The sequence below is a fragment of the Streptomyces sp. NPDC050997 genome (assembly GCF_040660135.1).
Lineage (GTDB): Bacteria > Actinomycetota > Actinomycetes > Streptomycetales > Streptomycetaceae > Streptomyces.
In genome coordinates this window covers 87,781-201,904 of record NZ_JBFAGK010000014.1, presented here as the reverse complement: position 1 = coordinate 201,904, position 114,124 = coordinate 87,781, and the positions used below count along the sequence as shown (strand labels likewise).

The 114,124-nt window shown below is 69.3% G+C and carries 107 protein-coding genes, 2 tRNA genes and 1 pseudogene (1 of these 110 cut by a window edge); 46 read left to right on the top strand and 64 right to left on the bottom strand.

From position 1 onward, the window contains the following. Both AB0H86_RS29025 and AB0H86_RS29020 read left to right on the top strand, forming a co-directional pair. On the top strand, positions 1-1,606 hold the 3' portion of the coding sequence (locus tag AB0H86_RS29025) for a glycosyltransferase family 2 protein (protein ID WP_362444953.1). The gene continues 419 nt to the left of window position 1, outside the view; only the last 1,606 of its 2,025 coding nucleotides appear in the window; the start codon falls outside the window, past its left edge; the stop codon is at positions 1,604-1,606. Continuing rightward, positions 1,603-3,540: a kelch motif-containing protein gene (locus tag AB0H86_RS29020; protein WP_362444950.1), complete on the top strand. Its 1,938-nt coding sequence runs from the start codon at positions 1,603-1,605 to the stop codon at positions 3,538-3,540. The genes AB0H86_RS29025 and AB0H86_RS29020 overlap by 4 nt, the downstream gene beginning before the upstream one ends. Positions 3,541-3,583: 43 nt before the next feature. On the opposite strand, the gene AB0H86_RS29015 is transcribed toward AB0H86_RS29020, so the two are convergent. Continuing rightward, complete coding sequence (locus AB0H86_RS29015) at positions 3,584-4,609, bottom strand: glycoside hydrolase family 6 protein (RefSeq protein WP_362444947.1); 1,026 nt, start codon at positions 4,607-4,609, stop codon at positions 3,584-3,586. A 79-nt stretch (positions 4,610-4,688) separates the two neighbouring features. On the opposite strand from AB0H86_RS29015, the gene AB0H86_RS29010 reads away from it, so the two are divergent. Next, positions 4,689-4,907 (top strand): hypothetical protein, encoded by a 219-nt coding sequence (locus AB0H86_RS29010; RefSeq protein ID WP_362444944.1) that lies wholly within the window; start codon positions 4,689-4,691, stop codon positions 4,905-4,907. A gap of 264 nt (positions 4,908-5,171) precedes the next feature. On the opposite strand, the gene AB0H86_RS29005 is transcribed toward AB0H86_RS29010, so the two are convergent. From AB0H86_RS29005 to AB0H86_RS28985, 5 genes are all read right to left on the bottom strand, one after another. Further along, on the bottom strand, positions 5,172-5,837 hold the full coding sequence (locus AB0H86_RS29005; RefSeq protein ID WP_362444941.1) for a class F sortase: 666 nt from the start codon (positions 5,835-5,837) through the stop codon (positions 5,172-5,174). 6 nt (positions 5,838-5,843) lie between these two features. Continuing rightward, positions 5,844-6,401: a hypothetical protein gene (locus AB0H86_RS29000; RefSeq protein WP_362444938.1), complete on the bottom strand. Its 558-nt coding sequence runs from the start codon at positions 6,399-6,401 to the stop codon at positions 5,844-5,846. A 104-nt stretch (positions 6,402-6,505) separates the two neighbouring features. Beyond that, the gene (locus AB0H86_RS28995; protein WP_362444936.1) at positions 6,506-7,285 is read right to left on the bottom strand and encodes an HAD-IIA family hydrolase; all 780 of its coding nucleotides are present in this window, start codon (positions 7,283-7,285) and stop codon (positions 6,506-6,508) included. Positions 7,286-7,396: 111 nt separating this feature from the next. Next, a complete protein-coding gene (locus AB0H86_RS28990) occupies positions 7,397-8,176 on the bottom strand; it encodes a hypothetical protein (protein ID WP_362444933.1) in 780 nt (259 codons plus the stop codon). A 174-nt stretch (positions 8,177-8,350) separates the two neighbouring features. Continuing rightward, the gene (locus AB0H86_RS28985; RefSeq protein ID WP_362445088.1) at positions 8,351-9,526 is read right to left on the bottom strand and encodes an ROK family transcriptional regulator; all 1,176 of its coding nucleotides are present in this window, start codon (positions 9,524-9,526) and stop codon (positions 8,351-8,353) included. 92 nt (positions 9,527-9,618) lie between these two features. Between AB0H86_RS28985 and AB0H86_RS28980 the strand changes: the two genes are divergently transcribed. The 3 genes from AB0H86_RS28980 (at position 9,619) to AB0H86_RS28970 (ending at position 12,210) form a co-directional block, all read left to right on the top strand. Then, positions 9,619-10,737 carry a Gfo/Idh/MocA family oxidoreductase gene (locus tag AB0H86_RS28980; protein WP_362444930.1) on the top strand — a complete coding sequence of 373 codons (1,119 nt, stop codon included), beginning with the start codon at positions 9,619-9,621 and terminating at the stop codon, positions 10,735-10,737. Beyond that, the gene (locus AB0H86_RS28975; protein WP_362444928.1) at positions 10,734-11,240 is read left to right on the top strand and encodes a heme-degrading domain-containing protein; all 507 of its coding nucleotides are present in this window, start codon (positions 10,734-10,736) and stop codon (positions 11,238-11,240) included. The genes AB0H86_RS28980 and AB0H86_RS28975 overlap by 4 nt, the downstream gene beginning before the upstream one ends. Positions 11,241-11,343: 103 nt before the next feature. Beyond that, positions 11,344-12,210 carry an LLM class F420-dependent oxidoreductase gene (locus AB0H86_RS28970; RefSeq protein ID WP_362444925.1) on the top strand — a complete coding sequence of 289 codons (867 nt, stop codon included), beginning with the start codon at positions 11,344-11,346 and terminating at the stop codon, positions 12,208-12,210. 118 nt (positions 12,211-12,328) lie between these two features. Here the strand turns inward: AB0H86_RS28970 and AB0H86_RS28965 are convergent, their stop codons facing one another. The 4 genes from AB0H86_RS28965 to AB0H86_RS28950 form a co-directional block, all read right to left on the bottom strand. After that, entirely contained in the window at positions 12,329-13,186 is an 858-nt protein-coding gene (locus AB0H86_RS28965; RefSeq protein WP_362444922.1) for a fumarylacetoacetate hydrolase family protein, read from the bottom strand. 231 nt (positions 13,187-13,417) lie between these two features. Beyond that, positions 13,418-14,140 carry a YidC/Oxa1 family membrane protein insertase gene (locus tag AB0H86_RS28960; RefSeq protein ID WP_362444919.1) on the bottom strand — a complete coding sequence of 241 codons (723 nt, stop codon included), beginning with the start codon at positions 14,138-14,140 and terminating at the stop codon, positions 13,418-13,420. Positions 14,141-14,244: 104 nt separating this feature from the next. Beyond that, positions 14,245-14,559: a DUF6412 domain-containing protein gene (locus AB0H86_RS28955; RefSeq protein ID WP_362444916.1), complete on the bottom strand. Its 315-nt coding sequence runs from the start codon at positions 14,557-14,559 to the stop codon at positions 14,245-14,247. A 128-nt stretch (positions 14,560-14,687) separates the two neighbouring features. Beyond that, on the bottom strand, positions 14,688-15,515 hold the full coding sequence (locus tag AB0H86_RS28950) for a class E sortase (protein WP_362444913.1): 828 nt from the start codon (positions 15,513-15,515) through the stop codon (positions 14,688-14,690). 256 nt (positions 15,516-15,771) lie between these two features. Here AB0H86_RS28950 and AB0H86_RS28945 point away from each other — a divergent pair, with 256 nt between their 5' ends. From AB0H86_RS28945 to AB0H86_RS28920, 6 genes are all read left to right on the top strand, one after another. Beyond that, complete coding sequence (locus AB0H86_RS28945; protein WP_362444910.1) at positions 15,772-17,244, top strand: glycoside hydrolase; 1,473 nt, start codon at positions 15,772-15,774, stop codon at positions 17,242-17,244. 44 nt (positions 17,245-17,288) lie between these two features. Next, positions 17,289-17,672, top strand: coding sequence for a hypothetical protein (locus AB0H86_RS28940; RefSeq protein WP_362444907.1), 384 nt, complete (start codon positions 17,289-17,291; stop codon positions 17,670-17,672). A 141-nt stretch (positions 17,673-17,813) separates the two neighbouring features. After that, a complete protein-coding gene (locus tag AB0H86_RS28935; RefSeq protein WP_362444904.1) occupies positions 17,814-18,827 on the top strand; it encodes an SEC-C domain-containing protein in 1,014 nt (337 codons plus the stop codon). Between the two features lie 494 nt (positions 18,828-19,321). Beyond that, on the top strand, positions 19,322-22,468 hold the full coding sequence (locus AB0H86_RS28930; protein WP_362445086.1) for a DUF3427 domain-containing protein: 3,147 nt from the start codon (positions 19,322-19,324) through the stop codon (positions 22,466-22,468). A gap of 42 nt (positions 22,469-22,510) precedes the next feature. Then, the gene (locus AB0H86_RS28925) at positions 22,511-23,509 is read left to right on the top strand and encodes a hypothetical protein (protein WP_362444901.1); all 999 of its coding nucleotides are present in this window, start codon (positions 22,511-22,513) and stop codon (positions 23,507-23,509) included. 24 nt (positions 23,510-23,533) lie between these two features. Next, positions 23,534-24,508, top strand: a complete 975-nt coding sequence (locus tag AB0H86_RS28920; protein ID WP_362444898.1) for a hypothetical protein — start codon at positions 23,534-23,536, stop codon at positions 24,506-24,508. A 5-nt stretch (positions 24,509-24,513) separates the two neighbouring features. Here the strand turns inward: AB0H86_RS28920 and tgmC are convergent, their stop codons facing one another. The 4 genes from tgmC to AB0H86_RS28900 form a co-directional block, all read right to left on the bottom strand. After that, positions 24,514-25,728 carry an ATP-grasp peptide maturase system methyltransferase gene (gene tgmC / locus AB0H86_RS28915; RefSeq protein ID WP_362444895.1) on the bottom strand — a complete coding sequence of 405 codons (1,215 nt, stop codon included), beginning with the start codon at positions 25,726-25,728 and terminating at the stop codon, positions 24,514-24,516. Continuing rightward, the gene (gene tgmB / locus AB0H86_RS28910) at positions 25,715-26,698 is read right to left on the bottom strand and encodes an ATP-grasp ribosomal peptide maturase (protein WP_362444892.1); all 984 of its coding nucleotides are present in this window, start codon (positions 26,696-26,698) and stop codon (positions 25,715-25,717) included. Before tgmB ends, tgmC begins: the two co-directional genes overlap by 14 nt. A gap of 5 nt (positions 26,699-26,703) precedes the next feature. Beyond that, entirely contained in the window at positions 26,704-26,970 is a 267-nt protein-coding gene (gene tgmA / locus AB0H86_RS28905) for a putative ATP-grasp-modified RiPP (RefSeq protein ID WP_362444889.1), read from the bottom strand. Positions 26,971-27,149: 179 nt separating this feature from the next. Further along, positions 27,150-27,473 carry a hypothetical protein gene (locus AB0H86_RS28900; RefSeq protein ID WP_362444886.1) on the bottom strand — a complete coding sequence of 108 codons (324 nt, stop codon included), beginning with the start codon at positions 27,471-27,473 and terminating at the stop codon, positions 27,150-27,152. A gap of 199 nt (positions 27,474-27,672) precedes the next feature. Here AB0H86_RS28900 and AB0H86_RS28895 point away from each other — a divergent pair, with 199 nt between their 5' ends. The 5 genes from AB0H86_RS28895 (at position 27,673) to AB0H86_RS28875 (ending at position 31,753) form a co-directional block, all read left to right on the top strand. Further along, complete coding sequence (locus tag AB0H86_RS28895; protein ID WP_362444883.1) at positions 27,673-28,947, top strand: helix-turn-helix transcriptional regulator; 1,275 nt, start codon at positions 27,673-27,675, stop codon at positions 28,945-28,947. Beyond that, a complete protein-coding gene (locus tag AB0H86_RS28890; RefSeq protein WP_362444880.1) occupies positions 28,944-29,456 on the top strand; it encodes an NUDIX hydrolase in 513 nt (170 codons plus the stop codon). The genes AB0H86_RS28895 and AB0H86_RS28890 overlap by 4 nt, the downstream gene beginning before the upstream one ends. A 360-nt stretch (positions 29,457-29,816) precedes the next feature. Next, positions 29,817-30,212 carry a hypothetical protein gene (locus AB0H86_RS28885; protein WP_362444878.1) on the top strand — a complete coding sequence of 132 codons (396 nt, stop codon included), beginning with the start codon at positions 29,817-29,819 and terminating at the stop codon, positions 30,210-30,212. A gap of 31 nt (positions 30,213-30,243) precedes the next feature. Continuing rightward, positions 30,244-30,789, top strand: a complete 546-nt coding sequence (locus AB0H86_RS28880; protein WP_362444875.1) for a CYTH domain-containing protein — start codon at positions 30,244-30,246, stop codon at positions 30,787-30,789. Positions 30,790-31,204: 415 nt separating this feature from the next. Next, positions 31,205-31,753, top strand: coding sequence for a GNAT family N-acetyltransferase (locus AB0H86_RS28875; protein ID WP_362444872.1), 549 nt, complete (start codon positions 31,205-31,207; stop codon positions 31,751-31,753). 485 nt (positions 31,754-32,238) lie between these two features. Here the strand turns inward: AB0H86_RS28875 and AB0H86_RS28870 are convergent, their stop codons facing one another. Together AB0H86_RS28870 and AB0H86_RS28865 are read right to left on the bottom strand one after the other, a co-directional pair. Then, on the bottom strand, positions 32,239-33,051 hold the full coding sequence (locus AB0H86_RS28870) for a C1 family peptidase (RefSeq protein ID WP_362444869.1): 813 nt from the start codon (positions 33,049-33,051) through the stop codon (positions 32,239-32,241). A 601-nt stretch (positions 33,052-33,652) separates the two neighbouring features. Continuing rightward, the gene (locus tag AB0H86_RS28865) at positions 33,653-35,161 is read right to left on the bottom strand and encodes a SulP family inorganic anion transporter (RefSeq protein WP_362444866.1); all 1,509 of its coding nucleotides are present in this window, start codon (positions 35,159-35,161) and stop codon (positions 33,653-33,655) included. Positions 35,162-35,577: 416 nt separating this feature from the next. Between AB0H86_RS28865 and AB0H86_RS28860 the strand changes: the two genes are divergently transcribed. Then, on the top strand, positions 35,578-35,976 hold the full coding sequence (locus tag AB0H86_RS28860; protein WP_362445083.1) for a MerR family transcriptional regulator: 399 nt from the start codon (positions 35,578-35,580) through the stop codon (positions 35,974-35,976). A 247-nt stretch (positions 35,977-36,223) separates the two neighbouring features. Here AB0H86_RS28860 and helR read toward each other — a convergent pair whose 3' ends face one another. From helR to AB0H86_RS28845, 3 genes are all read right to left on the bottom strand, one after another. Further along, positions 36,224-38,440 (bottom strand): RNA polymerase recycling motor ATPase HelR, encoded by a 2,217-nt coding sequence (helR, locus tag AB0H86_RS28855; RefSeq protein ID WP_362444862.1) that lies wholly within the window; start codon positions 38,438-38,440, stop codon positions 36,224-36,226. Positions 38,441-38,581: 141 nt separating this feature from the next. Further along, positions 38,582-39,820, bottom strand: a complete 1,239-nt coding sequence (locus AB0H86_RS28850; RefSeq protein WP_362444859.1) for a glycosyltransferase — start codon at positions 39,818-39,820, stop codon at positions 38,582-38,584. A gap of 198 nt (positions 39,821-40,018) precedes the next feature. Continuing rightward, positions 40,019-41,698: a glycosyltransferase family A protein gene (locus AB0H86_RS28845; RefSeq protein WP_362444856.1), complete on the bottom strand. Its 1,680-nt coding sequence runs from the start codon at positions 41,696-41,698 to the stop codon at positions 40,019-40,021. Between the two features lie 370 nt (positions 41,699-42,068). On the opposite strand from AB0H86_RS28845, the gene AB0H86_RS28840 reads away from it, so the two are divergent. The 6 genes from AB0H86_RS28840 (at position 42,069) to AB0H86_RS28815 (ending at position 49,429) form a co-directional block, all read left to right on the top strand. After that, positions 42,069-44,291, top strand: a complete 2,223-nt coding sequence (locus AB0H86_RS28840; protein WP_362444853.1) for an MMPL family transporter — start codon at positions 42,069-42,071, stop codon at positions 44,289-44,291. Between the two features lie 103 nt (positions 44,292-44,394). Beyond that, complete coding sequence (locus AB0H86_RS28835; protein WP_362444850.1) at positions 44,395-45,120, top strand: response regulator transcription factor; 726 nt, start codon at positions 44,395-44,397, stop codon at positions 45,118-45,120. Further along, positions 45,117-46,547 carry a HAMP domain-containing sensor histidine kinase gene (locus AB0H86_RS28830; RefSeq protein ID WP_362444848.1) on the top strand — a complete coding sequence of 477 codons (1,431 nt, stop codon included), beginning with the start codon at positions 45,117-45,119 and terminating at the stop codon, positions 46,545-46,547. Before AB0H86_RS28835 ends, AB0H86_RS28830 begins: the two co-directional genes overlap by 4 nt. A gap of 64 nt (positions 46,548-46,611) precedes the next feature. After that, positions 46,612-47,295 (top strand): response regulator transcription factor, encoded by a 684-nt coding sequence (locus AB0H86_RS28825; protein ID WP_362444845.1) that lies wholly within the window; start codon positions 46,612-46,614, stop codon positions 47,293-47,295. Between the two features lie 90 nt (positions 47,296-47,385). Then, complete coding sequence (locus tag AB0H86_RS28820; protein WP_362444842.1) at positions 47,386-47,688, top strand: hypothetical protein; 303 nt, start codon at positions 47,386-47,388, stop codon at positions 47,686-47,688. Between the two features lie 277 nt (positions 47,689-47,965). Further along, a complete protein-coding gene (locus AB0H86_RS28815; RefSeq protein ID WP_362445080.1) occupies positions 47,966-49,429 on the top strand; it encodes an alginate lyase family protein in 1,464 nt (487 codons plus the stop codon). Between the two features lie 160 nt (positions 49,430-49,589). On the opposite strand, the gene AB0H86_RS28810 is transcribed toward AB0H86_RS28815, so the two are convergent. Then, positions 49,590-51,014 (bottom strand): DUF445 domain-containing protein, encoded by a 1,425-nt coding sequence (locus AB0H86_RS28810; RefSeq protein WP_362444839.1) that lies wholly within the window; start codon positions 51,012-51,014, stop codon positions 49,590-49,592. Between the two features lie 183 nt (positions 51,015-51,197). On the opposite strand from AB0H86_RS28810, the gene AB0H86_RS28805 reads away from it, so the two are divergent. Further along, positions 51,198-52,538: an SGNH/GDSL hydrolase family protein gene (locus AB0H86_RS28805; RefSeq protein ID WP_362444836.1), complete on the top strand. Its 1,341-nt coding sequence runs from the start codon at positions 51,198-51,200 to the stop codon at positions 52,536-52,538. 111 nt (positions 52,539-52,649) lie between these two features. Here the strand turns inward: AB0H86_RS28805 and AB0H86_RS28800 are convergent, their stop codons facing one another. The 4 genes from AB0H86_RS28800 to AB0H86_RS28785 form a co-directional block, all read right to left on the bottom strand. Beyond that, positions 52,650-53,486 (bottom strand): DUF1707 domain-containing protein, encoded by an 837-nt coding sequence (locus AB0H86_RS28800; protein ID WP_362444832.1) that lies wholly within the window; start codon positions 53,484-53,486, stop codon positions 52,650-52,652. A 72-nt stretch (positions 53,487-53,558) separates the two neighbouring features. Further along, complete coding sequence (locus tag AB0H86_RS28795) at positions 53,559-54,557, bottom strand: ABC transporter ATP-binding protein (RefSeq protein WP_362445077.1); 999 nt, start codon at positions 54,555-54,557, stop codon at positions 53,559-53,561. A gap of 45 nt (positions 54,558-54,602) precedes the next feature. Next, positions 54,603-55,424 (bottom strand): ABC transporter permease, encoded by an 822-nt coding sequence (locus tag AB0H86_RS28790; RefSeq protein ID WP_362444829.1) that lies wholly within the window; start codon positions 55,422-55,424, stop codon positions 54,603-54,605. Further along, positions 55,417-56,217, bottom strand: coding sequence for an ABC-2 family transporter protein (locus AB0H86_RS28785; protein WP_362445074.1), 801 nt, complete (start codon positions 56,215-56,217; stop codon positions 55,417-55,419). The genes AB0H86_RS28790 and AB0H86_RS28785 overlap by 8 nt, the downstream gene beginning before the upstream one ends. A gap of 347 nt (positions 56,218-56,564) precedes the next feature. On the opposite strand from AB0H86_RS28785, the gene AB0H86_RS28780 reads away from it, so the two are divergent. Further along, positions 56,565-59,012 carry a transglycosylase domain-containing protein gene (locus AB0H86_RS28780; protein ID WP_362444826.1) on the top strand — a complete coding sequence of 816 codons (2,448 nt, stop codon included), beginning with the start codon at positions 56,565-56,567 and terminating at the stop codon, positions 59,010-59,012. A gap of 117 nt (positions 59,013-59,129) precedes the next feature. Here the strand turns inward: AB0H86_RS28780 and AB0H86_RS28775 are convergent, their stop codons facing one another. Together AB0H86_RS28775 and AB0H86_RS28770 are read right to left on the bottom strand one after the other, a co-directional pair. Further along, positions 59,130-59,486: a co-chaperone GroES gene (locus tag AB0H86_RS28775; protein WP_362444823.1), complete on the bottom strand. Its 357-nt coding sequence runs from the start codon at positions 59,484-59,486 to the stop codon at positions 59,130-59,132. 55 nt (positions 59,487-59,541) lie between these two features. Next, complete coding sequence (locus AB0H86_RS28770) at positions 59,542-59,871, bottom strand: DUF3618 domain-containing protein (protein WP_362444820.1); 330 nt, start codon at positions 59,869-59,871, stop codon at positions 59,542-59,544. A 132-nt stretch (positions 59,872-60,003) separates the two neighbouring features. On the opposite strand from AB0H86_RS28770, the gene bcp reads away from it, so the two are divergent. Further along, the gene (gene bcp / locus AB0H86_RS28765) at positions 60,004-60,471 is read left to right on the top strand and encodes a thioredoxin-dependent thiol peroxidase (protein ID WP_362444817.1); all 468 of its coding nucleotides are present in this window, start codon (positions 60,004-60,006) and stop codon (positions 60,469-60,471) included. Here the strand turns inward: bcp and AB0H86_RS28760 are convergent. Then, positions 60,452-60,970, bottom strand: coding sequence for a GNAT family N-acetyltransferase (locus AB0H86_RS28760; protein ID WP_362444814.1), 519 nt, complete (start codon positions 60,968-60,970; stop codon positions 60,452-60,454). The genes bcp and AB0H86_RS28760 overlap by 20 nt on opposite strands. A gap of 152 nt (positions 60,971-61,122) precedes the next feature. Here AB0H86_RS28760 and AB0H86_RS28755 point away from each other — a divergent pair, with 152 nt between their 5' ends. The 3 genes from AB0H86_RS28755 (at position 61,123) to AB0H86_RS28745 (ending at position 62,519) form a co-directional block, all read left to right on the top strand. Then, positions 61,123-61,764: an HNH endonuclease signature motif containing protein gene (locus AB0H86_RS28755; RefSeq protein WP_362444811.1), complete on the top strand. Its 642-nt coding sequence runs from the start codon at positions 61,123-61,125 to the stop codon at positions 61,762-61,764. Next, positions 61,761-62,423: an HNH endonuclease signature motif containing protein gene (locus AB0H86_RS28750; protein WP_362444808.1), complete on the top strand. Its 663-nt coding sequence runs from the start codon at positions 61,761-61,763 to the stop codon at positions 62,421-62,423. The genes AB0H86_RS28755 and AB0H86_RS28750 overlap by 4 nt, the downstream gene beginning before the upstream one ends. Before the next feature lie 13 nt (positions 62,424-62,436). Next, a tRNA-Leu gene (locus AB0H86_RS28745) sits at positions 62,437-62,519 on the top strand. A gap of 41 nt (positions 62,520-62,560) precedes the next feature. Here the strand turns inward: AB0H86_RS28745 and rdgB are convergent. The 4 genes from rdgB to AB0H86_RS28725 all read right to left on the bottom strand — a co-directional run bounded on the left by rdgB (position 62,561) and on the right by AB0H86_RS28725 (position 64,808). After that, positions 62,561-63,163, bottom strand: a complete 603-nt coding sequence (gene rdgB / locus AB0H86_RS28740) for an RdgB/HAM1 family non-canonical purine NTP pyrophosphatase (protein WP_362444805.1) — start codon at positions 63,161-63,163, stop codon at positions 62,561-62,563. A 31-nt stretch (positions 63,164-63,194) separates the two neighbouring features. After that, positions 63,195-63,599, bottom strand: coding sequence for a hypothetical protein (locus AB0H86_RS28735; RefSeq protein WP_362444802.1), 405 nt, complete (start codon positions 63,597-63,599; stop codon positions 63,195-63,197). A gap of 146 nt (positions 63,600-63,745) precedes the next feature. Next, positions 63,746-64,483, bottom strand: a complete 738-nt coding sequence (gene rph / locus AB0H86_RS28730) for a ribonuclease PH (RefSeq protein ID WP_362444799.1) — start codon at positions 64,481-64,483, stop codon at positions 63,746-63,748. A 91-nt stretch (positions 64,484-64,574) separates the two neighbouring features. Then, entirely contained in the window at positions 64,575-64,808 is a 234-nt protein-coding gene (locus AB0H86_RS28725) for a PTS glucose/sucrose transporter subunit IIB (RefSeq protein ID WP_362444796.1), read from the bottom strand. Positions 64,809-64,988: 180 nt separating this feature from the next. Between AB0H86_RS28725 and AB0H86_RS28720 the strand changes: the two genes are divergently transcribed. Next, positions 64,989-66,239, top strand: a complete 1,251-nt coding sequence (locus tag AB0H86_RS28720) for a PTS transporter subunit EIIC (RefSeq protein ID WP_362444793.1) — start codon at positions 64,989-64,991, stop codon at positions 66,237-66,239. Positions 66,240-66,341: 102 nt separating this feature from the next. Here AB0H86_RS28720 and AB0H86_RS28715 read toward each other — a convergent pair whose 3' ends face one another. After that, the gene (locus tag AB0H86_RS28715) at positions 66,342-67,094 is read right to left on the bottom strand and encodes an MBL fold metallo-hydrolase (protein WP_362444790.1); all 753 of its coding nucleotides are present in this window, start codon (positions 67,092-67,094) and stop codon (positions 66,342-66,344) included. A gap of 220 nt (positions 67,095-67,314) precedes the next feature. Between AB0H86_RS28715 and AB0H86_RS28710 the strand changes: the two genes are divergently transcribed. After that, positions 67,315-67,818 (top strand): type II toxin-antitoxin system PemK/MazF family toxin, encoded by a 504-nt coding sequence (locus AB0H86_RS28710; protein WP_362444787.1) that lies wholly within the window; start codon positions 67,315-67,317, stop codon positions 67,816-67,818. A gap of 49 nt (positions 67,819-67,867) precedes the next feature. Here AB0H86_RS28710 and AB0H86_RS28705 read toward each other — a convergent pair whose 3' ends face one another. The 8 genes from AB0H86_RS28705 to clpS form a co-directional block, all read right to left on the bottom strand. Beyond that, positions 67,868-68,818, bottom strand: a complete 951-nt coding sequence (locus AB0H86_RS28705) for a cysteine synthase (protein WP_362444784.1) — start codon at positions 68,816-68,818, stop codon at positions 67,868-67,870. 16 nt (positions 68,819-68,834) lie between these two features. After that, a complete protein-coding gene (locus AB0H86_RS28700) occupies positions 68,835-69,113 on the bottom strand; it encodes a MoaD/ThiS family protein (protein ID WP_362444781.1) in 279 nt (92 codons plus the stop codon). Between the two features lie 153 nt (positions 69,114-69,266). Continuing rightward, positions 69,267-69,362, bottom strand: a complete 96-nt coding sequence (locus tag AB0H86_RS28695) for a putative leader peptide (RefSeq protein WP_362444778.1) — start codon at positions 69,360-69,362, stop codon at positions 69,267-69,269. A gap of 88 nt (positions 69,363-69,450) precedes the next feature. Beyond that, positions 69,451-70,497, bottom strand: coding sequence for a LacI family DNA-binding transcriptional regulator (locus AB0H86_RS28690; protein WP_362444775.1), 1,047 nt, complete (start codon positions 70,495-70,497; stop codon positions 69,451-69,453). A 34-nt stretch (positions 70,498-70,531) separates the two neighbouring features. Then, a complete protein-coding gene (locus AB0H86_RS28685; RefSeq protein ID WP_362444773.1) occupies positions 70,532-70,954 on the bottom strand; it encodes a M67 family metallopeptidase in 423 nt (140 codons plus the stop codon). 143 nt (positions 70,955-71,097) lie between these two features. Continuing rightward, positions 71,098-72,537, bottom strand: a complete 1,440-nt coding sequence (locus AB0H86_RS28680) for an amino acid permease (RefSeq protein ID WP_362444770.1) — start codon at positions 72,535-72,537, stop codon at positions 71,098-71,100. A gap of 433 nt (positions 72,538-72,970) precedes the next feature. Next, positions 72,971-73,573, bottom strand: coding sequence for a DUF2017 domain-containing protein (locus AB0H86_RS28675; RefSeq protein ID WP_362444767.1), 603 nt, complete (start codon positions 73,571-73,573; stop codon positions 72,971-72,973). A 123-nt stretch (positions 73,574-73,696) separates the two neighbouring features. Next, positions 73,697-74,014 (bottom strand): ATP-dependent Clp protease adapter ClpS, encoded by a 318-nt coding sequence (gene clpS / locus AB0H86_RS28670; RefSeq protein ID WP_362444765.1) that lies wholly within the window; start codon positions 74,012-74,014, stop codon positions 73,697-73,699. Between the two features lie 138 nt (positions 74,015-74,152). On the opposite strand from clpS, the gene AB0H86_RS28665 reads away from it, so the two are divergent. Both AB0H86_RS28665 and AB0H86_RS28660 read left to right on the top strand, forming a co-directional pair. After that, the gene (locus AB0H86_RS28665) at positions 74,153-75,499 is read left to right on the top strand and encodes a nicotinate phosphoribosyltransferase (RefSeq protein WP_362444762.1); all 1,347 of its coding nucleotides are present in this window, start codon (positions 74,153-74,155) and stop codon (positions 75,497-75,499) included. A gap of 138 nt (positions 75,500-75,637) precedes the next feature. Next, positions 75,638-76,228: an isochorismatase family protein gene (locus AB0H86_RS28660; protein WP_362444759.1), complete on the top strand. Its 591-nt coding sequence runs from the start codon at positions 75,638-75,640 to the stop codon at positions 76,226-76,228. A 111-nt stretch (positions 76,229-76,339) separates the two neighbouring features. Here the strand turns inward: AB0H86_RS28660 and AB0H86_RS28655 are convergent, their stop codons facing one another. Together AB0H86_RS28655 and AB0H86_RS28650 are read right to left on the bottom strand one after the other, a co-directional pair. Then, positions 76,340-76,681 (bottom strand): hypothetical protein, encoded by a 342-nt coding sequence (locus AB0H86_RS28655; RefSeq protein WP_362444756.1) that lies wholly within the window; start codon positions 76,679-76,681, stop codon positions 76,340-76,342. A 133-nt stretch (positions 76,682-76,814) separates the two neighbouring features. Beyond that, the gene (locus tag AB0H86_RS28650; protein WP_362444753.1) at positions 76,815-79,157 is read right to left on the bottom strand and encodes an immune inhibitor A domain-containing protein; all 2,343 of its coding nucleotides are present in this window, start codon (positions 79,155-79,157) and stop codon (positions 76,815-76,817) included. 449 nt (positions 79,158-79,606) lie between these two features. On the opposite strand from AB0H86_RS28650, the gene AB0H86_RS28645 reads away from it, so the two are divergent. Next, positions 79,607-79,921 carry a hypothetical protein gene (locus AB0H86_RS28645; protein ID WP_362444750.1) on the top strand — a complete coding sequence of 105 codons (315 nt, stop codon included), beginning with the start codon at positions 79,607-79,609 and terminating at the stop codon, positions 79,919-79,921. Between the two features lie 16 nt (positions 79,922-79,937). Here the strand turns inward: AB0H86_RS28645 and AB0H86_RS28640 are convergent, their stop codons facing one another. Together AB0H86_RS28640 and AB0H86_RS28635 are read right to left on the bottom strand one after the other, a co-directional pair. Further along, positions 79,938-80,621 carry an RDD family protein gene (locus tag AB0H86_RS28640; protein ID WP_362444747.1) on the bottom strand — a complete coding sequence of 228 codons (684 nt, stop codon included), beginning with the start codon at positions 80,619-80,621 and terminating at the stop codon, positions 79,938-79,940. A gap of 88 nt (positions 80,622-80,709) precedes the next feature. Then, positions 80,710-82,461, bottom strand: a complete 1,752-nt coding sequence (locus AB0H86_RS28635) for an RDD family protein (protein WP_362444744.1) — start codon at positions 82,459-82,461, stop codon at positions 80,710-80,712. A gap of 473 nt (positions 82,462-82,934) precedes the next feature. On the opposite strand from AB0H86_RS28635, the pseudogene AB0H86_RS28630 reads away from it, so the two are divergent. After that, positions 82,935-83,078: pseudogene (locus AB0H86_RS28630) on the top strand (SsgA family sporulation/cell division regulator); the annotation flags it as partial. Positions 83,079-83,095: 17 nt separating this feature from the next. On the opposite strand, the gene AB0H86_RS28625 reads toward AB0H86_RS28630, so the two are convergent. After that, a complete protein-coding gene (locus tag AB0H86_RS28625) occupies positions 83,096-84,511 on the bottom strand; it encodes an FAD-linked oxidase C-terminal domain-containing protein (RefSeq protein ID WP_362444741.1) in 1,416 nt (471 codons plus the stop codon). Between the two features lie 92 nt (positions 84,512-84,603). Between AB0H86_RS28625 and AB0H86_RS28620 the strand changes: the two genes are divergently transcribed. Then, a complete protein-coding gene (locus AB0H86_RS28620; RefSeq protein ID WP_362444738.1) occupies positions 84,604-86,097 on the top strand; it encodes a tetratricopeptide repeat protein in 1,494 nt (497 codons plus the stop codon). Here AB0H86_RS28620 and hppD read toward each other — a convergent pair whose 3' ends face one another. After that, a complete protein-coding gene (gene hppD, locus AB0H86_RS28615; RefSeq protein WP_362444735.1) occupies positions 86,098-87,243 on the bottom strand; it encodes a 4-hydroxyphenylpyruvate dioxygenase in 1,146 nt (381 codons plus the stop codon). A 125-nt stretch (positions 87,244-87,368) separates the two neighbouring features. Here hppD and AB0H86_RS28610 point away from each other — a divergent pair, with 125 nt between their 5' ends. The 7 genes from AB0H86_RS28610 to AB0H86_RS28580 all read left to right on the top strand — a co-directional run bounded on the left by AB0H86_RS28610 (position 87,369) and on the right by AB0H86_RS28580 (position 92,429). After that, on the top strand, positions 87,369-87,848 hold the full coding sequence (locus tag AB0H86_RS28610) for an Lrp/AsnC family transcriptional regulator (RefSeq protein ID WP_362444732.1): 480 nt from the start codon (positions 87,369-87,371) through the stop codon (positions 87,846-87,848). A 21-nt stretch (positions 87,849-87,869) separates the two neighbouring features. Beyond that, the gene (locus tag AB0H86_RS28605; RefSeq protein ID WP_362444730.1) at positions 87,870-88,517 is read left to right on the top strand and encodes an ABC transporter permease; all 648 of its coding nucleotides are present in this window, start codon (positions 87,870-87,872) and stop codon (positions 88,515-88,517) included. Further along, positions 88,510-89,748, top strand: coding sequence for an ABC transporter ATP-binding protein (locus tag AB0H86_RS28600; RefSeq protein ID WP_362444727.1), 1,239 nt, complete (start codon positions 88,510-88,512; stop codon positions 89,746-89,748). The genes AB0H86_RS28605 and AB0H86_RS28600 overlap by 8 nt, the downstream gene beginning before the upstream one ends. 68 nt (positions 89,749-89,816) lie before the next feature. Further along, complete coding sequence (locus AB0H86_RS28595; protein ID WP_362445071.1) at positions 89,817-90,599, top strand: ABC transporter permease; 783 nt, start codon at positions 89,817-89,819, stop codon at positions 90,597-90,599. A 95-nt stretch (positions 90,600-90,694) separates the two neighbouring features. After that, positions 90,695-91,582, top strand: coding sequence for a glycine betaine ABC transporter substrate-binding protein (locus AB0H86_RS28590; protein WP_362445068.1), 888 nt, complete (start codon positions 90,695-90,697; stop codon positions 91,580-91,582). A gap of 54 nt (positions 91,583-91,636) precedes the next feature. Continuing rightward, positions 91,637-92,221: a helix-turn-helix domain-containing protein gene (locus AB0H86_RS28585; RefSeq protein ID WP_362444724.1), complete on the top strand. Its 585-nt coding sequence runs from the start codon at positions 91,637-91,639 to the stop codon at positions 92,219-92,221. A gap of 13 nt (positions 92,222-92,234) precedes the next feature. Beyond that, positions 92,235-92,429: a hypothetical protein gene (locus tag AB0H86_RS28580; protein ID WP_362444721.1), complete on the top strand. Its 195-nt coding sequence runs from the start codon at positions 92,235-92,237 to the stop codon at positions 92,427-92,429. Here the strand turns inward: AB0H86_RS28580 and AB0H86_RS28575 are convergent. The 6 genes from AB0H86_RS28575 to AB0H86_RS28550 form a co-directional block, all read right to left on the bottom strand. Beyond that, entirely contained in the window at positions 92,419-93,210 is a 792-nt protein-coding gene (locus AB0H86_RS28575) for a S16 family serine protease (protein WP_362444717.1), read from the bottom strand. The genes AB0H86_RS28580 and AB0H86_RS28575 overlap by 11 nt on opposite strands. A 199-nt stretch (positions 93,211-93,409) precedes the next feature. Beyond that, entirely contained in the window at positions 93,410-94,051 is a 642-nt protein-coding gene (locus AB0H86_RS28570) for a helix-turn-helix domain-containing protein (RefSeq protein WP_362444714.1), read from the bottom strand. Positions 94,052-94,435: 384 nt separating this feature from the next. Then, the gene (locus AB0H86_RS28565; RefSeq protein ID WP_362444711.1) at positions 94,436-96,226 is read right to left on the bottom strand and encodes a DEAD/DEAH box helicase; all 1,791 of its coding nucleotides are present in this window, start codon (positions 96,224-96,226) and stop codon (positions 94,436-94,438) included. Positions 96,227-96,418: 192 nt separating this feature from the next. Continuing rightward, on the bottom strand, positions 96,419-96,793 hold the full coding sequence (locus tag AB0H86_RS28560) for a type II toxin-antitoxin system death-on-curing family toxin (protein ID WP_362444708.1): 375 nt from the start codon (positions 96,791-96,793) through the stop codon (positions 96,419-96,421). Continuing rightward, positions 96,790-96,990 (bottom strand): hypothetical protein, encoded by a 201-nt coding sequence (locus AB0H86_RS28555; protein WP_362444705.1) that lies wholly within the window; start codon positions 96,988-96,990, stop codon positions 96,790-96,792. The genes AB0H86_RS28560 and AB0H86_RS28555 overlap by 4 nt, the downstream gene beginning before the upstream one ends. A gap of 54 nt (positions 96,991-97,044) precedes the next feature. Beyond that, positions 97,045-98,592 (bottom strand): MFS transporter, encoded by a 1,548-nt coding sequence (locus tag AB0H86_RS28550; RefSeq protein WP_362444702.1) that lies wholly within the window; start codon positions 98,590-98,592, stop codon positions 97,045-97,047. Between the two features lie 214 nt (positions 98,593-98,806). Between AB0H86_RS28550 and AB0H86_RS28545 the strand changes: the two genes are divergently transcribed. Then, positions 98,807-98,881, top strand: a tRNA-Cys gene (locus AB0H86_RS28545). 56 nt (positions 98,882-98,937) lie between these two features. On the opposite strand, the gene AB0H86_RS28540 is transcribed toward AB0H86_RS28545, so the two are convergent. From AB0H86_RS28540 to AB0H86_RS28485, 12 genes are all read right to left on the bottom strand, one after another. Next, the gene (locus tag AB0H86_RS28540) at positions 98,938-99,420 is read right to left on the bottom strand and encodes a GNAT family N-acetyltransferase (protein ID WP_362444699.1); all 483 of its coding nucleotides are present in this window, start codon (positions 99,418-99,420) and stop codon (positions 98,938-98,940) included. Between the two features lie 73 nt (positions 99,421-99,493). Beyond that, complete coding sequence (locus tag AB0H86_RS28535) at positions 99,494-100,654, bottom strand: SUKH-4 family immunity protein (protein WP_362444696.1); 1,161 nt, start codon at positions 100,652-100,654, stop codon at positions 99,494-99,496. Between the two features lie 195 nt (positions 100,655-100,849). Continuing rightward, positions 100,850-100,987, bottom strand: coding sequence for a hypothetical protein (locus AB0H86_RS28530; protein WP_362444693.1), 138 nt, complete (start codon positions 100,985-100,987; stop codon positions 100,850-100,852). Further along, a complete protein-coding gene (locus tag AB0H86_RS28525) occupies positions 100,984-103,293 on the bottom strand; it encodes a molybdopterin cofactor-binding domain-containing protein (protein ID WP_362444690.1) in 2,310 nt (769 codons plus the stop codon). Before AB0H86_RS28525 ends, AB0H86_RS28530 begins: the two co-directional genes overlap by 4 nt. Continuing rightward, positions 103,290-105,389, bottom strand: coding sequence for a 2Fe-2S iron-sulfur cluster-binding protein (locus AB0H86_RS28520; RefSeq protein WP_362444687.1), 2,100 nt, complete (start codon positions 105,387-105,389; stop codon positions 103,290-103,292). The genes AB0H86_RS28525 and AB0H86_RS28520 overlap by 4 nt, the downstream gene beginning before the upstream one ends. After that, entirely contained in the window at positions 105,386-106,279 is an 894-nt protein-coding gene (locus AB0H86_RS28515) for an FAD binding domain-containing protein (RefSeq protein WP_362444684.1), read from the bottom strand. Before AB0H86_RS28515 ends, AB0H86_RS28520 begins: the two co-directional genes overlap by 4 nt. Positions 106,280-106,504: 225 nt before the next feature. Further along, positions 106,505-108,145 carry a beta-N-acetylhexosaminidase gene (locus AB0H86_RS28510; RefSeq protein ID WP_362445066.1) on the bottom strand — a complete coding sequence of 547 codons (1,641 nt, stop codon included), beginning with the start codon at positions 108,143-108,145 and terminating at the stop codon, positions 106,505-106,507. A gap of 58 nt (positions 108,146-108,203) precedes the next feature. Further along, positions 108,204-109,049, bottom strand: a complete 846-nt coding sequence (locus AB0H86_RS28505) for a carbohydrate ABC transporter permease (protein WP_362444681.1) — start codon at positions 109,047-109,049, stop codon at positions 108,204-108,206. Further along, positions 109,046-109,936, bottom strand: coding sequence for a sugar ABC transporter permease (locus tag AB0H86_RS28500; protein ID WP_362444678.1), 891 nt, complete (start codon positions 109,934-109,936; stop codon positions 109,046-109,048). Before AB0H86_RS28500 ends, AB0H86_RS28505 begins: the two co-directional genes overlap by 4 nt. 110 nt (positions 109,937-110,046) lie before the next feature. Further along, entirely contained in the window at positions 110,047-111,342 is a 1,296-nt protein-coding gene (locus tag AB0H86_RS28495; protein ID WP_362444675.1) for an extracellular solute-binding protein, read from the bottom strand. A 267-nt stretch (positions 111,343-111,609) separates the two neighbouring features. Next, complete coding sequence (locus AB0H86_RS28490) at positions 111,610-111,906, bottom strand: DUF3039 domain-containing protein (protein ID WP_030666896.1); 297 nt, start codon at positions 111,904-111,906, stop codon at positions 111,610-111,612. Between the two features lie 30 nt (positions 111,907-111,936). Further along, positions 111,937-112,509, bottom strand: a complete 573-nt coding sequence (locus AB0H86_RS28485; protein WP_362444672.1) for a YqgE/AlgH family protein — start codon at positions 112,507-112,509, stop codon at positions 111,937-111,939. A gap of 309 nt (positions 112,510-112,818) precedes the next feature. Between AB0H86_RS28485 and murA the strand changes: the two genes are divergently transcribed. Further along, on the top strand, positions 112,819-114,124 hold a 1,306-nt coding region (murA, locus tag AB0H86_RS28480), incomplete at its 3' end, for a UDP-N-acetylglucosamine 1-carboxyvinyltransferase (protein ID WP_362444669.1).

The following is a 114,124-nucleotide window of genomic DNA, read 5'->3' as shown; positions in this document are numbered from 1 at the left end:
CGCCACCCTGGTCGCCCGCGACCCGGTCCCGGTGGTGCCCGAGACCGGCACCAGAGTCGCCTTCCTCACCTCCTTCGTGCCCGGCAAGGAGCCGCTGGACATGGTGACGAAGACCCTGGAAGCCGCGGTGCGGATCCGGCACCGCGGCCTCATGCATGTCTGGCTCCTGGACGAGGGCGACGATCCCGCGGTCAAGGCGGTGTGCGAGCGCCTGGGCGTGCACCACTTCTCCCGCAAGGGCGTCGCCAGGTGGAACCAGGCCAGCGGCCCGCACCGCGCCAAGACCAAGCACGGCAACTACAACGCCTGGCTGGACGCGCACGGCGACGAGTACGACTTCTTCGCCTCGGTCGACACCGACCATGTGCCGCTGCCCAACTACCTGGAGCGGATGCTCGGCTTCTTCCGCGACCCGAACATCGGCTTCGTCATCGGCCCGCAGGTCTACGGCAACTACGACAACTTCATCACCAAGGCCGCCGAGTCGCAGCAGTTCCTCTTCCACGCGCTGATCCAGCGCGCCGGGAACCGCTACGGCTCGCCGATGTTCGTGGGCACCTCCAACGCCGTACGCATCAAGGCGCTGAAGCAGATCGGCGGTCTGTACGACTCGATCACCGAGGACATGGCCACCGGCTTCGAGATCCACCGGCACAAGAACCCCGCGACGGGCAAGAAGTGGCGCTCGGTCTACACCCCGGACGTGCTCGCGGTCGGTGAGGGCCCCAGCGCCTGGACGGACTTCTTCACCCAGCAGATGCGCTGGTCCCGCGGCACGTACGAGACGATCCTCAAGCAGTACTGGAAGGGCTGGTACTCGCTGCCGCCGAGCAAGCTCTTCAACTACACGATGATGATCATCTTCTACCCGATGTCGGCCCTCAACTGGATCCTCGCGGCGATGAGTTGCGCGCTGTTCCTGGGCCTGGGCGCCTCGGGTGTGAACATCGACCCGACCGTGTGGCTGATGCTCTACGGCAACGCCTCTGCGCTGCAGATCGGCCTGTACATCTGGAACCGCCGGCACAACGTCTCCCCGCACGAGCCGGAGGGATCCGGCGGTGTGGCCGGCATGGTCATGTCCGCGCTGTCCGCGCCGCTCTACGCGAAGGCGCTGGTCGACACCGTCCTGCGCCGCAAGAGCAAGTTCGTGGTCACGCCCAAGGGCGATTCGGCGAGCCCCGACAGGTGGTTCGCGACCTTCCGGTACCACTGGTACTTCATCCTGATCTTCGGCGGGTCGATCACCGCCGGTTTCGTCTTCGGGCACTCGCACCCCGCGATGATCATCTGGGCGACCTTCGCCACGCTGATCACCGCGACGCCGATCTTCGCCTGGCGCCACCAGTTGCGGCAGGCCAAGAAGAAGCCCGCCGTGCCCGAGCAGGAGCCGCAGGACGCGGTTCCCGTCGCCCAGCCCGCGGCTCCCGCGGGCGCCTACGAGTCACAGCCGCTGCCCGTGCAGCGGACTGGGGCCCAGCACGCACCGCACGCACCGCATGTCCCGCATGCCCCGCAGCAGAAGCCGAGTTGGGCCGCCTCGAACGGCACGGGCGACCAGACCATGCAGATCGCCCTTGGTGGACTTGGGGGACGTAAGGAATGAACGACCGTGCAGGCCGCCGCCGGGCCCGTCGACTCGCGATCGGCACGGCGGTGGTGCTCGCGCTGGCCGGGATGAACGGGCCGTGGCTCTACCGCTTCAGCACCGAGAAATACCACCAGTACCAAATCAACAGACCGGAGTACAAAGCCGAGAACGGCAAGTGGGACATCATCGAGTTCCCCGAGAAGTACCGGCTGAACACCATCCACGCGGCGCTGCTGCGCACCGGAAAGGTGCTCCTCGTCGCGGGGTCGGGCAACAACCAGGACAACTTCGACGCCAAGAAGTTCGACACCCGGATCTGGGACCCCGTCAAGGGCACCATCAAGAACGTGCCGACGCCCAAGGACCTGTTCTGCACGGGCCACACCCAGCTCGCCAACGGCAATCTGCTGATCGCGGGCGGCACCAAGCGGTACGAGAAGCTGAAGGGTGACGTCACCAAGGCCGGCGGCTTGATGATCGTCCACAACGAGAACCCGGACAAGCCGATCACGCTGCCCGCGGGCACGAAGTTCGTGGGCAAGGAGAACGGCAGGACCTTCGTGTCGAAGGACCCGGTCGTGGTCGAGCGGGCGACGAAGAACTTCGACAAGCAGACCGGCGAGTTCCTCGGCAACACCCCGGGGCTCGGGCGCATCTACGTCGAGGCGCAGAAGAGCGGCGCCAAGTACGAGACGGGCACCCAGGACAACTACCGGATCCAGGGCCTGTCCGGCGCCGACGCCAAGAACACGTACGGCATCGCACAGAAGCTCGCCCTCGACAAGAAGGACTTCCAGGGCATCCGTGACGCCTTCGAGTTCGACCCGATAGCCGAGAAGTACATCAAGGTCGATCCGATGAAGGAGGCCCGCTGGTACCCGACGCTCACCACCCTGAGCGACGGGAAGATCCTCAGCGTCTCCGGCCTCGACGACATCGGCCAGCTGGTCCCGGGCAAGAACGAGGTCTTCGACCCGAAGACCAAGAAGTGGACGTACCTGCCGAAGACCAAGCAGTTCCCGACGTACCCGGCGCTGTTCCTGTTGCAGAACGGCAAGGTCCTGTACTCGGGCTCGAACGCGGGCTACGGGCCGGACAACGTGGGCCGCGACCCCGGTGTGTGGGACGTGGACACCAACAAGTTCACGAAGATCCCCGGGCTGAGCGACCCGAACATGATGGAGACGTCCGGGACCGTGCTGCTGCCGCCGGCGCAGGACGAGAAGTACATGGTGATCGGCGGCGGCGGGGTCGGCGAGTCCAAGCTGTCCAGCAACCGGACCCGGATCGTCGACATGTTGGCGGACAGCCCGAAGTTCGTGGACGGGCCCACGATGGAGAAGGGCACCCGCTATCCGCAGGCCTCGGTGCTGCCTGACGACTCCGTGCTGGTGTCCGGCGGTTCGGAGGACTACCGGGGTCGCAGCGACTCCAACATCCTCCAGGCTCGGCTGTACCACCCGGCCAGCAACACGTTCGACAAGGTCGCCGATCCGCTGGTGGGGCGCAACTACCACTCCGGGTCGATCTTGTTGCCGGACGGGCGGGTGATGTTCTTCGGGTCGGACTCGTTGTACGGCGACGAGGCGAACACGAAGCCGGCGACGTTCGAGCAGCGGATCGAGATCTACACGCCGCCGTATCTGTACCGGGACGCACGGCCGTCGCTGTCGGGTGGCCCGCAGACGATCGAGCGGGGGGAGTCGGGGACGTTCACGTCCCAGCACGCCTCGTCGATCAAGAACGTGCGGTTGATCCGGCCCAGTGCGGCGACACATGTGACCGATGTCGATCAGCGGTCCATCGCGTTGGACTTCAAGGCGTCCGGGGACAAGATCACGGTGACCGTGCCGAAGAACAAGAACCTCGTTCAGTCGGGGTGGTACATGGTGTTCGTGAACGACGACCAGGGGACGCCGTCGAAGGCTCAGTGGGTGAAGGTGCCGTAGGTGAGGTGCCGGCGGGGCCGCGTGTCGACGCGGCCCCGCGCCTCTACGTATCTGAGGCCTGGGCCAGTTTCAGGGCGTAGGTGGACCACCATTGGCCCGCCTTCGGGCCGCCCTTGCACTCGCCGTCCGACTCCCCCGGGCGCTTGACCCAGACGTACGCGTCGACCAGCGGGTCGGCCGTCTTGGTGGTCGGGTTCTCTCCCAGGGCCCGGCCGGGCGGGTTGCACCAGCGCTGGTCGGGGTCGCCGCCGTCGTAGGGGCCGTTGCCGTTGCGGCTGGTGTCGATGACGAAGGGCTTGCCGCCCACCTTCGAGGAGAGGTCCTTGCCGTAGGCGATGGACTTCTCGGTGGCGTAGAAGTTGGAGACGTTGACCGCGAAGCCGTCGGCCTGGTCGATGCCGGCGCGCTGGAGGGGTTGGAAGATCTCGTCGGGCCTGCCCCAGCCGGCGTTGCCAGCGTCCAGGTAGACCTTCGTGTTCTCCAGCGAGGTGAGCTTCTCGACGGCGCCCTTGAGAAGGTCGTAGCGCTCCTCGTGGAACTCCCCGGGCGTGCAGTTGTCGACCATGTGCAGTACCGCGTCCGGCTCCAGGATCACCGTGGCGGCGCGGTCGCCGATGCCCTCGGCCACGCTGTCGACGAACGACCGGTACGCGTCGCCGTCGGCGGCACCGCCCTGCGAGAACTGGCCGCAGTCCCGGTGCGGGATGTTGTAGACGACCAGCAGCGCGTCCCGGTCCGCCTTCGCGGCGGCCTCCGTGTAGCCCCGGGCCTGTTCCTCGGGGTTCTCCGGGTTGATCCACTCGGCGCTCGGCTGCTCGGCGATCTTGCGGATCTGCTCGGCCTCGTCCTTCTTGCCCGCCTTCTCGTAGGCCTCCATCTGTTGCGCGGCGTTGCCGTCCGGGTTGACCCAGAACGGGTCCGTTCCCTTGGGCTGTTGGGCGATGCCGGTGTCGTCGCCCTGCTGCTCACCGCCGTCGCCCCCGTCGCCCGAGGAACAGCCTGCGAGCAGCAGTGCCGCCCCCAGCACCGCCACGGCAGCCCGCGTTCCGGCCCCCCTGCTGACGTACATCCAACTCCCCCTTGGGTGCACCGTTCCAAGTCCCCAATCGTGACACATCAGTCGCGTCACCCACGAACACGCCCGAGTCATGTCCAAGAGCTGTTACAGCCCGACGGCCGGGGTACGCGCCCGCCGGTACGTGGCGCGCTGGGCGCCCGTTCACCGCGTCGAACATCTGCCCGACCGGGCGGCGGGGGTCATGCTCGGCGACGGCGACGGTGACGATGACGGCGACGGTGACGGTGACGGTGACGGTGACGGTGAACGCGTCGGCGGCGACGGCCGGGCCGGGTCGCGGGACCCGTAGCGGCGCGGACCACCTGCGCGGATCACGGAGCGCCACCACTCGGGGACTTGGCGTGCGACACCCTCTAGGCCCCGACGCTCATCCACTCTAAAGTCGTCTCATACGACCCCAGCCCCCGGCCGGGTCACGCACCACCATGGACCTCAAACCTCCCGCGCAGTCGCCGGGTTACTCCCGCAGCCCGTGCGCGCGGTCGAGGACCAGCCCGGTCGACGGCTTTGGGGGGGAGCGGGCCGTCGACCGGGCCAGGTGCCCGGGCCTTCCTCACACTCCCGTGCCCGTGAGGTACGCCGAGACGATCACGTTCGCCGTGTAGCTGCGGCTGACCCGGTCGAAGGTGCCGCCGCAGGTGATCAGCCGCAGTTCGGAACGCCCGGTCTGCCGGGGGCCGTAGGCCTGCTGGGCGTCGAAGCGGTCGCGGGTGACGACCTGGACGTCGTCGACCGTGAACTCGGCGACCTTGCCGTCGTCGCGGATCACCCGGACCGTCTCGCCGGGCTTCAGCACGCTGATCTTGTAGAAGACGGCCGGCCGGGTCTCGGTGTCGACGTGCCCGACCAGCAGGGCGGTCCCGGCCGCCCCGGGCTTCGCCCCGGCCGCGTACCAGCCGACCACGCCCGCCTGGTCGAAGGGCGGCGGATCGATCGCCCCCTGCCCGTCCAGGCCGCGGGCCACGACCGGTGCCTGGATGCCGAGGTTCGGGATGTCGACGCGCTGCGGGAGCGCGTCCCCGAGCGGCCGGTGCGCGGGCGGCAGCCGCACGTCCGGGGGCCGTCCGACCGCCGCCATGTCGCCGGTGGCCGGCGCTGATATGCCATTCCGTACGTCGGTCACCTCGCGCCCCCACAGCCACAGCCCGAGCAGCAGGAGCGCCCAGGCCACGCCGGTGAGCAGACGGCCGGTGCCGGTGGTGCGTTCTCGGTCGGACATCGTCGGTCAACCCGTCCTGCGGCTCCGGCGGCTGCCGCGCAGCACGACGGCCACCGCGGCGACCCCGGCGAGGATCAGTCCGGTCACCGCCTGCGCCGTACCGGGACCGGCCGCGCGGGCGTCCTCCCCGGCGGAGAGGTGGGCGGTGCCTCCGCCGCCCGCGGGTACCGGGGCGACCGGGGACGAGTGGCCGGACGGGGACGCGGGGGCGGACTCGGACGGCTGCGCCGCGCCGTTACCGACGATGATCCTGCCCGTCACCCGGAAGTCGGCGCAGGTGATCCGCACGACGTACGAGCCGGCCTTGATCGAGGTACGGACGCGGGTCTCCCCGGCGAGCGTGCCGTCGGAACCGGTGAGCCGGGCGTCCGTGACGAACGCCGCCGAGACGGCGGTTGCCGTCTCCTCCCCGACGCAGCCCCTCACCCGCAGCGCCACGTCGGCGCCGGGGGCGGGGGAGGACGGGGTCACCGTGACGCTGCCGCCGTCGGCCGCGTGCGCGGCCGGGGTGAGTGCGGTGACAGCCAGCACGGTGGAACAGAGAGTGAGGCGTAGTGAACCCATCGTGAACCTCCAGACATCTGGAGCCTCCCCCCAGGTCACCCACCACGCATCCTCAGTGGGTGCCTCGTTACTCCGTACGGGTCGCGTTCTTGGTCCGTCGGGTTTCAGATCCGGTCGACGAGGTCCGCGATCGAGTCCACGACCGTGGACGGCCGGTACGGGAAGTTGTCGACCTGCTCGGGCCGGGTCAGGCCCGTGAGCACCAGGAACGTCTGCATCCCGGCCTCCATGCCGGCCAGCACGTCGGTGTCCATCCGGTCGCCGATCATGGCGCTGGTCTCGGAGTGGGCGCCGATGGCGTTGAGGCCGGTCCGCATCATCAGCGGGTTCGGCTTGCCCGCGAAGTACGGGCTTCTGCCGGTCGCCTTGGTGATCAGCGCGGCGACGGCGCCGGTCGCGGGCAGCGGGCCCTCGGTCGAGGGGCCCGTCTCGTCGGGGTTGGTGGCGATGAACCGGGCGCCGGCCTCGATGAGCCGTACGGCCTTGGTCATGGCCTCGAACGAATAGGTCCGCGTCTCCCCGAGGACGACGTAGTCCGGCTCATGGTCGGTGAGGATGTACCCGATGTCATGCAGCGCGGTGGTCAGTCCCGCCTCGCCGATCACGTACGCCGAGCCGCCGGGCCGCTGGTCGTCCAGGAACTGGGCGGTGGCCAGCGCCGAGGTCCAGATGGACTCGACCGGCACGTCCAGGCCCATGCGCCGCAGGCGGGCGTGCAGGTCACGCGGCGTGTAGATCGAGTTGTTGGTGAGGACCAGGAAGGGCCTGCCGGACTCGCGGAGCTTCTTGAGGAAGGCGTCGGCACCGGGGATCGGTACGCCCTCGTGGATGAGCACACCGTCCATGTCGGTGAGCCACGACTCGATGGGCCTGCGGTCTGCCATGTGCGGGATCTCCTGCCGTACGCATGTACGCGGTGCTGCGTGCGCACAGCCTAGACAGAGGCCGGATCTTGAGGGAATGGCCAGGTCTCGCAGGGTGTGACGGGAGACGGCTCAGCGGCGCTTGCGGGCGACCAGCAGGGCGCCTACGACGATCAACAGCAGGGCCGTGGCCGCGAGGGCGGTGGTCCGGCCGAATCCACTGCGGGCGAGTTCGTCGGCGAAGGGGAGGCGGCCGGTGGCCGGTGTGGTGGCCTCGGCGCCCGGGCTCGGCGACGGCCGCGCGGCGGTGGCCTCGGTGCCGATGCCGAACCGGTAGTCGTTCGACTGCCCGACCCAGTCGCCGTCGTCCTCGTGCCGTTGTACGACGGTCGCGCCGGCGGTGACCTCGTTCGGCCCGGCATCCGAGGTGACCGCGAGCCGCACCTTCACGGTGACGGTCTCGCCGGCGGCGACGGTGAACCCGGGGAAGCGGTCCCTTTCCTCCTGCTTCCCTCCCTTCTCCACCCCCTTCTCCTCTCCGGCGAAGACTCCGATCAGTTCGTCGGAGTCGGTCCGCTCGAACCGGACGGAGTGCGGACGCGCGCGGTCCCCCGCGTAGAACTCCAGGCGGGCCTGGCGGGGTTGAAGAACACGGCGCTGGTCGACGAGGACGACGATCGGGTAGATGTTCCCGCAGGTCAGACGGGTGGTGTTGGTGAGGTCGAGATACCAGACGCCGTATCCCCCACCGGCTTCGTAGGAGTCGGGCCCGCCGTGGATCCGGGTCCTGACCGGGAAATCCCTCCCGTCGGACCCGGCCTCACAGGAATCGGCGTACGCCGGTGCCGCGAGCGGGAGATGAACGGCGGCGGCCGTCGCGAGGCAGAGCAGAGCGGACGTAGACAGTCGCATGAACACATGACCATGCCGGATGACCGCGGCCGGCGGGCGACGCCATTCCGCCAGGGGCACCGAATGGACGCGCGACGCCGCCCGATTGGCGCCACCGCGGGCCCTACGCCCGCGCCTGACGGGGCGGCATCAGGAAAGCGCCGGGCCGCGCGGCCCACCCAGCGCCCCGCCCGCCTACCCGTCCCCCCGCCCGAACAGCGGCGCCAGCAACAACTGTGCCGCCCCCTCCGCGACCCCGCGCACCCCGCCGGAGGCGACCCGCACGGGCACCACCCCCTCCCGTCCCCCCTCACGCCGGGCACGCGCGTCCAGAACGGCCGCGACTCCCCGTACGAAGGGCGACGGATCGGCGGCCACCGTACGACCGCCCAGCAGCACCAGATCGATGTCGAGCAGCCCCACCAGGTTCGCGGCGGCCTCCCCCAGCACGCGCGCCGCCTCCGTCGGCTCCCCCCGCGCCACCGCACCCAGACACAGCACCTCCACGCAGCCGCGGTTCCCGCACCCGCACACCGGCCCGTCCAGCTGAATGACCTGGTGGCCGAACTCCCCCGCCCCGGTCCGCGCCCCCCGGTGCACGCTCCCGCCGATCACCAGCCCCGCCCCGAGCCCCGTACCGAGATGCAGGTAGGCGAAGGACCCGCCCTCGCCGCCGACCGCGAGCCCCAGCGCGGCCGCGTTCGTGTCCTTGTCGACGACGACCGGCACGCCCACCCGCCGCGCCAGGGCGTCCCGCAGCGGAAACCCGTCCCACTCGGGAAACCCGGTGACCCGGTGCAGCACCCCCCGGATGTGGTCGAGCGGGCCGGGCAGTGCGACGCCGAGCCCGAGGAGGGAGCCGGCCACGGCGAGCGAACCATTGACGGCCGTGCCGAGCGCGTCGGTGACCAGGGCCTCCGTCTCCCGTGCCACCGCCGTCAGCACGGCGTCCGCCCCCGCGCCCAGGTCCAGCGGGGCCCGCCGCTCCCCCACCACGGTCCCGGTGAGATCGACGAGGACGGTCCGCAGTTCGTCCCGGTCCAGATGCACACCGGCCGCGTGCCCGGCCTCCGGCACCAGTCTCAGTACCGTGCGCGGCTTGCCGCCCGTGGACGCCCGGCGCCCCGCCTCCGCGGCCAGCCCGTCCTCCCGCAGCCGGGCCGTGATCTTACTGACGGCCTGCGGGGTGAGCCCGGTGCGGTCGGCGAGTTCGAGCCGGCTGATGCCCCGCGCCCCCGCCGTGCGCAGCAGGTCGAGGACGAGCGCCGTGTTGTGGCTGCGCAGAGCGAAGAGGTTCACGCCGACCGTCGATCCCGTCGCTCCCGTCGATCCTCTCAAGCCACCCGCACCCACAATCGCGCCCGCACCCATGCCCCTCTCCGCACCCCGGCTCTTCGTCCCGTCCACACCACCATTCTCCCCGGCGCTTGCACTTTGGCAACAGCGTTGCGAAAGTGGGAGGCATGACAGGCAATACAGCTAGGACTGGTACAGCTGGTACGGCCGGTACGGCTGGTACCCCCCTTCGTGTGGGCCTCGTCGGCTACGGCCTCGCGGGCTCCGTCTTCCACGCCCCGCTGATCGCCGCCACCGAGGGCCTCGTCCTCGACACGGTGGTCACCTCGAACCCCGAGCGGCAGAAGCAGGCCCGCGCCGAGTTCCCGGACGTGCGCACGGTCGCCGGCCCGGACGAGCTGTTCGAACGGGCCGCCGATCTGGACCTGATCTCCATCGCGACCCCGAACAAGACGCACGTCCCGCTGGCCACCGCCGCCCTGAAGGCCGGCCTGCCCGTGGTCGTGGACAAGCCCGTCGCCGGCACGGCCGCCGAGGCACGCGAGCTGGCCGCCCTCGCCGAGGAACGCGGCCTGCTCCTCTCCGTCTTCCAGAACCGCCGTTGGGACAACGACTTCCTGACGCTGCGCAAGCTCATCGCCGACGGCGAACTGGGCGACGTATGGCGCTTCGAGTCCCACTTCGAACGCTGGCGGCCGCAGCCGAAGGGCGGCTGGCGTGAGTCCGGCGATCCGACAGAGATCGGAGGTCTGCTGTACGACCTCGGCAGTCATGTCGTCGACCAGGCGCTGGTCCTCTTCGGCCCGGCCGTCTCCGTGTACGCCGAGTCGGACATCCGCCGCCCGGGCGCGGAGGCCGACGACGACACCTTCATCGCGATCACGCACGCGAACGGTGTCCGCTCCCACCTGTACGCCTCCGCGACGACCGCCCAACTCGGCCCCCGTTTCCGGGTGTTGGGCACGAAGGCGGGCTATGTGAAGTACGGCCTCGATCCGCAGGAGGCGGCGCTGCGGGAGGGTGAGCGTCCCGGTGCGGGAGCCGACTGGGGTCTGGAACCCGAGTCCCTGTGGGGTCGGGTCGGTGCCGGCGAGTCCCCGCTGACCGGCGGCGGCCGGCCCGAACCGACGCTGCCCGGCGACTATCCGGCCTACTATGCGGCCGTGGCCAGGGCCCTCACCGACGGCGGTCCCAACCCGGTGACCGCGCTGGAGGCGGCCGCAGCCCTCGACGTACTGGAGGCGGCACGCCGTTCGGCCCGTGACGCGGTGGCGGTGACGCTGTGACGCACAACCAGGAGATCGGCCCGAAGTTCCACCCGGAACTCACCCCGCCCCTGGAGGAACTGGAGGCGCAGGAACGCCGCCTGGTCTTCCGGCAGTTCACGTACGAAGACGCGTGGGCCCTGGGCACCCTCCTTGTCGAGCTGGCCCGCGAGCGGCAGGCGCCCGTCGCCATCGACATCCACCGCGCCGGCCAGCAGCTCTTCCACGCGGCCCTGCCCGGCTCCGCCCCCGACAACGACGCCTGGATCGCCCGCAAGCGCCGGGTCGTGGAGCGCTACGGCTCCGCCTCCTACCTGGTGGGCGCACGCTTGCGTGCCAAGGGCACCACGTTCGAGGAGTCCTCGCGCCTGGATCCGGACGAGTACGCGGCCCACGGCGGCTCCTTCCCGATCACCGTCGAGGGCGTGGGCGTGATCGGAGCGGTGACCGTGTCCGGGCTGCCGCAGCTCCAGGATCACCGGTTCGTGGTGGAGGCGCTGGAGCAGTACTTGGACCTCGGCTGACGGGAAGATCTCGGCGCCCCCTCCGGTTGGCACCGCTGTAGCGCTGTGGCGCAGACCTATGGCGCGCACCTGTTACACGCACCGACCGGAGGGACCGCGACCCATGAGTGACTCCTTGAAGGAAACCGTCGGACGGTACGGCATCTGGAGCTTCGGCCTGCGCTCCGAGGACCCGTCCCGGCGCGGTGAACTGGCCGAGGCGGCCGCCGAGTTGGAGGAGCTGGGCTACGGCGCCCTCTGGCTGGGCGGCAGCAGTGCCGTCCGCAACGCCGTACCGCTCGTCGAGGCCACCTCGCGCATCACCGTCGGCACCAGCATCCAGAGCATCTGGCAGTACGAGGCCGGTGACACGGCGGCGGAGCTGGCCGAGCTGGAGGCCACGCATCCCGGCCGCTTCGCCCTCGGCCTCGGTGTCGCCCACGCCGGGAACACGGAGCAGTACCGCCGCCCCTACTCGGCCCTGGTCACCTACCTCGACGCCCTGGACAAGGCGGGTGTCCCCGCGGACCGCCGCCTGCTGGCCGCCCTCGGCCCGAAGAACCTCGACCTGGCCCGCGAGCGCTCCGCCGGCTCGATCCCCTACCTGGTCACCCGCGAACACACGGCGAGGTCCCGCGAGATCCTCGGCGAAACCCCGCTCCTGGCCCCCGAGTTGATGGTCGTCCTGGAGACGGACCCGACCCGAGCCCGCGCCCTGGCCCGCGAGGCCCTCGCCGTCTACCTCGGCCTCCCGAACTACACCAACAACTTCCTGCGCGGCGGCTTCACCGAGGACGACCTGGCCGACGGCGGCAGCGACCGCCTGATCGACGCGCTGTTCGCCTGGGGCGACGACGACGCGGTCCGGGCCACCATCGACGGCTTCCACGAGGCAGGCGCGGACCACGTGGCGCTGCAGATCATCGACGGCCGTTCGCGCGACACCCTGCCGCAGGAGGCATGGCGCAGGCTGGCTTCTCTGCTGGCCTGAGTGGAGACACCTCAGGGGCGCGGGACTGTGATCATGTGCGGCTCCGCCGCGTCGGCGCGACACCCCGCGACGGACCGCGACGGACCGCGGTCGCCGATGAACCGCGACTCCCCGCTCCTCAGGCGTTCTTGAACTCCTGCCGCTGCCGCCCGAGCCCCGAGATCTCCAGCTCCACCACATCACCTGCCCGCAGGAACGGCTTGGGCTCGGGCGCGCCCAGCGCGACCCCCGCCGGTGTGCCGGTGTTGATGACGTCACCCGGATACAGGGTCATGAACTGGCTGACGTACCGCACGACCTCCCCCACCGGGAAGATCTGCTCGGCCGTCGTCCCGTCCTGCTTCAGCTCTCCGTTGACCCACAGCCGCAGGGACAGCGTCTGCGGATCGGGCACCTCGTCCGCCGTCACCAGCCACGGCCCCAGCGGGTTGAAGGTCTCGCAGTTCTTCCCCTTGTCCCAGGTCCCGCCGCGCTCGATCTGGAACTCCCGCTCGGACACGTCGTGCGCCACCGCGTACCCGGCGACATGCGCGAGCCCCTCCTCGGCGGACCCCAGGTAGCGGGCCGTACGCCCGATGACGACGGCCAGCTCGACCTCCCAGTCCGTCTTCACGGACTCGCGGGGGATCAGCACCGTGTCGTGCGGCCCGACCACCGTGTCCGCGGCCTTGAAGAAGATCACCGGCTCGGGCGGCGGCTCGGCCCCCGTCTCGCGGGCGTGGTCGTGGTAGTTCAGGCCGATGCACACGATCTTGCCGATACGCGCGAGGGGCGGCCCGACCCGCAGTCCCGCCGGGTCCAGGGCGGGCAGCGAACCCTCGTCGGCGGCGGCGCGGATCCGGCCGAGCGCCTCGTCGTCGGCGAGCACCGGTCCGTCGATGTCCGGGACGACGCCGGACAGGTCTCGCAGCGTTCCCTCGGCGTCGAGCAGCGCGGGACGCTCCCCGCCCGCCGTACCGACTCGCAGCAACTTCATGATCACAATCTCCCTCGATCGCGGCGCTGTCGTCCGACGGGTGCAGGCATCGGATGACTGGTCGATCCTCCAAGCTCGACGCCCGGTCCGCAATACCCGGTTCACGGAGTGGACCGCCGAGCCGGTCGTCACCTCTGGACCGCCGAGCCGGTCGTCACCTCTGGACCGCGGGGCCGTTCGTCACCTCTGGACCGCGGGGCCGTTCGTCACCTCTGACCGCCGAGCCGGCCGTCACCTGTAGAGCACGGCTCGCTCCACCGCGCTCCACGTCGTACTGGTCACCACGTACAGGGCCGCTGCCAACGGCACCACCGCCACGGTGAACAGCGTGAAGAAGGACATGAACGGCATGACCCTGTTCATGGCGCCCAGCCCGGGCAGCTGCTCACCGCTCCCAGCCGGCATCGCGGAAGGCACGGCGTTCGCGGCCGTCATCCGCTTGGTACGGCGGTAGTTGAAGGCGGCGACGGCCGCGACGGCCGTGAAGATCCCGACGTACACGAGGCCGGCGCCCCCGAACATCCCGCCGTCGCCCAGCGCGTCGGCCCAGCGTTCGCCGAGGGGGGCGGCGAAGAGCTGGTGGCTCAGGAGCTCGTTGGACCGTCCGCCGATCTCCGTGTTCGAGAACAGGTGGTAGAGGAGGAAGAACGCGGGCAGCTGGAGCAGGCCGGGCAGGCAGCCGGACAGCGGCGACACCTTTTCCTCGGCGTGCAGTTCCAGTACGGCCTTCCGAAGCTTCTCGGGGTTCTTCGCGTGCCGCTTCCGCAGCTCGGCGATCTTCGGCTGCAGCGCGCTCCGCGCTTTCTGTCCGCGGGCCGCCGCCCGGGACAGGGGGTGCACGAGAAGGCGTACGAGTGCGGTGAACAGGACGATCGCGGCGGCGGCCGCGGTGGCGCCGAACAGCGGCTGGAGCAGGTCGGCCAGGTGCTGGACCAGGTCGGCGAAAACGGACATGGGTGAGCCCTCCGGGGGTCTCGTCTGCCGGGAGTGGTGAGAGACGGCATGACGACCCGCGCGGGGACACGGACGTACGAAAGGGAGCTGGTGCGGCCGGTGCCCTACGCGACGGTCGTCGGGAGGGCGTGTCCGGGCGCTCGGGGGCGGGTGCGCCCCCTGGCGTCGGGGTCTCGCTGGGGCAGGAACGCCGTACGGCGGGCGCGGTCCCTGATGGCCGTGCGCACCCGGGTGGGCGGCACGGCGGGCGCCGCGCGCGAGGCGAGCAGCGAGCAGACGGCGAGCGCGGAGCCGGCCGCGGCGGTCGCGGCGAGCGCGACGGCGGCGGCGGAGAGGCTGCCGATGTCGAGCAGCGCGACGTCCAGGAGCAGGATCAGCAGCACGACGGCGGGGCGCGGGTTGGTCCAACTGCGCATCACTACCGGCCCCTTCCCTCGCACGTCGGCGCGTCTCGCTCGTACGCGCGCGTGTCCTGCCTCGGTTGTACCTGTATACCCGATCGGCCTCAGTTCCGAGATGAACTGCCCTACGTCGAGGTACGGAGCGTCTACTCCTGCGCCTGGCGCGGCCGCATGGAGACGAGCTTCGCCCACACCACCAGGCGGTACCGGGACGTGTACTCCGGGGTGCAGGTGGTGAGGGTGAGGTAGTAGCCGGGGTCGGTGTAGCCGTGGCGTGGGTGGACGGTGGAACGCGGGATCGGGTTGATCACGCTCGCGTCGCGGGCCGAGGTCTGCGGCAGGGTCTTGTCGACGGCGTACGTGTTGACCGCGCTCCTGGTCTCGACCTCGACGATGTCCTTCGACCGGAGCCGGTCGAGGTACCGGAAGGGTTCGCCGTGGGTGTTGCGGTGCCCGGCGAGGGCGAAGTTCCCTGCCTGGCCCGGCTGTTGGCTGCCGGGGTAGTGGCCGACGTACCCCTTGTTGAGGACGTTCTGCTTGCTGACGCCTTCGGCGACGGGGACGCGGAGGTGGAGGCGCGGGACGGTGAGGATGGCGTAGGCCTGGGAGCGGCGGGGTGCCGAGGACCGGTCGGTGGTGGCCGGCGTGTCCGCCGACTGACGGGCGGCCCGCTCCTCGGGAGACGCGGACGGGACGGACGTACCAGAATCGCCGTCGCCGGTGCCGCTCCCGTGGCCGCTTCCGTCGCCGCTCCCCTGGCCTGTCCCGTCGCCGTCGCCCCACGTCCGCTCCAGCGCCTCCACCTTCCGCTCGGCGCCCTCCCGGGCCTGCCGGTTGGTCCACCACAGTTGGTGCACGACGAGAAGCAGCACCAGAACCCCGACGGTGACGAGGACTTCGCCGCCACTCCACAGCGCGCGTCGGCGCAGGGCGCGTCGTCGCCGTATGCCGTGGTGCACGACGTGAAGCCGCATGCGTACGCCTCCTCGACCGGGTCGCGCCGCCCGCCGCCCGCACGATAAGCGCGAGGCCTCCAAGTCACCAGGCCCAACACCGCGGCGGCAGCCCGGCGTTCGACCCACCGCACTTCCTCCATAGGTTTGAGAAAGGGCTGACAGAACTCTCGACAACCTCACACGCCACACCCGATGCTTCGTCCTGGCATCAGCGGGACAGGCCACGTCGCCGGTTCAGGGATCGGCGACGATCGAATCGGACTTCGGAGTAGCCATGATCCGACGCAGAACGCTGCTCACGGCCGCGGGGGGCTCACTCCTCGGCAGCGCCCTGGCGACCGGCACCGCACACGCGGACGCCACCATCGCCGTCAACCCCGGGACCTCGTACGGCACTTGGGAAGGCTGGGGCACCTCGCTGGCCTGGTGGGCCAATGTGTTCGGCGCCCGGGACGACTTCGCCGACATCTTCTTCACCACCAAGTCGGTGTCGTACAACGGCACGACGCTCCCCGGCCTCGGCCTGAACATCGCCCGCTACAACCTGGGCGGTTGCAGCTGGAACAGCGTGTCGGGCACGACGATGGCCGCGTCGCCGAACATCCCCGCCTTCAAGCAGATCGAGGGCTTCTGGCAGGACTGGAACAACGAGGACCCGACGTCCTCCGCCTGGGACTGGACCGCGGACGCCAACCAGCGCGCGATGCTGGTGAAGGCGACGAGCCGGGGCGCGACGACCGAGCTGTTCGCGAACTCCCCGATGTGGTGGATGTGCCTCAACCACAACCCCTCGGGCGCCTCGGACGGCGGCAACAACCTCCAGTCCTGGAACTACCGCCAGCACGCCTCCCACCTGGCCGCGGTGGCCCTGCGCGCGAAGAACAACTGGGGCGTGAACTTCGCGACGGTCGATCCCTTCAACGAGCCCAGCTCCAGCTGGTGGACGGCGACCGGCACCCAGGAGGGCTGCCACATGGACGCCACCGTCCAGTCGGCCGTACTCCCGTACATGCGCAGCGAGTTGGACAGCCGCGGGCTGACCGCCACGAAGATCTCGGCGTCCGACGAGACCAGCTACGACCTGGCCCGCACGACGTGGGGTTCCTTCAGCTCCTCGACGAAGGCCCTGGTGAACCGGGTGAACGTACACGGCTACCAGGGCTCGGGCGGCCGTAGGGACGGGCTCTACACGGACGTCGTCACGACCTCCGGCAAGGCGCTGTGGAACTCGGAGACGGGCGACAGCGACGGCACGGGCGCCACCATGGCGAGCAACCTGCTCTACGACTTCCGCTGGCTCCACCCGACGGCCTGGGTCTACTGGCAGGTCATGGACCCGTCGGCGGGCTGGGCGATGATCGCGTACGACCAGGGCACGCTCCAGCCGACGACGGTCCAGACGAAGTACTACGTGATGGCGCAGTTCAGCCGCCACATCCGCCCGGGGATGAGGATCCTCGACACGGGCGTCAGCTACGCGGCGGCGGCCTACGACGCGAGCGCGAAGCGCCTGGTCATCGTCGCGCTGAACACCTCGACCTCCGCCCAGACCCTGACCTTCGACCTCTCCCGCTTCACCACGGTGAGCGGCGGCTCGGGCGGTCTGGTCCCGCGCTGGAACACGGTCACGACGGGCGGCGACAAGTACGCGGCGTACTCCGACACCCGCCTGAGCGGCAAGACGGTGGCGGTCCCGTTCGCGGCGAAGGCGGTGCAGACGTTGCAGATCGACGGGGTGACGATCTAGAACGGACGTTCACACACCGGGACTTCTGGAAGGACACCCCGCCCGTGCTCGCGTCCGTTGCCACCGAGTGGCTGTGGCTGATGGCAGCCACAGCCACCGTCGTCCACTCCTCCGCCATGGCGAGATGGGTGCCCATCCAGAAGTTCTGGACGGCGTACCCCTTCGTCTGGGTCCTGTGCCTGGCAGGCATGATCGCCTTCGGTCGTGCCACGGGTTTCACCCTGGCCGAAATGCTCGTCATGTACGCGTTCATGCTCATCGGGCTGACGATCGGGGTGTTCCCGAGCCGCAAGCTGTTCAGGAGCTGGAGCGCGGAGATCCAAGCGGGCACGACCCGCGAGCAGTACGACTACCCGCGGTCCCACATAGCGTTCTGCGTCACCTCGGTAGTGATCACGCTGTTGGCGGCGTTCGTGCTGACGCAGTGACCCGATGACGTGAACACGGTGACGTGCGACCGGGCGCGGCGGTCGGTCTGAACGCCGCTCACGCTCCGAGCGTGCCGGAGATCTGTGGCCTGGCCTGCACAGACCTCTCCTCGGACAGCTCTCGGCAGTACGGTGTCCCCCATGCGCCCCGACACGCCTGCCGAGACCGTCGACCACACCGCCGAAGCGGCACGCCTGGAGCGGACCGCCGGCCTGCATCCCGAGGACGCCGAGGCCCTGCTGCTCCAGGCCTCGGCCCACCTGGAACTGTCCGGCGACCGCCCCGCCGCGACCACTCTCTACGACCGCCTGCTGTCGTCCCCGGACGGCCTGGAGAACCCGCTTCTGGTACGAGCCCTCAAGGCCTCGAACCTCTGGGAGTACGGCCATGAGGCCGAGGCCCGAGCCATCATCGACGGCGTCCGGGCGGCGGCCCCCCGCGACCCGGCCCCCTGGGTGATCGTGGCGGAGGCGCTGGAATCCCACGACGAGCTGGAGGCGGCGCACGAGACGTTCACGGAGGGGGTGGAACTACTCCTCGCGGACGCCCAGGAACCCCCGTACGCCACGCATCCGCTCCTGTTCGGCCGCCACCGGGTACGCAGGATGCTGGGCGCGGGCCACGACGACTGGGACGTCCTGGCCGACACTCTCCACACCTCCCCCGTGTCCCTGGACGAGCTCCACGACCCCAAGCGCGTCTGGTCCCTGGGCTCGGAGAACCCGGCGGAACTGGCAGCGGAGATCTCCCGCCTACGAGCGGAGCTCGGCACCTACCGGGAGGCCCTGTCCCGCCCGTTCCCGGTGGCGGTACTGCGCTGGCCGGCGGAGGAACTGACGGAACTGGTGGACGCGTACCCGTCACTGACCACGGAGTACCCCTCCTACGAGGAGCACCTGGCCACGATAGAGACGTCCCTACGCGAACTCGCCTCCTCCGGCACCCCGAACCTGGGCATCGTCACCGGCACGGTCCCGTCGTACGAGGCCTTCGCGGCATCAGAGGCCTCGTCCCCGGAGGACACCTCCCTACTCCCGCAGTACGCGACGACACTGGCGGCGCGGGGACGTGCGGTGGCTTGGCCTCCGCAGCGGGGGGCGGTTTGCTGGTGTGGGTCGGGACAGCCGTACCGGGATTGCCACGGGGCCCAGTAACTCGCGACTCGGCGTCGGAACCGGACCACCCACACACCACAAGCCGCTCAACCGCCCCGGCGTGCTGGCGAGACGCGCCCACGCCCCCGGCCAACCCCTCAATAACCGACAACTATCCCCACTCGGCCACCCCTCTCCGGGCCGCCCGCTCGCTTCTCCCCCGTACCGGAGCGGCCCGGGTCAAGGGTGGCCCGCAGGGCCATCGCCGAAGGCGACGCGGAACGCAGCGCAGCGGAGTGAGCGCCCTTGAGGCGGGGCGCGGAGGGACGACACTGGCTGGGAAGCGGGCGGCCCGACGGTGACCATGACGGCACGCGATGCTCGTCCACGGCACCGCCCAACTCGCCTCCATCGGAAGGCAACCGTCCTAAAACGATCACCTTTCAGCACGGATCCTTCAATTGTCAGCGGCTGCTGTTAGAACAGATCCACGTCGGCACGAATCGGCACGAGCGAATCGTGTACCGGAACCACGAGGGATCAGGGGAGCAACCGTGGCAGAAGCAGAGGACCGGTCGAAGCCGATCGCGGGTGTCTACGAGAAGCTGATCACCCACGATGTACGCGCTGAGATCGAGCGCTTCGAAGCCGCGGGATGGAAGGCCATCGACGGCGAGGTCGGCGCCGAGTCCTCCCCTCATGTGCTGGCACGCCACATCGGTGAGGCCGTAGGACGCAAGCTGAGCCAGCTGCCGCACGACAAGCAGGTCGCCACCGCCAATCGCATCCTGCAGTCGCTGGCGGCTGCAACGCCTGACGAGCACGACACCGAGGCAGCGAGCACCATCGTCGATGGTCCGCGACAGCTGTTGGCTCTCGCTGAGCAGGAGGCTCCCGGTGTCTATGCGATGCGCCCCCTCACGCCTCTCTCCGAGACCTCGCTGATCACGAACTCTCCGGAAGACCCCAGCCTCGGCGCCGAGTTGCGGGCCGAGCTGGCCACCGCCGATCGCATCGACCTGCTCTGCGCCTTCGTGAAGTGGTACGGGATCCGAGTCTTGGAGGACTCCCTACGAGCCGCGCAGAAGCGGGGCGTGCCGATCCGCGTCATCACGACGACGTACATCGGTGCCACCGATCGCCATGCCCTCGACCGGCTCGTCCGCGATTTTGGCGCCCAAGTCAAGGTCAACTACGAGTTGCGCTCCACCCGCCTGCATGCCAAGGCCTGGCTCTTCCGGCGGAAGAGTGGCTTCGACACGGCCTACGTCGGCAGTTCCAACTTGTCGAAGGCAGCGCTACTGGATGGCCTGGAGTGGAACGTCCGGCTGTCGTCGATCGCCACACCCGCGGTGCTCAACAAGTTCGAGGCGACCTTCGACGCGTACTGGAACGACATCGCCTTCGAGTCGTACGACCCCGACGCCCATGGCGAACGCCTCGATCAGGCCCTGGCACAGGCGAGCGGCAGCGTCTCCCCAACCGACCTGAAGATCAATCTCTCCGGCCTTGAAGTACGCCCCTTTCCGCACCAGCGGGACATGCTTGAGCGCCTCCGCGTCGAGCGAGAGATCCGAGGTCGCCACCGCAATCTCCTCGTCGCGGCCACCGGCACCGGTAAGACCGTGATGGCGGCCTTGGACTACCGGAACCTCTCCAAAGCGCTCGGCACCAAGCAACCGCGGTTGCTATTCGTGGCGCACCGCACGGAGATTCTCCGGCAGTCGCTGCGTACGTACCGGGAGGTCCTCGACAACGCTTCCTTCGGGGAGCTGTTCCACGGAGGCCAAGAACCTCAGGCTTGGGACCATGTTTTCGCCAGCGTCCAGTCCCTCAACGTCCGGCGCTTGGAACAACTGGCCTCTGACCACTTCGACATCATCGTCATCGACGAGTTCCACCACGCCACCGCTGCCACATACCGGCGGGTCATCGATCACTTCGAACCGAAGCAGTTGCTAGGCCTCACCGCCACTCCTGAACGGATGGACGGGCTCAATGTCCAGGACGAGTTCTTCGACGGTCGCATCGCGGCGGAGATGCGTCTCTGGGAGGCCCTGGAGAATGACCTTCTCTGCCCCTTCCACTACTTCGGAATCCCAGACGGCACGGACCTGACGAACCTTGGGTGGAGCAAGGGAACCTACGCCGACAACGAGCTCGGGAACCTCTACACGGGCAACCAGGCCCGTGCCCGCATCGTGGTCAAGCAGATCCGGGACAAGGTGTCCAACCCTGGAGCCATGCGGGCCCTGGGCTTCTGCGTGTCCAAGTCCCACGCCCACTTCATGGCCGACTTCTTCCGACAGGTCGGCTTCCAGGCGGTGGCACTGGACAGCGACTCGCCGGCCGGAGTGCGCGCCCAGGCACTCGTCGACCTGCGTGACGGCAAGCTCCAAGTCATCTTCTCTGTCGACCTGTTCAATGAGGGCCTCGACATCCCCCACGTCGACACGCTGCTCCTCCTACGCCCGACCAACAGCGCGACCGTCTTTCTCCAGCAGCTTGGCCGTGGACTACGCCGCACAGAGTCCAAGCCGGTGCTCACCGTCCTTGACTTCATCGGCCAGCACCGGGCGGAGTTCCGCTTCGAGGAGCAGTTCCGGGCCCTGACGAACTTCTCTCGCAACCGACTCGTCGACCACATAGAGCATGACTTCCCGCAACTTCCCTCCGGGTGCCAGATCATCCTGGAAGGCAAGTCCAAGGACCTTGTGCTCGACAACATCCGTACCCAACTCGGCGCCACGGTGAAGACGTTGGTCAACGAGGTCAAGGCGTATGAAACGCCGCGCCTGGCCGACTACCTCCGCGAGAGTCGGCGTGAAATCAAGGAGCTGTACAAGAGCGACAACTCGTGGACGTCGGTGCTGCGGAGGGCAGGCGTCGTCAAGGTATCCGCTGCGCCCGAAGAAGCCGCCCTCCTCAAGCGCGTCCACGCCTTCCTCCACGTCGACGATCCCGACCGTGCTGAGGCATACCTCCGCCTACTCGCTGACGACGCTCCGCCCTACGAGGCTCTGAGCCCAACCGGCCAGGCCTACGCGCGCATGCTCTTCTTCAACCTGTGGGACAACGCGGGCGGCTTCACGAGCTACCAGCAAGGCCTGGAGTCCCTGCGCGACCAAGCGGTGTTCCGTGACGAGCTCCGGCAGGTGCTGTCCCATGTCATGGAACAAGCGAACCACTTCCCGATCTCCCTCTCGGGCAGCCACAGCCACATCCCCCTCAAGGTCCACAGCGCGTACAACCGCTCCGAGATCCTGGCAGCTCTCGGCGTAGCCCGCTTTGGCGGTCAGATGCCTCGGTCTTTCGCTCAGGGTGTCCAGTGGGTCGAGGAGATCCAGACCGATGCCCTCCTCGTCACGTTGGAGAAGAACGAGAAGGACTTCTCCCCGACGGTCCGCTACAAGGACTACGCCCTGAGCCCCACGCTCTTCCACTGGGAATCCCAAAACGCAATCGCCGAGACCTCGCGCACGGGTCTGCGCTACCAGCACCACGCACAACAGGGCAGCCACGTCCTACTGTTCACGCGCCGCTACAAGAGCACCGACATCGGCAAGTCTCAGCCGTGGATGCTGCTGGGCCCCGCCACCTACAAGACCCATACCGGCAGCAAGCCGATGGCAATCACATGGCACCTGGACCATGAACTACCAGCCGACGTGTGGACGTACGCGGCCATCATCGCAAGCTAGTTGACACCTTTCGATGTCAGAGCGATCAGCTAACGTCAGAGCATGGACATCTCTTCGATCAGACCCGGGCTGCTGACCACACGGGCAGCGATGAAGGAGCTGTTTGGTGGTGGAACACAAGGAGGGATCATCCCATCCGAAACCACCCCAAACATCCTCATCTACATGGATCACGATAGTGGCAAAAAATACGGATATGAGGACGGCTGGTTAGAGGAGGAAGACGAGCTGGGGCCCGTGTTCGAGTACACAGGCCAGGGCACCCGTGGAGAGCAAACGTTTCTGGGGCAGAACGGCTCCCGCAATGCAGCCGTCCTGTATCACGAGGATGCAGGACGGTCTCTTCACGTTTTCATGGCAGCGGGTAGAGTACCGAACTCAAATTCTGCCGCCAAGCAACAGCGCTATATTGGCGAATTTGAATTGGATGGGAAGCAGCCGTATACCGTACGTGAGGCGAATGACGAGAAAGGTGATCGGCGCCGCATCATTGTCTTCCGATTGCGCCCGAGGGGAGACTTTGAGCGCCTCGCCGAGGACATCATCACACGCGCCGTGAAAACCGACACTCATCGAGTCTCGGCGAATGTTGCTGAAAGCAGGATGCTCGAACCTAAGATGGTCGAGCCCAAGAAAAAAAGAGTCTTGGAGAGCAGGCGAGCCGCTCAACCTAGCCTCATAGCCGACCTTCGCCAATCAGACTTGCGGGCTAAGTACATTAAAGAGCTCACGGAGCGAGAGCATGACGTCTTCGCGTATCAAATAAAGATCGCGGGTACGACAAGAATTCTGAAGACTGACCTCTACGATGCCGCCGCGCACGAGCTGTATTCGGTGAGAGGCGAGAGTAGTCGCGAGGAAGTGCGCACTGCGATAGGGCAACTCAAGGATTACGTGCGCCACATTAAACCGCCTAACCCTAAGCTGTCCGTACTGCTTCCCGAGAAGCCGCTAGACGATTTGCTGGATCTTCTCCACACCGAGGGAATCGACCTCGTATATCAAGACGGCGCCGGATACACGAGATGCGCAGCCAAGTAACACCTTCCTCATTGGAGAGTCACGATGGCATCATCACCTGAACATGACTTCCTCTCGGCTGCAGCCTTACGCATAATGGAGAGCGCATCGAGATCCAGGCTATTCGGCTACGCAGAAGGCCAGCGCAAGCTTTTTGATTTCTCGTGCGACCTCAAGAGAGACTGGTCAAAGGTAGTTGTAGGGCAGACCCTGTGGCAGCACGGCGGAGATGGCATAGATAAGGACCTTAGAACATTCCTCAACGAGGAGGACATTCACGCCGCGATATACATTGCGCGCCACGAAAGCCGGCACCGCACCCGATTAACTGAAGTGACCCAGTCCTACCTGCGCGGCCCGCTGCGGGATCGACTTTCACGCTTGCGCGTCTTCTGGGTTCCCGTGGACTTCGACGCAGGAAACGAGCACGCCCAAGAATCGATCTATAACATTTTGAAGGACGAGATAACAAAAGACCTCCTCCTTCACGTCGCGCTCGGGGGACTCACTCCTCAGGATGTGGCTCGCTTCGCTTCCTCAAGGCGCCCTGGTCTCCCCATAGCCATCCTGTCGCACGTCAAAAAGAGCGGCTACCGAAACCACAGAAGTACAGCCAAAGCGCTAGACGTCAACCTGGAGGCCCTTAAGTACGAGACGGAACGACTCTTCATCATCGGATTCCTCGGAAGTGAGAGTCTGCAAGGCGGAATGTACCACGTAACCGACAGTGGAAACGCCATGCTCGACATCTGCTCACGCCTGCGGGACTACCTTCGCGGAAAACTCGGCGAAGGTAATGAAAATAAAGAGTTCGAGCACATATCGAAGATACTAGGAATCGAATATTCCGCCATACCCATCACGGCCCGCTTGGTAGGGAACGGTGCCGAGGTCGACATACAAGACCCCACAGCTCTTCTGCTGCAACACGTGGCGCAAGCCGCCGCAGACGGCGCCGTCGACTGGCCCGATCCATATTTCCAGCTGCCGTCGGGCCCCGATATCTCCGCGTCGAAGTGAGTCGCTCAGGAAACGCGATGCTCCCACTGCAGCACAGGTTTCTTACTAAACCGATGCGAATCTTTTTCGAGAGCACTCTTCTGGTCGCTGAACCGGTAAGTGTGAGCTCGGTCAGTGATCCGGAGCTCGACGACGTTGAGATCGGGTTGCCCAGCCTCAGCCCAATCCAGGAGCGCCTGCTCGACGTCGTCCCACAGGGCCACGGGCCCACCTTGCCGAACGGTCCACCTCGACGCCTCCTCCGTGAAGGCCGCGAAGGACTCCCGTTCAGGGTCAAACAGGTACAGAGAGCTTTCTCCCTCATTGTCCGTGGCTCGGACGAACTGGGCTCCAGGAGCGGCGAGTTGCGCTAGAAACGCCGGCATCCACTCCAACAGCAGGACCGGCGTGACCTTAGTCGGCCGCTCGGTGTCCGGGTAGGCAGTACGCGCCGAAAGATCCCCAGCCAGCGGCACCACCGCCTGTGAACGAGCCTGCATAAAAGAAGAGCGCCCGATGATGCGCCCCTCCGCCGAGCCGTCCTCGTTCACCGTCACCTTGGCCAGGCCGGTGCCGTACGGCCAGGAGCCGATTGTGGCGAGGATGATGCCGCCGGGCTTGGTCTGGCGGACCCAGGTGTAGGGGATGCGGCGCACGGCACAGGTGGCGATCACTCGGTCGTACGAGGCGCGGGCCGGGTGGCCGAGGAGACCGTCACCCGTCACGGTCCATGTAGAGAATCCGGCCTCTTCCAGGGCGGCATCCGCACGGGCGGCGACCTCGGGGTCCACCTCGACCGTGGTCACGTTGTCCTCGCCCAGGCGGTTGCACATCAGCGCGGTGGAGTAACCGGTGCCTGTACCGATCTCCAGGACCGTCTGCCCCTCTTCCACCTCCAGTCCCTCGATCATTCCGACGACTGTCACCGGCGTGGTCGATGATGACGTCGGCACCCCGGTGACGGTCTCAGCCGCTTGGTCAGCGGTCAGATGGCCGTCTAGCTGGGTGGCCAGCGACTGATCGCTGTAGGCGATCTGCAGCCACTCCTCCGGGGCCGTACCGAGAGCGGTCACCGGGCGCCAGCGCCCACCATCGACCGGCAGGAACACTCCTGGGTTGAGGAAGAGCTCACGCGGGACGGCCTCGACCGCTGCCCGCCACTTCGGGCTCTTGAGAGCCCCGGCTGCCTCCAGTCGGTCGGCGAGCGCAAGCCGCTGCGGAACGCTGTCAGGCAAGGACATCAACTTCTCCTTGTTCGGGTTGGCCTGCTACGAGGAGGTCGGCGAACGCGGCGGCCATCTCCAACCCGGTCTGCTCCTCCAGCCATCCCCACTGACCGTTGGGATTCAGCTCCAGCCAGTGGAACTCCCCGTCCCGGCCCACGGCGAGGTCGAAGGATCCCGAAGCGAGGCCGAAGTGGTCCAGGTAGGCGAGCAGGGTCCTCTCCAAGCGGTTCGGCAGGTCTACCACGCTGTACGAGAGCGCGGTGTAATCCCTGCGCCAGTCCAGGAGGTCAGAGTCGATACGCACAGCGAACGTACGCCGGCCGACGATCAGGACACGGACGTCCGCGACTTTGTCCACCCGGGCTTGGAACAGGTGCGGTGTGATGCGCACGGTGTCGTCCAGTTCGTCGGCGCGGACGGATTCCGCCCAGGACGTGAGACCGACACCGTCTCTCTCATACGGGGTCCAGCGCAGCGTCTTGTGGATCACCTGGCGGTGTTCGCGGATGAACCGGCGCGCCTCATCAGGGTCGTTGGTCACGAGTGTCGGAGGCACTGTGAGACCCATGTGATGAGCGAGCGCCAACTGTGCGGGCTTGTAGTCGGCGGCTGCGTTCCTCAGCGGGTGATTGAGCCACAGGCAGCCCCGCAGTCCGTAGAGGGTGCCGCCCAGTCCATAGCGGACTTGGGCGGCAGCAGACCGCGCATCATCCTCTTGGAGGTGTTCGAAGACGGGCCAGACGGGTCGGCGCCAGTACACCGCCCCCACACGCTCCAGGCCGACGATTCTCGAAGAGGTCCGGATCTGCCCGGCCACTGGAACCGGGCCGACTCCGAATCGAGCCGAGACGGTCAGGTCGACCCCGAAGTCGGCAGTATCGAAGCGGGCCACTGGCACACCCCGCTGATTGAGGTGGGCGATCACCATGTCCGCGGTGACGTCGTTCGCCTCGGTGGCCACGAGCACCGGCCGTTCCTCAGTCATGGCGATCAGTCCTGCTGGCTGTCCTGGTCGTGTCCCTGGTCGGGCTGGGAGTCGAGGTTGGTGGACGTCGACGTCCCGGTGGCGGAACTGGTGCCGTGCTTGCCCATCTCGACCACCTGGCCCGAGGCATCGCAGAACACCCCAGTCTGTGTTGTGGGGTCGATCGTGACGGTCGTGAAGGGCAGCTTCGCTGCCGTCGGGTAAGGAGCCAGCCTGCGGGCACCCCACGGGCGGGAGGTCGAGCTCTGAGGGTAAATGCTGGGGGTTCTCACGCGTTCTCCCTATGAATCGAATTGAGTCGATCGTCATGACGAGGTCAGTGCGGGTCGGCGATGTGCGCTTCCTTCGTGGAGAGCGACACGGGTAAGCAGGTAACCAAGGTCTCCACGGTGTGTGCGGAGCATCTCGGTGCGCTCCTGTCGAAGTTGTTCGCAGGTCGGACAGTCGCGCGTCACTGAGCTCTCCCGGTGATGTCGAGCAAGGCCTGGCCTGTGCGAGCGAGGTTGAGAAGGTACTGCCAGGCGGTGAAGGGGCTGGCCGACTCGTCGGGAGCTTCAGCTAGAAGCCGTACCGCCGAGCGCAGGACGACGTATGCGGCCTCGCACTCAGCTCCGGCCAACTCGTCCTTGAGTGCCCTCAAACCTCTGGTCAGGTATTCCGTACTCTCCAGGGTTTCCGCGAGTGGAGGTACGTCGAGCCGAGCCTGAGTCATCCGATGTGCCTCAGCAAGAAACTCGGTCCGGTCCACACGGCCCGTTCTGCTGTCCACGCTCATCGGCGCGCCCCTTCTTGTGATGAGTCGAGGTGGCTCGAGAACGTGGCAGAAGTGACGCCACGTCGCTTTGCCCCGTGCCTCGCGGAAGTTGTGGCATCAGTCAATGACGTGTGGTGGTGTCCATGCGACTCCAAAGGGTGACTCCGCAACGGAGTCACCGAGGGGTAGCCTCGAACGACAGCCAGAGGAGACGCAGTTGTTGCAGGAGCCCCGCGAGATCGTTGCAGGTCTGCTCACCGACCAGAGGTTCCTGTCCACATGCGCGGAACGGGATATGGGGTCTCTCTTCCGGATGCTCAACCGGCGTGGCGTCAGCACTCGCCGAATCGCAGCGGCGGTCGGCATCGCACAGGGGCGCCTGTACGAGTACATGAATGGCAAGAGCCGTGTCGAGCGACTGACGATGTTCGAGCAGATCGCCGACGCCTTGCACATCCCCGGCCATTTCCTCGGACTGGCCCGACGCCACTGGGAGCCGCAAGCGCCCTCTCCCCCGGTGGCGTCCGCCTGCGGCGCCGCAGTGCCGGCTGACAGGCCCAGGGAGGAGGATCCTGATCTGTCGGCCATGGTGGCCTTTCGGGATGCGGATCGAGCAACCGGTGGAGGCCGTCTTTACGAAGCTGTCGTCACTCATCTCCGCCAGCGCGTCGCGCCCCGGCTGGTCGACCTCAATGGAGTTCAGGTATTCGCCGCGGCGGCAGCCCTGACGGAGATGGCTGGGTGGATGGCACACGACTCCGGACGTGATCGGGTCGGGCAGGCCCACTTCGCCCGCGCACTGGTTCTCGCACGCGCTTCTGGCGACGCCGCTTTGGAGTCCAACATCGCTGCCTCCAGCTCTCACTTAGCCTTACAGATGGGCGATCCCTCGGCCGCCGTGCACTGGGCCAGGGTCGGGCTCGGCACCGGGGGCAACGGGCCTCGCGTGCCCACCCTGGTGGCGCGGCTACATACGATGCAGGCCCGAGCCCTCGCTGCCGCGGGTCAGTACAGTCCGGCCCAGCAGGCCCTCGAACACGCTCAGGTCGTGCTCCGCGATGCAGGTCCTGGCGTTACGCATCCGTGGGTCAGTCCGTTTGACGCGGCTGCGCTGGCGAGCGAAACAGCCGAAGTTCTACGGGACATGGGCCGTGTGAGAGAGGCTGTCGAACACGCTCAAGAAGCCGTCGCTCTTCGTGAATCCGGTCGTGCACGCTCGCTTGCGCTGTGCCGGATCGTGCTCGCCGGCCTCCATGTACAACGTGGAAACCTGGACGCTGCCCTCGTGGTCGGCGAGGAGTTGCTCGCCGCCACCGCTCCGACGATGGGGTCGATCAGAGTCGTGCGGCAACTTGACTCTCTCAAAGTTCAGTTCGAGCCCCACCGTTCGCACCCTCCCGTACGAGACTTCCTGACGCGACTCGTCTCTGAGCGGAGAGCCAGAATGCTTCTGCTCGCAGACATCCTCACCCCTGAGGGAGGCCAGCCACAATGAGGCCAGTTCCTGCCGACCCCGACGCCTACCGGGCGTGGCTCGCCGAAGGCAACGCCACTCAGGCCCGCAAGCGCGTAGCCGCCGACGTTCTGATCCGAGACCCCGCCGGGCGGATCCTGCTGGTGAATCCCACGTACAAGCCGGGGTGGGATCTGCCCGGCGGGATGGCCGAAGCCAACGAGCCTCCGCACGAGGCCGCAATGCGCGAACTACGCGAAGAGCTTGGACTGGACATCGCTCTCCGCGGACTGCTGGTGGTCGACTGGGTGCCCCCGCACGGGCCCTGGGACGACCAGATGGCGCTCATTTTCGACGGAGGTCAGATCGACGGTGCGCACGCTTCTGCGCTCCAGCCCCGTGATGAAGAACTTTCCGCCATCGAGTTCATCGAAGCCGGTGACGCGATGCCGATGGTTCGGGAACGTCTGGCTCGCCGCATCGATGCTGCCTTGAACGCTCTCAACATCGGGCGGGTGCTTTACCTCCACAACGGTCAGCCCTATCTCTGACGAAGCTGCTTGGGGGATTCGCGAAGCGCAGCACTGGGCCGCTAAGTCACCCAAAGGCGCAGGGCCTCGCCTTCCGAGAACCCAACCCGCGGATCTGTCCTGTGGACGGGCAGCTGGTGACCGAGGTCCAGGCTCTTCGCGCCGTTGTCGAAGCCTCAACAACTCCTCTCCGAGCATCACTCACGGAGAAGACGTGACCGCTCACCCGCACCCCCCCCCCAGCGCTTTGGGGTGTTGGTGACCGCCCCATGCGTCGGCAGAGACCTCCTCGCCATGGCTCTCGGTCGCTCATCGCCACGGGCGGACCCCCGAGTGCACCGTCTGCTGGAAAGGTACTCGCCACGACTATCCGTCCGGATCTTGACCTCGCTGGATGAGGGCGATGCCTCCCTTGATGCCGTCGACCTCCTTCTGGACGAGCTCGGCGCCCGTCCGCAAGAGATACGCCTGATCGCGGGAACGTCCGGATTCCGCATCGCCTACCGGCTGCCGTCAGGCCGACAGCTCGTGGTCAAGCACATCCGCGCGCTGCGACTGCCGGAGACATGCGCTGGCTGCAGATTCAACAACGGCGCGGACTGTCAGGAGGGTTACTACGGGGTGCGGCTCTACCGCGATCCGGACGGAGCCTTTCACGTCGGCGTGTGTATTCAGCGCATGGACCTGTGTCTGCCCGTGGAAGAGTTCGTGGGCAGCGAAGCGTGCGCCGAGATCAGGAAAACGCGCGAGCAGGACCTGCAAGACCTGACCGCGTAGAAGCGGCAGTCAAGGAGAGAGCGAGGAAGCTGTGGCCCAGCACGAGTACGAGGCAAAGTTCCTGAAGATCGACGTAGAAGCCCTACAAGACCGTCTGCAAGCGGCCGGAGCCGAACGGGCCTTCGGAAAGACCATGTTCACCCGCCTGATCTTCGAGAACGACGCCGTCCAGGGAGAGCAGTGGCTGCGCCTGCGGGACGAGGGCGGCAAGACCACGCTCACGCTCAAGCAGGTTACCGACGCCACCCACATCAACGGCACCACCGAGATCGAGATCGAGGTCAACGATCTGGAACGGACCGCGGAACTTCTCACGGCCCTGGGTCTGCGCCAGGTGCGGTACCAGCAGAACTACCGCGAGGAGTGGCAGCTCAACGGCGTCACCTACGACTTCGACACCTGGCCTGAACTGCCCACCTTCCTGGAGATCGAAAGCAGCTCCGAAGACGCCGTCCGCAAGGCTGTGGCCGACATCGGCCTGGACTACACCGAGGCCCGCTTCGGCAGCATCGATCTGATCTACAAGAGCGAGCTCGGCAGGGACATCCTCGCCGAACACACCCTCCTCTTCGCCTGACGCTTCGTTACAGTCAGCTGATGGAGGTGCGGGCCGAGGGATGGGCGTACGCGAGGACACGATACGGATCACAGCCCGCGCCCGGGACAGTAGGCCCGGTCGTCTGTCCGGGGTGTGAGCGGGCCTCCGCCTGGGAGTACTCCCAGTACGGTACGGGGCGGCACATCGCTGACGAGGCGATCGGCGGCCGCCCGGTCGTGGTCGACCTGTCGGTCCCGCCGTCTGTACCACGCCGCCCTCGCCCACGCCCAGCTCGGTCAGCACGAGACCGAGCTCGCCGTAGCAACTGCGCACAAGATCCCCGCCCAGGCGCGACATGGTCGCACCGCCCGCCTCTTGAATGCGTTCGGGCACCGGCTCCACGCTCTCGCCCCCGATGCCCCCACCACCCGCGAATGGTTTGAGAAGGAGCTTTGTGAGCCTTGAACTGCGGCACCACACCGATATCGACCTGGTGCGTCAGGCGATCGTGGACATCCATGTAGAGGTTCGTCAGGGAGACCTCGGCCTCACCGGCCCCTTCTACACCGCCGAGCGCTTCAACGAGCGCCTGACGAGACATCGTTCGGAACCCGGCTGGGAAGCGGTCATCGCCTACGACGGGACCGAGCCGGCCGGGTTCGCGTATGCCACGCCGCTCGGTCCCAGCACTCGCTGGTGGTCGTCCATGACCACGCCGCTGCCCGACGGGTACACCGTCGAGACGGGCACGCGCACGCTCGCGCTGAACGAGATCGTGGTCCGACGCCCGTGGCGCGGCACGGGTGTCGCGCACCGCATCCACGAGGAACTCCTGGCGGACAGGGACGAAGAGCGGGTGACGCTTCTCGTCAACCCGAAGGCGGGAGGCGGCAAAGTCCAGGCCGTCTACGAGCGTTGGGGATACGAGAAGATCGGCGAGCAGCAGCCGTTCGCCGACTCACCGATGTTCGCGGCGATGATGCGCCAACCACTGCACCGGTGATGTCAAGCACTCCGCGCGCTGTGGCTGCCGGAGACATGAGCCGACTGCAGCCGCCGGCCGACGAGGCTGTCCTGCAGGCCTCCCAGGCCCCCGATGCGGTGATGGTCCGGCTCGGCGGGGCTCACCCGGCCCGGGCCGCCCGCCCCCCGGACGGGTGTCGCTGCCACCTGCGGGGCGGGCACGGTCCGCGTCGGCGTCCTCGGCCGGCTCTGCTCGGTGTCACCGTGCCGCTGTCCGTACATCCGTGTCCCCTCCCGACTGGTCGCGCCGCCCGGCCCCGAACCCGTGTGCCGGTATCGCCTACCGTGCGTTCTGCGCACCAGGCTTCAACCTGCCCGGCCGCGGCTCAAGAGCCGCAAGGGCAGCGCAGGTGCGCCTGCGGGCAACCGTAGGCCGCCCCATGCCGCACACACCCGAAGTGCTGGGTGTGCGCGGCATGGGACCGGGATCTGCGTGTGCTCGTAGGTCGTCGGGCGACGATGTGCTTAGGCGATCGAGACCCCGTAGGCCTCGGTGAACGCCTGTTGCGCGTACTCCTCTGAGGCGTAGCCGTAGCCGTCGTCGCCCCAGTTCGTGCCCCAGCTGTTCCGCACGATGAAGCGCCGCTGACGGGTGTAGCCGACGAGGGCGACGGCGTGGCCTCCGCGCGCGGTCTCCTGCTTGTAGTGGTTCAGCTCACCGTGCGTGGCCTTGGCCTCGTCCCAGGTACGGTCCACGTTGAGGCGGACCAGGATGGGCCCGCCGCCGGAACCGAGCCACCGCCGCCACTCGTCGAGTTTGCGGCCGAGATTGAAGTAGGCGGCGATGCGCATCTGTGCCGCCGTGGCGTAGAACGTCTCTGTGTCGCCGGGGTAGTTGAGCGGAGGGGGCTTGAAGGGAAGCTCCTCGTCCCGCACAACGCCGTACCTGCGGGCTATGGCAAGAGCCGCCTTGAGGCTGGTGCCGTCTTTCTCGATGAACGTCGTCGGCTCCGTGGTGAATTCGTCCGTCTCCTTGGATGCCATCCACATGTAGCGGACCGACAGCGGGTCGTCCTTACGCAGGCGGTTGACCTTGGCGAAGTGCCAGCGAAGCATGGAGTCCGCCGTCGCCCATCCCACGCATGAGCCTGTGGTGCCCTGGTCTCCGATGTTCCACCAGGGCTCCCGAAGATCGATCTCCTCGGGCAGGGCCGCGTCGGGACCCGCGGCGAGTCCGGCCGCCTGGGCATGCCGCGGTTGCCAGTCGCGTTCGGTGTCCTTCGACTGAATGCAATTGAGGACCCTGTCCTCGGTCCCATTGTTCACGTATTCGGACACGATGTCTCCCTGTCTTCTCTGCGCTCCTCGTTACCGAGGCAGCGATTCCGGTGGAATGTTGACGACTGTGTCTGCGGTCAGCTCGGGGCCGGCGTCAGCCAGATGTCGTCGTCGGCGCTTGCCGAAGAGCCCGAACCGGCTCCTGTCGGGAGGCGGCCCGGGGAGGAGATAGACGTCCGAGAAGTTCCGCGCGGAGAAACAGCGCAGAGCGGGATGTTGGAATTTCGCAACTGCCGGGCGCGAGGCTCCATATACCTATGCCGTAAGCCTGACACCGAAGCGGTTGGTCTGCAAATTTTGAACTGATTACCTTTTCAACTGGCTTTCAGGTCGTAACGAACTTAATCCAGTCGTAAATCGTGATCTTTATGGCGGGGCTCTGCGCTAAGGTCCTGACCATGAAGCCGTACTCCCTCGAGTTCCACTGAGACGAGCTTGTCGTCGTAGACGTGGAACGTCTCCCGGGGCACAGCATCCATGCGACGAGACCGGGGACGTGAAGAAGGGGAGCGGCACGTTCGGCGTCCAGCGCCAGTGCACCGGAACCGCCGGCGTTGGTGATGGGAGTCTTCCTGGCGCCGACGAACATGGGGGCTGCCGGTCAGTGACCGGCGGTCAGTTCGCCGCTGAGCGTCTCGTGCAGGTCGGCGCTGGGCCGGTTCAGGCCGACGATCTCGACGCTCTTGCCGCGCTGCTTGTACTTGGTCTCGATCGCGTCGAGGGCGGCGACGGAGGAGGCGTCCCAGATGTGTGTGGCGGACAGGTCGATGACGACCTTGTCCAGGTCGGTGGCGTAGTCGAACTGGGTGACCAGGTCGTTGGAGGAGGCGAAGAAGAGTTCGCCGGTGACGGAGTAGACGACCTGGCCGCCGTCGGGGTCGGTGACCGACGTGACCTCGACCAGGTGCGCGACGCGCTTGGCGAAGATCACCATAGCGGTGATCGACCCGACGACGACGCCGATGGCGAGGTTGGAGGTGGCGACCACGATGGCGACGGTGATGACCATGACGGTGATCTCACCGGCGGGCATCCGCTTGAGGGTCTTGGGAGCGATGGAGTGCCAGTCGAACGTCGCGAAGCACACCATCACCATCACCGCGACGAGGGCGGCCATGGGGATGTCGGAGACGACTGGGCCAAAGACGACGCACAGCACCAGCAGGAAGGAGCCCGCCAGGAAGGTGGACAGGCGGGTGCGGGCACCGGAGACCCGTACGTTGATCATCGTCTGCCCGATCATGGCGCAGCCGCCCATGCCGCCGAAGAATCCGGTGACGATGTTGGCGATGCCCTGCCCGATGGACTCGCGGGTCTTGTTGGAGCGGGTGTCGGTGATCTCGTCGACCAGCTTCGCGGTCATCAGCGACTCCATGAGGCCGACGAGGGCCATGGCGAGCGCGTAGGGGGCGATGGTGGTGAGCGTGTCGAGCGTGAACGACACGTCGGGCAGGCCCGGGACCGGCAGGGAGGAGGGCAGCTCGCCCTTGTCGCCGACGGTCGGGACCGCGATCCCGGCCGCGACGGTGACCACGGTGAGAGTGACGATGGAGACGAGCGGTGCCGGGATCACCTTGGTGACCTTCGGGAAGAACACCAGCAGCAGCAGGCCGCCGACGATGAGCGGGTAGACGGCCCAGGGCACGTCGTGCATCTCGGGAACCTGCGCCATGAAGATCAGGACGGCGAGGGCGTTGACGAAGCCGACCATCACGGAGCGCGGCACGAAACGCATCAGCTTCGCCACGCCGAGCGCGCCCAGGACGATCTGGAAGACGCCGGCCAGGATCACGGCCGCGACGAGATACCCAAAGCCGTGCTCACGGTTGAGCGGAGCGATCACCAGGGCGACAGCACCGGTCGCGGCGGAGATCATCGCGCGGCGGCCGCCGACGATCGAGATCGTCACGGCCATCGTGAAGGAGGCGAACAAGCCGATCGCCGGGTCGACCCCGGCGATGATCGAGAAAGAGATCGCCTCGGGAATGAGGGCGAGCCCGACGACCAGGCCTGCGAGGACCTCGGTGCGCCATACCTTCGGGTCGGAGATCCAGTCGGGCTTGAGGCCGCGCAGCCGCGCGGTGGTGGATACAGCTGTGGAAGCAGACAAGAGGGCAGTACCTGTCACGGTCGGGCACGCCGGGCGTCACCGGTGCGTGCGGGAAGACGCCGAAAGGCCGGGTCGGCCTTCCGCGGCCCGCGTGCGGCGGGCTGAAGTCACAGGGCAGCAGGCGCAGGATGTGCTGCTGCTGCGGGGCGAAGGGTCACGGCGGGCAGGCGGCGGCGCGAGTCGTCGTGGGCATGCGCACGCTCTCTCCTGCAGACATCGGTCTTCGCCGGGGGCATCGTCGGCCCCGACGCGGCTGACGGTCACGGGAGGAATACATCCCGCGCCGTGGGAGGCGGGGACGGTTTGGAACCGACCCCTACGATCATTTACTCTACCCTGACGTTAGGGTAGAGATTGGCGCCGGCCGCCTGTGGCCTTGGTGACACAAGAGGAAGGGCGCCCGCGTGAGCGAGCACATGCAGATCGGTGAGGTCGCCTCGCGTACGGAGCTGTCGCTGCGCACCATCCGGCATTACGAGGAGACCGGCCTGGTCATCCCCTCCGCCCGCTCCCAGGGCGGCTTTCGCCTGTACACCGAGGCCGACGTCGCACGTCTGATGGTCATCCGGCGGATGAAGCCGCTCGGCTTCACCCTCGACCAGATGCGCGACCTGCTGGATGCCACCGACCGCCTCGACGCTACCGACCTGGCCGAGGGCGCCGAACGCCAAGAGCTCATCAGCCGAGTGCGGGAGTACGAGCAGGCCGCCGTTGAGAAGATCGATGAGCTGCGCGTCCAGCTGGCCCGCGCCGAGGACTTCGCCGCCACTCTCCGCACCCGCCTGGAGCAGGACAGCCGCATCGCCCAGTCTTGAAGTCCCCGGCTCCGACCTGTGAGTTGTCCACACGTCGATGGGGCTGAGCGGGGGGAGGCGGGCTGCGACAGCGCGCCGCGCAGTTGTCGGTTCTCCGCGGTCAGTTGGTGGACCATTTCGCCGGCCCCTTGTCGGCCGCGGGATGGGTGGCCAGTGCCGTCTCCTTGCCGAGTTGCCGTCGTGCACAGGTAGTTGACCCAGTGTTCACCTACCTCGGCGCCAAGGCAGGCATGGCCACCCGACCACGTCAGGCGCTCGTCAGGATGACGAGTTGTTGGGTCGCTCGGGTCATCGCGACATAGCGGTCGACCGCTCCTTCGATGCCCTCTCCGAATGTCTCCGGGTCGACGAGGACGACCAGGTCGAACTCGAGGCCCTTCGACAGTTCCGGGGTCAGGGAGCGGACGCGGGACGTCGTACGGAAGGTGGGGTCGCCGATGACGCAGGCGATTCCGTCGGCGTGGGCGGCGAGCCAGGTGTCGAGGATCGAGGTCAGGTCCGTAGCGGATCCGTGGACTACGGGGACGCCGCCGCTGCGGATGGAGGTCGGCACGTTGGCGTCGGGGAGCACGGCCCGGATGACCGGCTCCGCCTCCGTCATGATTTCTTCCGGCGTCCGGTAATTGATGCTCAGGGAGGCCAGGTTGATGCGGTCGAAGCCGAGCCGTTCGAGGCGTTCCTGCCAGGACTCCGTGAAGCCGTGCCTGGCCTGGGCGCGGTCTCCGACGATGGTGAAGCTTCGGGAGGGGCAGCGGAGCAGCAGCATCTGCCATTCCGCGTCGGTCAGTTCCTGGGCCTCGTCCACGACGACGTGCGCGAACGGGCCGGCGAGCAGGTCCGGGTCGACGGTGGCGAGTTCGGACTCGTCGACCAGGCTGACCTGGGCGTCCTCACCGCGCAGCATCGTCACCAGGCCGATGCCTTCGTCACCGTCGGAGCCGGAGTTGGCCACGGCGTCGATCAGGTTGTCGACGACCTGCGTCATGCGCTCCCGCTGGCCGGCGATGACGGCCTGGTGCCGGCGCTTGCGCCGTGCCTCCTCCGGGTCGCCGAGCCGCTGCCGTGCCGCGTCCAGGAGCGGCAGGTCGGACACCGTCCAGGCCTGGGGGTCCGCGCGCTGCAGCTTCTGGACGTCGTCCCGGCTGAGCCAGGGAGCGCACATCCGCAGGTACGCGGGTACCGACCACAGGTCTCCGACCAGGTCGGCCGCTTCGAGCAGCGGCCACGCCCGGTTGAAGGCCGTGAGCAGGTCCCTGTTCCGCAGCAGCGACTTACGGAGCAGGGCGGGCGAGACCTCGGCCTCACCGGCACCGTCGCCGGCACCGGCACCGGCACCGGCACCGTCGCCATCGTGCTTGTCCATCAGGATCGTGAGCAGTTCCTCCCAGACCTGTTCGCGCGCCTCGTTGTGCGGGGTGCCGGGTTCCGCCGCTTCGAACGCCACGGCCCATTCGTCGGCGCTCAGCGAGATGTCGGACCAGTGGGTGGTGACCGTCATCCCCTTGGTGGGCGGGTCCTCGTAGAACCGGACGGCCTTCTCTATCGCGTTCACCAGGTCCGCGGAGGACTTCAGGCGGGCCACGTCCGGGTCGGTCTCGGTCGTCGCCGCGGCTCCCTCGGTGACGAGGTCTCGCAGGGTGCAGGTCTGTACGCCCTCCTCTCCGAGGCTGGGGAGGACGTCGGCGACGTAGCCCAGGTACGGCTGGTGCGGACCGACGAACAGCACGCCGCCCCGGCGGTGACCGAGGCGCGGGTCGGAGTAGAGGAGGTAGGCGGAGCGGTGCAGGGCGACGACGGTCTTGCCCGTGCCCGGACCGCCGTCGACGACGAGTGCGCCGCGGGATCCCGCGCGGATGATGGCGTCCTGGTCGGCCTGGATGGTGCCGAGCACGTCTCGCATCCGGGGCGACCGGTTGCTGCCCAGGCTGGCGATGAAGGCGGACTGGTCGTCGAGCGCGGCGTGCCCGACGACCCCGTCCGAGGTGAACACCTCGTCCCAGTAGTCGCTGATCCGGCCGCGGGTCCAGCGATACCTGCGACGGCTCGCCAGACCCATCGGGTTGGCGTGGGTGGCTCCGAAGAACGGCTCGGCCGCGGGGGAACGCCAGTCGAGCAGCAGCCGGCGCCCCGTGCTGTCGGTGAGGCCGAGTCGTCCGACGTACACGGGCTCGGGACTGTCCGCGTCGACCATGTGTCCCAGGCACAGGTCCAGACCGAAGCGGCGCAGTGCGCGCAGGCGAGTGGTCAGGCGGTGGATCTCCGTGTCCCGGTCCATCGCTTGTCGGCCCATGCCGCCGGGTGCCCTGCGCGCGGTGTCGAGGAGGGCGGTCAGCTCGGCGATCGACTCTTCGAGGCACTCCGCGATGGCCGCGAAGTGCTGCTCGTCGTCGGCGATCAGCGTCGGGTCGGCCTTGGCGGCGAGGCGGTCGGGAAGGTCGAACGCGCTGGTGGTCAGGGGGTTCACGTGATTCGCTCCGATATTCCGATATGAGGTCGCGTGCGGCCAACGCGTGCTGCCATGAGTCTGTACCGGTGAGACGAACCTGGGGTGTGTTGTCTCAGGCACCGGCTCGACGATCCCGTGTGGTTCACGATCCCGCGTGGGTCACGCGGGCACCGGCGGCGTTTCTCGGCTGATCGTGTCAAGCAGCAGCTTCGCGGCCACCGTCGCCCCGTCGGTACGGATCGTGCCGGCCACGGCCCTCGCCCGGGCGCGGGTCTCGGGGGCCAGGGCCGCCTCGAGCATGGCCGCCAGGACCGCGAAGGTCGGCGTCGGACGGGCCAGTACCGCCCCGATGCCCAGGTCGGCCACCCGGCGGCCCCAGTACGGCTGGTCCGCGAACTGGGGTACCACCACCTGAGGCGCTCCGGCCCGGGTGGCCGTCGTCGTGGTGCCCGCGCCGCCATGGTGTACGACGGCGGCCACCCGGCCGAACAGTGCCTGCTGGTTGACCTCGCCGACGGCGAAGCAGTCGTCCTGGTCGTCGATCAGGGCCAGGTCCGCCCAGCCGCGCCCGACAAGTACACGGCGGCCCAGCGCGCGGACCGCCTCTACGGCCACCTGGGCGACGTCCGCCGAAGCATGCATGGGCATGCTGCCGAAGCCCACGTACACCGGCGGTTCGCCGGCCTCCAGGAACGCCGTCAGCTCGGCCGGGAGCGGGCGTTCGTCGGGCAGGATCCACGCGCCGGTCTGTACGACGTCGAGGCCCGGCGTCTCCTGCAACGGGTCCAGGACCGGGTCCGTCGCCAGCCACGGCTGGTCGCCGTAGACGTACTCGCGGACGTTGTCCACCGGGGGCAGGCCGATCGACGCCCGGTTGGTGTTGAGCGCCTCGCCGAACAGCGCGTTGATGTTCTCGGCGTCCAGGTTCCACAGCTCCCGGTTGTCCGTCACGTCCGACGGGAATGGGCGGCCCGGGTACTCCAGCGGCCGGCGTCCCGGTGACGGCAGGGTGAGCTGCTGGAAGGTCACGCACACGGAGGGGATGCCCAGTTTCTCGGCCACCGACCGCGCGCCGGCCACGGCCGGCAGGATGCCGGCCGCCGCCACCACCGCGTCACATCCCTCGGCGGCCGCGGTGACCGCGTCCAACTGGCCGGCGATGATCTCGGCCGCGCGCTGCGGCAGGTTCGCCGGCCGCGGCGCCGCCTTCGTCAGCGCGCGCGCCGACGGGCCGAAGGGCACCAGCGGCACCCCGACACCGGCCAGCCGTCGCGCGAAGTCCTCGTCCGGCGGCGCGCACACCCGCGCCTCCACGCCGAGCTCCCGCAATCGCACCGCGAGCCCCGCCACCGGTTCGACGTCCCCGCGCGATCCATACGTCGACAACAACACACGCATTCGCGACCCCTGTTTCCCGCAGATTCTGGCCTAGGCCGGTGATTCTGCGGCACTACGGGGGCCTTGCCGCAAGCCCCCCGGTGCGCTATAAGTTGAAAGTGGCAAGGAGTCGGTGACCGGTTGGTGACCTCCTTGCCATTGCTGTTTCCTCCGCCTTTGCTGTCTCTTCCGCCTTTTCTTTCTCCCCGCGAAGTGGCGTCAGCCGTTGCGGTGGGGTCTCCAGGGGTCCGCCCTGCGCGCGAGGGTTCGGGCGCGACGGCGTACGTCCGGAGGCAGGTGGCGGAGGACTGTGCCGGCCGCTCGGCGGACTCGGGGGGACGCTGTCGTGCCGAGGAGGAGAAGGTCGCGGACCGTCGCGGCGCCCGGTCGGCCCACGGACAGGCGGAGTTGTTTGTCGTGGCCGGACCAGGTGGGAACGAGCAGCCGGGGCGGGGTGCCGACACTGACGGCGGAGAGGCCGGCGGCCTGACCGCCCGGAACGACGCGGGCCCTGCGGCCCACGCCGAGGAGCTGGGCGCTCGCCCACACCACGTGCGTGCCGGGTTCCATCGCCTCGCCGCCCGCCAGGGTGAGCGGGTCGATGACCGTCTCGCCGGTGAGGACCACGCGGTGGCGGTCGCCGCCGAGGGGTTCGGTGCGCGGGGTGAGGTCGGCGTCCGGGAACCACCACAGGTCGCGGGCGGTGTCGTGGACGAGGAGTTCTCCATGGGCGTGGCCGAGGGGGTGCGGGGCCTCCCAGCCCTCGGCGCCCTTGATGCCGGCCAGCAGGTCGGGGTCGAGGAGCATGCGGCCGTAGCGTTCGACGAGGGCGAGGGGCCGGCCGTCGGGGCGGCGCATGCCGATCGTGGTCGTGAGGTGGAGTCTGCCGGCGCGCCAGCGGATGTCGTCGACGGTGAGCTCGGGTCTGATCCCCTGGGTGCGGCGGGCGAGTTCCACGAGGGAGTCCAGATGGCCCTCCTCCAGCAGGTGCGCTCTGAGCCGGGTGAGGGCCGGGAGGCCGTCGCGTACGCCGGGCGGGTAGGCGTCGAGGGCCATGCGGCGTACGACGCCGAAGTGCCGTTCGAGGTTCTTGCCGGTGCGTTTGAGGGCGCGGGACTCACCGACCGGGCGGAGGAGTTCGACGCGGTAGGAGCGGCGTAACAGGTGGTCCTGGAGCGGGCCCGGTGAGGTGTCCTGCTTGATGGCCTCCACGACCGTGCGCAGGTGTGTGTAGTAGACCTCGGGGGTGGTCCCCCGGCTGCTGGTGTTGCCGCCGTCGTCCCGGCGCTTCCATACGTAGCAGGGGTGGTGGGCGAGGATCGAGACCCTCTTGGCGCGCAGGTAGGCGCGGGCCATGAAGAGCTGGTCCTCCAGACGCACCGGGCCCTCGGGGAAGGCGAGGCCGTGGGCGAGGAGGAACTCGCGGCGGAACATTTTGTGCGGGGTCAGGCTCTCGAACAGGGGCGCGGTCTCGACGGTGCAGTGGTCGACCGTGCGTTTGAAGACGTTGCTGGGGCCCGCCATGGTGCCGACCACCTTGCCCAGGACGATGTCGGAGCCGTTGCGGTGGGCGAGGCGGTGGAGGTGTTCGAGGGCCTCGGGGGTGAGCTCGTCGTCCTGGTCGACGAACTGGACGTACTCGCCGCGGGCCAGTCGGACACCGACGTTGCGAGGCTTGCCGGGCCAGCCGGAGTTCTCCTGGCGGACCACGCGTACGTGCGGGTGCCGGGACGCCAGCCGGTCGAGGCGCTCCGCGGAGTCGTCGGTCGAGCCGTCGTCCACGTAGATGATCTCGTACGCGTCTCTGCCCAGGCTCTGGTTGATGAGCGACGGCGAGCAGAGCTGGATGTACCGGCCGGCGTTGTAGACGGGCACCACGATGCTGACCTTGAGCTTCAACGCTCCCCCTTATGAGACCAAGTCACCTGTCGCTCTCTCGTCGTTCTACGGACGTTCAGATACCGGCAAAGGTTGTCCCGAGGAGAACAAGTTCAGGCGAGTTCGTTCAGATATGGAGTGATCGTCCTTATCATCCGCGATCACTCCCGATCACCCTCGACGCCACTCCCGGTCGGACGGGTGAGTTCGTCGCCAGAAACGCCCGATGTCCGTCCGGGAACGACCGTCAAGAAACCCTCAGGTTCGTCGTGGGGCTGCCGTCAAGTGCGCCGAGCAGGATCGGGACCTCAACCACCTACGGATGAGGGATGCAGGCATGGCTACGCTCTTGTACCGACTGGGCGCTTTCGGCGCTCGACGGTGGCGAACGATGTTGGTCGGATGGCTCCTGGCACTCGGCGCGGTGATCGGCCTCGGCTTCTCGTTCGCCGGCTCCTTCGAGGACAGCGGCTCCATCCCCGGGTCACCGGCGCAGACGGCGCTGACCAAGATGGACCGCCACTTCCCCTCCCCGGACGTCCAGTCCGCGGAGATCGTGTTCCAGGCCCCGTCCGGCCGCGAGGTGACCGACTCCGACCTGCGGAAGTCGCTGGCATCCACCCTCGCGGCGATGAGCGACGTACGCGGGGTGGCAGAGGTCGGCGATCCGGTCGAGGACGACACCGTCTCCAAGGACGGGCGCACGGCGGTCGCGCAGGTCAGCTTCACCACCAAGAAGGACGACGACGTACCTGCCGGCACGCTCGACGCGGTGAAGGCCGCGGGCAGCCAGGCCGAGCAGGCGGGGCTCAGGACCGTCTACGGCGGTGACGCCTACGCCCCTTCGACCTCACCCTTCGGGCCGCCCGAGATGGTCGGACTGGGCGTGGCGCTGGTCATTCTCGTGATCACGTTCGGTTCGCTGCTCGCCGCCGGGCTGCCGCTGATCACCGCCATCCTCGGCGTCGTCGGCACCATGGCGGCCATGATGGGCCTGGCCACGGTGGTCGGGGTGACGGACAGCGCGCCCACCCTGGCGATCATGCTGGGGCTCGCCGTCGGCATCGACTACGCCCTGTTCATCGTCTCGCGGCACCGGGCCCAGCTCGCTGCCGGAATGCCCGTCCAAGAGTCCATCGCCAAGGCCAACGCGACCGCGGGCAGCGCCGTCGTCTTCGCCGGAGCCACCGTGGTCATCGCACTCGCGGGACTGTCGGTGGCCGGCGTCCCGATGCTGACCTCCATGGGCCTCGCATCGGCGGGAGCGGTCGCCGCCGCGGTCATCCTGGCGCTGGGCCTGCTCCCCGCGCTGCTGGGACTGGCCGGCCGCAGGCTCACGCCCAAGTCCGGCACCCGCTCGGGCCGACGGATGGCACGCGGTGGCCGAACCTCGTGGAGCACGCGCTGGGTCGACGTCGTGCGCGGCAGGACGGGACGCGGGACAGCGGGCAGCGGCCGGACACCCATGGGGGTGCGCTGGACCGAAGGTGTGCTGCGCAGGCCCGTGCGTACTCTGGTCATCGCGACCGTGGCCCTCATCGCCCTCGCCCTTCCGGCCCTGCAGCTCAAGCTCGCCGTGACCGACGAGGGCAACAGCCCCACCACCACGTCGAGCCGTCAGGCCTACGACATGGTCAGTGACGCCTTCGGCCCCGGCGCGAACGGCCCGCTCGTCATCCTCATCGAGGACGACGACCCAGCCGCCATCGAATCGACGGCCACCGCCGTCGAGGACAAGCTGCGTGACGTCAAGGGCATCGCCGACGTCAGCGGTGTCGACGTGGCTGACGACAAGGCGGCCGCGCGCATCCAGATCATCCCCGACACCGGACCGAGGACGCAGGCGACCAGCGACCTGGTCTCCCACCTGCGCACCGAGATGCGGCCCCTCGCCGAGGCCGGCGGCAGCTACGTCGCCGTCACCGGCCTGACCGCCGTCAGCATCGACGTCTCCGACAAGCTCAGCGGCGCACTCGTGCCCTTCGCGATCGTCGTGGTCGGCCTGTCCATATTCCTTCTGATGATCGCGTTCCGGTCCCTCGCCATACCCGTCAAGGCCACCATCGGATTCCTGCTGTCCGTCGGCGCCGCGTTCGGAGCCACTGTCGCGGTCTTCCAATGGGGCTGGCTGGCAGGCCTGTTGGGGGTGGCCAGTGAAGGCCCGGTGGCTAGCTTCATGCCCATCATCGTCATGGCCGTGCTCTTCGGACTGGCCATGGACTACGAGGTGTTCCTCGTGTCCGCCATGCGGGAGGACTACGTCCATCACCGCAACGCCCGCGTCGCCATCACCACCGGAGCCCGCAACGCGGCCCGCGTGGTCACCTCGGCCGCCCTCATCATGATCTCGGTCTTCATCAGTTTCCTGTTCTCGCACGACGCCGATATCATGCCGATCGCTTTCGCCCTGGCCTTCGGAGTCATGGTGGACGCCTTCCTGGTCCGGATGACCCTCGTCCCGGCGCTACTCGCCCTCCTCGGTGACCGTGCCTGGTGGCTGCCCCGGCGCCTGGACCGCATCCTGCCCCGCCTCGATGTCGAGGGCGAGAACGTCCACGCACCCGACGAGACCCCGCAGGTCCCTGCCAAGCAGTCCGCCTCAGTGGGCCTGTGACGCGATGAACTACCAAGCTGATACCGGGACATACCCCGCATCCGTCGTGGCGGTGGAAGCGGTGGTCGTCGGGCAGCCCGTCCCGCCCGTACAAGGAGCACGTATGAACGCCGTCGACGCACCGAGCACCGCTGACCGGGTGCTTGTCATCGATGACGATCCCGGTATCAGGCGCCTGTTGATCTCGGCCCTCGGCTTCGCCGGATTCGAGGTCGACGTGGCGGGCGACCTGACCGAAGCCCTCGAACAGGTCGCCCGCCGGCCCCCCGACGTCATCGTTCTCGACGTCATGCTCCCCGGCGCCGACGGCTTCGAGATCCTCCAACTCCTGCGCCAACGCGCCATCGACGTACCGGTCCTCTTCCTCACCGCACGTGACGCGATCGAGGACCGCGTGCGGGGGTTGCGGCTGGGCGGGGACGACTACGTCACCAAACCCTTCAGCGTCGTCGAAGTCGGGGCCCGCCTGCAGGCGCTGCTCCGGCGAGCGCGCAGCGGAGCCCCGGCCGCGGCCGAGGAGACACCGCTGCGCATCGCGGACCTCGCGATGGACGATCCCCGCCACGAGGTCCGCCGTGCGGGCCGGCTCCTCGAACTCTCCCCCACCGAATACCGCCTGCTGCACTACCTCCTGAGCCACCAGGGACAGGTCCTCTCCCGCGCCCAGATCCTCGAAGCCGTCTGGCAGTACGACTTCGGCGGGGACAGCGTCGTCGTCGAGCGCTTCATCTCCAACCTCCGCCGCAAGATCGACCACGGCCACCCGCCGCTGCTGCACACCGTCCGGGGCGTCGGCTACACCCTCCGAGAAGAACAGGCCCACAAGTGAGACTTCTCGGCCGCCGTACGTGGTCCTTCTCAAGTGTCCGCCTGCGTCTGCTCGCCGGTCTGGCCGTCCTGCTGGTGTCCGGTCTGACGGCCAGCGCCGTCATCACCGCGTTCCTCCTGGAGGACTACCTGGACAAGCGCTACGAGCAGACCCTCGAAACCAGCGCCCACCGCCTCACCGAGGTCATCGGGCGAGGGCCGCAGACCGCCGACGCCGATCAGTTCGCCACGCTGCTCGGACCCCCGCTGGGCATGGTGGCCGTGGACGCGGACAACAAGGTCCTGACCAGCACAGGTTCCGCGTCCTCGGCGGCCCGTCAGGTCACCGAGCTCAGCACGACCGTGCCGACCGGCACCATCGTCAACTACGACGGGCACGACGAGCAGCACGGTCTCGCGGTGATCCGCGTCCCCAGCCCCGGACTCACCATCGACGACGGACTCGCCCAGGGTGTCATCGAGCCGACCGCGCTCGTCCTCACCATCGACACTTCCGTCGACGACTCCACCGTCGACGCACTCATCAAGCGTCAACTCATGCTGATCGGCGCGGCGTTGCTGATCCTGCTGGGGCTCGCGGTCATCGTCCTGCGCCTCGGCCTGCGCCCGCTGGCCCGGATGGCCCGTACCGCCGACGCCATCGCCGAGGGCCACCTCACGGAACGACTGCCGACCACGCGCAACGGCAGCGAGGCCGGCCAACTGGCCGAAGCCGTCAACCGGGCGTTCGACGCGCAGGCGCGCGCGGAGGCGACCGTACGTTCCCTGGCGGCCGACACCTCGCACGAGCTGCGCACCCCGCTCTCCACCATCTCCGGCTGGCTCGACCTGCACCGACAGGGCGGAGTGTCGGGGCCGGGCCTGGAAACGGCGCTCGAGCACATCGAGAACGAAGTGGGACGGATGCGCCTGCTCGTCGAGGACCTCGCCCTGCTCGCCCGCCTGGATGCCGGCCGTCCCGTCGAGCAGCACGACGTCGACCTCACGGGGCTGGCCGCCAGCGTCGTCGAGGACGCCCAGATCATCTACCCCCAGCGCGCCATCACCATGGCACCCGCAGCGTCCGCGCCCGTCCTCGGTGACGCCAACCGACTGCAACAGGTCCTGCGCAACCTCGTCGGCAACGCCGTCCAGCACACGCCCGCCCAGACCGCCGTACGGGTCGAGATCACCCGGACCCGCGAGGACGTACAGCTGCGCGTGATCGACAACGGTCCCGGCATCGCCCCGCAGGACCTGTCGCGCGTCTTCGAACGTTTCTGGCGGGCGGAGGCCAGCCGCAGCCGTGCCTACGGCGGTTCGGGTCTGGGCCTGGCCATCGTGGAGGCCATCGTCCACGCCCACCACGGCCAGGTGCAGGTGCAGTCGGACGTAGGGGTCGGCACCACCGTCACCATCCGGCTTCCCCATGGTCCGGGCGTGCGCTGACCCGTCCGTCACCGACCCCGCGCCCGCGCGCCCACCTCACCTCGTCGACGAAGAGAGGCCACTCATGCACACGGTAGTTCTCGCCGGCGGCCCGACCCTTGTCCGCGCGGCCATGACCGCGGTCATCGACAGGAGTCGTGCCCTGTCCGTCGTCGGGCAGGCCGCTGACGGCACCCGGTTGCGTGAGCTGCTGGCGGCCGGCGCGGAACCGGACGTGATCCTGCTCGACCGCGCCATCCAGGACCAGGGCATCTCCGCGTTCACGGGGGTCGTCAGTGCCGCGTCCGCGGTCGCCCGCACCATCGTCTTCGGTGTCCCGGACGCGCAGGAGTCCGACGCCTGCCTGAGAGCGGGCGCCACGGGAGTGCTCGCCTCCGGCATCACGGCCGTGCAACTCGTCGCGGCCCTGGAAACGGTGCTCCGCGGTGGCCTCGTCGTCGTCCTGGAAACAGCCCCTGTCGTCATGGCGCACCACCGGCGCAGAGCGAGTCCCCAAACGCCCCCGGAGCTGTCCAGGCGGGAGCACGAGATCCTCACCATGGTGGCCGGCGGCCAGGAGAACTCCTCCATCGCCCATGCCCTCAGCATCAGCCCCCTCACCGTGAAGACACACATAGCGAACCTGTACGCCAAGACCGGGGTCCGGCAACGCGGCCACCTCGTCGCCTTCGCCTACGAAAGCGGCGTCGTGGTGCCGGGCAGGACTCCCGTGAGTCCCCTCGTCGACCGGCTTCCCGCGGCGTCCTGAAAGACCAGTGCCGTTGTCATCAGCGACCACCTGAGCGTTAGCCTCGGGGTTCGGTATTCGGCCGGTTCCGCAGGTGATCAGGAGGCAGGCATGGCGAAGGTTCCCAGCGCGGTGGTCGCGGCGGGCGGGATCGTCGGTGGTTACGGCGTGGCCCGGTGGACCAGGAAGCGGCAGCTGGGCGGGGTCGTGCTGGTCGCCGCCGGGGCCGTGGCCGCGCGGCAGTGGCGGGAGCGGGCGGGCGGGAAGGCCGCGGGCGCGCTGACGGCGGCGTATGTCGCCGCCTTCGCCGGGTCCCACCCCCTGGCCAAGAAGGTGGGCGCCTGGCCGGCCGTGTTCGGGGTGGCGGGCGCGGTGGCCCTGGCGTCGTGGGCGGTCGCGGACCGGAACGGCTGAGCGACGGCGACGGCGACGGGACATGCCCTCGGTGTCCCCGACCTCCACGCTGAGGTCGGGGACGACGGGTGCGGTGCGTTCCGTCTCACGTCGGAGCGACGCCTCGGTGTGACTCCTCGACGTGACTCCTTGGCGTAACCCGTCGCCGTTTCTCGTCGACGCGCCCCAGTTTTCGTTATCGTCCCCGTCCCCGCACGTCTCCTCAACGTCCCCGCCAGGTACGCGACTTACGACGTTGAGGTGCGAGCACGTGACACGACAGATCAGCCGCCGGAGCATGCTGAAGGCCACGAGTACGGCCGCCGGGGCCGTCGCCATCGGTACGACGCTCACGCAGGCCCCCGCCGCCGCGGCGGCCCCCGCCTACGCCCACCCCGGTCTGCTGCACACCCGCGCCGACCTGGGCCGGATGGCGGCCAGGGTGAAGGCGGGGGCCGCCCCCCACACCGCCGGCTTCGCCAAGCTGACCGCCAACCGGCACGCGCAGAGCGGCTGGCAGGCCAATCCGCAGGCCACCGTGTACCGGGGGTCGGGCAGCCCGCAGAACTACGCGATCCTCTACAACGACATCCACGCCGCCTACCAGAACGCCCTGCGCGGCCACGTCAGCGGCGACAGCGCGCACCTCGACACCGCCGTCGCGATCCTGAACGCCTGGTCGGCCAAGCTGACCGGCCTCGAAGGCAGCGCCGACCGGTTCCTCGCCGCCGGGCTCTACGGCTACCAGTTCGCGAACGCCGCCGAACTCGTCCGCGACCACCCCGACTTCGACCTCGGCCGGTTCCAGTCCATGCTGAGCACCGTCTTCGCGCCGCTCAGCGACAGCTTCCTGGTCAAGCACAACGACGCCGTCGTCACCAACTACTGGACCAACTGGGACCTCACCGCCCTGGCGTGCGTCCTGGCCACCGGCATCCTCTGCGACGACAAGGCCCAAGTCGCCCGTGCCGTCGACTACTTCAAGAACGGCGACGGCCTCGGCTCGGTCAGGCACGCCATCCCCGTCGTGCACGACGACGGCCTCGGCGAGTGGCTGGAGGCCGGCCGCGACCAGGGGCACGCGCTGCTCGGTGTGGGCCTGATGGGCACGGTCTGCGAGATGGCCTGGAACCAGGGCATCGACCTGTACGGCTATGACGACAGCCGTTTCCTCAAGGGCGCCCAGTACGTGGCCAAGTGGAGCATGGGCGGGGAGGTGGCGTACACCGCCAATACCCGGGCGAAGGGCGCGGTCAACGGCTGGTCCGGCCGGGAGACCGCCGCCGACGCCGCCCCCGTGGACCCGGGCATGCGGCGGCCGATCTGGGCGATGATCGCCAACCACTACACCAAGCGGCGCGGGATGTCCGCCACGTACCTCACCCGGATCGCCGCCCAGGCCGCGCCCGAGGGCGGCGGCGGGGACTACGGCCCCAACAGCGGCGGCTACGACCAACTCGGCTTCGGCACACTGGCGTTCACCCGGGACCGGGCGGCGGACCCGTCGGCCGCGCCCAGCCCTGCGGGCGGCGGCGCCTCGACCTCCGGCGGCGGCACGGGTTCCGACCCCCGGCCCCAGACGGCCGCGTCGGCCGCCCCGTCCACGTCCGCGTCCGCCTCGGCGTCCGCCCGGGCCGACGGCGATCTCGCGGCCACCGGCTCCGACGGCATCGTCGGCTGGACGGCAGCCGGCGTCACCGCGATCGCCGGAGGCCTGCTGTTCCTGCGCCGCCGGGACCAGGCGCGCCGCGAGCAGTCGTAACGCGACCCCCGAACCCCTCTACGCCGTAGCCGCCCGCGACCCCGAACCCGACCCGGAACCCGACCCCGACCCGGACCCGGAAGCGCCCTCCCCCGACGTCCCCGTTGGTCGACCCGGCCGCGGTACTTGGCCGGGATCGGGGATGTTGCCACCAGGCCGCCTACGCCCCCAGCATCCGCGACACGGTGTAGATCAACAGCCCCGCGAGCGAACCGACCACCGTGCCGTTGATCCGGATGAACTGGAGATCGCGGCCGATGTTCGCCTCGATCTTGCGGGTGGTGTGCTCGGGGTCCCAGCCGGCCACCGTGTCGGTGATCAGGGAGGTGATCTCCGCGCGGTAGGTGGTGACGACGTAGACCGCCGCGCCCTCGACCCAGCCGTCGACCTTGCCCTGGACCTTCGGGTCTGCGGCCATACGGGATCCCAGGGACAGCAGTGAGGCCCGCACCCGCAGCCGCAGCTCGCTGCGTTCGTCCTCGGCGGCCGAGACGATCATGGAGCGGACGGCGGTCCACGCGGAGGCGATCAGGTCCTGGACCTCGCCGCGGCCCAGCACCTCGCCCTTGAGCCGCTCCACGCGCGCGCGGGTGTCCGTGTCGGACTGGAGGTCGGAGGCGAAGTCGCTGAGGAAGCGGTCGAGGGCGCCGCGGGCCGGGTGGGAGGGCATGTCCCGCATCTCCGCGCAGAAGCGCAGCAGCTCCTTGTAGACCCGCTCGCCGACCTTCTTGTCGACGAACCTGGGCGTCCAGCCGGGTGCCCCGCCCTGTACGGCGTCCATCACGGAGTCGCTGTGCAGCACCAGCCAGTCGTGCGCCCGGGCCACGACCAAGTCGACGGCCCGGCGGTGCCCCCCGTCGGCGACGACCTTCTCCAGCATCTTGCCGATGCCGGGCGCGATCTCCTGCGCGTCGGCCCGGCGGGTGATCGCCTCGCCGACCACGGCCTGGACGTCCGAGTCGCGCAGCACGGTCAGGGCGCCGCGCAGTGCCGCCGACAGCTCCGCCGTCACCCGGTCCGCGTGCTCGGGTTGGGCCAGCCAGGCGCCGAGCCTGCTGCCGATGCCGACCGCCCGCAGCCGCTGCCGTACGACGTCCTCGGAGAGGAAGTTCTCGCCGACGAAATCGCCCAGCGTGACGCCGAGCTGGTCCTTCTTCTTGGGGATGATCGCGGTGTGCGGGATGGGCAGGCCGAGCGGGTGGCGGAACAGGGCGGTGACCGCGAACCAGTCGGCGAGCGCGCCGACCATGCCGGCCTCGGCGGCCGCGGCGACATAGGCCGCCCAGGTGCCCGCGCCCTCGTTCGAGGCCCACTTCGCGAGGACGTACACGACCGCCACGAACAGCAGCAGTCCGGTCGCGGTGAGTTTCATGCGGCGCACCCCGCGCTGCTTCTCCGCGTCGGCCTCGCTGAACGTGTTCATGGCACGGGCAGCCGCGGCGGGCACCCCGCGCGCACCCGAAGCGGGGGCGGCACGGTTACCGGTCCCCGCCGCCCGGGCATGCTGTCCTACACCGGATGATCCCTTTTCCTCAGGCTTCGTACGTTCCATCCACTCCACCCGTTCGTGATCCCTCGCACACATTGTCCCTTCCTGACCGACTCCTGGAACGGAACAAGAGTTCCCGGCGTCTGTCGGGAGGGGGAGCTTACGGAGAACTCCGCGGCCCAAAGGGGGGTCCTGTTCGACTACCCCTGATCTCATGACGCATCATGAGGTGATCACACCGGAGCCTCGGGCTCCCATCCCAAGGAGACACACGCCCGCATGACCAAGCGTCACGGTTATGCGCTGCTCAGCACGATCATCGCTCTGATCGTCGTCGTGTCCGCGGCCATATACGTCGGAGTCGCCTCCGACCACGGCAGCGGCGAGAGCAGCAAGAACACCCTTTCCGGGGCCCGCGCCCCGCACAACTCCGCCGCCCCCGCCTCCACCGGGGTCTGGGTCGGCACCTGGTCCGCCTCCCCGGTCGGCGGCGAGCCAGGCACCGAGACCACCGGCATGGCGGACCGCTCGCTGCGCAACGTCGTCCACACGACCATCGGCGGTACGAGTGCCCGTATCACGCTGTCCAATCTCTACGGCCAGTCGCCGCTGACCATCACGCACGCGACGATCGCCGTCGCGGCCGGCACCGGCACCGCCGAGGCGGCCGGGGAGACCATGCGGCGCCTGACCTTCGGCGGCAACCCCGTCGTCGTGGTCCCGGCCGGACAGCAGGTGCTGAGCGACACCGTCGCGATCCGCGTCCCGGCGTACAGCGACATCCTGGTCACCACCTACTCCCCCACGGCGTCCGGCCCGGTCACCTACCACCCGCGCGCCCGCCAGATCTCGTACGCCGCCGCGGGCGACCGCACCGAGGACGTGACCGGCACCGCGTACACCGAGCAGACCGGGTACTGGCGCTACCTGACCGCGCTGGACGTGCTCAGCGACGAGGCCCAGGGCACCGTCGTGGCCTTCGGCGACTCGCTCACCGACGGCGTCGGCTCCACCGACAACACCAACCGGCGCTGGCCCAACCTGCTGTCCGACCGGCTGCGCACGGCGAGCGTGGCAGGCCAGGACGTGCCCCGCTACAGCGTCGTCAACCAGGGAATAGGCGGCAACCAGGTCCTCGCCGACGGCCTCGGCCGCCCAGCCGAGAACCAGGCCGGCGTGAGCCGCTTCGCCCGGGACGTGCTCGGCCGCACGAACGTCAAGGTCGTCGTCGTGGACCTCGGCATCAACGACATACTGCGCAACCCCCGACTGGCCGACCCCGACACCGTCCTCACCGGTCTGCGCACCCTGGTCAGCCAGGCCCACGCCCACGGCATCAAGGTCGTCGGCGCGACCCTGATGCCCTTCGGCGGCCACCGCGGCTACTCCGCCGCCCGCGAGAACGTCCGCCAGGCGATCAACGTCCAGATCCGCGCGGGCCACGTCTACGACGCCGTCGTCGACTTCGACAAGGCCGTCCGAGACCCGTACGACCCGCGCAGGTTCCGCTCCGACTACGACTCGGGCGACCACCTCCACCCGAGCGACAAGGGATACGAGCGGATGGCGGCGACGTTCGACCTGGACTCCCTGAAGGGGTCGGCACCGGCGCGGCTCTAGTCCCGGCTGGGGGCTGAAACGCGAGTACCGGCCTGTGATCGGTACTCGCCCTCGGTCAGCGACCGTCCGCGGTCAGCACTCACGGTCAGTAGTCGCAGTCAGTAGTCGCGGTCAGTGGTCGCGGTTGCGGCGCCGGTCCCGCTCCTCCCGGCGCTCCCGCTTCCGCTCGCGCATCAGGTCATGATGGCCGTCGAGCATCCTGCCGTGGGCCTCGTGGGCGTCGTGGGGGTCGTCGCGGTACGACTCGCCGAGCTCCCGCAGGGACTGCTTGCGCTCCAGCTTCTCCTGGCGGCGCTCCTCCTTCAGACGCTGCCGCTCGGCCCGGGTGGCCTTGCGCTCGACGCCGACGCCGCCCCAGAAGGCGAAGCCCGTCACGATCACCCGCGGGGCGCCCGGATCGCCCGGCACGCCCTCCTCACGGTGGTCGAAGCCACCCATGACGCCGATCCCACGCACCACGACCTCGACGCCGGGCGGCACGATCACCTGCACCCCGCCCATGATCGCGATGCAGTTGATCTCGACCTCGCCGGCCGCGAAGTCCGCCTCCCGCAGATCGATCTCGCCGCCACCCCAGAAGGCGAAGGCGGTGAACCGCCTCGGTACCGTCCAGCGGCCCTTGCGCTGGAAGCCCGACATGACGGCGACGGCCCACGTCGACGACCCCTCGCCGCCGGTGATCCGGCCCGCCCAACTCCCGCTCGGCGCGGGGTCCTTGGACATCGACACCCGAGGAGCGGCCCCGACCGTCCCGGCGGGCGCGGCGGACGGCAGGTCCCGGGTGATCGGCGTGAGTTCGCCGTACGTGCGGGCCTTGTACGTGGCGTCCAGCCGCTCCTCGAACTCCTCCATGTCGAGACGTCCCTCCGCGAGGGCGTCCCGCAGAACCTCGGTGACTCGTTCACGATCGGCGTCGGAGGCGCGCAGCTCCGGAGCATCCTCGGTCATACCCAGCAGCCTACGAGGTGTCGGCGCCGGGCACTATCCGATCGCGCGGGACGAACATCGCCCGCCACGGCGCTACAGGGCCGCCCGCTCCGGCGGGGGTTTGGGAGTGTCCCCCAAGGAGTGCAGCATCTTCGCGATCACGGCCTCGATGTCCGGCTCCCGCACCGACAGGTCCACCAGCGGATACCGCGCCGCGATCCGCGCGACCAGCGGAGCCGCCGACTGAGACGCCGGGAAGGCCAGCCACTGCCGGGGCCCGTCCACCTTCACCACCCGCGCGGGCGGCGGCGCGTCGATCGGCGGCAGCTCGCGCTCCAGGTCCACCACGAGGGTCCGCTCGCTCTCCCCCGCCTCGTGCAGCCCGGCCAGCGCGCCGTCGTACATGAGCCGCCCATGGTCGATGACCATCACCCGCGAGCACAACTGCTCGATGTCCTGGAGGTCGTGCGTGGTCAGCAGCACCGTCGTACCGCGCTCGGTGTTCACCTCCCGCAGGAACTCCCGCACCCTGGCCTTGGAGACGACGTCCAGCCCGATCGTCGGCTCGTCGAGGTACAGCACCTCCGGGTCGTGCAGCAGGGCCGCCGCGATGTCGCCGCGCATCCGCTGACCGAGCGAAAGCTGACGGACCGGAACGTCCAACAGGTCGGCCAGACCGAGGAGTTCGACGAGCCGGTCGAGATTCTCGCGGTAACGGCCGTCGGGGATGCGGTACATACGGTGCATCAGCCGGTACGAGTCGATCAGCGGAAGGTCCCACCACAGCGTCGTACGCTGCCCGAACACCACCCCGATCCGATGCGCCAGCCGGGTCCGCTCCCGGGACGGCTCGATGCCCGCGACCCGCAGCCGGCCGCCGCTCGGCGTCAGGATGCCGGTCAGCATCTTGATGGTCGTCGACTTCCCGGCACCGTTCGGCCCGATGTAACCGACCATCTCGCCGCGCGCCACGGAGAACGAGATCGAGTCGACCGCCCGCACCTGACGCCGCTCCCGCCTCATGAAGCCGGTCCTACGACGCACGTCGAAGACCTTCTCCAGCCCGTCCACCTCGATGAAACCCGAGTCCATGGAGCCCGTGCCGGTGCCCGCGTCCGCATCCGTACCCATCAGTCCTCAGCTTCCCGTACTCCGATACGACCGCAGCCCCGCCCGCCAGACCATCCCGGCGAGCACACAGCACGCCACCGCCACCAGCGGGGGCGCGAACGCCACCCACTGCGGCAGCCCGAGCGGATACGGCCGCCCCAACACATAGGTGCCCGGCACCCAGTTGACGAAAGCGAGCGGCAACACGAACGTCACCCCACGCACCAGGTCCTTCCCGAACACGCTGGGCGGATACTGCAACAGCGTGGTGCCGCCGTACGTGAACGCGTTCTGCACCTCGGCGGCGTCCTGCGCCAGGAACTGGAAGGCCGCGCCCGCCACGAACACGGCGCAGAAGATCACCGCGCCGCTGACCACCATCGCCGGCACCAGCAACACCTTCACCGGCGTCCAGACGACATCGACCGACACCAGCGCCCAGCCCAGCACCAGCGCACCCTGGCTGATCCGGCCCAGGCGACGCAGCGCGAAGTGGTCCGCGCCGACCTGGGCGAGCACCGGAACGGGACGTACGAGCAGGGTGTCGAAGGAACCGTCACGCATCCGGGTGCCCAGTACGTCCATGGAGCCGAACACCAGGTCGGCGATCCCGAACGCGGTCGCCGACAGCCCGTACAGGAAGGCGACCTCCGGCAGCGTCCACCCACCCAGCGAGTCGACCTGCGAGAACATCAGCAGGATCGTGACAAAGTCCAGCCCGGTCACCAACAGGTTGCCGAACACCGTGACGACGAAGGAGACCCGGTAGGTCATGGCCGACCTGATCCACATCCCGGCGATCAGCCGGTAGGCCCGCAGCCCCTCCGCCAGGCGGTTGTGCTCACCCACCCTGCACCACCACCCGACGGGTCGCGGCCGACTGCACCAGCCGCCCCGCCCCCAACAGGACCACCGCCCACACCGCCTCGAACGCGAACGCCCCCAGCGGGTCGGTCTCCCCCATCAGCACATCCGCCGGCATCTGGAGCTGCGCCGCCCACGGCAACACCCGGACGACGTCGCCGAGCGCGCCCGGGAAGGCGTTCAGCGGCAGTGTCATGCCCGAGCAGAAGATCCCCAGGACCATCAGGGCCTGGTTGACGCCCATTCCGTCCATGAGCCAGAACATGCTCAGGGCCGCCAGATAGCGGATCCCGAAACTGACGACCATCGCAAGCAGCAGCGCGACCAGGAACGCCGCCCAGGTGGTGACATCCGTCGGCAACGCCATCGGGAAGAACAACGCCCCGAAGGCGAAGGGGATCACGCCCCGTCCCAACGTCTGGAACAGCGCCCGCCCCAGGTCACTCGCCAGCCACCACAGCTGAAGGTCCGCCGGCCGGTACAGGTCGATGGCGATATCGCCCGTGCGGATACGGGCCATCAGATCCTTCTCCACGCCGCCGCCCTGAATGGCGAGCGTCGCGTACAGGCACTGCCCCAGCCACACATAGGTCACCGCCTGCGCCTGGTCGTAACCCCCCAGATGCGGCCGCTCGTCCCACAACGCCAGGTAGGTGGAGACGAGGATCAGCCCGAAGACGGTGTTCGTGAACACCCCCGCCGCCGTGGCCGCCCGATACGTCGCGTACCGCCTGAATCCCCCCGCCGCGACGGCCGCGTACAGCCGTGCCGAACCCACACCCACGGCCCTCCTCACCCGCGCCGGACACCGAAGCGCAGGAGCCTAGTAGGCGGATGACCGGGCGGGCGAGCCGTTTTCTTCAGTGCCGCCGGGCCGGACACCCCGGCGACCGTCGCCGCCCGATACGTCGCGTATCGTCAAAAGCCTCCCGCCGCGACGGCCGCGTACCACCACCGCGAACCCACCCCCGTACGCAGGTGACCCGTGCGGACTAGCCATTACCGGGCGAGACGCGCGCCATATCCGGGAACGGAACGCATGGTGCGAGAGTCTTCAACAGGGGCCACAGAAGGCGTACGAGACGTACGGGAACGTAAGACGCGAAACAGGAGTCCGTGCACGACATGAGCGACGAGCCGCAGGCGCAGCCGCAGCAGCCGAAGCAGGGCTGGGCATCGAGACAGCCGGAAGCGGCCGAAGCGCCCGCGGACGGGGAGCCGGCCGGGAAGAAGCCCAAGCGGCCGGCGCGCACCGGCTGGCGGCGGTTCATCCCGACGTGGCGCATGGTGCTAGGTACGTTCGCCCTGGGCATCCTGCTGCTGGCGGGCCTCTTCTTCCTCGGCTACTCGATGGTCAAGATTCCGTCGGCCAACGCGTTCGCCACCAAGCAGAGCAACGTCTACCTCTACTCGGACGGCAGCCAGCTCGCCCGCGACGGCGAGGTCAACCGGGAGACCGTCCCCCTCGCCCAGGTCTCCAAGGAGGCCCAGCACGCCGTACTGGCCGCCGAGGACCGCGACTTCTACACCGAGTCCGCGATCGACCCCAAGGCGATGCTCCGCGCCGGCTGGAACACCGCCACCGGCAAGGGCAAGCAGTCCGGGTCCACGATCACCCAGCAGTACGTGAAGAACTACTACCTGGCCCAGGAGCAGACCGTCACCCGCAAGGTGAAGGAGTTCTTCATCTCGATCAAGCTGGACCGCACGGAGTCCAAGGACCAGATCCTCGAGGGCTACCTCAACACCAGCTACTTCGGCCGCAACGCCTACGGCATCCAGGCCGCCGCCCAGGCCTACTACGGCGTCGACGCCAGCGAGCTGGACCCCGCCAAGGCCGCCTACCTCGCCGCACTGGTCAACGCGCCCAGCGAGTACGACATCGTCGCCCACCCGGAGAACAAGGCCGCCGCCCAGGCCCGCTGGAACTACGTCCTGAACGGCATGGTCAAGAAGGGCTGGCTCGCCCAGTCGAAGCGGGCCCACCTCACCTTCCCGAAGCCGAAGGAACAGACCGTCGCCATCGGCAAGTCCGGGCAGCGCGGATACGCCATCGAAGCGATCAACGAGTACCTCACCACGAACAAGATCGTCACCGCCGCCGAGCTCGAGGCGGGCGGCTACCGCATCACCACCACCCTGCAGAAGAAAAAGCAGAACGCCTTCGTCAAGGCCGTCGACGACCAGGTGATCTCCAAACTCGACAAGAAGAAGCGCAAGGTCGACAACTACGTCCGCGCCGGCGGCGCCTCCATCGACCCCAAGACCGGCAAGGTCGTCGCCATGTACGGCGGCATCGACTTCGTCAAGCAGTTCACCAACGGCGTGACCCGCCGCGACTTCCAGGTCGGCTCCACCTTCAAGCCCTTCGTGTTCACCTCCGCCGTCCAGAACCACTCCGAGACGCAGGACGGCCGCGTCATCACCCCGAACACGATCTACGACGGCACCAACAAACGCCCCGTCGAGGGCTGGAACGGCGGCACGTACGCCCCGGAGAACGAGGACCAGGGCTCCTACGGCGACGTCCCCGTGCGCGAGGCCACCGACAGGTCCATCAACTCGGTGTACGCGCAGATGGCCGTGGACGTCGGCTCGGACAAGGTCAAGAGGACCGCGATCGACCTGGGCCTCCCCTCCACCACCCCCGAGCTGGTCGCCAGCCCCTCCGTCGCGCTCGGCGTCGCCCAGGCGAGCGTCCTCGACATGGCGCAGGCCTACGCCACCCTCGCCAATCACGGCCGGCACGGCACGTACACGATGGTCGAGAAGATCACCAAGGACAGCAAGACCGAAGTCGAGCTGCCGGAGAAGCGGACCAGCCAGGCTGTCAGCCGCGAGGCCGCCGACACCACGACGGCCATCCTGCAGAGCGTCGTCGAGAACGGCACCGCCACCGCCGCCCAGGCCGCCGGCCGCCCCGCCGCGGGCAAGACCGGCACCGCCGAGGAGGACACGGCGGCCTGGTTCGCCGGCTACACACCCGACCTCGCCACCGTCGTCTCCGTCATGGGCCAGGACCCCGTGACGGCCGAGCACAAGTCGCTGTACGGCGCGATGGGCCTGGAACGCGTCAACGGCGGCGGGGCGCCCGCGGAGATCTGGGCACAGTTCACCAAGCAGGCCCTCAAGGGCAAGCAGGCCACCGACTTCGACCTCCAGCTCCAGCCCGGCTCCGACGAGTCCGAGGCCCCGAGCACCGACGTCCCGGTGACCCCGACTCCGGGCGACGAGGACACCGACGGCGCCACTGACGGCACCACCGGCACCCCGACGACCGGGACACCCGGGACCACCGGAGACCCGACGGGCACCACCGACGGCGGCACCACGGGAGGCACCACCGGCAGCCCGACGACCGGGACACCCGGGACCACCGGGGACCCGACGGGCGGTGACACCACCACGGACGGCGGCACGACGGACGGCGGCACGGACGGCAGCACCGGCGCGGACACGGCCACCGGCGGCACGACGGACGGCAGCGGCGGCGACACCGGCGGGGACTCCGGCGGCCAGACAGAGGGCACGACGACCGGTGCGGGGCAGCTCAGCGGGACGCGCCGCCGGTGACCGTACGCCGTTGAGCTGAGCGCCGGCCGGCCGTCGGTGCGCGAAGAGACGACAAAGGGGCTGGTGGCGATGGCCACCAGCCCCTCGACCCTTCGAACCGCTGCCTTTGCAGGCGCTTTACAGGTACAGCCCCGTCGAGTCCTCGGACCCCTCGAACCGGTCGGCGGCCACCGCGTGCAGATCGCGCTCGCGCATCAGCACATAGGCGACACCCCGCACCTCCACCTCGGCCCGGTCCTCCGGATCGAACAGAACCCGGTCGCCGGGCTCCACGCTCCGTACGTTCTGCCCCACGGCCACGACCCCGGCCCACGCCAGCCGACGACCGACGGCCGCGGTGGCCGGAATCAGAATCCCGCCACCGGAACGCCGCTCGCCCTCGCTGGTGTCCTGCCGCACGAGTACCCGGTCGTGCAGCATCCGGATGGGCAGCTTGTCGTGCTGGGTGCTGTGCTCGTTTCTCCTGGCGCTCACAGCACTGAACCTACCTGCCTTTGCCGGGCCCGTAGGCCGGTGGGTCGGCCCTCGCTCAGCGCCTGCGCCGCCGGGTCCCCAGGGCGAGCAGCCCCACCAGCCCGACGACGACGAGCGCGACGGGAACGACCCGCTCCAGCCGAGGAGCGCCCTCCTCGTCCACGAACTGGGACTTGACGTCACTCACGGCCCGGTTGACCCCGACATAGGCCCGCCCCAGCGTGTGATCAATGTTCGACACGACCTTGGCCTTGGCATCGCCCACGATCGTCTTCGGGTGCACCCGCACCCCGATCTCATCGAGCGTCTCCGCCAGCTTCTCGCGGCGGATCCTGATGTCCGCCTCGATCTGCGCCGGGGTTCTGGTGTCCGACGTGTCCGCCACCGTAGGGCCTCCGAAGTCAGCTGATACCTGTTGCCGCTGCCTGCTGGTTGTTCTGGACAGTTGCCTGCTCTGGACAGTCTGTCAGCTCCACGCGCGGCCGCACGGCCAGGACCCCCGGTTACGCTTGCCCGCATGAGCGAGCGACTCCAGCCCGGGGACGTAGCCCCCGCCTTCACCCTCCCCGACGCCGACGGCAAAGAGATCTCCCTGTCGCAGTACCGGGGCCGCAAGGTCATCGTCTACTTCTACCCCGCGGCCCTGACCCCCGGCTGCACCAAGCAGGCCTGCGACTTCACGGACAACCTCGACGTCCTGGCCGCCGCCGGCTACGACGTCATCGGCATCTCCCCGGACAAGCCCGAGAAACTGGCGAAGTTCCGCGAGAAGGAGTCCCTGAAGGTCACCCTGCTGGCAGACCCCGAGAAAACCGTCACCGAGTCCTACGCCGCCTTCGGCGAGAAGAAGAACTACGGCAAGACGTACCTCGGCGTCATCCGCTCCACGATCATCGTGGACGAGGAGGGCAAGGTCGAACGGGCCCTGTACAACGTCCGCGCGACGGGGCACGTGGCGAAGATCATCAAGGACTTGGGTATCTGAACGAGATCCACACGTCGGGAGCCAGGTCGGGCCGCTCGGGCACCGACCTGGCTTCCTCGGTCCACGCATCCCCGACGAGCTCGGTCGCGACCCGCCGCCAGAAGCGGACGGCACCGGTGTTCTCGTACTGAAAGGGAATCTCCCAGTCCCCCGGATGCCCGGCGACCACCTGCCGTAGGGCCCGGAGCCCCACCCCGCTCCTCCTTACCGCACGCACAACAAAGAAGCTGTTGAGCACCCGGGTAGGCCCACTGAGCGCCCGCACGAACGCGAACCCGACGGGACTCTCGCCGATGCTGAAGAGATACGGCGCCCAGTCCAGGTCACCAGAGAAGGCAGCCTCCAACCGCTCACTGCGGAACGTCCCGTCCGGGTTGGGCAGTTTCCCCCCGAAATCGGACAGATCATGCCGGAACAGCAGCCAGAGGCGTTCGACGGTGGGGTGATCGGCGGGGGTGGCTGGGCGGATGTTCAGCCCTGAGTCCATGGTCCTGGTCATGAAAAAAGCCTTCCGAGCGGACAGGAGTCCGCACCTGGAAGGCCTCACTGGTAAGCATTTCAACTGCCTTTACGGTTCAAGCGTGACCGTCCGATAAACGGTTCGTTACTCCGTGCGAGGCACGAACGTGTGGCCGGGATCGGAGGGGAACTATGGGGGCCAGTGCGTATCCGAAAGAGCGGCTGGAAAAGGCGGCTCGGGGGGCACGGACGTTGTCGGAGGCGTTGCGGAAGTTGGGGGTGGATCCGCGGAGTTCGACGCGACGGTACGTCTTCGAGCGGATGAAGAAGCTGGGTGTCGACGTCTCGCACTTCGAACGGGAGGGGGTGCGCTGGACCCGGGATGTCCTTCAAGCAGCGGTTTCGGCGTCGACGAACATGATCGAGGTACTGCACCATCTCGGGCTTGAGGTGGTCGGCGGCCACCACACGCACATCAGCCGACGCATCAAGGCGTACGGGATCGACACCTCGCACTTCCAGGTTCCGACGCGACGCGGCAAACCCTGGCGCCCTCGAACGCCGGAGGTCTTCCTCGTCGAGCAGCCGGTGGGCGAGGCCCGGCGCATCCCGAGCGATCGGCTCAGGTGGGCGATGACGGCGATGGGCGTGAAGGAGCGATGTGCGATGTGCGGCGCGGAAGCGACGTGGCGAGGTCGTCCCCTCCCCTTGGAGATCGACCACATCAACGGCAACTGGCGCGACAACCGGATCGAGAACCTGCGGTTGCTATGCCCCAACTGCCACTCGACCACCGACAGTTACCGGGGCCGCGCCAAGGGTAGGGCCACATGAGCACCGGCGTGCAGTACACCCGCGAGCGGCTGGCCGAAGCCGCCATCCGGTGTTCCGACATCGACGATGTCATCGCCTTCTTCGGCACCCAGCCGTACGACAATCTCCGTAGATACCTCACGCGACGGTTCGCTTACTTCGGCATCGACATCTCACACTTCCGCGACAGCGGTCGGCAAGCACGACCCACTTGCGTCGCGTTGCGTGCCGCAGTCGCCGAGTCCACCTCCATCGCAGCCGTGCTTCGTCGCTTGGAGCGCCCGGACAACTGCACGCAACGCGCCCTGCTGCGCCAGTGGATCATCGAGGAGCAGCTCACTACGGAGCACTTTCTGGGACAGGCTCATCAAAGAGGGAAACCCCGTCCGCAGCACAGCAAACGGTCCGCGGACATCCTGGTCAAGCACGACGGCAAGCGCCGGACGCGAACCGTGCAGCTACGGCGAGCGCTCCGCGAGGTCGGCCTACCCGAGGAGTGTGCCGAGTGCGGCGTCGGTCCCGAGTGGCTCGGCAAGCCCATGACGCTTGAGATCGATCACATCGACGGGGACTGGAGTGACGATCGCCGCGAGAACCTGCGGTTGCTGTGCCCCAACTGCCACGCGGTCACCAATACGTGGTGCAGAGGTGGGAAGCGCCGCCGCATGCCTCCCCGGTAGCATGGGCGGTCACGCGGCCGTTGCTGAATGGTATAAGCAGAGGTTTTAGGTGCCTCGGGGCATTTGCCCATGTGGGTTCGACTCCCATCGGCCGCACTCACACAGGGGCCGCCCGCTTGGGCGGCCCCTCCCGTGGTTCAGCCCAGCAACTCCCGAACCACCGGCACCAGCCCCCGAAACGCCTCCCCCCGATGACTGATCGCGTTCTTCTCCTCGGCGGTCAGTTCGGCGCAGGTGCGGGTGTCGCCGTCCGGCTGGAGGATCGGGTCGTAGCCGAAGCCGTTCGTGCCTACGGGGGTGTGGCGCAGGGTGCCCCTCAGTCGGCCCTCGACCACCCGCTCCGTGCCGTCCGGCAGGGCCAGGGCCGCCGCGCAGGTGAAGTGGGCGCCGCGGTGTTCGTCGGCGATGTCGGAGAGTTGGGCCAGGAGCAGGTCCAGGTTGGCTCGGTCGTCTCCGTGTTTGCCGGCCCAGCGGGCGGAGAAGATGCCGGGGGCGCCGCCCAGGACGTCGACGCAGAGGCCGGAGTCGTCGGCGATGGCGGGCAGGCCCGTTGCCCGGGCCAGGGCGTGGGCCTTCAGGAGGGCGTTCTCGGCGAAGGTGACGCCTGTTTCCCTGACGTCGGGGATGTCGGGGTAGGCGTCCGCGCCGACGAGGTCGTGGGGCAGGCCTGCGTCGGCGAGGATCGCCCGGAGTTCGGTGATCTTTCCGGCGTTGCGGGTGGCGAGAATCAGGCGGGTCATGCGCACCAGTATCCCGGCCGCACCGGAGGGGTTACGGCGTGCAGACCTTCGTCAGTTCGCCCGCCGCGTCCGTGACCGGGCTGAGATCGGGTGTCTCGTCGCCGTTCTTGACGGCTGTACGGACGTTGCCGACGGCGTCGCCGAGGTCCTCGACCGCCTTGTTGACGTCGGTGTTGTCGGTCTTGTCGCCGATCTCGTCGAGGTTCTGGTCGATGGAGTCGAGGGACTCCTGCAGCTGCGTCGGGTCGTTCGACGCGCTCTCCACGGCCTGTTGGAGATCCGTGACGCTGTCGGCGATGGCGTCGGCGGTCTGCACACAGTCGAGTGCCTTGGTCACGGCGTCGCAGCCGGTGGTGAGGCCGACTGTCAGCCCAACGGCCGCTACGGCGGCGGCGATTGCGGTACGGCGACTACGGCGGCGTCGGCTCGCGGCCATGGATCTGTTCCCTCCCGTTGGTCAGGCCCCCGGTGGGCCCCCCGTGTTGGCCGGGCGCACGGTGGTGTGCCGTGCGCCCGTACCGGTAGTGACGCGAGGACGGTCGGCACGGTTGCCCGTGACGGCCGCCCTTCTTGGTGGTCCCTTTACTTTTCGAGGACCGTATCAAGTGCCGTGCGCTGCAGGGCTGCCAGCTCGGTGCAGCCGGCGACCGCCAGGTCGAGCAGGGAGTTGAGTTCGTCGCGGTCGAAGGGTTCGGCCTCGGCGGTGCCCTGGACCTCGACGAAGCGGCCGTCGCCGGTGCAGACGACGTTCATGTCGGTCTCGGCGCGCACGTCCTCCTCGTAGCGGAGGTCGAGGAGCGGGACCGAGCCGACGATGCCGACGGAGACCGCGCTGACCGTTCCGGTGAGGGGCTGGCGGCCGGCCTTGATCAGCTTCTTGCCCTGGGCCCAGGAGACGGCGTCCGCGAGGGCCACGTACGCGCCGGTGATGGCCGCGGTGCGGGTGCCGCCGTCGGCCTGGAGGACGTCGCAGTCCAGGACGATGGTGTTCTCGCCGAGTGCCTTGTAGTCGATGACCGCGCGCAGGGAGCGGCCGATGAGCCGGCTGATCTCGTGGGTGCGGCCGCCGATCTTGCCGCGGACGGACTCGCGGTCGCCGCGGGTGTTGGTGGCGCGGGGCAGCATGGAGTACTCGGCGGTGACCCAGCCCTCGCCGCTGCCTTTGCGCCAGCGCGGGACGCCTTCGGTGACGGAGGCGGTGCAGAAGACCTTCGTGTCGCCGAAGGAGACGAGGACGGAGCCCTCGGCGTGCTTGCTCCAGCCGCGTTCGATGGTGACCGGGCGGAGTTGTTCGGGGGTGCGGCCGTCGATTCGAGACATGGCGTTGAGCCTAGTGGTACCTGTGAAAGGGGCCCGTCCGTCGGCAGGAAAGGGCCCCTCAGAGGGTGAAGCCGGGGATGATTCCGGCTCTTCACATCAAATCTTCGATCTCCGCGGCGATGGGGTCGGCGTCGGTGCCGATGACGACCTGGATCGCGGTGCCCATCTTGACGACGCCGTGTGCGCCGGCGGCCTTCAGGGCGGCGTCGTCGACCTTGGCGGCGTCGATGACCTCGGTCCGCAGGCGGGTGATGCAGCCTTCGACTTCTTCGATGTTGTCGATGCCGCCGAGCCCCGCAACGATCTTCTCAGCCTTGCTGGCCATGTTCCTTCTCCCTGATCCGAACCGCCGAAATCGTCGGTAGCTGGTCTACACCACCTGACAGGCGGTCGCCAAACCATCACGCGCGATTACGTAGAATCGTGGGTTCCTTATCTCTCCTTCACCGTGCTACAACATGGTCTACACCACTGAGTGGTGTAGACCACCACCGATGGAGGAAGTATGAGCTCCGCCACCGCAACGGCGGCCCCCGCGAAGAAGCGGGGTTCCGGTCTGCTCCAGGGACTACAGAAGGTCGGCCGCAGCCTGCAGCTCCCGATCGCCGTGCTGCCGGCGGCGGGCTTGATCGTCCGACTCGGCCAACCTGACGTCTTCGGGGCCGACGGCCTCGGCTGGGACCAGGTCGCCTCGGTCTTCGACAAGGCAGGCGGCGCCATCACCGGCAGCCTCCCGATGCTCTTCTGCATCGGTGTCGCCATCGGCTTCGCCAAGAAGGCCGACGGCTCGACCGCCCTCGCCGCGCTGGTGGGCTTCCTGGTCTACAGCAAGGTCCTTGAGGCGTTCCCGGTGACGGAGGCCCAGGTCACCAAGGGTGCTGACATAGCCGCGACTTACAACAACCCCGGTGTCCTCGGCGGCATCATCATGGGTCTGCTCTCGGCGGTGCTCTGGCAGAGGTTCCACCGTACGAAGCTGGTCGACTGGCTCGGCTTCTTCAACGGTCGCCGACTCGTTCCGATCATCATGGCGTTCGTCGGCATCGTCGTCGGTGTCTTCTTCGGGCTGGTCTGGGAGCCCATCGGTGAGGGCATCGGAAACTTCGGCGAGTGGATGACCGGCCTGGGCTCCTTCGGTGCCGCCCTCTTCGGTCTGATCAACCGGGCGCTGATACCCGTCGGCATGCACCAGTTCGTGAACACGGTGGCCTGGTTCCAGCTCGGTGACTTCACCGACGCCGCCGGCGAGGTCGTCCACGGCGACTACAGCCGCTTCCTCGCCGGCGACCCGAGCGCCGGGATGTTCATGTCCGGCTTCTTCCCGATCATGATGTTCGGCCTGCCGGCCGCGGCGCTGGCCATCGCGCACACGGCTCGCCCCGAGCGCCGCAAGGCCGTGATGGGCATGATGGTCTCGCTCGCCCTGACGTCCTTCGTGACCGGTGTGACCGAGCCGATCGAGTTCTCGTTCATGTTCATCGCCCCCCTTCTCTACGTGATCCACGCGGTGCTGACCGCTGTCTCCATGGCCGTCACCTGGGGGCTGGGAGTCCACGCGGGCTTCAACTTCTCCGCGGGCTTCATCGACTACGCCCTGAACTGGAACCTGGCCACCAAGCCCTGGCTGATCATCCCGATCGGCCTGGTCTTCGGCGCCGTCTACTACTCCGTCTTCCGCTTCGCCATCATCAGGTGGAACCTCCCCACCCCGGGCCGTGAGCCCGACGAGGAGGTCGAGGACCTCACGAAGGCGTGAGCCACCGCTGACAGCGACGAAGAGGCCCCGGAGCCGTGAGCTCCGGGGCCTCTGTCACGTCGTGGGACCGAGACGGCGTACGACCAAGTGCCGCGGCAGGCACTAGATCTCGTACGACGCCCCCGGCCTCGCCAGTTCCGCCGGGCCGTCGAACGTCGTGCGCGCGTCGGCGAGGTTGGCCTGGGGGTCGGTCCACGGGGGGATGTGGGTCAGTATCAGCCTCCGGGCACCTGCCCGGGTCGCCGTCTCGCCGGCCTCCCGACCGTTGAGATGCAGGTCGGGGATGCTCTCCTTGCCGTGCGTGAAGGCCGCCTCGCACAGGAACAGGTCGGCGTCCCGGGCGAGTTCGTCCAGCGCCGGGGTGACGCCCGTGTCGCCGGAGTACGTCAGGACCTTCCCGCCGTGCTCGATGCGGATGCCGTACGCCTCGACCGGGTGGGCCACGCGTTCCGTGTGGACCGTGAACGGGCCGATGTCGAAGGTGGACGGCTTGACCGTGTGGAAGTCGAAGACCTCGCTCATCGAGGAGGCGGTGGGGGTGTCCGCGTAGGCCGTGGTGAGGCGGTGTTCCGTGCCCTCGGGTCCGTAGACGGGGATCGGAGCGCAGCGGCCGCCGTCGTGGCGGTAGTAACGCGCCACGAAGTACGCGCACATGTCGATGCAGTGGTCGGCGTGCAGATGGCTGAGGAAGATCGCGTCGAGGTCGTAGAGACCGCAGTGGCGCTGCAGCTCGCCCAGGGCACCATTGCCCATGTCGAGAAGCAGCCGGAAGCCGTCGGCCTCGATGAGGTAGCTCGAACAGGCCGATTCCGCGGATGGGAACGACCCCGAGCAGCCGACGACGGTGAGCTTCATAAAGCAGAAACCTCCGCGGGCGGGAACTCAGAAGATCGGGGAACAGGGCGTCGGGGGTCGTGCGGTCCGTCGAGCGTAAGGCGCAAAACCCCCGGTCGGTCCTCCACCAAGGGCTGTTGTGGGCGAACTCACCTGTGGTGTCACCGGTTCGGCTGGACCATGGGCGCATGGGGCTGACGAGGGGGCGCGCTCGGCGGGCGCGCGCCGGTAACGTCATCGCATGCACACGTCCTGGTGGTTGGCGCTCGCGTCGGTGGTGCTGCTCGCGCTGGTCGCCACGCTCATCGACGGCTGGGGTCGGGGGCATCGTCCGGCGGGTCGCGGGACCCGGCCGCCGAGGCGTCCGAGGGGCTCCGGTGTCCTGCCGCGGCCGGCGGAGATCTGGTGGGCGAACGTGCCCTATGAGGACGGGCCGGCATCAGAGGCCGCCGCACGCGGGGCGTCGGGCAGGACGGTGTCGGGTGACGGGCGGGCCAAGGACCGGCCCTGTCTGGTGCTGGTGGTGCGCGGGGACCGGGCGACCGTCGCGAAGATCACCAGCAAACGCCACGCGGAGCGGGCCGGGGTGATCCCCCTGCCGCCGGGCTCGGTGGACGACGCGCGGGGGCGCGCGAGCTTCCTGGAGACGGACGAGCTGCGCGACGTGCCGGTGCGGGAGTTCCGGCGGCTGGCCGGGAGGGTGGACCCGGTCCTGTGGGACCAGGTCCGCCACCTCACGCGGTAGGGCTCAGGCCCGAAGGTCCTGGCCGAAGGCACAGTCATCTTCACCAAGGCTACGCCCAGAGCTGGCCCTGGAGCGCTTCGATGGCCTCCTCGGTGGTGGCCGCCGTGTAGACGCCGGTGGAGAGGTACTTCCAGCCGCCGTCGGCGACGACGAACGCGATGTCCGCGCTCTCGCCGGCCTTCAGCGCCTTCTGGCCGACGCCGATCGCCGCGTGCAGGGCGGCGCCGGTGGAGACGCCCGCGAAGATGCCCTCCTGCTGGAGGAGTTCGCGGGTGCGGGTGACCGCGTCGGCGGAGCCGACCGAGAAACGGGTGGTGAGGACGGAGGCGTCGTACAGCTCCGGTACGAAGCCCTCGTCGAGGTTGCGCAGGCCGTACACCAGGTCGTCGTAGCGCGGTTCGGCGGCGACGATCCGTACGTCCGGCTTGTGTTCGCGCAGGAAGCGGCCGACGCCCATCAGGGTGCCGGTGGTGCCGAGGCCCGCGACGAAGTGGGTGATCGACGGGAGGTCGGCGAGGATCTCCGGGCCGGTCGTCGCGTAGTGGGCGCCCGCGTTGTCCGGGTTGCCGTACTGGTAGAGCATCACCCAGTCGGGATGCTCGGCGGCGATTTCCTTGGCGACCCGTACGGCGGTGTTGGAGCCGCCCGCGGCGGGGCTGGGGACGATCTCGGCGCCCCACATGCCGAGCAGGTCACGGCGTTCCTGCGAGGTGTTCTCCGGCATCACGCACACCATGCGGTAGCCCTTGAGCTTGGCCGCCATGGCCAGGGAGATGCCGGTGTTGCCGGAGGTGGGCTCCAGGATGGTGCAGCCGGGAGTCAGGCGGCCGTCCTTCTCCGCCTGTTCGATCATGTGCAGGGCGGGGCGGTCCTTGACCGAGCCGGTGGGGTTGCGGTCCTCCAGCTTGGCCCAGACGCGGACGTCGGCGGACGGCGAGAGCCGCGGCAGGAGCACCAGGGGGGTGTTGCCTACCGCGGCCAGCGGGGAGTCGTAACGCATGGGTGGTCAGCTTGCCTTAGGCCATGCCGCCGGCCACGGCCGGCAGGATCGTCACGCTGTCGCCGTCGGCGAGCTTGGTGTTGATGCCGTCCAGGAACCGGACGTCCTCGTCGTTGAGGTAGACGTTGACGAAGCGGCGCAGCTGGTCGCCGTCCACGATGCGGGCCTGGATGCCCGCATGCCGGTTCTCGAGGTCGGTGAAGAGCTCGGCGAGGGTGTCCCCGTTGCCTTCCACCGCCTTCTGGCCGTCGGTGTACGGGCGGAGGATGGTCGGGATGCGGACCTCGATGGCCATGGTTGCGGGCTCCTGTCGGGGGTGGTCAGGTCGGTGGGCGCACGACAGCGCGGTACAGCTGGGTTGTACGGGTGAGGTTCCCCCGCGCTCGGCCTCGCTCGCGCGGGGGGTGCCCCCTACCGGCTCACGACCGTACGGCGGCACGGGGCAGCGTCAACAGATGGCGCTGGCGAGCCTGCACAGGTCGACGTGCAGCCGCGCCACGAGCAGCATGCCCGGCGTCTTCTCGCACACGTCGTCAAGAACCATGGGGTCATCGTATCGATTCCCGGTCCTGATCCCGGAGTGTGATCCCACATGGTGGACGGTTTGCGGTCGGAGAGTGAGACTCTACAGTTCACGCGGACTTCCGGAGCACCAGACGGGTGGGCACGACCACCGAGGACCCGGCCGGGGCGTCGGGGTTCTGTGTGCGGTCGAACAGCAGCCGGGCCATCAGGCGGCCCATCTCCTCGACGTCCTGGTGGACGGTGGTCAGCGGGGGGTCGGTCGACTCGGCGATCTCCGCGAGGTCGTCGAAACCGACCACGGCCACGTCCTGCGGGACCCGGCGTCCGCGCTCCCGCAGCGCCTGCAGCGCGCCGGACGCCATGAGGTCCGAGGCGACGAAGACGGCGTCCAGGTCGGGGCAGCGTCTCAGCAGGGCGGCCATCGCGTCGGCGCCGCCCTGCTGGGTGTAGTCGGCCTTCTCGATCAGGTGCGCGGAGGCGGCCGGCAGGACGTCCCGGTATCCGGCGAGCCGGTCGGCGGCGGAGTTCTCCTGGTCGTAGGGCCCGGTGACGGTCGCGATGCGGGAGCGGCCGAGCGAGACGAGGTGCCGTACGGCCTGCCGGGCACCCTCGCGGTTGTCGCCGTCGACGTAGGCCTGGCCGCCTCGCACGGGGTCGCCGTCGCGCAGCAGCGGACGTCCGCCGAAGACGGCGGGCAGGCCGAGCCGGTCGACCATCTCGGGCAGTCGGTCGCCGGGCCGCAGGGAGAACAGGAGGGCGCCGTCGACATGACCGCCGCCGAGATAGTCGGCCACGCGCGCGTAGTCGTCGGGCTCGTCGAGGAACAGCAGGACGGCCTGGGCACCGTGGAGGGCGAGTTCCCGTCGGATGCCGCGCAGGTGGCGGTCGAAGAACGGGTCGAGGAAGAGGCGGTTCTCCGGCTGGGCCGCCACCACCGCGACCGCGCCGGTGCGATGGGTGACCAGTTGGCGGGCGGCCTGGTTGGGCACGTAACCCAGTTCGGCGATCACTTCCCGGACCCGGTCGATGACCTCGGCGCGCACCCTGGGCTCCGCGTTGATCACCCGCGACACCGTGGACTTCGACACCCCCGACCGACGTGCGACGTCCTCGAGCGTGGGGCGCTGTCCGTTCGACCGTCGCGTCAACACCATCTCCGATACGGCGAGTTGTCGGGGCGTACGACGATCAGTATGCCTCGACGACCTGTACCTCCTCCTCCGTCACCACGCCCTCCAGGATCTGGAAGGAGCGGAACTGGAACGGGCCGGCCTCGTCGGTGTCGGCGGTGGAGACGAGGACGTAGTGCGCGCCGGGCTCGTTGGCGTAGGAGATGTCGGTGCGGGACGGGTAGGCCTCGGTGGCCGTGTGGGAGTGGTAGATGATCACGGGTTCCTCGTCCCGGTCGTCCAGCTCCCGGTAGAGCTTGAGCAGGTCGCCGGAGTCGAACTCGTAGAACGTGGGCGAGCGGGCCGCGTTCAGCATCGGGACGAACCGCTCGGGGCGGCCCGAGCCCGCCGGGCCCGCGACCACGCCGCACGCCTCGTCGGGGTGGTCCTCGCGCGCGTGGGCGACGATCTGGTCGAACAGGGCCTGGGTGATGGTCAGCATGCTGGTCAGGATAAGCAAAGGGGCCGCCCCGTACCGAGGGGTGGTACGGGGCGGCCCACATGGCGGACTTCTGGGCGGCAGCCGCGGGGGGTGCCACGAGAGGTCCCGCGCGGCCGGACGTGCAGGGTCCGGCCGGACAGGTCCTAGCCGACGATCTTCTCGAACTCCTTGTCGCCGCCGCGCACGCCGATCTGCGGGTTGCGGCTCTTGAGGATCGCCCAGCCGATGCCCAGGGCGGCGGCCCAGCCGGCCATCACATAGAGGCAGACGCGGGCGTCGGCGTCGTACGCGATCAGACCGGTGACGAAGAGCAGGAAGGCGATTGCGAGGTAACTGCACTTCGATCCGCCCGGCGCCGGGAAGGAGGAGGCGGGCAGGCGGCCCGCGTCGACCGCGCGACGGTAGAGGACGTGGCTGATCAGGATCATCAGCCAGGTCCAGATGCCGGCCGCGGTGGCCACCGAGGTGACGTAGCCGAAGGCCTTCTCCGGGACGATGTAGTTGAGGACCACGCCGATGCCCATGAAGAGCACCGAGACGGTGATGCCGAAGGCCGGGGCCCTGGACGCGGACAGCTTCCGGAAGACCGCGGGAGCCTCGCCACTCTCCGCCAGGTTCCGCAGCATGCGGCCCGTGGAGTACATGCCGGAGTTGCAGGAGGACAACGCGGCGGTCAGCACGACGAAGTTGACGATGCCGGCGCCCGCCGGGATGCCGATCTTGGCGAAGGCCTCGACGAAGGGGCTCACGCCCGGCGCGAAGTCGGTCCACTTGACGACGCAGAGGATGACGGTGAGGGCGCCGACGTAGAACAGCGCGATCCGCCAGGGCAGGGTGTTGATCGCCTTGGGGAGGGTCTTCTCCGGGTCCTCGGACTCGCCGGCGGTGACGCCGACCAGCTCGACGGCGAGGTAGGCGAACATGACGCCCTGCAGGGTCATCAGGGACGAGCCGACGCCCTTGGGGAAGAAGCCGTCGAAGGCCCAGAGGTTGGAGACGGCGGCGGTGTCACCGGCGGCGCTGAAGCCGAAGGTGAGGACACCGAGGCCGATCACGATCATGCCGATCAGGGCGGTGACCTTGACCATCGAGAACCAGAACTCCAGCTCGCCGAAGAGCTTCACGGAGATCAGGTTGACCCCGAAGAGGATCACCAGGAAGACCAGGGCCGTCACCCACCGCGGGATGGAGGGGAACCAGTAGTTCACGTAGATCGCGGCGGCCGTCAGTTCGGCCATGCCGGTGACCACCCACATCAGCCAGTACGTCCAGCCGGTGAAGTAGCCGAAGAACGGGCCGAGGAACTCGCGGGAGTACTCCGCGAACGAGCCCGAGACCGGGCGGTAGAGCAGGAGCTCGCCGAGCGCCCGCATGACGAAGAAGATGATGACGCCCGCGAGGGCGTACATGAAGATCAGGCTGGGCCCGGCCTTGGCGATGTTCGCCCCGGCACCCAGGAAGAGACCGACGCCGATCGCGCCGCCGATCGCGATCATCTGGACCTGACGGCTGCCGAGCCCGCGCTCGTACCCCTCTTCTGACTCCTTCGGGGCCTTGTCCGTGTCGACCTGCGCTGAGGTCATGTGTGGTGCGCCTTTCTCCATGCCGATCCGGGCCTCTCGTCGGCCTCGGACCGGATCTCGATCCCCCCGGATAGCTGGAGTGAGCGGAGTCCGCTCGTGCCTGGCCGGCGGTCGCCGGCTCGGTGGCGCACCCGGACGAACCTGGGTGGTGTTCGCCGGGCGGTCGTGAAGATTTATCACGGCCGCAACTCTGATCACCTGCATGACATGTGACGCGGCACACAAGAAGAACCGGACAAAGAACACCGCGGAGGGTCATAGGTGCCCGCCGCGGTGACGTGATCGTTATTCGGATTTGAGTGTCCGTTGAGCGAACACAGAATCTACACAAGATGGGGCATATGCCCAGCGCTCACCCGGCGCTCGCCCTCATCCACTCGCGCTCCCACACGCTCCCCCTCATTCACGCTCATTCACCCTCACATCACCGCACTCACGGCATGAGGGTGGACACGAGCGTCTCCTGAAGCCCTCCCAGCCACAGATACGCCATCACCATCGGCTTGCGGGGGTCGTCGTCCGGGAGGTGGTAGAGGAGGTCGCCGTCGTCCTCGTCGCTGATCTCCAGACGGGAGCCGATCGCGAGGCGCAGGTCGTTGAGGGAACTCAGCCACTGCTGGGACTCACCGGGCGCCAGCTTGAGGATCGCCCCGCCCTCGCCGGACGGACTGAGCGCGTCCAGGGAGCGGATCACCGCGAGGGCGTTCTCCCGCTTGCCGGCTCTGAGGTCGTTCTCGGTGTAGCGACGGAACTCGGCGGAGTACTCGCGCTCCTCCTCGGCCCGCTTCGCCCCGGCGGCGCCCTCCGGGTCGCTGTAGGCGTCGGGGAAGAGCCGCTTGAGGACAGGGTCGGACGGGGGTTCGCTGGGACCCTCGGCGAACAGCTCGGCGAGCGGGTCGTCGGTGGTCTCCCCCGTAGGGCCGGGGCCGATGAGTTCCAGGAGCTGGACGGCCAGCGACCGGATGATCGAGATCTCGACGTCATCGAGGGCGACGGCCGCGCCGCCGCCGGGGAGCGGTTCGAAGTGTCCTGGCATGGAATCTTTTCGCTGCTTGGCGGTCTGCTGGGCTGCTTCTCGGCGGTCTGCCGGGACGGTGTCGGCGGTCTGTCGGGGTGCCTGTCGGCGATCTGTCGAGATGTCTGTCGGCGGTCTGCCGGACTACTTGCGGTCCTGCTGGAGCGTCGCCCACAGACCGTAGCCGTGCATGGCCTGCACGTCGCGTTCCATCTCCTCGCGGGAGCCGCTGGAGACGACCGCCCGGCCCTTGTGATGGACATCGAGCATGAGCTTGGTGGCCTTGTCCTTGGAGTAGCCGAAGTACGTCTGGAAGACGTACGTCACATAGCTCATGAGGTTGACCGGGTCGTTGTGGACGATGGTGATCCAGGGGACGTCCGGCTCGGGGACGGCGAAGACCTCCTCCGCCGACTCGGTGCGTTCGGTCTCTAGGGGAGCGGGTGACGTCACATCGCCCATGCTGCCACGCCCCCCGTAAATCGTCACACTGACGAAATGGGGGTAGCATCCATTCCCATGCCGCATACACCGGGGGACGACCCCCGGACCCCCGGCCGGCCTGGGGGCACTCGGAGAGTCATAGCGAGGAGAGCTGTCGTGGATGTAGCGGACCTTGGGCTGCCGGTGGACGTTCCCTCGACGGCGCTCTTCACGGACCAGTACGAGCTCACCATGCTGCAGGCCGCTCTGAAGGCGGGGACCGCCGAACGGCGCAGCGTGTTCGAGTGCTTCACCCGGCGTTTGCCGGAGGGACGTCGCTACGGCGTGGTGGCGGGCACCGGACGCGTCCTGGACGCGGTGGAGAACTTCCGTTTCGACGGGGACGTCCTCGGCTTCCTGCGCGAGCACTCCATCGTCGACGAGGCGACTTTGGAATGGCTCGCCGCGTACCGCTTCTCGGGTGACGTCTGGGGCTATCCCGAGGGCGAGGTCTACTTCCCGGGCTCGCCGATCATGCGGGTGGAGGGCTCGTTCGCCGAGTGCGTACTGCTCGAGACCGTGATCCTGTCGATCCTCAACCACGACTCGGCGATCGCCGCGGCCGCCTCCCGGATGTCCTCCGCCGCCGGCGGGCGCCCGCTGATCGAGATGGGGGCCCGCCGTACCCACGAGCTGGCCGCGGTCGCCGCCGCGCGCGCCGCGTACGTCGGCGGTTTCACCACCACCTCGGACCTGGCGGCCGGTTTCCGCTACGGCATCCCCACCGTGGGCACCTCCGCCCACGCCTTCACCCTGCTGCACGACCACGAGCGGGACGCCTTCCAGGCCCAGGTGAACTCGCTCGGCCGGGGTACCACGCTGCTCGTGGACACGTACGACGTCGGCGAGGCCGTCCGGACGGCCGTGGAGGTCGCCGGGCCCGAGCTTGGCGCCGTGCGGATCGACTCCGGGGACCTGCTGCTGGTCGCGCACCGGGTACGGCAGCAGCTGGACGAGCTGGGCGCCACCGAGACGAAGATCATCGTGACCTCGGACCTGGACGAGTACGCCATCGCCTCACTGGCCGCGGCGCCCGTGGACGCGTACGGCGTCGGCACCCAGCTGGTGACCGGCTCCGGGCACCCGACCTGCTCGATGGTCTACAAGCTGGTCGCCCGCGCCGAGTCCGCCGATCCGAGGGCCCCGCTGGTCCCGGTGGCGAAGAAGGCGACCGGCGGCAAGACGTCCGTCGGCGGGCGCAAGTGGGCCGCGCGCCGGCTGGACCAGTACGGGGCCGCGGAGACCGAGGTCGTCGGCACCGGGCCGGTGCCGGGTGAACTGGCCGACCGTCAGCTGCTGGTCGAGCTGGTCAAGGGCGGCGATGTCGTCGCCCGGGAGCCACTGGACGTGGCCCGCGACCGGCACGCGGCCGCCCGGGCCGGTCTGCCGCTGTCGGCGACCCAGCTGTCCCGCGGGGAACCGGTCATTCCGACGGAGTATGTCCAGGGGCGCTCGGGTAGTTAGAGCGGGTGCGCCCGTCCATGCCGCTCACGCCCTGTGACGCCCCCTCCCGCCCCGCCTCGGAAGTCCGTAGGCTCGGAGGTTCACCGGCCGGGCTCGCACCCCTTCTCTCCCCGACCCCATAGTCGAAGGACACCGACCATGCGCCGCGCCTTGATCGTCGTAGACGTGCAGAACGACTTCTGCGAGGGGGGCAGCCTCGCGGTGGCCGGAGGTGCCGATGTGGCCGCCGCCGTCACCGAGCTGATCGGACAGGCGGCCGGCTCCGGTTACCAGCACGTCGTGGCCACCCGGGACCACCACATCGCGCCCGGCGGCCACTTCGCCGACAACCCGGACTACGTCCACTCCTGGCCCGCGCACTGCGTCGCCGGCACCGAGGGCGTGGGCTTCCACCCCAACTTCGCCCCCGCGGTGGCCTCCGGCGCGATCGACGCCGTCTTCGACAAGGGGGCGTACGCCGCGGCGTACAGCGGGTTCGAGGGCGCCGACGAGAACGGCGTGACGCTCGCCGACTGGCTGCGCGCCCGGGAGGTCGAAGAGGTGGACGTGGTCGGCATCGCGACCGACCACTGCGTCCGGGCCACCGCCCTGGACTCGGCCCGGGAGGGCTTCCGCACACAGGTACTGCTCGACCTCACCGCGGGAGTGGCCGAGGAGACCACCGAGCGGGCCCTGGACGAGATGCGGCAGGCGGGCGTGGAACTCTCCGGGAAGCCCGTGGTCGCCTAGGGCGGGAAGCCCGTGGTCGCCTAGGGCCTGGCCGAGGGCTACCGGTCAGGTCACCCAGAACCCCTTCGGGCGGGGCCTGACCCGGCCTCTACGCCGCGCGGACCCCACCGCTCACACCCGTGCCACCGGTCGCCTCAGCAGCGCCCTGATCGGGTGCCACAGCTCCTGGGCCAGTTCCGGTCCGCCGACACCGTTGTCAGGCGCCGTGCGCCATATCAGGCCGTCCGGGTGGTGCAGGACCGCGGTGATCTCGTCCGGTGTCGGCGGGGCCGCGTTGCCCCGCAGGTAGACCGCGCGCATGCCCAGGTTGCGCAGCCTGGTCAGGGCGCGCGCACGGTTCCGGGCGTGGACGAGAACACGGACCGAGCCCACGCTCTCGGCGGCGGGGCTGGGCAGGTTGAGCGCCACCACCACACTGCCGGTCGGCAGCTTGCAGAAACCTCCTGCGGCCATGCGGTCATACCCCCGTGCGAGTCGGCGTCGAGTTCGGTGTCAATAAGGGAGTCACAGCACGCACCTAAACACGATCGGCGGCAACCCGCCAGGGGGTCACCGCCGATACGTCTTTGACCTGCGAAAATACCGTCTACTTCGCGGACGGTCCGACCTGGAGCGAGATCGTCGAGCCGTCCAGCGGCTCCTTGGCGATCTTGATCCGGGTGTTGGTGTCAGTGATCTTGACGCCCGCGAGCGGGTTCGAGGCGTCGTAGTACGTCGACGTGCCGTCGTCGAAGACCGGGACACCGGCCCGCGACTTGATCTTGGTCGGGACGTCCGCGTTGTGGAGCGTGATCGCGTCCGTCTGCTGCCGGCTGAAGGTCGAGTCGTAGGCCTGGATGCGGTTGCGCATCAGCGTGCCGTCGGACCACTTCAGCGGCGTCGGGTGGGAGTCGATCGGCAGGATCAGGCCCTGACCGGGGTGCTGGCTGGTGTTGTCGTCGCCCTGGGAGGTGTCCCACTTCCAGATCAACAGGCCGTTCTGGTAGGCGTAGTGCTCCACCCAGCTCGGACGGGTCGTCGAGAAGCCGTAGTTGTACGGGCCGACCTTGAGGGTCTTGTCGTACGACACGTACTGGCGGTTCTCGGCGATGTAGTACTGCGGGTAGTCGTCCGTGATGGACGCGCCGACCCGGGAGAAGCCGTTCGTGGTCCAAGCGGCGTCGGCGGACTCGGCGTTGTCGGAGAACAGGGTGGCGCCGTCGGCGGTCACCGCGATCTCGTCGGCCGCGAAGCCCTTCTGGGCCACGCCACCGTCGGTCTGGTAGCGGAAACGCAGGCCGATCTTCTGGCCCGCGTAGGCGTCGAGCGGATAGGTCAGCTTCTGGTAGGCGTCCACCGTGCCGGTGAGGGCGGGCTTGCCGCTGGCGTCACGCGGGACGGCGCTGCCGTCGGCCAGCTTGCCGTCGATCGGCGTCCAGTTGGCGCCGTCGTCGGTGGAGACCTCGGTGTAGACGTAGTCGTAGTCCGTCTCGGTGTCCCACCAGCCGTCGAGGGTCAGGCTCGCGGCGGACTTGCCGGTCAGGTCGACGGTCCGGGAGAGCGAGTTGCGCAGGTCGTTGCCGCTGCCGCTCCACCACTGCTTGCTGCCCTGCGCCGGGGTGACGACCTCGGTGGTGACCGTCTTGTCGGGCAGCTGGACCACGAGAGCCTGCGGGTTCTTGGTGTTGTACTCCGCGAGGCCCAGGGTGTGGTTCGACTTCACGCCCGCCTGGGCGACGTCGTAGTCGAGCCAGCCGAGTTGCAGCTTGTCCCAGGCGTTCATGTCGCCGGGCAGGTCGCCGATGGACTCCTTGCCGGTGCCGAGCCAGGAGCCGGACGACATCAGGGTCCAGAAACCGGTGGAGTTCTCGCCGCCGCCGGAGGTGTCGTACTCGTCGGGCAGGCCGAGGTCGTGGCCGTACTCGTGGGCGAAGACGCCCAGGCCGCCGTTCTCCGGCTGGATGGTGTAGTCGCCGACCCAGAGGCCGGTGTCACCGATCTGGGTGCCGCCGAGCTTGTTGCCCTCGGGGCCGGTGGAGCCGGCGTCGGTGCCGAAGGCGAACCAGCGGTGGGCCCAGATCGCGTCCTCGCCCTGCGCACCGCCGCCCGCGGACTCGTCCTCGCCGGAGTGCACGATCTGGAAGTGGTCGATGTAGCCGTCGGACTCGTTGAAGTCGCCGTCGCCGTCGTAGTCGTTGCGGTCCCACTGGTCGAACGCGGCCAGCTCGGCCTTGATCTCGGCAGGGGTGGCACCGGCGGCCTCGCGCTCGGCGACCCAGGCGGTGACGCCGTCCCGGACCGCGTACCAGGCGCCGGTGGTCGCGTCGTTGGAGCCGTAACGGGCCTCGTTGTAGGGGACCTTGACCCAGTCGGTCACCTCGCCCTCGACCGAGTAGCGGCCCGAGGACTGCTTCTCGTAGTACTTCTTCAGCGACTCGGTGTTCTTGCCGGTGCCGAAGTACAGCTCCTGGAAGTGCTGCTGGTTGTAGTCCGCCTGCCAGGCCGTGCTGTTGTCGTCAGCGCGGTCCGGCTGGGCTATCTCGTTGTGCAGCGGGCCGGGCGTGCCGCCGTAGCGGCTGTCTACCTGGTCGCCGAACTCCACCAGGATGGTGAAGATCTTGTCGGTCTTCTCACGGCCGAGCTCGACGTACTTGTCCTCGCCCTTGAGCTTGACGACCTTCGAGCCGTCCCGGTCCTTGACCTTGGCGGCGCCGGATATGACCTGGTCGAGTGCTTCCTTGCGCTGTGCCTCCCGCGTCTTGGACAGCGGACCGTCGAGGTCGTGTCCCCTGCTCTTGGCCGGCTGCGGGTCGTTCCCGTCCACGGCTGCGGGTGCGGTCGCGGCGGTCGAATCGGCCTGCGCTACCGCGAAGGTCGAGAAGGTGGCGGTGGCCGCGGCCACCGCGACCACGGTCGCCGCCGTTCTGAACTGCCAGGATCTGCTGGTCACTTGAGTTCCTCCCCCGCGTTCGGGCGCGCGGAAGGAGGGGGGGTGCCTTCGCCTGTGGGTCCGCGCGCGCGTGTTCAACGCGTGTAGTCAAGTGACGTCATTGGACTAGAGGTTGGCGAGAAAAGACAGACCTTGACTTGGACAAGTCAATTGCACTATGCGGAGTTGGTGTCCGCTTTACGAACGCGGGTGCGCGCCCTCTGGGGGCGACCGGACTCGGGCCCTCCACGGCGCCAGGGGCTCCTCGAACGGGCGCGCGGATCTGTCCACTTGCTGGACGGCATGAACCCGTGCGCCCCCCATGCTCCGGCCCTGTTGGTCAGGTCACGCTTACCTGTCGTTCCACTCGGGCATGCAGGCGATTAGAGTCGATTGGCGGAACGCCCTGTATTCGGCGGAAAGCCAGGCCGACGACCCCGTGGACCCCCACTTCCGAGGACACGATTGCCATGCCTCGTCCGACTGTCACGCCTCGCCCGACGGCCGCACAGCTCGCCTACGGTTCGTGCACCGTGATCTGCTCGACGTTCGCCATGCTGCTGCTGTCACAGACGAGTTCGGGCGTGGGGATCGCGATCATCGCTGTCGCGGCGCTCGCCCTCGGGCTGCTGGTCGCCATGACGGTACCGATGCCGAAGTCCCGCGTGGTCGCGGTGAACCGGCCCGCCGCGCAGCCCGCCGAAGCGGCACAGACGCCCGTGCCGGCGGCCTCGGTCGCCGCGGTGTTGGCCGAGCGGCCCGTGCACGAGCGCGCCGCTTCCTGACCCGGACTCCGGGTGGTCAGCTGGTCCTGACCACCACCGTCTTGGCCGCCTTGTCGTGCAGGCCCTGCTTGTAGGGCTTGTCGAAGTAGCTCCAGCCGCCCGCGATCGCGGTCCAGACACAGGCGCAGCAGAAGGCGAACGGGATCCACAGCACCGCCGCGCGGATCAGGTTGCTCTGCACGGAGGGCGTGGCCCCGTTGTCCAGGTTGGCCAGCCGCATGTTCAGCCACTTCTTGCCGAAGGTCTGACCCGACCTGCTCATCATGATGGTGTCGTAGGCGATGTAGAGCACGGCGGCCACGAGCGACTGTCCGAGGGACTTGCCGTACTCGATCTTGTCGTTGTCGATGTCGTACTCGTGGACGTCCATGGCCCAGGTGAGCAGCCAGACGACGATCCCGACCATGATCATGTCGATGATCCGGGCGAGCGTGCGCCGGACGCTGTCGGCGAGCGGCGGCATGCCGGCCAGCGGGTCGCCGGGGTACTGACCACCACCGCCGTACGGATCGCCACCACCGCCGTACGGGCCGCCGCCCCCGCCGTACGGGTCACCGCCCCCGGGAGGCGGGGGCCCGCCCCCGGGAGGCGGGGGCCCGCCGCCGTACGGGGAACCCGAACCCTCGGACGGCGGGGGCTGCTTCTTGAACGGGTCGTCTTCCGGTGGCTGACCGGAGCCGGGGGGCGGTTCGGTGCTCATGGCCCGAGTCGACCGCGAACCCTCCGGCTCCGCATCCGGCGAGCGTCCGTCCGGAGTACCGGATCCCGCGTTCTTCCGCCGTGTCCGGTCAGCCCGCGACGAACGTGTGCGCGACCTTGTCGTGCCAGCACTGGCGCCACGGCCGGTCGAACAGACCCCACAGGACACCCAGGACGCCGACGGCGAGCAGACCGGGCACGCTGTAGACGAGCCAGCGGCGCAGGGCGGCACCGAAGGACGGGGCCGCACCGCCCTCGATGTCCCGCACGTCCAGACCGAACAGCTTCTTGCCGAGGGTGCGGCCCCACTTGGCGGTGGGCAGCGCCTCATAGAGGACGCCGAAGACAAGCAGGACGGCGAGGATGATGCCGAGATACGTCGACGTCGTGCCGTCGAGGAGCCAGACCGTGACGGTCTCGCCGGACAGCTTGGCCGCGTCGATCTTCTCGTTGACGTGGTCGAGCGCCTTGGTGCCGAGCGGTACGGCGGCCACGGCGGTGACCGCGGCGAGGACGACGGTGTCCACGAGCCGGGCGGCCAGCCGCTTGCCGAGCCCGGCGGGACGTGCCGACGACTGCCGTCTGGCGGCCGCCTGGAACACGTCGTCGACGGGCGGCTTCCAGGGCACGACGGGCTGCTCGTCGTCGGACGCGCCCGCGAGCCGGTGCACCTGCTGGGCCCAGGAGGGCTGCCCGCCACCGACGCCGGACGCCATGGGGCCGCCCTGTTGAGGCACGCCACCCTGTTGAGGCACGCCGGGCTGCTGGGGCACGCCGGGCTGCTGGGGCACGCTCGGGGCGGCTGCGGGGGTCGCCTGCTGCGGGCCGGAGAGGGCGCCCGCGGCCTGCGGGGCGGCTCCGGCTCCCGCCTGCCCCTGCGTGGTCGCCGCACGCGCGGCGGCGGCCTTTCCGGCCCCGAATCCGGGAGCTCCGGGAGTGCCGGGAGTGCCGGGGGCCGGAGCGGCTCCGGAGGACGCGGCGGCGTCCGGGGACGCGGCCTGGGCGCCGATGCCCGGTTGGGAGAACTGGGCGCCGAACGCTCCCGGGGCCGCACCGGGCGCGGAGGGGGCGCTTCCGGTGCCCGGGGCGCCCGTGCTCCCCTGATGCGCCCCCGCCGCCCCGTTCTGTTGGCCCGCGCGCGGGGAGAGCGCGCGGAAGGTCACGGTGCCCTCGTCGTCGACGGGGCCACCGGGGCCGGGGACACCGGGAGTCGCGGTGCCGGCGCCGCCCGCCGCTCCTCCGGGTCCGGCCGTGGGCCGGCGGAAGACGAACGTGCCGCCGGTGGCGGCTTCGTCCGGCTCGGTGGGCGGGATCGTCGCGGTGCCGTCCGTACGGGCGGAGCGGCCCTCCGGCCGGGACGGACCGTCGGCGGGCTCCGCCGCGCGCGGCACCCGCGGGTCCGCGCCCTGCGGGGCACCTTGCGGTGACCCCCACGACACCCGGCGGTCCTGGTCGCCGCCGAAGCCCGACTGCCGGGACCGGTCGGCGCCCCAGGCGGCCGCGGATTCGGGCCGGTCACCGTGCTGGGCGCCGGCCGCCGAGGAGGCAGCGGCCCCGCCGGACTGACCGGGCGGACCTGACTGACCGGGTGGGCCGACCGGGTCCTCGTCGAAGAAGTGCGGGCCCGTCTCCTCGACCGGGGCGGCCGGGCCCGCCGGATACTGGTCCGAGCCGGCGCCGGACGGCGGGGCGAGCGGTACGCCGTCCGTCGGTGCCGGACGGCTGGTGCCCGGTACCCAGGAGGCACCGTTCCAGTACCGGACATATCCAGGAATGGACGGGTCCGGGTAATACCCTTCGCGGGGCCTGTCATCACCAGGTGCCGGGGTTGGGGCGCTCATGTCCGTCGTCCCGTATCTGCTCGGGGGTCAAATGGGGGCCTCCACATCTATCAGACCGGCGCAACCCCCACCGCCAGTCCCGCCGGACCCACCCCTTTCCGGGCAACGCCGTGCACCGGCTTCACAGATCCGGAAACAAATTCGCCCAACCCGCGTAATGGTCACCCCTCCTCCCGCTCTCCACTCGTACGGGCCCCACCGCGGGCCCCGCGAGGAGCAGGGTAGGGAACGGGGCTTCGCCTTTCTGGCGAAAGCCCGTCAATGCGGTCGGGTAAGCTGGCCGCCGTGCGTTGCGAGAACCAAGCGCGTACGCCGTGCTGATCGAGAGCCAAGACAGCACATGCACCTCCAAGCTTTGCGGCATAAACCGGGCTGGTTTCAACCCGGCTGGTGTTGATCGTGGAAGACCTGTTGGGTCGCTGACCCGCAGGCAGCGTGAGCCAGGAATCCCCCTGCTTCAGCCGGGGGAGGATTCAACTGATGGTGACGTCCTCCTGGAGGCCCCGGCCGCCCAGGTATGCGCCTGGCTGGAGCGGACGCTGCGGGCGGTGCCCCCGGGGACCGAGGGCGAGCAGCTGGGGATCGACGACGCGCTCGACCAGTTGCTCGCCCAATGACCGTGCCGGGGCGAGGATCAGAACAGCTTGCCCGGGTTGAGGATGCCCAGCGGATCGAAGACCTGCTTGATCTGCCGTTGCATCTCCACCCCGACCGGGCCGATCTCGCGGGCCAGCCACTCCTTCTTCAGGACGCCCACGCCGTGCTCGCCGGTGATCGTGCCGCCGAGTTCCAGGCCGAGGGCCATGATCTCGTCGAAGGACTCGCGGGCGCGCCGGGACTCCTCCGGGTCCTGGGCGTCGAAGCAGACCGTGGGGTGGGTGTTGCCGTCGCCGGCGTGCGCGACGATCCCGATGGTCAGCTGGTACTTCTCGGCGATCCGCTCGGTCCCCTCGAGCATCTCGCCGAGCCTCGACCGGGGCACGCACACGTCGTCGATCATCGTGGTGCCCTTGACCGCTTCGAGTGCGGTCAGCGACAACCGCCGTGCCTGGAGGAGCAGTTCGGACTCGGCGAGGTCGTCGGCCGGGACGACCTGGGTGGCGCCGGCCGCCTCGCACAGTGCGCCGAGTGCGGCCAGGTCTGCGGCCGGGTCCGGGGTGTCGAAGGCGGCCAGGAGGAGGGCCTCGGTGCTCTCCGGCAGTCCCATGTGCGCGAGGTCGTTGACGGCCTTCACCGTCGTACGGTCCATCAGTTCGAGGAGGGACGGCACATGGCCGCCCGCCATGATCCGGCACACGGCCTCGCAGGCGGCGGCCCCGGACGCGAACTCGGCCGCCAGCACCAGCTGCTCGGGCGGCTGCGGCCGCAGCGCCAGGGTGGCCCGTACGACGATGCCGAGCGAGCCCTCGGAGCCGACGAAGAGGCGGGTGAGGTCGTACCCGGCGACGCCCTTGGCGGTACGGCGGCCGGTCGACATGAACCGCCCGTCGGCCAGCACCACGTCGAGCCCTAGGACGTACTCCGCGGTCACCCCGTACTTCACGCAGCACAGGCCGCCCGACGCGGTGCCGATGTTGCCGCCGATCGTGCACGTCTCCCAGCTGGAGGGATCGGGCGGGTAGTAGAGGCCGTGTTCGCCCACCGCGCGGGAGAGCGTGGCGTTGATGACACCCGGTTCGACGACGGCGATGCGGTCGACGGGGTTGATCTCCAGGATCCGGTCCATCTTCGTCAGGGACAGCACGACGCAGCCGTCGGAGGCGTTGGCCCCGCCCGACAGGCCCGTGCGGGCGCCCTGCGGGACGACCGGGACGCGTAGTTCGGTGGCGGTGCGCATGACGTGCTGGACCTGTTCGACCGTGCGCGGCAGGACGACCACGGCGGGGGCGCCGGCCGGGCAGAAGCTGGCCATGTCGTTGGCGTAGGAGGCCGTGACGTCCGGGTCCGTGAGGACGGCGTCGGCGGGCAGGCCGTCCAGCAGACGGTCGAAGAGGTTGCCGGTCGCTGCCGCTTCCTCATCGCGAGGCGCTTCGATACGGCTCATGATCACAGCTTGGCACCCGGGGCCATCGGTGTGAACCCCATGTGGGGCAGCCGCCGTATGCCGGGGGGCGGTCGTCGTGTTGACGCACAGTGAGCGCCATGGAGAACCAGGAGGCGGCTCCTTCGCCGGTACGCGGGCCGTTGGGCAGGCGGGTGCGGGACAGGCTGGTGCGGGACAGGCGGGTCCTGATCGCCTCCGTCGCCGGGTGTGTCGTACTCGGTGGGGTGCTGACGCTGCTGCCCTGGGGGCGGACCGCGACGGCGCCCGCACCGGCACCGGGGGCGCAGGCGCACGCGGCGGTGGCCGCCGGGGTGCCGGCCGCGCTGCCCGACCTGGCGGTGCTGATCGGCGAGCGCGAGCGGCGGCTGCGCGCACATCCCGAGGACGCGCGGTCGTGGACGGTGCTCGGGACGGCCTATGTGGAGCGGGGACGGCGGACCGCCGACCCGGCGTACTACCCGAGGGCCGAGACGGCACTGCGCAGGTCGCTGAAGCTGCGCCGGAAGCGCGACGCCGAGACGCTCGGGGGGCTGGCGGCCCTGGCGAACGCGCGCCGGGACTTCCGGGCGGCGCGGGCCTGGGCGGAGGCCGCCCGGCAGGCCCGACCCGGACGCTGGACGACGTATCCGCTGCTGATCGACGCCGACACGGGGCTCGGCGACCACGAGGCGGCCCAGGATGCCCTGGACCGGCTGATGAAGCTGCGGTCCGGGCCGGCCGTGCTGGCCCGGGCGGCGGGCGTCTATCGGGACCGGGGCCGACGGGAGGACGCGGCGGCCGCGTTGTCCGACGCGGCCGCGGGAGCGCGGGCGCCGGCCGAGCGGGCGGGGTATCTGGAGCGGGCCGGGCAGCTGGCCTGGGAGCGCGGCGAACCGGAGGACGCGCTGCGGTACTTCCGGGAGGCGGTCCGTCTCGACCCGGACCAGCGGGCCGCACAGGCCGGGCAGGGGCGGGTGCTGGCGGCGCTGGGCCGGACGAAGGAGGCGCTGAGCGCCTACCGGGTGGCGCTGGACGGGCAGCCGTGCCCGCAGTACGCGCTGGAACTGGGCGAGTTGTACGAGTCGCTGGGGCTCGGGCGGCAGGCCCTGGCGCAGTACGAGCTGCTGCGGGCGCGGGTGCGGGACGCCGCCGCGGGCGGGGCCGACGAGGAGTTGGTGCTCGGGTGGTTCGAGGCGGACCACGGGGACGCGCGGGCGGCGGTGGGGCGGCTGCGGGCCGAGTGGGCGCGGCAGCCGGGGACCGCGGTCGCCGACGCGCTGGGGTGGGCGCTGTACCGGGCCGGGGAGTACCAGGAGGCGTTGCGCTTCGCGGCCCTGGCGACGGACAAGGAGAAGGGGGGTGGCGTACGGAGTGCGCCGTACGTCTTTCACCGGGGCATGATCGAGCGGGAGCTGGAGCGGTACGGGCCGGCCCGCAGGCACCTTCAGGAGGCGCTGCGGATCAACCCGTACTTCTCGCCGGTCCACGCGGGGGCGGCTCGGGCGGCGCTGGCCGAGCTGGGTGAGCCGTCCCTGACGGACGTGCCGGTGATGGACGTGCCGGTGACGGACGCGCCGGTGACGGACGCGCCGGTGACGGACGCGAGGGAGTGACTACAGATTGCCCCTCTTGTCCTGCTCCCGTTCGATCGCCTCGAACAGCGCCTTGAAGTTGCCCTTGCCGAAGCCCATCGAGCCATGGCGTTCGATGATCTCGAAGAACACCGTCGGCCGGTCCTGGACCGGCTTGGTGAAGATCTGCAGCAGGTAGCCGTCCTCGTCGCGGTCGGCGAGGATCTTCAGCTCGCGCAGGGTCTCGACCGGGACGCGGGTGTCGCCGACCCACTCGCCGAGGGTGTCGTAGTACGAGTCCGGGGTTTCGAGGAACCGCACCCCGGCCGCCCGCATGGTCCGTACCGTCTCGACGATGTCGCCGGTGTTGAGCGCGATGTGCTGGACGCCGGCGCCGCCGTAGAACTCCAGGTACTCGTCGATCTGGGACTTCTTCTTGGCGATGGCGGGCTCGTTGATCGGGAACTTGACCTTGAGCGTGCCGTCCGCGACGACCTTCGACATCAGCGCGCTGTACTCGGTGGCGATGTCGTCGCCCACGAACTCCTTCATGTTCGTGAAGCCCATGACCTTGTTGTAGAAGCCGACCCACTCGTTCATCCGGCCGAGCTCGACGTTGCCGACGCAGTGGTCGACGGCCTGGAAGGTGCGGTGGGCGGGCGGCTCGACGAGGGGCGCGGCCGCCTCGTATCCGGGGAGGTAGGGGCCGTCGTATCCGGTGCGCTCGACCAGGGTGTGGCGGGTCTCGCCGTAGGTGGCGATCGCGGCGAGGACGACGGTGCCGTGTTCGTCCTTGACGTCGTACGGCTCGGCGAGCGAGCGGGCGCCGTGCTCGACGGCGTAGGCGTACGCGGCGCGCGCGTCCGGCACCTCGATGGCGAGGTCGACCACGCCGTCGCCGTGCTCGGCCACGTGCTGGGCGAGGAAGTGGCCCCAGGGGGTGGCGGCCTTGACGACGGAGGTGAACACGAAGCGGGCGGAGCCGTTCTCCAGCACGTAGGAGGCGGTCTCGCGGCTGCCGTTCTCCGGTCCGGAGTAGGCGACCAGCTGCATGCCGAAGGCGGTGGAGTAGTAGTGCGCCGCCTGCTTGGCGTTGCCCACGGCGAAGACGACCGCGTCCATTCCCTTGACCGGGAAGGGGTCGGCCTGCCGGGCGGTGTCGGGAGTGTGCTGTGTGGTCTGCGTCATAACGGTAGCGTCGTCCGTGGCGGCAAGGTGCGCAACGGTTCGCGTTTTCGCTGGGCAATATGACCAGTGATACGTCCGCTTCGGCGGGCTTTCTGTGCAGGGTGACCAGTACCCGGAGGGCTGTTGTGGGGATCGATCAGCTGGACGGCCGGATCATCGTGCTGCTGGCGCGCGAGCCGCGGATCGGGGTGCTGGAGATGTCCCGGCGGCTGGGGGTGGCCCGGGGGACGGCGCAAGCGCGGCTCGACCGGCTTCAGTCGAACGGAGTCATCCGCGGGTTCGGTCCCGAGGTGGATCCGGCGGCGCTCGGCTATCCGGTCACCGCGTTCGCGACGCTGCAGATCCGGCAGGGGCAAGGGGCGGATGTCCGGGCGCACTTGGCGACCGTTCCGGAGATGCTGGAGCTGCACACCACCACCGGGAGCGGGGACATGCTGTGCCGGCTGGTGGCCCGCTCGAACGCCGATCTCCAGCGGGTCATCGACCGGGTTGTCGGTTTTGATGGCATTGTCCGGGCCTCCACCGCCATCGTCATGGAGAACCCCGTTCCGCTGCGGGTCATCCCACTGGTGGAGCAGGCGGCGGAGGACCAGGAGAGAACCTGACGCCGACCTGGGGTGAGCGGAGTGAACTTCTGGGAGTACCTCGGCACCAGTTACCGACAGCTGCTGACGGACGCCTACCAGCATGCGAGCGCCGTCTTCCAGTGCATGGTCGTGGCGACGCTGATCGGGGTATTCATCGGTGTGGTCACCTACCGCAGCGAGTGGGCCGGCAACCTCGCGACCACGGCCACCTCGACCATCCTGACCGTTCCGTCGCTCGCCATGATCGGTCTGCTCATCCCCGTCGTGGGCCTGGGTGTGCCGCCCACGGTGATCGCGTTGACGCTGTACGGGCTGCTGCCGATCGTGCGTAACGCGATCGTCGGACTGCGCGGGGTCGACCCCTCGCTGGTGGACGCGGCGAAGGGCATCGGGATGTCCCGGCCGATGCGGCTGGCGCGGGTCGAGCTGCCGCTGGCCTGGCCGCCAATCCTGACCGGGATCCGGGTCTCGACCCAGATGCTGATGGGCATCGCGGCGATCGCGGCCTACGCCTCCGGGCCCGGCCTCGGCAATGTGATCTTCCAGGGTCTCGCCTCCCTGGGCAGCAAGAACGCACTCAACCAGGTCCTCGCGGGCACCCTCGGGATCATCGTCCTGGCGCTGCTGTTCGACGCCGCGTATGTCCTGCTCGGACGGCTGACCATTCCGAGGGGGATCCGTGCCTGAGACAGCGGCCTCCGGTGCCTCCATCGAACTGGAGAACCTCTCCAAGCGGTATCCGGGCAGTCCCGCCCCCGCCGTCGACAACGTCACCATGGAGATCAACGCGGGCGAGATCGTCATCCTCGTCGGCCCGTCCGGATGCGGTAAGTCGACAACGCTCAAGATGATCAACAGGTTGATCGAGCCGTCGGGTGGTCGCATCCGGATCAACGGCGAGGACGTGACCGACATGGATCCGGTCAGGTTGCGCCGCAAGATCGGCTATGCGATCCAGGCCTCCGGTCTGTTCCCGCACATGACGGTCGCCCAGAACATCTCGCTGGTCCCGAGGATGGTCGGCTGGCCGAAAGGGCGGATCAGGGAACGGGTCGAGGAGATGCTCGACCTCGTCGGGCTGGATCCCGGCGAGTTCCACGGCCGCTATCCGCGTCAGCTGTCCGGCGGTCAGCAGCAGCGGGTGGGCGTGGCCCGGGCGCTGGCCGCCGATCCCCCGGTCCTGCTGATGGACGAGCCGTTCGGCGCCGTGGACCCGATCACCCGGGACCACCTCCAGGACGAGCTGATCCGGCTCCAGCACGAGCTGCACAAGACGATCGTCTTCGTCACACACGACTTCGACGAGGCGATCAAGTTGGGCGACCGGATCGCCGTACTGCGCGAACACTCGCACATCGTCCAGTTCGACACCCCGGAGGCGATCCTCACCAACCCGGCCGACGACTTCGTGTCCGGTTTCGTGGGCGCGGGGGCCGCGTTGAAGCGCCTCAACCTGACCCGCGTACGGGACGTGGAGATCACCGACTATCCGACGGTGGCCGTGGACGAACCGCTCCAGGAGATCTTCAGCAAGCTCCGCTCCAGCGGCACCAACGAGATCCTGCTGCTCGACAAGCACGGCCGGCCGTACAAGTGGCTCAGGCGCGGCGACCTCATGCGCGCCAAGGGGGCGCTGGCCCGCGCCGGAACGCTGGTGAGCGACACGGTGCCCCGGGACGCGACGGTGCGGGACGCGCTGGAGGCGGTGCTCACCGACAGCGCGGGGCGGGTCGCGATCACCGGGCGGCGCGGCGAGTACACGGGCGTGGTCGACGTGGAGACGCTGATGAACTCCGTGCACGAGCTCCTGGAGGCCGACCGGCTGGACGCGATGGCGCACCGGCACGACCTGGCGGAGCTGCGGGCCACCCAGACCCACGCCGAGCAGGAAGGCCCCGGAGGGGAGAGGAAGGCGTGAGGATCCCTGACGGCGTGACCGCTCCCGAGCCGGCGGAAGAGGACCTGGGAGAGGGGCCGGGAGAGGGGCTGGGAGAGGCGGAAGCCCCGCCGCCACCGCCCGGTCCGCTGAAGCCGCGCGTCACCTGGCAGAAGCTGACGATCCTGCCCGCGGTGCTGGTGGCGGTACTGCTGGCGACCTGGCTGTGGTTCGAGCAGGCACAGCTCGACGCGATCTCCGAGAACGCGCTGTCGAACGGCCAGGTGTCGAAGGCGCTGTGGCGGAGCGTCGAACTGACGGTGATCTCGACGTTCTTCGTGCTGATCATCGCGATCCCGCTGGGCGTCCTGCTGACCCGGCGGTCGTTCCGGAAGGCGACCCCGCTGGCGATGACGGTCGCCAACATGGGCCAGGCGACCCCGGCGATCGGTCTGCTGGCGCTGCTGGTGATCTGGCTCGGCACCGGGATGAAGTCGGCCCTGATCGGCATCACCATCTACGCCGTCCTCCCGGTCCTGTCGAACACGATCGCCGGTCTGAAGGCGAACGACCCGACGCTGCTGGAGGCGGCGCGCGGCATCGGCATGTCCCCGTGGGGTGTGCTGAGACGGGTGGAACTTCCCCTGGCCGTCCCGCTGATCCTCGCCGGCGTGCGCACAGCGCTGGTCCTCAACGTGGGTACGTCGACGTTGGCGACCTTCGGCGGAGGCGGCGGCCTGGGCGTCCTGATCACGACCGGCATCACCACCCAGCGGATGCCGGTGCTGGTGCTGGGCTCGGTCCTCACCGTCGCTCTGGCGCTCCTGGTCGACTGGCTGGCCTCACTGGCCGAACTGCTGCTGCGGCCGCGGGGGTTGGAGGTGGGCACATGAGACGAGTCCGCTTCTTGGTCGGCTTCTTGGTCGGCTTCCTGGTCGGCGGGGTGCTGCTGCTGACCTCCGGCTGTGGTCTGACCAGCGGCTCCCCCATGGTCGACGACGTCGAGCCGGGCACGATCGGGCGGGGCAGGCCGCTGGAGGGCGCCGAACTCACCGTCGTGTCCAAGCAGTTCACCGAGCAGCTGATCCTCGGCGCGATCATGGGCATCGCCTTCGAGGCGGCCGGCGCCCAGGTGCTCGACCGCACCGGCATCCAGGGTTCCATCGGCACCAGGGCGGCCGTCGAGAACGGCGACGGGGACGCCACGTACGAGTACACGGGCACCGCCTGGATCACCTACCTGGGCAACAGCAGGCCGATTCCCGATCCGCGGCGGCAGTGGCGGGCGGTGCGTGACGCGGACGCCGGAAAGGGGCTGACGTGGCTGCCGCCGGCGCCGATGAACAACACCTACGCGCTGGCGATGAACCAGGCCAACTACAAGAAGTACCGCACGACGACGATGTCGGACGTCGCGAAGTTGTCGAAGTCCGATCCCGGTGCGGTGACGCTGTGCGTGGAGGGCGAGTTCGCCAACCGTGCGGACGGGTTGCCGGGCCTGGAGAAGGCGTACGGGATGGACCTCCCGGCCAGGAACATCACCCAGATGGACACCGGAATCATCTACACCCAGACCGCGAAGGGCGCCTGCACCTACGGCGAGGTGTTCACCACGGACGGGCGGATCAGGTCGATGCACCTGGTCGTGATGGAGGACGACCGGAAGTTCTTCCCGAACTACAACGCGGCGCCCATGATCCGCACGGCCACGCTCGAGAAGTGGCCGGCCATCGCGAGGGTCCTCGACCCCATCACCAAGAAGCTGACCAACTCCGTGGCGCAGGAGCTGAACGCGAAGGTGGACGTCGAGGGGGAGGATCCGCATCAGGTGGCGTTGGAGTGGCTGGAGGGGGAGGGGTTCGTCAAGAAGGGGTGAGGAGTTACAAAGACTCCGTTGCAAAGAATTCTTTGCAACGTTACCTTTGTACGCATGAACGAGCCCCAGGACCCTCAGGTCCGCAGCCTCGACGCCCGCTCCCTCCGGGGACTCGCACACCCTCTGCGGATGCAGCTCCTCGACGCCCTGCGCTTCGGCGGTCCGGCCACCGCGTCCCAACTCGCAGAGAAACTGGGCGAGTCGAGCGGGTCCACCAGCTACCACCTGCGACAGCTCGCCGCCCACGGCTTCGTCGAGGACGCCCCTGAGCGAGGCAAGGGCCGGGAGCGGTGGTGGAAGGCGGTCCACCAGGGCCTGCGGTTCGACGAAACACTGCTCTCGGACGCCGATCCGGCCGTACGCGGGGCGGCCGACATGTACCTGCACCAGGTCGCGACCACCCAGACCCAGGACCTGTCGACCTGGCTGGGCAACCGGGCCTCCTGGCCCGAGGAGTGGAACCGCGTCTGGGACATGAGCAGTGCGACGCTACGGCTGACGCCCGAGCTCACCCACGAACTCATCGAGCAGATGCACGCGTTGATCGATACCTTCCGCGACCGGGCAGCCACCGAGGACGACGCCGACGCGGCCCAGGTACGTCTGCACACGCACGCCTTCCCGATCACCACGGACTGAGAGGCACCGCCCGATGCATCCCGAGACCCATCTCGCCCTGCACCACGCCCGCACCGCCGAACTCCGCGCCCAGGCCGAGGCCCACCACCTCGCCACCCACGCCAAGCCGCCGCACGGCCTCCGCACCCGCCTCGGCTGGACCCTCGTAGAGTTAGGCCTGCGCCTCGCGACCCCGAAGCCGGTCCTCGCCCCCAGCCCTAGCAGCTAGGGACAGCACCCTTCCCGCTCTCCAGCGCCGTCAGCGAGTTCACCGCGTTCTTCAGCGTGGTCACCGGAATCAGCCGCAGCCCCTTCGGCAGCTCGCCCTTCGCGTCGGAGCACTCCGCCTTGGGCACCAGGAACACCGTCGCCCCGTCCCTGCGCGCGGCCTGGGTCTTCAGGGCCACTCCCCCGACCGCGCCGACCTGACCGTCGGCGTCGATCGTCCCCGTACCGGCGATGGTGCGGCCGCCCGTGAGGTCGGCGCCGCTGCCGTCGCCGTTCAGCTTGTCGATGATGCCGAGGGTGAAGAGGAGACCGGCGCTGGGGCCACCGACGTCGGCGAGCTTCAGGGTGACCTTGACGTCCTTGTCGTCGAGCTTCAGGTAGTTCAGCGCGGCCTCGGTCGCCGCGCCCTGGGACTGCTCCATCTCCTTGGTGTTGTGCTGCTCGATCTCCTTGACGCTCTGGCCGCTCGGGTAGACCGCGTCGCGCGGCATGACCGCCTGGTCGGTGCGGAACCAGCTGTCGATCACTTCGCCGAGCGAGACGCGGGTGTCCGGATTGGTCGCCTCGATCGTGGTCATGCGCAGCTGCCCGCGGGTGTCCCGGGTGGGCGCGCCGGAGATGGTGATCACCGGGGTGCCCTTGTTCTCGCCGAGCACGTTCGCCGTAAGGCCGGGCTGCGTGAGCGAGAACGGCAACGGCGCGAAGACCGCCGTGGCGATCAGGGCCACGATGGGCAGGGCGCAGACGGCGACGGCCCGGGGGCGCGTGAGACGAGAGAGCACGGGATCAATCTAACGCGGGGGTCACTTCCGGCCAGGCGCAGGTCGGCGGGCGCGGAATTCCACGCGCGACTGCGGACGGTCACGCGGTGAGGTGGGGCGACTGGGGGCGCCGTACCGCCGACGAGGGGGCGGCACCGGGGCCGGCCGGATGCGCCCCGCCCCGCTCACCGAACCGGTCCGACCCGACCCGATGCGAACCTCAGCGCAATGCCTCCGCGACCTCCCGAGCCGCATCCACCACCCGCGGCCCCACCCGCTCCGGCACCGCGTCCGCCAGCATCACGACCCCGACGCTGCCCTCGACGCCCGTGACGCCGATCAGCGGTGCCGCCGCCCCGCACGCCCCCGCCTCCAACTCCCCGTGCGTCAGCGTGTACCCGGGGTCCTGCGACACCTGTTGCCGGGCGGCGAGTATCGCCCGCCCCGCGGCTCCCCGGTCCAGGGGATGCCGGAACCCGGCCCGATAGGCCACGTGGTAGTCCGTCCATGAGGGTTCGACGACGGCCACGGCCAGGGCGTCCGCCCCGTCCACCAACGTCAGATGGGCCGTCGCCCCGATGTCCTCGGCCAGTGATCGCAACGCCGGCAACGCGGCCTCCCGTACCAGCGGATGCACCTGGCGACCCAGCCTCAGCACGCCGAGGCCCACGCGTGCCCGTCCGCCCAGGTCACGCCGTACGAGGGCGTGCTGCTCCAGCGTGGCGAGCAACCGGTACACGACGGTCCGGTTCACCCCCAGTTTGTGGGAAAGCTCGGTGACGGTCAGCCCGTGATCCGTGTCGGCGAGCAGCTTGAGGACGCGCAGTCCCCGGTCGAGCGTCTGAGAGGTCTCCGCGGTCACGACGCCCACTCCTTAAGTGGTGAGGTCGGCAGCCCCCGTCGCGGCGGATGCGTCGCCGAGTCCCGTCGGCGACGCGCTGGAGAGGCCGCCGATCGGCCGGCGGCCCGGCCTGTCCGGACCGCGTCGTTTCACGGCTCCGCTCCGCGGCGGCTCTGCCACGGGGCGTGTGCGTAGCGGGACAGTAGCGAAGGCGGTTCGCTGAGCGGAAGTCTCCGTCCAGAATCCGGGCAGCGATCGATACGGACCACTCCGGTTTGGCCGGATTTGCCGGTAGAGACGCGCCCGTAAGGGGCGCGGGGAACTGCGCGACAAGCCCCCACCGGCCCGCACCCGAAACACGACAGGCGCCCCCTGACCGAACCGGCCCCGGCACAGCGCCATGCGTTACCGCATACGCGTAGCCCACTCCTGCACCTTGGCGATCCGCTGCCGCAGCTGTCCGGCCGTGGCCTCGGCGCTCGGCGGGCCGCCGCACACCCGCCGCAGCTCGGTGTGGATGACGCCATGGGGCTTGCCGCTCTGATGGGTGTACGCGCTGACCATCGTGTTGAGCTGCTTACGCAGCTCCATCATCTCCTTGTGGGAGACCACCGGCCGCCGCTCGGCGGGCAGTTCGAGCAGGTCGGCCTCGTCGTCCGGCTTCTTGCGGCTGTGCGCGATCTGCCGGGCCTGCCGCTTCTGGAGGAGGAGCTGCACCTGGTCGGGCTCCAGCAGTCCCGGGATCCCGAGGTAGTCCTGCTCCTCCTCGCTCCCCGGGTGGGCCTGCATGCCGAACTCGGCGCCGTCGTAGAGGACCCGGTCGAAGACGGCCTCGGACTCCAGCGCCTCGAAGGAGAACTGCTCCTGCTCGCCGGTGTCCTCGTCCTGCTCCTTGTTCGCCTCGTCCATCTCCTTCTCGGACTCGGCGTACGGGTCCTCCTCGCCCTCCTTCTTCGGCTTGTCGAGGGCGTGGTCCCGTTCCACCTCCATCTCGTTGGCGAAGGTGAGGAGGTCGGGGACGGTCGGGAGGAAGACGGAGGCGGTCTCGCCGCGCCGCCGGGACCGTACGAAACGTCCGACGGCCTGGGCGAAGAAGAGGGGCGTGGAGATGGTGGTGGCGTACACACCGACGGCGAGCCGCGGCACGTCGACGCCCTCGGACACCATCCGCACCGCGACCATCCACCGGTCGTCGCTGCCGCTGAAGTCGTCGATCCTGCTGGACGCCCCGGCGTCGTCGGACAGCACGAGGGTCGCCTTGCTGCCCGTGATCTCACGGATGAGCTTGGCGTAGGCCCGGGCGGAGTCCTGGTCCGAGGCGATGACCAGGGCACCGGCGTCCGGGATGCCCTTCCTGACCTCGGTCAGCCGCTGGTCGGCGGCGCGCAGCACGCTGGGCATCCACTCGCCGCGCGGGTCGAGGGCTGTGCGCCAGGCCTGGCTCACGGCGTCCTTGGTCATCGGCTCGCCGAGTCGGGCGGCGATCTCGTCACCGGCCTTGGTCCGCCACCGCATGTTGCCGCTGTAGGAAAGGAAGATCACCGGCCGGACGACCCCGTCGGACAGTGCCGACCCGTACCCGTACGTGTAATCGGCCGAGGACCGCCGGATCCCGTCGTTCCCCTCCTCGTATGTCACGAAGGGAATGGGATTGGTGTCGGACCGGAAGGGCGTACCGGTGAGCGCGAGCCGCCGCGTCGCCGGCTCGAAGGCCTCCAGACACGCCTCGCCCCATGACTTGCTGTCACCGGCGTGGTGGATCTCGTCGAGGATGACGAGCGTCTTGCGCTGCTCGACCCGGTTGCGGTGCAGCATCGGCCGTACGCCCACGCCCGCGTACGTCACCGCGACGCCGTGGTAGTCCTTGCCGATCGGCCCCGCGCTGTACTCCGGGTCCAGCTTGATCCCTATCCGGGCGGCCGCCTCGGCCCACTGCTTCTTCAGGTGCTCGGTCGGCGCGACCACGGTGACCTGCTGCACGACATGGTGATGCAGCAGCCAGGACGCCAGCGTCAGCGCGAAGGTCGTCTTGCCGGCGCCGGGCGTGGCGACCGCGAGGAAGTCACGTGGCTGCTCCTGGAGGTAGTTCTCCATCGCCCCTTCCTGCCAGGCACGCAGCTTGCTGGCGGTGCCCCAGGGTGCGCGGCCGGGGAAGGCGGGCGAAAGGTGATGGGAGGAGGCGGCGGTGGTAGTCACGGTCTCCGTCGGTGGGTCGAATGTGAGGCGCCGCGCCGAAGCGCGTCGAGCAGGGCGACGGTTGGCGACGGTCGGACGTCTCAGCGAACTGGTGGAACTGCTCGGCTACGTATGACAACCGGGCCACCCTACCGGCGCCCCCACCGCGTCAACACACGGACAAGCCCGGGTGAGCGGCGGGTGGGACCCACATCACAACTCCCGCAGCCGCCCCGCGATGCCCCCGACATCGCTCTCCACTCCGGACGCCACATCGATGACCAGCGCGTACGCCGCGTCGTGGTCCACGTCGTCGAGATCGACACCGTTGAGAGCGAGGAAGGTCGCGGCGGCCAGCCACGCGGTGCGCTTGTTGCCGTCGACGAGGGGGTGGTTGGTGGCGAGGGCGTGCAGCAGCGCGGCGGCCTGCTCGTACGGCTCCTGGTAGGCGGCCGTACCGAACATCCGGGCACGCGGCCGGTGCACGGCCGAGGCCAACAGCCCCGGTGCGCGGGCCTCGGGCGTGCGCCCGCCGAAGGCGACCTCGGCGAGGGCGGTGACCTCCGCGACGGTGAGGTGCCGGGTCATTCGCCGAGCCTGCGCAGCAGATCGGCGTGCGCCACGGCAAGCCGCTCCCCTACGGCGCGCACCCGCACAAGTTCCTCGTCCAGATACCTGGCTACGGCCTCCCGCGCGAGGGCCTCCGGCGGGCGGCCGCACGCGTCGGCGATGTCGTCGAGGGCCTGACCGGCGAGGGGATCGAGACGAAGGCTGATCTCACGCATGGCGGGAGACTACGGGCCGCGATCACATCGATTCGACTCCTTTCCTTTTACGTCTCACCGCTCCCGCAGCCGCGTGGTCACCCAGGCCCCCACCAGCGCCACCCCGGCCATCGGCAGGAACACCGCGGCGAAGGCTGCGGGATGTGTACCGGTCGACTCCGTGACCGTGTGGCTGACGGTGCCGCCGCCCAGGGCCGCGAAGGCCGCGCCGCCCGCCGAGAGCAGGACCACGTTGGCCAGGCCGTCGGAGATCTGGAGGGCGGCGGAGTTGGTGCCGGCCTCCTCCGGGGCGGAGAGGTGGAGCAGGAGCACGCTGGACGAGGAGATCACCAGGCCCATGCCGAGGCAGCCGAAGGCCCACGCGACGGCCACGGTCCAGGCGGGCACGGAGTCGATCAGCACGCTCGGCGCGCCGGCTATCGCGGCGGCCACCAGCACCATCCCGATCGTCATCAGCCGTTCCCGGTACGGCTCCACGCGCGCCCGGGACTGCACCCACGACCCCAGCGCCCACGTCCCGCCGCCCGCCGCGAGGGAGAACCCGGCCAGTGTCGGGGACAGCCCCCGTTGGGTGACCAGCATCAGAGGTACGAAGGACTCGGCCGCGACGAAGGACCCCGCGGCGACCCCGCGCAGCAGCACGACGGACGGCAGCCCGCGCGCCGCCCGGTACGTTCCTCGAGGCAGCAGCCCCAGTGCCGCCGGCACGAGCAGCACGGCACCCGCGACACCGGGGACCAGCGAGATCCACCGCAGGTCCTGCGCGGCGTACTGGAGGAGCCCCGCACCGAGGGAGATCCCGAACGCGAGCCGAATCCGCCGCCGGTCGAAGGAGGCACGGCCTCGCACGGCCCGCCCACGCTTCCCTGAACCACTGCGGCTGTCGCTGCGGTTGTCGGCGTCGGCGTCGGCGTCGGCGTCGGCGTCGGCGTCGGCGTCGGCGAACGCGGGGGTGACCGGACCGGCCGCCCGCCGTCGTATCTGAGGCAGTGCGAGCGCCAGGGGAAACACCACCAGCACCGGAATCCCGACGAACACCCAACGCCAGCCGAGATGCTCGGTCACCGCGCCCGAGGCAAGCGGCCCGACGATCGACGGCACGACCCAACTCGCGGCGAAAGCCGCCATGATGGCCGGCCGCAACCGCCCGGGATACGCCCGCCCCACGACGACGTACAACGCGACGATCACCAGCCCGCCCCCGAGCCCCTGCACGGCCCGCCCGAGGATGAACAGCCACATCGTGGTCGCCGTCCCCGCCACCAGCAGCCCCGCGGCGAAGGCGGCGATCCCCGTGGTCAGCGCCCCGAGCGGCCCCCGCCGGTCCGACCACTGCCCGGCGAGCACCATCCCGAACAGGCTGGTCGTGAAGTACCCCGAGAACGCGAACGCGTACAACGACAGCCCGTCCAGCTCCCGCGCCGCGACCGGCATCGCCGTCCCCACCGCCGTCGCCTCGAACGCGATCAGCAGCACGACGGAGACGATGCCGATGCTCAGCGCCCGATACGGACGGCTCAGCACGGTCTCGTCCCGCGGACTGCCGGGAGACGAGGCTGCGGTGTCCGCGACACCGGTGTCACGGGGTTCCAGGGCGGTCATGGTCGCCAGCGTAAGAGCCACGAACCGCTTTGACCCCTGTCTGAAGCCTGCCCCGACCTGAGACTTTGGTCGTACGACCACACCAGCCCCACCCCTGTTCATGAACGCGGTATGGCAGTCCCGTTGCAGCCCCCGCCTTTCCCTTGAGCCCCCTCCCCACCACGCCATACGGTCGTTCCACCGGTTCGGAACAAGCACCACGCTCCACCGACACGGCCGTGTGCCCGAGTGGTTCAGGGGCTCGCCTGCAAAGCGAGTTACGTGGGTTCGAATCCCGCCACGGCCTCCATCGCCTGACCAGGCGGAACGAAAGAGGCGCGCCCTGCGGGGTGGCGCCTCGCCGGGTTACGAGGTCGGGCCGTTGATCCGCGCCTGCAGCAGGCGTGGGGAGTTCTCGAATCCTCCGCGGGTGTACGCCGGTATCGCTCGGGATGACGAGTGGACCGTGACTCGTTCGAGGCCCAGGGCGCGGGCGGTGGACAGGGTCGCGTCGATGAGGCGGCCGCCGAGGCCGGTGTTGCGGGCCTCGGGGACGACGTACACGCACTGCAGGTCGCCGGAGGCTCGGTTCAGGGCGTGGGGGGTCGGGACGCGGGGGAGGATCGCGAGCCAGGCCATGCCGATGATCTCGGTGTCCCGGACCAGGACCATGCAGCGGTGCGAGGACGTGTTCTCAGCGGCCCAGGTGACGAAGTGCCGTACGAAGTCGGCGCGGTCGAGGGTCTTGGGGGCGGTGCCGTTCTCGACGATCCAGCGCCAGCGGAGTTCGGCGACCGTACCCAGTTCGCCGGGTTCGGCCTGGCGGACGGTGATGTTCTCCACCTGCACCTTCGGGGTCTCCCTTTCTGCCGAGCGGGGTCAGAGCACCTTGCCGTGCGGGGTCAGCACCTGCCGTGCGGGATCAGAGCACCCCGCTCTCCTCGTTCTGGAACAGCTTGGTCCAGTAGTGCCAGTCGGCGGCGGCCGTGGTTGCCGCCGGGTCGATCGCCGACAGGAGCTGAATCATCGTCATGGCGACCTGGGCGTAGCGATTGCGGGTCAGTTCGTGGGCGAGCGCCCCGTCGATCGTTCTCTCCCGGTGCAACAGCCAGAGCGTGAAGGCGAGGGTGGAGACGTCGGTGTTCAGCGGGTGCAGGGTGGCGTCGGGCTCGCTCCAGTGCAGGACCGCGCCCGTCTCGCCGTCGACGACGAGGCTGTTGTCCTCGACGAGGTGGCCGAGGCGTATCAGGTGGTCGGCGCGGGCCGGGAGGCTGTCCGCCCGCTCGCCGGCGCAGCTCTCGGCGAGGGTCGGCAGCTGCATGTCCGTGTCGAGGCAGAACAGGGTGCCGTCGTCGGGCAGGCCGGTCTCGCGCAGGAAACGGCGGGTCGGCTCGTGCGTGAGCGTGGTGGGGAAGTCGATGTCCTCGAAGCGCATCACCTTGCCCCGGCCGAACTCCTGGTCCAGGAGACGGGGCGGGAGGTCCAGGGCGAGTCCGTCCTCCGAGCCCGGGCCCGCCACCAGGGCCAGCGGACGGATCAGGGCCGCGATCTTCCAGAACGTGGGCACCTCGGCGCCCATGTCCTCCTCGAACACCGCCAGCAGTTGCCGCGTGGCATCCTCGACCACCGTCGGTCCGAAACGGCCGGCGTAGGAGGCGAACTGGCCGCGCCGCCGGGTCAGTTCGTCCGTCGCCGTCGCGAAACGCACCAGGGTGGGCAGCGAGGGCGCCAGCGGGGCGCGGTCCATCAGGCCGGGACGGGCGTGGAAGAAGGACGCCGTCGAGACCTCGCCGGTGGCGCCGTCGAGCAGAAGCGACTCCGTCTCGTTCCCGTCCAGGCCGGTCAGTCCGCCCAGCACCAGCTGGTCGCGCAGGTCGGCCGCCGGCCTGTCCGGGGCGCCGGTCGAGTCCGCCACCCTCCGCAGGCCCTTCCGGCGCAGCCCGGCGAAGGTGAACAGGCCGCTGTCACCGGGCAGTCCGGGGCCCGTCAGCCAGCGGCGCGTCGACGCGTGCGTGACGTAGGGATCCAGTTCGGCCTCGGTCAGTCTGATCGTCGCCGGGCCGGCGTCGGTCGTCGTACTCATGATGTTCCCCCGCGTGTACGTGCTCACAGTCCCCGCGCAGGGCACGCCCGGCCCGACCAGCTTCGGCAGCCGTCCCCACTGCCCAGAACACTACGCGCCACCACTGACAACGCCCCGGACCAGAGACGATCAGGCCATCCTGGCCCGTTCTCGTCCCGCCCCGCCCCGATGGCGCCCCGCATCACACCCCGCGCATCACGCGAAGTACACGCCCCCCACCACGACCACGACCGCCGCCACCACGAACAGCAGGATCCACAGCGCCAACTTCCCCACGCCGGGCGGAGGTTCGTAGCGGGGCTGACCTCCCTGACCGGGCTGGGGCGTGCTCACTGGCCGGTCACCACCGCCGCCTGCGGGCGGATCGGGAGTCGGTTCACGGGGCGGCCCGTCGCGGCGCGGACCGCGGAGGCGATCGCCGCGGGGGACGTCACCACGGGGACCGCGCTGACCGCCTTCGCGCCGAAGGGGGCGACCACGTCACGTTCCTCGACCAGCTTCACGATCCGGATGTCCGGGGCGTCCAGGGCCGTCGGCAGGGCGTACCCGGTGAGGTCCGGGTGGCGGATCACCCCGCGGTTGCTGCGCAGGTTCTCGGTGAGCGCGACGCCCACGCCCTGCGTGACGCCCGCCTCGATGCGTGCCGCCAGCTGGGCCGGGTTCAGTATCCGGCCGACGTCCTGGGCGAGCGCCAGCTCCACCACGCGTACCGAGCCCAGCTCGATGTCGACGTCCACGACGGCCCGGATCGCGCAGAAGGCGAGCCCCACGAAGGCGTCGCCCTGGCCGGTCTCGTCCAGCGGTTCGGTCGGATGCGGGCGGCACTGGGCCGTCGCCCACAGCTCCTTGCCGTCCATCGCCTCGGTGACGGTGGTCGACAACACGCCGTCGTACGAGGTGATCTTGCCGTCGGTGATCTGGAGCAGCTCCGTGGACATGCCGAACTTGTGCGCCAGGGGCTGCAGCAGTTGCGTACGGACCATCTTGGCCGCGCGTTCCACCGCACCGCCCGACACCCAGGTGTGGCGGCCCCGGCAGCTCGGGCCGGCCGGTGGCTGGTCGGTGTCGACGGGGGCCACGTGGACCTCGTCGATGCCGAGGGTCTCCTGGACGATCTGCCGGGCCAGTGTGGTGAAGCCCTGGCCGGTCTCCACCGCCGCGCACAGCACCGTCGCGACGCCGTCCTGGACCCGGACGGTGGCTGTGGAGACCTCGTCCGCGCCCTCGGCGCCCAGCATGTGCACCATGCCCAGGCCGTAGCCGACGCCCCGGCGCACCGCGCCCGGTTCGCCCGCGCCCTCGGGGCCGCCGGGCAGCAGCCACTGGTCCTCTGGCGTGTCCTTGGGAAGCGCCGGAAGCGGGAAGTCCCGTACGGCCTGCAGGAGTTCGGCGACCGGTGCGGGGCAGGTCACCGTCTGGCCGGTCGGGAGAACGTCCCCCGTGGCCATCACGTTGCGCAGCCGCAGCTCCGCCGGGTCGACGCCGAGCTTCTTCGCCAGCTTGTCCATCTGCGCCTCGTAGGCGGCGCACACCTGCATCGCGCCCTCGCCGCGCACATGGCCGGAGGGCGGGTTGTTGGTGCGCACGGCCCAGCCCTCGATGAAGGCGTTCGGGACGACGTACGGACCGCAGGCGAACGAGACCGCGGCGGCCAGCGACTCGGACGAGGTGTCCGCGTACGCGCCCGCGTCGAGCAGGATCTGTGCCTCGACCTTCACCAACCTGCCGTCGGCGTCCGCGTGGTGGCGGTACCTCAGCAACGTCGGATGCCGGTGGGCGTGACCCAGGAAGGATTCCTCACGAGTCGCGGTGATCTTGACCGGGCAGCCGGTCCGGAGCGCCAGCAGACCCAGCGGGAGCTGGAAGCCCTGGTCCTCGCGGTCCGCGGTGGCGCCGGGCACACCGGTGACGACGACCTTCACGCGCTCCGGTTCCAGGCCGTAGCAGGCGGCCGCGGTGTCGCGGTCGGTGTGCGGGTCCGTGGAGGCCACGTACAGTTCCACGCCGCCGTCGGGTCGCGGCACGGCGAGTCCGGCCTCGGCGCCGATCGGGGCCGGATCCTGGCGGCCGATGCGGTACAGGCCCTCGACCACGATGTCGCCGACCGCGTCCGGGTCGCCGTGGCGCAGCGGGATGTGCCGGATCAGGTTGCCGTCGGGGTGCAACGCCTCGGCCTCGAACGCCTGCTCGGGGTCGGTCACCGGGTCGAGCACCTCGTACTCGACGATGACGGCGGCCGCGGCCATCCGCGCGGTGTCGGGGTGGTCGGCGGCGACGGCCGCGATGGGCTCGCCGTGGTGACGTACGACCTCGGAGGCGAAGACCGGACGGTCGGGTCTGCCGCGGCCGTGCAGCGCGCTGCCGGGCACGTCCTCGTGCGTGACGACGGCTCGTACGCCGGGCATCTCACGCGCGTGGGAGGTGTCGATGGACAGGATGCGCGCGTGCGGGTGCGGGGAGCGCAGCACGGCCGCCCACAGCAGGCCCTCGGCCCACAGGTCGGCCGCGTACGGGAAGGTTCCCTCGGCTTTGGCGCGGGCCTCGGCGGCCGTCAGGGACACACCGAGGCCGTGCGGGATCGGCTCGGGGGCGGCTGCTGCCTCCGCGGCGGTGGTCGCGGTCGCGGCTTCGTTGCTCACGCCTGGCCTCCGTCCTGGCCCTGTCCGTACGCCTGGTCGTGGTCGGCCGGTTCGAACGCCGACCGGTGGACGCCGCCGGCGCCCGGTCCCGCCTGGTGCGGGATACGTGCCTCGTCCGCGTCCGTCTCGGCGTCCGCCTCGGAGTGTGACTCGCGTTCCGCGACGACCTCCTGGACGGCGTCCACGACGCCCCGGTAGCCGGAGCAGCGGCAGAGGTTGCCGCACAGGGCCTGCCGGGTCTCCATCTCGGTCGGCGCCGGGTTGCCCTCCAGCAGGTCGTGCACGGTCATCGCCATGCCCGGCACGCAGAAGCCGCACTGCACCGCGCCGCACTTCGCGAGCGCCCGCTGCACGTCCGAGGGCTGCCCGTCGACGGCCAGTCCCTCGACGGTACGGACCTCGCTGCCCGCCGCGGTCACGCCCGGGACCAGGCAGGACGCGACGAGCCGGCCGTCGACCTGGATGTTGCAGGCCCCGCACTCGCCCTGCGAGCAGCCGTCCTTGGCGCCCGCGAGGCCGAGCCGCTCACGCAGCACGTAGAGCAGCGACTCACCGATCCAGGCGTCGGTGACGGGGCGTTCGGCGCCGTTGACCCGCAGGACGTAGGAGGCGAGCGGGTGTTCCTCGCCCGGGTGCGCGGGTGCACCTTCGTCCGCCTCCGGGTCGGCCGCGGGGTCCTCGTCCGCGGGCCCGGCGGCGGGCTCCGGCCCGGGCTCCGCGTCGGTGGCGGCGCCGGGCGCGGACGCGGAGGCCTCCGCGGCGGCATCGGCGGCCCTCTCGGCGGCCGCTACGGCCCTTTGGGCGCGCTCTTCCGCCTCAATGGCCTCACCAGGCCCGTGAGCGCGCTGCGCGGAGGCTACGGCGGTCTCGGCGGGCTCTTCCGTGGACGCCTCGCCGTGCTGCCGCTCGGGCGGGAACGGCTGAGGGTGCTCGGACGTACGGGCGGGCGGCGGCTCGGGGTCGAGCGAGCGCGGCGGCTCGTGCCCGGTCGGGCGCGGCTCCACGGGCGCGTAGTCCTCGGACGCGTAGTCCTCGGACGCGTAGTCCTCGGGCGCGGGCCGCTCCTGGGCGTGGAACGCTTCGGGCGCCTCGGGAGCGTACGCGTCGGCCGCGCGCGCCTGTGGGGCGAGGTGCTCCGGCTGGTGCTGCTCGGGTGTGTGGTGTTCAGGCGCGTGATGCTCGTGCGGGTGCGGTTCCCGCGCGCGCGGGACGGACGGCACGCCGCCGTGTGTCTCGTACTGTTCGCGCGCGCCCCCGAAAGTCCCCGACCGATCGAGCCCGGACCAGACGTCCGTCGGCTGATCGTGCCCGTGGCCGACCCCGGCCGAGGGGTCGTACGCGGAGCCGGTCCCGGGGCCCGAAGGCCGGCCGTGCGCGTACTCGGAACCCACCGGGCGGTCGGGCGCGGGCCCCGTCGGCTGCCCGTACCCGGTGGGCTGTCCGGCCTCATGCCCGGTTCCGTGGCCGTGGCCGTGGTCCTGGTCCGTCGGCTGGTCCGACGTTCCGGGCGGCTGCCCCCAGGGCTGCCCCGCCGGCTCCGTCGCCCAGGGGGCGGAAGCGCCGCCGGGCAGGGTGGCCGGCGGAGTGCCGCCCCACTGCTCGACCAGGGCCGAGGTGGTGAACTCGCCGGATTCGTCCGGGAGGTCGCCGTCGGCGACCGGGATCGACCACTGGCCGGTGACATCGTGCCCCTGCGCCGCGGCCGCCCGCGCGGCTTCCGCCGCGCCCGTCTCCTCGAAGTTCCACTGCCCGGTGGAGCCCGGGTTGTACGTGAACCGGTCGTCGCCGGTGGTGTGGGGCACCGCGTTCGGGTCGGGCCACTGGGCGTTCTCGACGGGCGCGGGCGGCATCGCCCAGGTGCCCGCGGCCGCCGGGTCGGTGCCCGCGGTGGTGGCCGGGTTGACCGTTATCTGCGGCGGCACATAGCCGTGACCGGGCGCGGCGAGCGGACTGTCGGCGGAGGCCAGGAGGGCCTCGATGCCCCCTTCGGGGAGTTTCACGAAGGCGGTGGCGCCGTCGTCGTAGTCGCCCTGGGGCAACGGGTCCCAGCGGCCCGCGCTCCGGGGCGTGCCCTCTTCGTGCTGGTCGTCGGTCACGACAGCGCCCTCCCGAGTGCTCGTCGGGCCAGCGCGGCGACGGTGCGCCGCAGGTGCAGTACGGCGGGCGGAAGTTGCTGTACGGAGCCGTCCTCGGCCGGGACCGGGTCGGGGATACAGGCCGCGGCGACGTACTCACCGAAGGCGCTGAGTGCCTCCGGGACGAGGGCACGGCTGTTGTCCCAGTCGATCAGCCCGGCGACCCACTGCTCGGCCTGCAGGGGCCTGAGGGCCATCGGCGCTATGGCCCCGACGGCGCACCGGACACCACGCCGGGCGGGGTCCAGGACGAGGGCCACGGAGGCGACGGCACGCCCGGGCCCGGTGCGGCCGGTGGCCTTGAGGAAGACCTGCGGCGCGTGCAGGAGCGGCACGCGTACGAAGCCGATGAGTTCACCGGCGCGCAACATGTCCATGCCGGCCAGCAGGTGCGACACCGGGATCTCCCGGCGGGCTCCGCCCTGGCCCGCGATGATCAGTGTCGCCTCCAGGGCGGCCAGTACCGGGAGCGCGTCCCCCGTGGGGGCGGCCGAGGCGATGTTGCCGCCCAGGGTGCCCGCGTTACGGATCTGCGGCGGGCCGGCGGCGCGCGCGGAGGCCGCGAGCGCCGGGATCAGGGCGGCGAAGTCGGGACGGCCCATCCGCGCGTGGGTGAGGCCCGCGCCGAGCAGGGCGTGACCGTCCTGGTACTGCCAGCCGCGGATCTCGCTGATCTTGCCGAGGCCGACCAGCGCGGCGGGCCTGAGCTGCCCGGAGTTGACGGCGGCCATCAGGTCGGTGCCGCCCGCCACCGGCACGGCTGCGGGCATGGCGGTGAGCGCCGCCACTGCCTCGTCCAACGTCGTGGGCAGGGTGACGGCCTGCGCCGCCTGCGGTGCGTGCGTGGTCAAACCGGCTGCCCCTTCCCGCTGCCCCACCTGGTCCCACCTGTGTTGCCGTACGGTACGTGCTGACAGGGCGGACGTGGCAACTCTGGCACATCTTCGCAGGACCCGAAGACGGGGGTCCGCTAGGAGGCATTCGCCCACCTCACCAGGGAGATGAACCGTTTTCGCGCGGCATCATCCGTGCGTACCGATTGACACTCTTCCGTGACCCTTGGCGGGTTTTCTCCCCTACCTGTTCGGAGGCGTGCCCTCGATCGGCCGGCCGAGCACTCCGGGCCGTCGCTGCCACGGCAACGGCCCCGTGGGTGGCCGGTAACCGACACCCAGGGCGTCAAGTCGCCGGTAGTGGGCGGTCATCCGCCGCTCGAAGTCGGCGAAGTCCCGTTCCGCGGTTGCGGGCAGAGTGCTCCAGGCGACCTCGGCGAAGGCGGCGAGCCTCGGGAACGTCTGGTAGTCGACGCGCCCGGAATCCTCCATCACCTCGGTCCACACGTTGGCCTGCGTACCGAGGACACGCCGCGCCTCGTCCGCCGTCAACTCCGGTGGAACGGGCTCGAACCGGTAGACGTCCTCCAGGGTGCGCACGTACCCGATGGGGACCGGCTCGTCCGGGCCCGCGTGCTGCCGGTGGTCCAGATACACCTGCTGCTCGGGGCACATGACGACGTCGTGGCCGGCGCGGGCCGCCGCGATGCCGCCCTCGTAGCCGCGCCACGACGACACGGCGGCCCCTTCGGCGAGCCCGCCCTCCAGGATCTCGTCCCAGCCGATGAGCCTGCGCCCGCGCGCGGAGAGCCACTTGTCGAAGTGTCCGATGAACCAGGACTGCAACCCGTCCTCGTCGGCGAGACCGAGTTCCTCGATACGGGCCTGTGCGGTGGGCGAGAGCCGCCACTGGTCCTTGAGGCATTCGTCGCCGCCGACGTGAAGGAACGCCGAGAACTCTGCGGTGTCCGCGGGGAACAGCTCCAGCAGTTCCTCGAACACCCCCTCGTAGAACCGCAGGGTGTTGTCAGTGGGGGCGAGTACGTTCTCAGAGATGCCCCAGCTGTCCCAGACCGAGAGGGAGGTCGTGTCGATGACGTCGGTGTTGCCAAGTTCCGGGTACGCCGTGATGGCGGCCTGCGAGTGTCCCGGTACGTCGATTTCGGGGACGACGGTGATATGCCGCTCCGCCGCGTAGGCGACGATCTCCCGGATGTCGTCCTGGGTGTAGAAGCCACCGTGCGGCTTCTCCTCCCACAGCGGTGAGGCCCGGTGGCCGAATTTCGTGCGCGCCCGCCAGGAGCCGGTCTCGGTCAGCTTAGGGAATCGCTTGATCTCTACGCGCCAGCCCTGGTCGTCCGTCAAGTGGAAGTGGAGGACGTTGAGTTTGTGCGCGGCCATCAGATCGAGGTAGCGCAGGACACCGTCCTTGGGCATGAAGTGCCGGGCCACGTCCAGCATGAGGCCGCGCCACCGGAAGCGGGGGCCGTCCTCGATCGTGACCTCCGCGAGGTTCCAGTCCCGGCCTGGCCGCACCGGAGCCCGTCGGTAGGCGTCGGGGCCGAGCAGTTGCCGGAAGGTCTGCGCACCCCAGAAGACACCGGCCGCGCTGCCGCCCTGGATCAGGATCGCGGGGCCGTCGACGACCATGCGGTAGCCCTCCGGGGGCAGGTCCGGCTCGATGCTCAGCGCGAGGCGGCCCTCGCGGTCGCCGCCGTCCGGACGGCCGCCGCTGTCCGGAAGGGGGAAGCCGGTCGCCGCGCCGACCGTCGCCCGCAGCCAGCGCGCGACGCCCTCGGTGCCGGGTCCGGCCTCCAGCCGGGTCCCCGCGTCCAGACGCCCGTGGCCCTGCTGGGTGTGGACGATGTGCCGCGGCGCCGGAATCAGTTGCGCCGTATCCCCCGTAACCGCGGGTCCCGTCGTTTTCGTCGTTGAACTCACGTCAGTCCTTGACCGCTCCGCCCAGCCCCGAGACCAGGCGTCGCTGTACGAGTACGAAGAAGATCAGTACCGGAATCGTCATCACCGTGGAGGCCGCCATCACACCGCCCCAGTCCGGGTCGTCCGGCTTGTAGAAGACCAGCAGGGCCATGGGCAGGGTCGACTGGGAGGTGTCGCTGATGATGAACGACTTGGCGAACAGGAAGTCGTTCCATGCCGAGATGAAGGAAAACACGCTGGTGGCCACCAACCCGGGGAAGACCAGCGGGAAAAGGATCTGCCACAGGAATCGCGCGCGGCTCGCCCCGTCGATGTACGCGGCCTCCTCCAGTGCCTCCGGTACGGCTTTCACGAAACCGCGCAGCATCCAGATCGCGAAGGGCAGCGAGAAGGCGATGTGCGGCAGGATCAGCGAACCCAGTGTGTTCAGCTGCCCGGCATCCCGCATGAGGAAGAACAAGGGGATCGTCAGGGCCTCGACGGGCACCATCTGGGCCACCAGAAACATGATCAGCAGCGTGGTCCGGAAGCGGAACCGGAATCTGGTCACCGCGGTCGCCGCGAGAAACGCGACCAGCGCCGAGACGATCACCACACTGCACGCCACGACAAGGCTGTTGAGGAAGTACCGGCCGAATTCCTGCTGTTCGAACACGCGCCGGAAGGAGTCCAGTGACGGGGACAGAGTCCAGGGCCTCGGCTCGGCCGACTCGATTTCCCCGGCCGGTTTGAAGGCGCTGAGCACCATCCAGTACAGGGGGAACGCGACGACGACCGCGATCAGCAGGGCGGAGGTCTCGGCGGCCAGCCGCCACGGGCGCCGCAGTTGCTGTCGTAGGAGATTCACAGTTCCTCCCCCTGCCGGCGCAGCAACCGCAGGTACACGAGCGTGACCGCGAGCAGGATCAGCAGCATCACCACGCCGATCGCCGAACCGAGGCTGTACTGCGAGGACGCGAACGCCTGTTGATAGGCATACACGTTCAGTACGAGGTTCTGGCCGGCGATGCCGCCGCCGTTCGTCATGACGTAGATCTGCGTGAAGACCTTGAAGTCCCAGATCACCGACTGGATGGTGACGACGGTGAGGATCGGCCGGAGCATCGGCGCGAGCACGGACCGCCAGATACGCCACTGTGAGGCGCCGTCCAGGGCCGCGGCCTCCAGGACCTCGCTCGGGACGGCACGGATACCGGCGTAGACCGTCACCATCACGAACGGGAAGGAGCACCACACCACTTCGAGCAGGACCAGGAAGAAGGCGCTGATCCGGCCGTACGTCCAGGAGTGGTCGCCCAGGCCCAGGACCCGGTTGACCGGGCCGAAGTCGGGGTCGAAGAGGAACAGCCACACCGTGGAGCCGGTGATGGCGGGGGTCGCCCACGCGCCCAGCGCGGCCAGCATCAGCGCGAGCCGGGGTACCGCCCGCACCCGCGTGAGCAGCACGGCCAGCGCGCAGCCGACGGCGAGCGTCGAGACGACACAGGCCGCCGCGAAGAGGACCGTCGCCAGCAGCACCTGCCAGAACTGGTCGTCGGCGAACAGCTCGGCGTAGTTCCCGAACCCCCGGAAGGTGGTCGGTTCGCCGCCGCTGACCTGGGCCTGGGTGTACTGGAGGAACGAGATCAGACCGAGCTGGTAGATGGGGTAGACGAGCAGTCCGCCGAGGATCACCAGTGCAGGAGCGAGGTAGAGCCAGGGGGCCTTTTGACTCTGTGCACCCCAACCCCCCAAGGGGCGCGGGGCTGTGTTGAATTTGCGGCTACCGCCGCGTGGGCGCGACCAGCCACGAACTACCGGCACGCGCAAACGATCCGCACCCCCCGAGTTCTCAGGCACCGGCGTCACCCGGCGGAGCCGAACGCGTCGTTCATCTTCTTCGCCGCGTCCTTCGAGGCCGCGGCCACCTCCTTCTTGCCGCTGATGACCTCCTGGAACATGGTCGGCAGGACCAGCGAGGAGTCGATCTGCGCCCAGGCGGGCGAGGCGGGGACGAACTTGGTGCCCGCCGCGAGGGTCTGCGCGAAGGGCTTCACATACGGCTCCTTCGCCGCGGCCTGCTGCCGTACGTCCGCGAAGGTCGGCAGGAAGCCCATCGCGTCGAAGAGTTCGGACTGTGTCTTCTTCGAGGCGAGCTGTTCCATCAGGTCGATCGCCAGGGTGCGGTGCGAGGTGCTCTTCAGGACGCCGATGTTGTTGCCGCCCGCGAACGCCGGCGCGATCGAGCCGGAGGCCACGCCCGGCAGCGGCACGACCGCGTACTCGCCCTTCACCTTGCCGGCCTCCACGGCGGTGTGGCTGAAGTCGCCGCCGATCGCCATGCCCGCCTTGCCGGCCGCGAACGCGGTGATCGTGTCGTTGCCTCCCATGCCCGCGCACTTGGCGGCGGGACAGTTGTCGTCGCCGAAGAGGGACGTGTACGCCTTGATGCCCTTCTGGGCGGCCGCGCTGTCGATCGCGGAGGCGTACGAGCCTCCCTTGCCGGCGGCGAGTTCACCGCCGTTGGCCCAGATGAACGGCATCGCGCCGTACGTGTAGGCACCGCCGACGACCAGGCCGTAGAGGTCGGGTCTCGCGGTGCGGATCTGGCGGGCCGTGGTGGCGAGTTCGGCCATCGTCTTCGGGACCGCGAGGCCGAGTTCCTTGAACACGTCGGTGCGGTAGTAGAGGGCGCGGACGCCGACGTAGAAGGGAGCGCCGTAGATCTTGCCGTCCACGGTGACCGACTGCTTCGCGGTGGGGTCGGTGGCCTTGGCCTCGCTCCAGTCGCCGAACTCCTTGGTGACGTCGAGGAGTCCGCCGTCCTTCACATAGCCGGCCGTGTCGGTGTTGCCGTACTCGATGACGTCGGGGGCGGACCCGGGGTCGTTGAAGGCGGCCTTGACGCGCTGGGCGCGGGTGTCGATCGGGATGTACTCGACAGCGACCTTGGTGCCCTTGTGGGCCTTCTCGAAGGCGTCGACGACGGAGTCGACGACCTTCTCCTTCGGTTTGTTGCCGACCTCCTGGAAGAGCCAGACCCGCAGGGTGCCGGTCTTCTCGTCCTTGTCGGAGGAGGTGTTGTCGGAAGTCTGGGGGGCGCAGGCGGTGACGACGACAGTGGCGGCCAGCAGTACGGCCAGTCGGGGGGCGAGCTTCATGGAGTGATTCCTCCGAGCGTGCGTTGCAACATATGCAATGACGGTTTCGCTCTGCACAACACCACGGAGGCTAAGGACTACCTGAACCTGTCCACAAGAGGTCTCAACCACTTCGTGACCGATGACGGCACGGAAGGGAGCACGGAAGGGGACACGGAAGGGGCGGAGAGAAACACCCAAGGGCACCGCGAGACGGCGCCGGACGCGCGAAGGCCCCGAGGGCGCCATGTGGCGCCCCGGGGCCTTCGGAACCTCAGCCGGACAGGGCTACTTGTCGCCGCCCTTGTCCTTGTCGTCTCCGCCGGAGCCCATGGACTCGTAGATCTCCTTGCACATGGGACACACCGGGTACTTCTTCGGGTCGCGGCCCGGCACCCAGACCTTGCCGCACAGCGCCACGACGGGGGTACCGTCGAGGGCGCTCGCCATGATCTTGTCCTTCTGGACGTAGTGGGCGAAGCGCTCGTGGTCGCCGTCGCCGTGGGACACCTGCGGCGTCGGCTCTACGAGTGTCCCCGTCCCAGTGCCTCGCTGCGGCTGGGTCTCTGGCTCAAGAGTGCTCATGAAAACCAAGGGTACTGAAGCTCACACCCATCAGTTGAGCGAAGGGTCGTCCGGGTACGTCGCCACCATCGCGAGCTCGTTGCGCTGGCGGCGCAGGACCTCGCGCCAGAGCCTCTCGGGCGACGGGGAGGAAACGTCACCGGGCTCCGACTCGACGACGTACCACGCCCCCTCCACCAGCTCGTCCTCCAGCTGGCCCGGGCCCCAGCCGGCGTAACCGGCGAAGATCCGCAGACTGCCCAGGGCCGAGGCGAGGAGTTCCGGCGGGGCCTCCAGGTCGACCAGACCGATCGCACCGTGCACCCGACGCCAGCCCAGCGGGGCCCGGTCGACGGCACCGCCGCCGGGGATGACGGCGACACCCAGCGCCGAGTCCAGGGACACCGGGCCGCCCTGGAAGACGACACCGGGGTCACCGGTGAGGTCCGCCCAGCCCTCCAGGATGTCGCCGACGTCCACCGGAGTGGGCCGGTTGAGGACGACGCCGAGGGAGCCCTCCTCGTCGTGGTCGAGAAGGAGCACCACCGCACGGTCGAAGTTCGGGTCCGCCAGGGCGGGCGTTGCCACGAGCAACCGCCCTGTGAGCGAGGACACCTCGGTCATGGCAGACATGATCCCGCATCTTGCGGTGCGGTGGGGAGCCAATCGGGGTTCGCGAGTGAATGCGGCCGTGAATCGAAGGAGCGGCCTGGTAAAGCCCCGTTTGAGGGTGGCGGTGGGAGACGGGTGGGTGCGAAGGTGCATCCCACGCGCACCAACCACGGCGGTGACCCCATGTGCCCGACGGGGAACGGATCGTGTTGTGACAGAGCTATGACGGACCTGGGTGGTCCTTGGGCTTACAGAAGGGGGGTGGGCGGCGATTACCCTTTCCCTTCTGGCCCCTGCCCCCCTCATCGGAACGCGAGATACATGACCGTCAACGACGATGTCCTGCTTGTCCACGGCGGAACCCCGCTGGAGGGCGAGATCCGTGTCCGTGGTGCGAAGAACCTCGTACCCAAGGCCATGGTCGCCGCCCTGCTGGGCAGCGAGCCGAGTCGACTGCGCAACGTTCCGGACATCCGTGACGTACGTGTCGTACGCGGACTGCTGCAACTGCACGGGGTGACGGTCCGTCCGGGTGAGGAGCCGGGCGAGCTGGTGATGGATCCGACCCATGTCGAGAGCGCGAACGTCGCTGACATCGATGCCCACGCGGGATCGTCGCGCATCCCGATCCTCCTCTGCGGTCCGCTGCTGCACCGCCTCGGGCACGCCTTCATCCCCGGCCTCGGCGGCTGCGACATCGGCGGGCGGCCCATCGACTTCCACTTCGAGGTGCTGCGGCAGTTCGGCGCGACGATCGAGAAGCGGGCGGACGGTCAGTTCCTGGAGGCGCCGCGGCGGCTGCGCGGTACGAAGATCCGGCTGCCGTACCCGTCCGTCGGCGCGACCGAGCAGGTTCTGCTGACGGCCGTGCTCGCCGAAGGTGTCACCGAGCTCTCGAACGCGGCCGTGGAGCCGGAGATCGAGGACCTCATCTGCGTCCTGCAGAAAATGGGCGCCATCATCGCGATGGACACCGACCGCACGATCCGCGTCACCGGTGTGGACCAACTCGGCGGCTACGACCACGGCGCCCTGCCGGACCGCCTGGAGGCCGCCTCCTGGGCGTCCGCCGCGCTCGCCACCGAGGGCAACATCTACGTCCGCGGCGCCCAGCAGCGTTCGATGATGACGTTCCTCAACACCTACCGGAAGGTGGGCGGTGCCTTCCGGATCGACGACGAGGGCATCCGCTTCTGGCACCCCGGGGGCCAGTTGAAGTCCATCGCCCTCGAAACGGACGTGCACCCCGGTTTCCAGACGGACTGGCAGCAGCCCCTGGTGGTGGCGCTCACGCAGGCGACCGGCCTGTCCATCGTCCACGAGACGGTGTACGAGTCCCGGCTGGGCTTCACGTCCGCGCTGAACCAGATGGGTGCTCACATCCAGCTCTACCGCGAGTGCCTGGGCGGCTCCCACTGCCGCTTCGGACAGCGCAACTTCCTGCACTCCGCGGTCGTGTCGGGCCCCACCAAGCTCCAGGGCGCCGACCTGGTCATCCCCGACCTGCGCGGCGGCTTCTCGTACCTCATCGCCGCCCTGGCGGCCCAGGGCACCTCCCGGGTCCACGGCATCGACCTCATCAACCGGGGCTACGAGAACTTCATGGAGAAGCTCGTAGAGCTGGGCG

Bases quoted from the DNA above. Each gene is read 5' to 3' on its own strand.
- AB0H86_RS29020 (WP_362444950.1), top strand. From the start codon at position 1,603: ATGAACGACCGTGCAGGCCGCCGCCGGGCCCGTCGACTCGCGATCGGC.
- AB0H86_RS29015 (WP_362444947.1), bottom strand. From the start codon at position 4,609: ATGTACGTCAGCAGGGGGGCCGGAACGCGGGCTGCCGTGGCGGTGCTG.
- AB0H86_RS29010 (WP_362444944.1), top strand. From the start codon at position 4,689: ATGTCCAAGAGCTGTTACAGCCCGACGGCCGGGGTACGCGCCCGCCGG.
- AB0H86_RS29005 (WP_362444941.1), bottom strand. From the start codon at position 5,837: ATGTCCGACCGAGAACGCACCACCGGCACCGGCCGTCTGCTCACCGGC.
- AB0H86_RS29000 (WP_362444938.1), bottom strand. From the start codon at position 6,401: ATGGGTTCACTACGCCTCACTCTCTGTTCCACCGTGCTGGCTGTCACC.
- AB0H86_RS28995 (WP_362444936.1), bottom strand. From the start codon at position 7,285: ATGGCAGACCGCAGGCCCATCGAGTCGTGGCTCACCGACATGGACGGT.
- AB0H86_RS28990 (WP_362444933.1), bottom strand. From the start codon at position 8,176: ATGCGACTGTCTACGTCCGCTCTGCTCTGCCTCGCGACGGCCGCCGCC.
- AB0H86_RS28985 (WP_362445088.1), bottom strand. From the start codon at position 9,526: ATGGGTGCGGGCGCGATTGTGGGTGCGGGTGGCTTGAGAGGATCGACG.
- AB0H86_RS28980 (WP_362444930.1), top strand. From the start codon at position 9,619: ATGACAGGCAATACAGCTAGGACTGGTACAGCTGGTACGGCCGGTACG.
- AB0H86_RS28970 (WP_362444925.1), top strand. From the start codon at position 11,344: ATGAGTGACTCCTTGAAGGAAACCGTCGGACGGTACGGCATCTGGAGC.
- AB0H86_RS28965 (WP_362444922.1), bottom strand. From the start codon at position 13,186: ATGAAGTTGCTGCGAGTCGGTACGGCGGGCGGGGAGCGTCCCGCGCTG.
- AB0H86_RS28960 (WP_362444919.1), bottom strand. From the start codon at position 14,140: ATGTCCGTTTTCGCCGACCTGGTCCAGCACCTGGCCGACCTGCTCCAG.
- AB0H86_RS28950 (WP_362444913.1), bottom strand. From the start codon at position 15,515: ATGCGGCTTCACGTCGTGCACCACGGCATACGGCGACGACGCGCCCTG.
- AB0H86_RS28945 (WP_362444910.1), top strand. From the start codon at position 15,772: ATGATCCGACGCAGAACGCTGCTCACGGCCGCGGGGGGCTCACTCCTC.
- AB0H86_RS28935 (WP_362444904.1), top strand. From the start codon at position 17,814: ATGCGCCCCGACACGCCTGCCGAGACCGTCGACCACACCGCCGAAGCG.
- AB0H86_RS28925 (WP_362444901.1), top strand. From the start codon at position 22,511: ATGGACATCTCTTCGATCAGACCCGGGCTGCTGACCACACGGGCAGCG.
- AB0H86_RS28920 (WP_362444898.1), top strand. From the start codon at position 23,534: ATGGCATCATCACCTGAACATGACTTCCTCTCGGCTGCAGCCTTACGC.
- tgmC (WP_362444895.1), bottom strand. From the start codon at position 25,728: ATGTCCTTGCCTGACAGCGTTCCGCAGCGGCTTGCGCTCGCCGACCGA.
- tgmB (WP_362444892.1), bottom strand. From the start codon at position 26,698: ATGACTGAGGAACGGCCGGTGCTCGTGGCCACCGAGGCGAACGACGTC.
- AB0H86_RS28900 (WP_362444886.1), bottom strand. From the start codon at position 27,473: ATGAGCGTGGACAGCAGAACGGGCCGTGTGGACCGGACCGAGTTTCTT.
- AB0H86_RS28890 (WP_362444880.1), top strand. From the start codon at position 28,944: ATGAGGCCAGTTCCTGCCGACCCCGACGCCTACCGGGCGTGGCTCGCC.
- AB0H86_RS28860 (WP_362445083.1), top strand. From the start codon at position 35,578: ATGCAGATCGGTGAGGTCGCCTCGCGTACGGAGCTGTCGCTGCGCACC.
- AB0H86_RS28850 (WP_362444859.1), bottom strand. From the start codon at position 39,820: ATGCGTGTGTTGTTGTCGACGTATGGATCGCGCGGGGACGTCGAACCG.
- AB0H86_RS28840 (WP_362444853.1), top strand. From the start codon at position 42,069: ATGTTGGTCGGATGGCTCCTGGCACTCGGCGCGGTGATCGGCCTCGGC.
- AB0H86_RS28835 (WP_362444850.1), top strand. From the start codon at position 44,395: ATGAACGCCGTCGACGCACCGAGCACCGCTGACCGGGTGCTTGTCATC.
- AB0H86_RS28825 (WP_362444845.1), top strand. From the start codon at position 46,612: ATGCACACGGTAGTTCTCGCCGGCGGCCCGACCCTTGTCCGCGCGGCC.
- AB0H86_RS28820 (WP_362444842.1), top strand. From the start codon at position 47,386: ATGGCGAAGGTTCCCAGCGCGGTGGTCGCGGCGGGCGGGATCGTCGGT.
- AB0H86_RS28815 (WP_362445080.1), top strand. From the start codon at position 47,966: ATGCTGAAGGCCACGAGTACGGCCGCCGGGGCCGTCGCCATCGGTACG.
- AB0H86_RS28810 (WP_362444839.1), bottom strand. From the start codon at position 51,014: ATGTGTGCGAGGGATCACGAACGGGTGGAGTGGATGGAACGTACGAAG.
- AB0H86_RS28805 (WP_362444836.1), top strand. From the start codon at position 51,198: ATGACCAAGCGTCACGGTTATGCGCTGCTCAGCACGATCATCGCTCTG.
- AB0H86_RS28800 (WP_362444832.1), bottom strand. From the start codon at position 53,486: ATGACCGAGGATGCTCCGGAGCTGCGCGCCTCCGACGCCGATCGTGAA.
- AB0H86_RS28795 (WP_362445077.1), bottom strand. From the start codon at position 54,557: ATGGACTCGGGTTTCATCGAGGTGGACGGGCTGGAGAAGGTCTTCGAC.
- AB0H86_RS28780 (WP_362444826.1), top strand. From the start codon at position 56,565: ATGAGCGACGAGCCGCAGGCGCAGCCGCAGCAGCCGAAGCAGGGCTGG.
- bcp (WP_362444817.1), top strand. From the start codon at position 60,004: ATGAGCGAGCGACTCCAGCCCGGGGACGTAGCCCCCGCCTTCACCCTC.
- AB0H86_RS28760 (WP_362444814.1), bottom strand. From the start codon at position 60,970: ATGACCAGGACCATGGACTCAGGGCTGAACATCCGCCCAGCCACCCCC.
- AB0H86_RS28755 (WP_362444811.1), top strand. From the start codon at position 61,123: ATGGGGGCCAGTGCGTATCCGAAAGAGCGGCTGGAAAAGGCGGCTCGG.
- AB0H86_RS28750 (WP_362444808.1), top strand. From the start codon at position 61,761: ATGAGCACCGGCGTGCAGTACACCCGCGAGCGGCTGGCCGAAGCCGCC.
- rdgB (WP_362444805.1), bottom strand. From the start codon at position 63,163: ATGACCCGCCTGATTCTCGCCACCCGCAACGCCGGAAAGATCACCGAA.
- AB0H86_RS28735 (WP_362444802.1), bottom strand. From the start codon at position 63,599: ATGGCCGCGAGCCGACGCCGCCGTAGTCGCCGTACCGCAATCGCCGCC.
- rph (WP_362444799.1), bottom strand. From the start codon at position 64,483: ATGTCTCGAATCGACGGCCGCACCCCCGAACAACTCCGCCCGGTCACC.
- AB0H86_RS28725 (WP_362444796.1), bottom strand. From the start codon at position 64,808: ATGGCCAGCAAGGCTGAGAAGATCGTTGCGGGGCTCGGCGGCATCGAC.
- AB0H86_RS28720 (WP_362444793.1), top strand. From the start codon at position 64,989: ATGAGCTCCGCCACCGCAACGGCGGCCCCCGCGAAGAAGCGGGGTTCC.
- AB0H86_RS28715 (WP_362444790.1), bottom strand. From the start codon at position 67,094: ATGAAGCTCACCGTCGTCGGCTGCTCGGGGTCGTTCCCATCCGCGGAA.
- AB0H86_RS28710 (WP_362444787.1), top strand. From the start codon at position 67,315: ATGCACACGTCCTGGTGGTTGGCGCTCGCGTCGGTGGTGCTGCTCGCG.
- AB0H86_RS28705 (WP_362444784.1), bottom strand. From the start codon at position 68,818: ATGCGTTACGACTCCCCGCTGGCCGCGGTAGGCAACACCCCCCTGGTG.
- AB0H86_RS28700 (WP_362444781.1), bottom strand. From the start codon at position 69,113: ATGGCCATCGAGGTCCGCATCCCGACCATCCTCCGCCCGTACACCGAC.
- AB0H86_RS28695 (WP_362444778.1), bottom strand. From the start codon at position 69,362: ATGGTTCTTGACGACGTGTGCGAGAAGACGCCGGGCATGCTGCTCGTG.
- AB0H86_RS28690 (WP_362444775.1), bottom strand. From the start codon at position 70,497: ATGGTGTTGACGCGACGGTCGAACGGACAGCGCCCCACGCTCGAGGAC.
- AB0H86_RS28685 (WP_362444773.1), bottom strand. From the start codon at position 70,954: ATGCTGACCATCACCCAGGCCCTGTTCGACCAGATCGTCGCCCACGCG.
- AB0H86_RS28680 (WP_362444770.1), bottom strand. From the start codon at position 72,537: ATGACCTCAGCGCAGGTCGACACGGACAAGGCCCCGAAGGAGTCAGAA.
- AB0H86_RS28675 (WP_362444767.1), bottom strand. From the start codon at position 73,573: ATGCCAGGACACTTCGAACCGCTCCCCGGCGGCGGCGCGGCCGTCGCC.
- clpS (WP_362444765.1), bottom strand. From the start codon at position 74,014: ATGGGCGATGTGACGTCACCCGCTCCCCTAGAGACCGAACGCACCGAG.
- AB0H86_RS28660 (WP_362444759.1), top strand. From the start codon at position 75,638: ATGCGCCGCGCCTTGATCGTCGTAGACGTGCAGAACGACTTCTGCGAG.
- AB0H86_RS28655 (WP_362444756.1), bottom strand. From the start codon at position 76,681: ATGGCCGCAGGAGGTTTCTGCAAGCTGCCGACCGGCAGTGTGGTGGTG.
- AB0H86_RS28645 (WP_362444750.1), top strand. From the start codon at position 79,607: ATGCCTCGTCCGACTGTCACGCCTCGCCCGACGGCCGCACAGCTCGCC.
- AB0H86_RS28640 (WP_362444747.1), bottom strand. From the start codon at position 80,621: ATGAGCACCGAACCGCCCCCCGGCTCCGGTCAGCCACCGGAAGACGAC.
- AB0H86_RS28635 (WP_362444744.1), bottom strand. From the start codon at position 82,461: ATGAGCGCCCCAACCCCGGCACCTGGTGATGACAGGCCCCGCGAAGGG.
- AB0H86_RS28620 (WP_362444738.1), top strand. From the start codon at position 84,604: ATGGAGAACCAGGAGGCGGCTCCTTCGCCGGTACGCGGGCCGTTGGGC.
- hppD (WP_362444735.1), bottom strand. From the start codon at position 87,243: ATGACGCAGACCACACAGCACACTCCCGACACCGCCCGGCAGGCCGAC.
- AB0H86_RS28590 (WP_362445068.1), top strand. From the start codon at position 90,695: ATGGTCGACGACGTCGAGCCGGGCACGATCGGGCGGGGCAGGCCGCTG.
- AB0H86_RS28585 (WP_362444724.1), top strand. From the start codon at position 91,637: ATGAACGAGCCCCAGGACCCTCAGGTCCGCAGCCTCGACGCCCGCTCC.
- AB0H86_RS28580 (WP_362444721.1), top strand. From the start codon at position 92,235: ATGCATCCCGAGACCCATCTCGCCCTGCACCACGCCCGCACCGCCGAA.
- AB0H86_RS28560 (WP_362444708.1), bottom strand. From the start codon at position 96,793: ATGACCCGGCACCTCACCGTCGCGGAGGTCACCGCCCTCGCCGAGGTC.
- AB0H86_RS28555 (WP_362444705.1), bottom strand. From the start codon at position 96,990: ATGCGTGAGATCAGCCTTCGTCTCGATCCCCTCGCCGGTCAGGCCCTC.
- AB0H86_RS28550 (WP_362444702.1), bottom strand. From the start codon at position 98,592: ATGACCGCCCTGGAACCCCGTGACACCGGTGTCGCGGACACCGCAGCC.
- AB0H86_RS28535 (WP_362444696.1), bottom strand. From the start codon at position 100,654: ATGAGTACGACGACCGACGCCGGCCCGGCGACGATCAGACTGACCGAG.
- AB0H86_RS28495 (WP_362444675.1), bottom strand. From the start codon at position 111,342: ATGAAGCTCGCCCCCCGACTGGCCGTACTGCTGGCCGCCACTGTCGTC.
- AB0H86_RS28490 (WP_030666896.1), bottom strand. From the start codon at position 111,906: ATGAGCACTCTTGAGCCAGAGACCCAGCCGCAGCGAGGCACTGGGACG.
- AB0H86_RS28485 (WP_362444672.1), bottom strand. From the start codon at position 112,509: ATGACCGAGGTGTCCTCGCTCACAGGGCGGTTGCTCGTGGCAACGCCC.